Genomic DNA, 82,373 nt, shown 5'->3' on the forward strand with positions numbered 1-82,373 from the left:
CAAAAAGCAGATAGACGCTTGGAAAGGGGTCGAAACCTGCCCTAATTTGAAGTAAGCCATAATGCCGCCAACACTCGCGACAAAGCCTAGGTAAACCACGGCTGAGATTGAATCCTCAGTGAAGGATTCAACATTCACGTTTTCACCTACAGCTGAAACAGCGAATAAGAATAAAGCAGCAATCAGGCTCGGTACGGCGTTGTAGGTCAGTACTTCAATACCTTTGCAGTGCTTTTGAACCAGCACATACATAACTGCGTGAATCGCAACAGCAAGGCCTAAGCAAACCGTGCCAATTAGGTAGTCATCGCCACCCATCTGCATTTCGTTGCCAAGGATTAAACATAGGCTCACAACAGCAGTAATCAAACCGAATATCTGGTGCTTCGCCAGTCGTAGACCTAAGAATAAGCCAGACATCAGCATCACAACCACAGGCATGTTGGCGAAGATGATCGACGCTAAACCTGAAGAGATGTATTGCTCGCCATAGATCATCAACGTAAACGGAATCGCGAAATACATCAGCGCAACAATAAGCAGCCATTGGCGCTTACCTTTAGGGAACAGCAGTGGTTGGTTGAAGACTTTCGCTAATACCGCAAGCAGAGGTGCTGCAAGTAAAAAGCGTAACGCAGTAGCAAAAATAGGTGGGATAGAATGCAATGCTACTTCCATAGCGAACCAAGTGGTTCCCCAAATTAAGCAAACAGAGACAAAAAGCAAGATAGTTAGCGACTTCGAATTCATGGTGACTACTCATTAATAATTATTTTAAATCATAAGCTTGTGGCGCCTTAATGACGTGGCACAGTATAAGTAGGTCGTCGGAGAAAGTTTTTGTCTTTTTATCTCTAATTTGAGTTTTTTGTGGAAATTAAATCTCTAGTATGATTATTTTATAGAAAATAAATTCGCTTTAGATAGTTAAAGTAAAGTCATTGTTCTTTGTGAGGTTTAATTTAATTTAAGGAATGGTCAACTCAACGAGTATGGCTGTTGGGTTATTGCTGTTAGCGTAGCAACAAAAAACGCGCCCTTAATGAGGCGCGTTTTTGAGCAATACGTTTAAGAGGCTGCGTCTACTGCGTAACAGGCTTAACTTGTTTGGGTTGTCTTACCGCAAGGATAAGTTGTGGTAGCAGTGACATCACTATCATGCCGGTCATTAGTGAGTATTGTACTGCAGTGAATGATTCACCCATTAACACCATGCCTGTCACGATGCCAGCCACTGGGTTTGCGATTCCACCGAAGGTGAAATCAACCACCGACATACGTTGTAGCAACCACACATACATGCCGTAACCCAGCGCTGTGTTTAGGCCAATCACCCACACGAGTCCCATAGCATTACGAGTATCGAAATGAGTCACGGCATTAACATAAGGCTGCGGGTCGATGAATGCATGAACGCCAGACGCGACAGACAAAATCGTACCACCCAGAATCAGTTGCCATGTTAATACCTTCCACCAGTGCATGCGGTTACCCAGTGACTTGGTAATGCTGCTGCCGATGACAATACACATTATTGCGGCAAACATTGCGCCTAAACCGATTGGGTTCAGAGCAATTTGGCTTGGGTTAAACAGTATCCACGCTAAGGTGATCAAGCCAATACCCGAAAGGGCCTGAATCAGATGCGGGCGCTGTTTTTTCACTACCCAGTGGAAGATCATCGCGAACACCGGCACGGAGATCATGCCCACGCCAGAGATTGCCGAAGGCAGCGTTAGCGCCATCACGAAGATCAAGCCAAAGAAGGTCGCGATATTGATAAGGCCCAGTGTGAAAATGATTTGCCACTCGCCTTTTTTAGGCAGTGTTGGTTTTACTGCTAGCAATAACAAACCAGCAGGTAACGCACGCAAAGCACCCAATAATAATGGTGGCCACTCCTGTAGCGTAAATTGCGTCACTGCATAGGTTGTTCCCCAAAAGAACGCGGGGATCATTGCTAATAATATGTTCATTTAAAATATCTTTACGTTAAGATAACTATTGTGTGAACTGTATACTGAGAACTAGTGGTTGTAAAGTATCTTTATGTTAAACTAGTTTGAAGTAATCAGACTAACAACGGAGCGAGATTGCAAATGGATGCTATCGACCGCGTAGTAGAGCAATGGGCAAAGGAAAAGCCCGAACTAGATACTGAGCCTATGGCAATGATGGGTCGGATTATGCGTATTGCCAAGTATATGGAGACGCAAGTTGCCGAGCTTCATAAAAAATACGACATGAAGCTGGGTGAGTTTGATGTGCTGGCGACGTTGCGACGTTCTGGGAAGCCTTACCGACTGACGCCATCTGAACTGATTGGATCCATGATGCTGACATCTGGCGCGATGACCAATCGCCTTGATAAGCTAGAAGCCAAAGGGCTGATCAGTCGTGAACACAGCAAAGAAGACAGACGCAGCGTGAGTGTCCAGTTAACTAAAGATGGTCTTATTCTGATTGACCAAATGATGACTGAACATGTCGAAATGCAGAAAAAACTGGTTAAATCATTGTCTGCGAGTCAGAAGAAGAACACCAACCAACTTCTGAAAACATGGTTGAGCGCGTACGAGTAGTTTTTCTGATCTTCCTTTAGATTCAATAAAAAACCGAAGCTTAATCGCTTCGGTTTTTTTGTGCTTGTTTAAGAACTTCAAGTACAGCGAATTGGCGAGTTAAGCTTGCAGCATCTCGTCACTGAACAGTTCTGCACAACCAATGCCGTTGATGGCGCAACTTTCGTCGATGTCTGAGATGTCACCGCTGACCCCAATCGCACCAAGTACCGTTTTATCCTTATCTCGAATCAGTAGGCCCCCTGGCACTGGCACCATGTTTCCGTGTGCGAGTACGTTTACGGCGGAGATAAATGCTGGTCGATTATCAGCATCTTGGGCGAGTTTTCTAGAGGAACAACCCAGTGCGAGTGCTCCCCACGCTTTAGCAATCGCGATGTCTGGTCGCATCATGCTAGAGCCGTCTTGACGTTGCAGAGAAATCAGCTTGCCACCGCTGTCTAAGACGGCGACCGTCAAAGGTTCTGTGTGGATCTTGTTTCCTGCTTTTAAGGTGCCATCAATGATGGTTAACGCTTGTTGTAGAGTCAAACTTCCCATGTTATCTCCTAGTTTTTCAAGGGGCCGTGTACCAAGCTAAGTCAGCCAATCATTACGCTTGTTGTGAATATCATCGACTGATTCAGCTCGGTACAAGAGTCCTAACTGGACTCTTGTAATAGCCCATAGCTGGGTAAAGTTAGGAAGGCAGCGAACTCTTTGGCTGTAGAAAGTTGATAGAAAAGATCAGCTGTCTCTTCAAATCGACCTGCTGTATAGCGCGAGTCTCCGACTTCATGTTTTATCGTGTCTAGCTCTTGGTAAAGCCAAGAGTGGAATAGTGATTTGGTAAAGGTTTGGCCATCATCGAGTGTTACCCCGTGGTGGATCCACTGCCAGATATTGGCTCTTGAGATCTCAGCAGTCGCGGCATCTTCCATGAGGCCGTAGATAGGCACACAGCCGTAGCCTTGAATCCAAGCTTCGATGTAATACAGCGCGATGCGTATATTCTTACGTACTCCTACTTCGTCGCGACTGCCCTCACAAGGCTTTAGCAACGAGTCTGCATTGATCACATGCTCTGGGCTTTGGAAATCCATTTGGTTTACTTTGCCATCTAAGTGCTTATCAAAGATCGACATTGCCAAATCAACCAGTGCAGGGTGTGCGACCCATGTGCCATCATGTCCGTTCTGAGATTCTCTTTGTTTATCTTCGATAACCTTGGCGGTTACACGTGCCATTTCTTGCGGGTCTTTTGCTGGAATAAAGGCTGACATCCCACCCATTGCTAATGCGCCACGAGCGTGACAAGTGCGCACCAACAGTTGGCTATAGGCGTTGAGGAATTCTTGATCCATGCCGATCCCGTGGCGGTCTGGCAAGATGCGGTCTTTATGGTTTTTCAGCGTTTTGATGTAGCTGAAGATGTAATCCCAACGGCCACAGTTCATCGCTACGATATGATCACGCATGGCGTATAAGATCTCTTCCATTTGGAATACGGCTGGCAGAGTTTCAATCAACACCGTCGCACGAATGGTGCCTTTGGGTACGTGGAAATAGTTTTCGGTGAAGCTGAAAATATCGTCCCACCACTGTGCTTCTTCCATGCTCTCAAGCTTGGGAATGTAGTAGTAAACACCTAAGCCTTGTTTTGCACGTGACTGATAGTTATGGAAAAAGTACAAAGCGAAGTCCATCAAGCAACCGCCGATAGGCTGATTGTTGAATTGGATGGATTGCTCAGGAAGGTGGATCCCTCGTGGGCGTGCGATCAGCAGTGCAGGATCGTCGTTTAATTGGTAACGCTTCTGCTTCTTCTCATCGAAGTAGCTAATGGTGCCAAGGTTGGCGTCTCTTAGGTTGATTTGCCCTTCGACCATATTGGCCCAAGTAGGAGAAGACGCATCTTCAAAGCAGCACATGAAGACTTTCGCGCCTGAGTTTAGCGCGTTGATCACCATCTTTCTTTCGATAGGTCCGGTGATCTCTACGCGGCGATCCAGTAATTCTGGCGGCGGTGTTGCCACTTTCCATTCTTTATTCTGGCGAATGGAAATGGTGTCCTTTCTGAAATTGGGTAACTCACCCTCGTCATATTGAGCTTGTTTTACGTCGCGGTCACTTAGCAGGGCATGACGGCGATCTCCAAACTTATTGACGAGAGCTTCTAAGAATTTTAATGCATCTTTAGACAAGATCTCTTTGTACTCGGAGTTGTCCATCTTCCCAAGTACCTGCATACATTGTACTTCTTCTCTCTCTTTTACGTCATTCATCATTGTTGTCTCCTTTAAACAATACGATGCTACTTTGTATACAAAATGCTCTTTTTAAGGATATTTATATTGTAGAAATTGTAAACAAGCAAACGCTATTTAACATTTATTTATCATTTGATCTTTTTGTAATTTATTTTTACGTAAAGATATTTTATGTAAAGCAATGAATTGTAAGCTTTTCAGGATGAGTGCGTACTTAATGCGATGGGTTGATGTAACGAAATTGTTTCGTTCTGGGGTTGATAAATAGCGAGGATGGTTCATAGTACACAAAAGTTAGTTTAATTGTATACAATCTGAACTGGAGGTTCGAATGGCAATTATGAAAGCGATTGAAGCAGCGGTAGAAGTGCTTAAACGTGAAGGTGTAGACATCGTATTTGGTGTTCCCGGCGCAGCAATAAACCCTATGTATGCGGCTATGAAAAAGCTCGGAGGAATCGACCACGTCTTAGCTCGTCACGTAGAGGGTGCATCCCATATGGCTGAAGGGTACACGCGTACTAATCAAGGCAATATAGGTGTGTGTATTGGTACTTCTGGTCCTGCGGGAACGGACATGATCACGGGTCTTTATTCTGCGTCTGCTGATTCGATTCCAATTCTATGTATCACAGGCCAAGCGCCCCGTGCTCGTCTTCATAAAGAAGATTTCCAAGCGGTCGACATTGAATCTATCGCTAAACCAGTCACTAAGTGGGCGACTACGGTGCTGGAACCTGCACAAGTGCCACGCGCATTCCAAAAAGCCTTTCATTTAATGCGTTCGGGTCGCCCGGGTCCAATCCTGATTGATCTACCGATTGATGTTCAGCTGGCTGAGATTGAGTTTGATATCGATACCTATGAACCGCTAGAACCTTATAAGCCACAAGCAACCCGCGCGCAGGTTGAGAAAGCATTAACCATGATGTCTCAATCGGAAAAACCGCTGATTGTATCGGGTGGTGGCGTGATTAATGCTGGCGCGTCCGAATTGTTGCAACAGTTTGCCGAGATCACTGGAGTTCCTGTGATTCCAACCTTGATGGGTTGGGGCTCGATCCCAGATGATCATGAATTAATGGCAGGCATGGTAGGGCTACAAACGTCTCACCGTTACGGTAACGAAACCATGCTCAACTCTGATTTTGTGTTTGGTGTCGGTAACCGATGGGCAAACCGTCATACCGGCTCTGTCGATGTTTACACTGAAGGCCGAAAGTTTGTTCACGTTGATATTGAACCGACCCAAATCGGTCGCGTGTTCTGCCCAGATTTAGGCATTGTCTCAGATGCGAAAGCAGCGCTAGAGCTAATGGTTGAAGTGGCGCAAGAGTGGCGTGATGCAGGCAAACTGCCGAACCGAAATGCTTGGGCAAGTGAGTGTCAGGAACGCAAATCGACCATGCTGCGAAAAACCAATTTCGACGAAGCACCAATGAAACCGATGCGTGTTTATGAAGAGATGAACAAGGCATTTGGTCGTGATACTTGCTATGTGAGCACCATTGGTTTGTCGCAAATCGCCGCCGCTCAGTTCCTGCATGTTTATAAGCCTCGTAACTGGATCAACTGTGGTCAAGCAGGCCCATTGGGTTGGACAACACCTGCTGCATTAGGCGTACGAGCGGCCGATCCTGACCGCGATATTGTCGCTATCTCTGGTGATTATGATTTCCAATTCATGATTGAAGAGCTGGCGGTAGGTGCGCAGTTCAACTTGCCATACATTCATGTGTTGGTGAACAACTCATACCTAGGATTGATTCGCCAAGCGCAGCGCCAATTTGATATCGACTATTGTGTACAACTGGCTTTTGATAACCAGAATGCGCCAGAGCTTGAGGGCTACGGTGTTGACCATGTCGCAGTTGTTGAAGGCCTAGGCTGTAAGGCAATTCGAGTTCGTGAACCAGACCAAATTGCCGCTGCGTTTGAGCAAGCCAAAGAGCTGATGAACAAGCATAAGGTCCCGGTTGTTGTTGAGTTGATTCTTGAGCGAGTAACCAACATTGCGATGGGCGTTGAGATCAATGCTATTAACGAATTTGAACCGCTTGCCGAAAGCCGTGGCGATGCCCCAACAGCGTTAGCGTACAAGTAATCATTAAGTAATGTGTATCCGTAGAGCTGAGGTTTAGCTCTACGGAAAGTCTCCAATAGAGCGAGGCTTACTAAGCAAACGTAGCTCCACCAAATAACCGTTGCTTCACTAAACAGTCATAGTTTCACCAAATAAAGAATAAGGACAGAGTCATGGCAAAATTTGCAGCAAACTTGTCAATGTTATTCACGGAAGTTGATTTTATGGATCGCTTTGAAGCCGCCGCAGAAGCGGGCTTTCAAGGTGTGGAGTATCTTTTCCCTTACGCCTTTGATGCTCAGGCAATCAAAGCAAAGCTCGATGCTAATAACCTAGAGCAAGTGCTATTTAACTTGCCTGCGGGTGATTGGGACGCTGGCGACCGTGGTATCGCGGTCGACCCTGCACGAGTTGAAGAGTTTCAAGCGGGTGTACCTAAAGCTATCGCTTACGCAAAAGCGCTCGGTTGTACTCAAGTGAATTGCTTGGCCGGGATTGTTCCGCAAGGTGTGACCCAACAAGATGCGCAATCGGCGTTTGTGATTAACCTGCATTACGCGGCGAACGCGCTAGCAGCAGAAGGCATTAGCTTAGTGATAGAGGCGATCAATACCCGTGATATTCCGGGCTTCTTCTTGAACACGACTGAGCAAGCCAAAGCGATCATCAAAGAGGTAGGGAGCGATAACCTTTCTATCCAATACGATATTTATCACATGCAGATTATGGAAGGCGATCTTACGCCGACCATGCAGCAGAACATTGGTCAAATCGCACACGTTCAACTGGCTGACAATCCAGGTCGACACGAACCGGGGACTGGAGAAATCAATTACCCATTCGTGCTCAATTATCTTGATGAGCTTGGTTATCAAGGCTGGGTTGGCTGCGAATACAAGCCAAAAACAACGACGACAGAAGGCCTTGGTTGGCTACACCAGTACCGTTAATTGCGTCTGGTAACCCTCAAACGTTAAGGAGAACAACATGTCTAAAATTGCATTTATCGGAACTGGCATCATGGGGAAACCTATGGCGAGTAACCTTCAAAAAGCAGGTCACGATTTGATTCTGTCGGATCACTTTAATGCAGCACCTGCCGATCTTGTGGCAGCGGGTGCAACGGTCTGCCACTCACCAGCGGAAGCGGCTGAAGCAGCGGATATCATTATCCTAATGGTGCCGAATACCCCTCAAGTGGAAGATGTCCTGTTTGGTGACAACGGTGTTGAGAAAGGCCTAATGGCGGGCGGTGCAGCTGGAAAACTGGTTATCGACATGAGTTCAATTTCGCCAATCGCGACCAAAGCAATTGCAGCGCGAATCAATGAAGGTGGTGCTTCATACCTTGATGCACCGGTATCAGGTGGCGAAGTAGGCGCTATTAATGCAGCGCTGACTATCATGGTTGGTGGTGAGCAAGACGCCTTTGATAAAGCGCGCCCTTTGTTCGAAATCATGGGTAAGAATATTACGCTGGTGGGTGATAACGGAGCAGGCCAAACGTGTAAAGTGGCTAACCAGATCATTGTTGCTCTGAATATCGAAGCCGTGTCTGAAGCCTTGGTATTTGCTTCAAAAGCTGGCGCTGATCCAGCACGCGTACGTCAGGCGCTATTAGGTGGCTTTGCTAACTCTAAGATATTGGAAGTACACGGCGAGCGCATGGTTGAAGGCACATTTGACCCTGGCTTTAGAATCTCGCTTCACCAGAAAGACCTGAACTTAGCGCTAACGGGCGCTCAAGAATTGGGTGTCGCACTGCCGAATACGGCTAACGCTCAAGAGCTGTTTGGCGAGTGCGCCGAAATGGGCGGTGAAGGTTGGGACCACTCTGCGCTTATCCAAGCGATTGAGAAACGTTCTGACCACTCGATTCGTTAATTAATTAGGGCTGCTATCGATTCGTAGCCCAACAGTTTGTTTATAAATCGCGTAGTTTCGTCTCCTTTTATACGCGTTCCTGATACAGGGCAGAGGTTGAAGTTGTTCCTTTCCAACTTGATCTTAGCAGGCACCCTTTGGCCTTGTATCGGGGTTCTTTTTTTCTCCGTCAACTAAGGAGTGGCTGATGGACATTGATGCTAAGCAGTTTCTACAAACCCTTTTCTCAAGTGCTGTTAATCAGGCGCTACCTAAAAATCACATCGAACCTTTTCTTCCTCAAGACATTTTTTATCGCTCTGCTAATCAAGCCGGGCGTACTGTGGTGATAGGAGCAGGAAAAGCAGCCGCGTCGATGGCCGCAGAGCTTGAAGCGGTTTGGCAGGCAAAGAAACAGCAAGATCTCGCACTGCGTGATCTTGAAGGCTTAGTGGTGACTCGTTATGAACACACCGCCCCTTGCGAACATATCGAAGTGATTGAAGCGGCGCACCCCGTGCCAGATGCGATGGGCTTAGAAGTGAGCCAACGTATGCTGCAATTGGTGAGTGGCTTGAGTGCCGACGACACGGTTATTTGCCTACTGTCGGGGGGCGGTTCCGCTTTGTTAAGTCTGCCCGGTGGCGACATCAGCTTGGCAGAGAAGCAACAAATCAATAAGGCGCTGCTCAAATCAGGCGCCGCCATTGATGAGATGAATTGTGTTCGTAAACATCTATCTTCGATAAAAGGCGGTCGACTCGCCAAAGCGGCGTATCCTGCAAGGGTAGTGTCACTGGCGATTTCTGATGTACCGGGTGATGACATTAGTGTGATTGCCTCTGGCCCAACCGTACCCGACACCACCACGCGTTTTGATGCGATGGCAATTTTAGAGCGTTACCAAATAGAAACACCACGCACGGCATTTGAATGGTTAAATAATCCAGAGTCAGAAACCGTAAAGCCAGATGACGTATGTTGGAAAAATGCAGAGCACCATATTATCGCGACCCCGATGTCGGCATTGGAATCCGCTGCAGCAGAAGCTGAAGGCTTGGGCATTCCGGCTTATGTGTTGAGTGATTGCATAGAGGGAGAAGCGCGAGATGTTGCGAAGGTGCACGCTGCGTTGGCTAAGCAAGTGGCCAATCACAAGCACCCATTTGAGGCGCCTTGCGTGATACTTTCCGGTGGCGAAACCACAGTAACCGTTAAAGGCAATGGTCGCGGTGGGCGTAACTGTGAGTTCTTGTTGAGCCTATATAACGAGCTTAAAGGCCAAGACAACATATTTGCATTGGCTGCTGATACCGACGGGATTGATGGCGTGGAAGACAATGCGGGCGCATGGATCACGCCTCAAACATGGCAACAAGGTTCGAGCCTGTCGCTTAAAGCGCAAGACTACCTCGATGCCAACAACAGCTACGATTTCTTCAAGCAAGTCGATGTGCTTCTTACCACGGGGCCGACGCTGACAAATGTGAATGACTTCCGCGCAATATTGATTCTTTAACTTGAACAGTTCAAAAACACGGTATGGAATGGTCGCTTCTTAACAAATAGAGCGGCCATTTTATTGTTATCAATGCGGTGACCTTGAGTTCTGAGATTATCTTCTGGACTAATGAAGCACGTTGATTACTATGATTTTAGTAACGAGCTGTAAAGGATGCAATATGTCTAGGATCAGACAAAAGAATCAAGATTTAATCATCGAAGTCGCGTGTGAACAATTCGCCACTCATGGTTATGCTGCAACAAAAATGGCCGATATCGCGAAAGCGGCCGACATTCCCAAGCCTAACGTATTCTATTATTTCAGCTCTAAAGATAAGCTCTACAACGCTGTGCTTGAAACCGTCACTCAACCCTTACTAGAAGCGTCTCGTCCGATTGAAGAGCTCAGCGATCCTGTTGAAGCTTTGTCTCAATATATTCAAACCAAGCTGATCATTTCTCGCGACCATCCACATGCTTCTAAGGTATTTGCCAATGAAGTGATGTCTGGCGCTAAAGTATTGCCGAAAGAGATTGGTGACGAGCTGTATAAGCAATCCCAGATGATTCTTGATAAGTTCTCGACATGGTCGGCGCAGGGCCTAATGGACGATGTTCCCGCTCATCACCTGATGTTTACCATCTGGGCGGCAACTCAAACCTACGCCGATTTTGGCTGGCAGATTTGCAGCGTGATGCAGAAGGACCAACTCGATGATAAAGACTATGCCGATGCCGCTCAGTTCATCACACAGTTAGTGATTAAAGGCTGTGGTGTGAAAAGCTAATGTTGTTTGAACGTTTATCTAGGTGTGTGAGTGACTATAAGCACAGAACCTCTTTTGTGACCTGTTGTGCAATAACTCATTTATCTTGAATTCGGTTCGATTAGGTATGCCATTTTATTTAAATGACAGGTTATAGTATCGCGAAAATTGGCGGCACTTACTCTTCTGAAAAGCGAAAAGCGAAAAGCGAAAAGCTGGAAACTTATAGATGAAGCCGCTAACAATATTACACGCACAACATTAAGGTTTAGCAATGACGCTTAAAAGCTTGGCATGCACCATCAGCGCAGTTCTGCTTGCAGGTTGCGGTTCAACGGTCGCGACGCAAACATACAACGCTGATCTGATCATCACCAACGGACAGGTTCTCACCATCAATTCAGAAATGGATGTGATTGAAGATGGTGTTGTTGTAGTGAAAAACGACCAGATCATCGCAGTCGGTACCGAGGATTTAATGACTCAATATCGCGCAGAAAAAGTGATTGATGCTCAAGATGGAATCGTCATGCCGGGTATGGTGAACGCGCACAACCATTTACCGATGATCGCGTTTCGTGGCTTAGGGGAAGAGGGTATTTCGAATCGTCTGTTCGCTTACTTCTTCCCTCTAGAAGCCGAAAAGCTAAGCCGTGAACTGATTTACAACGCAACCAAGCTTGGCTCTATCGAACTAGCACAAAGCGGTGTAACCACTTATGCCGATATGTATTACCACATGGATGAAATGGCCAAGGCGACCAAAGAAGTCGGCTTACGCGCTGTGCTCGGCGAAACCGTGATTAAGTTCCCAGTGGTCGATGCCAAAGAACCTTATGGCGGCATTGAATACGCCAAAGGCTTTATCGAACAATACAAAAACGATGAGCTAATCACGCCTGCTTATGCGCCACATGCGGTGTACACCGTGAGCAAAGATAAGCTGCAAGAAATCAACAAGCTGTCTGCTCAATACGATGTGCCGGTGCTGATTCACGTTGCTGAATTCCCAAATGAAGAGAAACGCATCAAAGATGAAACTAAGGCAACATCGCCAGTCGAATACATGGATGAAATTGGTGTGCTGGACGAGCGCGTAGTTATTGCTCACGGTATCCATCTTTCGGAGAACGATCAAAAGCTTCTAAAGCAAGCTGACGCAGGGATCTCATACAACCCAATGGCGAACGCTAAAGGTGCAACTGGCATCGCACCAGCATGGGATATGTACCGTGCTGACATGCGAGTAGGCTTAGGAACAGATGGCCCAATGAGCTCTAACCAAGTCGATATCATGCGCACATTAAGCTACGCAGCGAACATGCAACGTTTAAAGCATTCTGACCGCACTATCATGATTCCTGAGCAAGTTATCGAGATGGCGACATTAGGTGGCGCGAAAGCCCTACACATGGAAGATCAAATCGGTTCTCTTGAAGCGGGTAAGAAGGCAGACATCGTGATTGTAGAGACAACATCAGCGAACATGATGCCAAATTACGACCCTTACGCGACCTTGGTTTACCAAGCGAACCCAAGCAACATCGACACGACGATTGTGAACGGCCAAATCGTAATGGAAAACCGCGTGATGCAGACGGTTCAACTGGATGACATCCGCCAAAGCGTCGATGAGTTCGAAGCAGACATCACTGAGTTCGCGAAAGAGCTTTCTAAGAAAGCGATTAAGTCTAAGAGCTTGATGGATTAGTGATCAAATAATGAAGCTCTAAACTGCTTACACTAGGTATTTTTAACACGATGGTTAGCTCTGACATTATAAGGAAATGGAGCTAGCCACCTTAATGTAAAACGCCTTATTTTTTCTAAAAAAGCCTCTCCCCAAATATCCAAAAAGTAGACTTGGCTCATGTTTCCAATGTGACCAATATTCAAGTCGAACGGTGATACAGCGAATGTATCACGATACTTTGTACTTGTTTAATTCCTGAGTTTTATAGTGGCGGCGAAAGCGAAAGCTCGTATCCTAATAAAACTATAAAGGTAAAAAATGAAAAGCCAAGTTCTACTTTGTTCTACTCTTATTGCCCTTTCTTCTATGCCCACTTTTGCTGGTGAAACTAAGTTAGACGTGCGTTTTGGTCATAACACTGCGTCTGATATTCGCGACAGCCGAGTAAAATTCATGCACACCTTCGATACTGGTTTTTACTTCAGTGCGGAGGCCGCCCAGATTCATAACGACGGTTACTTTGCTGGTAACGATTCAAATGATGAAGACACTAATGGTCTAAAGGCTGCTGCGCAAGAATTTGAGGCGACATACAAGTTCGAAATCAATGAGCAGTGGTATTGGGCTCCGGGTCTTGTCACAGTGACAGCACCAAATTGGACTGAATACCGTCCATACTTGAAGTTGGGTACAAGCTTCGAAAACGGAGTTTCTCTAACTGGTCGTTATCGTTATAACTGGTCCAACGATGCAAACGGGAAAGATTACTTGGATGGCAGTGGCACAACTCGTGGTGCTTCGAATCAGTTTGATATCTGGCTATCTAAAAGCTTTGGTGATGTGGGGCTAATGTATAACCCGAGATACCGTTATCAAGACGGTGTTGACCAAGGCACTGGTCGAGATGATTATTGGGAACATACTGTTATGGTTAACTATAAGGTTAATGAAACTTGGACGCCATACATGGAGCTAGTGTCTGTCGATGAAACCTATGTGGACTCTAACGGCAATCGAGAAAACGATTATGCAGTACGTTTAGGGTTTGTCATGAACTTGTAATTTGATGAATATACAGAGCATTCCTTGTCCATAATATCGTAGAAAACAAAGAGCAGCCTTAAGCGCTGCTCTTTTTGTATTTGGAGAACAGGAAAAGGGTGAGATTAAAAGGTCAGCAGTTCTTTACCAATTTGGTCTACGATTTGCAATGAATGAATCTGAGACTCCCTACCATATAAAGAGATGCCATCCACTTGCTCTTCTAGTGCTACGTTTTGGTGGCAAACCTGGTCGAGTGTTGAGCCTTGATGGCTTATTCCTACCACCTTCAATCCCTTACGCTTAGCATTTTGCGCCATTTCTATTACAGCGTTGGTTTCACCAGACTTGCTGATCAATAGCAGAGTACCGAGTTCGGCACGGGTGAGCTGGTGAATATCTGTGATTACCAAGTGAGGTACGTTAGCTAAGGATAGAAATCGAGACAGGTAATTTACGCTAACGATGGATGCACCGCGTGAATACAGATACACCACAGGGGATAACTTCAATGTATTGGCAACCCCCGCAATTTGTTGCTGATTCATGTGACTTGAAGGTGTTGTCACATTTTGCTTGAGCTCATTAGAGAGTTTATACCTGAGTTCAGTGTAACTCGCGTAGCCCATCTTTTTGCAAACTCGATTTACCGATGTAGTTGTTGTTAAAGCCTTATTTGCAATGGTCTTAGCCGAAATCTCATGGAGCTCACTGGCGTGGCCGATCAAATACTCGTAAATCGCACGTTCTATACCTTGAAATGTGTTCATTGCTCTCAGCTATTATTTAAGAAACTATCAATATTACGCGCGAAAATGAGGCAAATTACCATGACTTCAATCACAGATGTATCGTGATACTTCGGTTGTACGATGAAACAGTGTCGGTACACATTCACGCTTCATATACTGGCCGCAGTTGATAAGAACAAGGTATTAAACCATGGCTAAGAAAAAACTGGTTGCAGTGACCGCTTGTCCTACAGGGATAGCGCACACCTTCATGGCAGCTAAAAAAATTCAGAGCTGGGCTGAAAAGCAAGGCTATGAAGTTAAAGTCGAAACTCAAGGTAGTGATGGTGTTAAAAACAAGCTGACAGCTCATGATATCGCTACTGCGGACGGTGTGGTATTAGCCGTTGATGTGCCAATTATGGACATGGAACGATTTGATAACGCGAACCCGCTACAAGTTCGTACCCAAGAGCTGATTAAACGTGTTGACGATTTACTGCCGACAGTTTTCCTGCGTGGTAAAGAAAAGTCTGACGCTAACGTCGAAGTGCATGACGAAAAACGTTCCGCTTACCAGGTGGCCATTGGTCATATTATGACAGGTATAAGCTACATGTTGCCTGTGGTTGTACTTGGTGGGTTATTGATGGCTGTGGCGAAAATCACTGGCGAGTTCATTGATATTTCGGGAACACCAATTCAAACGCTCGATAAGCTTGGTTTCATGACAATTAAGTTTATGTATCCAATCTTTGCCGGATACCTTGCTTATTCGATTGCGGGTAAACCTGCACTTATTCCAGCCTTTATTGGCGGTTTGATGACCGATGAGCCTTACAAACGATTTTTCGACCTGGAAGGGTGGGCGCCATCAGGCTTCTTCGGCGCCATTGCTATTGGTTTCCTTGTGGGCTATTTGGTCCGTTACCTTAACGATGTTATTCGAGTAAGAACTGATCTTACGACTCTAAAAACCATGCTGTTAGTACCTGCGGTAACTGGCGTGGTGATGGTGTTAACCATGGAGTACGTGATTAATCCGTTCTTTGGTGCTCTAAACCTTGCAATGATTAACGTGTTCACTGAAGCCGGCGACGCAGGCCGGGGTATTTACTCGATGGTGATTGCTGCAGGTACTGCTTTTGATTTAGGCGGTCCGATCAACAAAGCCGCAGGTTCAGTAGCGCTTGGTCTTAACGGGATGGGCGAAGGCTTCGACCTAATTGCCCGTGAGCTGGGAATTGTTATCCCACCGATTGGCGTTGGCTTGGCTGCGATGCTAGACGGTAAATTCCGTAAACGTGTATTTACCCCAGAAGAGCAAACGGTCGGTAAGACGTCTCTAATGCTTGGCATGATTGGTATTTCAGAAGGTGCGATTCCCTTCATTCTTAAGAACCCTAAGATGATCCCAATTATGATCCTTGGCTCAATCATAGGTACTCAACTTGCGGTTGTCCTCAATGTTTTCCAAAGCTTACCGCTACCAGCTGTTTGGGGGTGGTTCCTATCATCAGACCCAATTAGCTACACCTTATCCGTGTTCGTTGGTTCAGGGTTTATTGCCGTCGCATTGCTGTTATGCACCAAACCTCAGCCGAGTAATGCTTAATTAAGCGTCCTCATCATTTGAAATTTAATGGGGGAAGTGACCGCTTCCCCTCAATTGAAAATTTAGATAAGTCGAGATAAATCAATGGCTAAAATTCATGTAATTCCACATACGCACTGGGATCGTGAGTGGTATTTTACTCAGCAAGACAGTGACGTTTTGGCTACGTATAACTTCACTAAAGTTATCGAAACGTTGGAAACTCAGCCTGAGTACAGTTGTTATCACTTAGATGGTCAATCATCTATCGTTGAGGATTATCTTAAAGTCCTGCCGCACATGCGTGATCGCTTGGCACAACTCGTTTCTGATAAGAAGCTATTTATAGGACCTTGGTATACACAGACCGATACCTATAATGTGGCGGGTGAGTCGATCATTCGTAATCTTAAATACGGTATGCATATTGCGGAAAGTTTAGGGCATAGCATGAAGGTGGGTTACCTACCTGATACGTTTGGCCATAACGCACAAATGCCGACTTTGTTTAAAGGCATGGGAATCGATAATATTATTTTCTGGCGCGGAATTGATTATGACCAACAGGTAGAGCGTTCTAATTTTAATTGGCGTTCTGCGGGCGGGGATGTGATTTATGCTTATAACCTTGTCCATGGTTATGGCGCAGCTAAAAACATGGTGGCGACCCCTGATCATCTAGACAAGAAAATCTTCCCAATGGTCGAGAAAATCAAATCTCTCTCTGGCTTGAGTGAAGTGCTTATTCCATCTGGTGGCGATCAGGTGAATATTGATCCTGAGCTCCCTAAAACGTTACAAGCTGCCTCGCATCGCTCACCGGAGCAAGACGTATATGCGATCTCTTCTATGGAAGCATTTGTTGATGTTTTACGCGATAACAGCGATAGCTTTGAGACTTATAAAGGTGAATTTAAAGCCCCGCGTTACGCTCGAATTCATAAGACGATCGGCTCAGTTAGATATGACATTAAAAAGCTAAATTTCGATATAGAGCAGTTTTTGATTAAGAAGCTTGAAGTTGTCATCGCAATTGCGAAAGCACAAGGTATTACTGTCCATACAGAGCTGATAGATATCGCTTGGAAGAAGATTCTTGAGTGTCATGCGCACGATAGTATTGGTGGCTGCAATAGTGATGCGACCAATGCCGATATTATGCATCGCTTAAAGCAGGCTCAAGAAATTTGCCACGGTTTGTATAACCTTGTTATCAAAGAGATTGCTAGTAGCTGCCATGATAATGAGTTGATGTTGTTCAACGGCCAAATTAAACCATACACAGGGCTTGTTAAGGCCGTGGTATTTAGTTCGCATGAAAGCATCGCAATCTCAGATGGCAACGAACAATGTGCTATCGAAGTGATTAAGCGAGAGACGTTAGATGGTGGCAAGGTCATTGAAGTTACCAAAGACGGTGAAAAAGAAGTTGCGGTTCCTCCTTACTATCGTTTCGAGTTGAATATCTCAGTTAATGACTTACCAGCGATGGGATACCAAGTATTTGAAGTACAGCCATGTGACGTGATCAATCGTCAAGTGGAAGTACGTAAGCAAATATCGATTGAAAATGAAGTAATGATGCTGACGTGTGAGGGAAGCCAGCTTCAGTTAGTCGATAAAAAGGCTAATCGCGTTATTCCTCGACTTCTTACATTTGAAGAACAAGCTGATGATGGCGACTCCTATGATTTCTCACCGTTGCGAGGAGATACACCGTTATATAACCACGCTATTGAGCTTATCGAAACGCGGGTAGGTGAAACTGAGCAAGTGATGTTAGTGCGCGCGACACTCGATATTCCATTTGATCTTAGCGCCCGAACTGCGAATCAGAACGATCATCAGGCGACGTTTGAAATTAGCTTAACGCTTAGCCATGGCAGCGAGCAGCTAATAGTCAACATCACAACGATCAACCAGGCGAAAGATCACCGAGTGCGTGTGTTAGTTAATTCTGACGTTCAATCCAACACCTCGATTAGCACCCAGCCATTTGCATTGATGGAGCGTTCAATTGCGCCGTCAATTGAAGGTTGGAAGGATAAGTTCCGAGAATGCCCTATTGATATCGAAACCACTGAAGGTGCTGTGGCGTTAGCTGAGCCAAATAAAGCCGTTGTGATTAATGGTAGTGGGCTTAAAGAGTTTCAAATCATCAAGGGGCAATGCTCAGACAAAATCGCACTCACCCTCTTCAAGGGTACTGGTGTACTTGGTAAAGATGACTTAGCGTGGCGACCAGGTCGTGCTTCTGGCATCAATAATACCGTAGTACACACTCCTGATGCACAACTACAAAAATCCATGCAATTTAGTTTTGCTTTGGCATTAACGAAAGATGCTCAGCACAACACAATTCGTCGGTTAGAGCGCGAATACCTTGACGCACCATTTAGCTATCAAAAGCAAATGTTGAACAGTTTTGAGAATCGATTAGAGCGCTTCCAAGTTCGATTTGATTCACGTGAGCGTTTGGCTTCATTTAACCTGCTTTCACTCAAACAGCCGCTTGAACTATCAAGTATCGGGCACTCGTTCTATAAACAAGATGCGGTGATCATTCGATTGTTTAACCCTACGCCTTCAGTCGTTGAACTAGAACTAAATGCGTTTGAACAGTTTCAGCAAGTTGAGCTGGTGGATTACCGAGAACAGCCAAAAACGTACGCAGACTCAACAAGCGTTGAGAGTATTCCTAAAGCCGTTGTTCAACCAAACAACAGCATCGATTTACGCGTAACGTTTGCCGTTGCTCAATAAGGACAAAGATATGATTGAAAAAATACTCTTCAACAAAGTCGCCGATATTTATGGTGAAGAAGAAGCACACTCGGTAACGCAAGAGATCTTAGCCTTAATTGAGAAATGGAAGCCAAGTGCTCCACAATACACACCGTGGGTTGATGAGAATACATCTTACCTGATTACTTACGGTGACAGCTTTGCTCGTAACGACGAAAAAACATTGAGCAGTATGAAAAGTTTTGCTGATAAGTACCTAAAAGACTCAATCAGCAATATCCATATTCTACCTATGTTTCCGTACACCTCTGATGATGGCTTTAGTGTGGTCGATTACCGAAAGGTCGATGAGAAGTTGGGTGACTGGGAACACCTCAATGCTTTGTCTGAGAACTTTGATTTGATGTACGACTGTGTGATCAATCACATCTCAAAAAGCAGTGATTGGTTTCAAGGTTACTTAGCAGGTGATACGCAATACCAAGATTACTTTGTTGAGTCTGACCCAAGCCTAGACTACTCGAGTGTTACGCGCCCCCGCGCTTTACCGCTCCTTACACCATTTAGTAAGGCTTCGGGGGAGACATCTCATGTGTGGACTACTTTCTCTGAAGACCAAATTGATATCAACTTCCGAAGCTCGAAAGTGTTGCTAGAAAGTATCGATATTTTATTGATGTATGCAGTAAACGGCGGCCGTTCAATACGCCTAGATGCCATCGGTTTTATCTGGAAAGTATTAAATACAACGTGTATTCACTTGCCGGAAGCACATCAGATTATCCAGCTATGGCGAATCATCTTTGATGAGACGGTTCCTGGCGCGTTACTAATCACTGAAACAAATGTGCCACACAAGGAAAATATTTCGTATTTCGGACAAGGAAATGAAGCACACATGGTGTATCAGTTCCCGCTTCCGCCTTTGACTCTGCATGCATTCATGAGTCAAAACAGTTCTGTATTGACCGAATGGGCGAAAGGCCTAACCGAAGAAGCAATGGCTTCACTGCAGCAAGGGAATAAGACAACTTACTTTAACTTCCTTGCGAGCCATGATGGTGTCGGTGTTCGTCCAACGGAAGGGATCCTGACCAATGAAGATCGTTTGTTAATGTGTGAACAGGTTGAGCGTAAAGGTGGTCGCGTAAACTATAAAAACAACAGTGATGGGTCTCAGTCTCCTTATGAGTTGAATATCAATTACTTAAGTGCATTAACTGAAGCTTCCGATAGTGATGATGAGAAAGCGAGAAAATTCTTGGCGGCTCAATCTATCTTGCTTTCATTTATTGGTGTGCCTGCGATTTACTATCACAGTTTACTGGGCAGTGAGAATGATATTAACGGGATGGTTGAATCGGGTATTAACCGCAGAATCAATCGTGAGAAGTTCGGTTTAGACGAGTTAGAGGCGGAGCTAGCCGAAGCAGGCTCATTGCGCCAACAAGTTTATAGCCAGATGGTTGAGTTGGTGAAGCTGCGTAAAACTCAGCCTGCATTTTCTCCACTTATGAGCCAAAAAGTTCTAGACCTAGGTGAAAAGGTGTTTGCATTGCAGCGCGGCGAAGGAGATGAATCTATTCGCTTTGCTCTGAACTTAAGTGAGGCGCCGCAAGAGATTTGCCTTGATGCAAGTGGTTATGACTTGATTAGTCGTGAGCAGTTAGCAAATGTCTTTACATTGAAACCGTTTCAATTTGTTTGGCTGAAGAGTCATAAGGAATAGCGCATGAAATTATCTAACCTAACGTCCGAAAGCTTAATTCTGTTAGATGCGGTGTTCGATGACCGATTTGCAGCTATTAACGCATTGACTGACAAGATCGACCAAGCTGGCAAATTAACAAATAAACAGCAGTTTTTAGATGCTGTATTGCATCGTGAAGAAGAGGGGCCAACAGCTCTGGGTGAGTACTTAGCGGTCCCTCACGGTAAATCTCCGGCGGTTATTGAGCCTGTGTTTGCCTGTGCTTTCGTTAAAGATGAATTGATGTGGCAGGGTATTGATGGTGATGAGCCCGTCAATATGATCTTCTTGATTGCGATCCCGCCAGCAGAAGCTGGATCTACGCACATGGAAGTGTTAACGACATTGACGTCTTCTCTTGTAGACGATGAATTCCGTGATGAGTTATTGGCCGCGAATTCGACTCAACAGATTATGAAGTTGCTCGGTTCAGAGGACGACTGTTCTCAAGACGCGAGCAATACTCACAGTGAAGCAAAGTCAGACTCTGAATCTCAGAAGCAAGAAGAGCCTGAAATGGCGAAGGACATTAGTCAAATAGCCTACCCGGTGGTTTTAGGTATTGGCCTGGTCATTTCAGCGTTTTTGTTCTTACTGCTCTAGAGTGAATATCTTCGATGAAAATAGTGATTGCTCCAGACTCATTTAAAGAGTCGCTGACAGCTAAGCAGGTCTGTGAATGCATTGAACAAGGTTTTGTTCAAGTATTTCCACAAGCTGAATACGTACACCTTCCTCTCGCGGACGGTGGTGAGGGAACGGTTGATGTATTGATGCAAGGTTTAGAGGGCGAGATAAGACTTTCGCCAGTGACCGGGCCGCTAAAGTTAGATTCACTCGACTGTGGTGTGACGGCTCAATGGGCGCTACTTGATAACGGCAGTACTGCCTTAATTGAAGTGGCGGCGGCATCAGGCTTAGATCTGCTCGATGTTTCTCAACGTAACCCTGCAGTGACCACTACCTATGGTACTGGCGAGCTCATATGTGAAGCATTAGATCTAGGTGTGAGCAAAATAATGCTTGGCCTCGGTGGTAGTGCAACCAACGATGGTGGGGCTGGTATCGTACAGGCTTTAGGTGGAAAGCTACTGGATCGAGAAGGAAACGAATTACCAAAAGGCGGTGCTGCGCTTTCTAATCTTGCCCGCATCGATTTGTCTGGTGTTCACCCCCGTTGTAAGCAAGTGGAATTCATAGTGGCATGCGATGTTGCGAACCCACTTGTTGGGGGTAATGGAGCTAGTGAGGTGTTTGGTCCTCAAAAAGGAGCGTCTCCAAGTTTGATTGCTGAATTAGAGCGTTGTTTATCTAACTTTGCCAAGGTTGCTTTCTCAATAACTGGTGTCGACCGTTGTTCTAGCGCTGGGTTTGGAGCTGCGGGTGGCACCCCTTTGGGTGTCTCCTTGTTATTTGATGTTCAAATTAAGCCTGGGATTGAGATGATTTTAGATGCGTTAGACGCTGATAAAGTTCTAGAACAGGCTGATCTGGTGATTACGGGCGAAGGCCAAATGGATAACCAAACCCTGCAAGGTAAAACGCCATTTGGCATTGCTAAGCGAGCTAAGGCGAAGTCGATTCCAGTGATTGGAATTGCAGGTTCTTTAGGTTCTGAAATCGATGATTTATACGCCACAATCGACAGTGCTTTTGCCACTGTTCGCTCACCACAGAGCCTTGAACAAGTGCTTCAAGAGGCGAGCATGAACGTGACTCAAACATCTCGAAATATCGCTGCTACCCTCAAGTTGGGTGCGTCAATGATTAATGTTAAGTAGCTGACTAAGTTTGATTACTTGCAAGTGATACAAAGAAATATCTATGTCTTTATTTAAATTAGATAATGTTATTCAGCATTATCCGTGGGGAAGTAAACAGTCTATTTCTGAGCTGTTTGATATTCAAAATCCTAATTCCGAACCTCAAGCTGAAATTTGGATGGGGGCTCACCCTAGAGGCTGCTCAAGAGTTGCTGATACAGGCCAGCTGCTATCGGAGGTTTTAAGCCAAGATAGCAAGGGAATGTTTGGGGAATACACGGAAGCAAGGTTCGGCGAACTACCTTATTTGTTTAAAGTTCTCGCGGCAGAAACCCCTCTATCGATACAAGTACACCCAAGTAAGAAAAAGGCCCAGCTTGGTTTTGAACGAGAGAATAAGCTAGGCATTAGTTTGGATGCATCGAATCGAAACTACAAAGATCCTAACCATAAACCTGAACTGGTTTATGCGCTGACTTTCTACAAAGCTATGAATGGTTTTAGGCCTATTCCGCAAATTATAGAGCTGTTTAAAGAAGCCGAAATTAGCGCACTGGATATTGAGATCTCTGCACTAGCAATTAGTCCCAACAGCGAAGGCTTGAAAGTGTTTTTTACCTCGGTGATGACACTTGAAGGTGAGCGAAAAAAGTTAGCGCTAGAGCAGCTGTATTCGGCTTATGAACGTAGACCGAAGACTGCTATGGGGCGAGAAGCATTACAGTACAGCAAAGGCTTTGAACAGCATTATGTCGATGATATTGGTTTATTTTCGCCACTCATGTTGAACACAATCGAGCTTGCACCGGGTGAGGCAATGTTTTTGCATGCCGAAACCCCGCATGCTTATATCGAAGGTACTGGGCTAGAGATTATGGCGAACTCAGATAATGTGTTACGTGCAGGTCTCACTCCTAAGTTTATCGATGTACCTGAATTGATTGATAATACGTGTTTTGAAACGACGGATATCGAAGGCATCAAACTGAAACCTATCGAGAAAGAAGACAAGTTGAGTTTCCCTATACCTGTTGATGATTTCGGCTTCGACATCTTGTCAGTGAACGAAGAGGTCTGCCAACAGTATCTACGGAGCGCAGAGATTTTATTTTGTATCGGTGGTGAGGTAACGGTTTCAACTAAAGAGCACAAGTTAATGCTGAGTTCAGGTGAGTCAGTGTTCATCAGTAACGATGCTGGAATGTATGAATATCAGGGACAGGGAATACTTGCTCGAGCGTACAACTAAGTCGAAATTTGTCTAGTCGAAAGCATCCAGTTGTTATCACTCAATTTCTCTAGTGACACAAGAAAGGCCGACATCATGTCGGCCTTTTTGTTTTCGCTTTTCTAGTTGGCGTGTACCTAGTTATTCATCGCCAGTTTACCTAGCTTCATTGCAGCTGCATGGTGGCGGTGCATCAGTCGCTCCATGTCTACGCCAATCACGGCACCATCGTTAACTCGCCATTTTCCGGCTACCATCACTTTATCCGCTTGTTGAGCACCACAAAGTAGTAATGCAGCCAGTGGGTCGTGGCTGCCAGAAAAACGAATATCATCGAGCTTGAACATCGCGATATCGGCTTGTTTGCCAACCTCTAGTGTACCAATGTCGGTTCTGCCCATTGCCGCGGCAGAACCGGATGTCGCCCAGCGCAATGCATCAAAGTGTGAAACGTTGGCGGAACCATATTGCAGGCGTTGTAGATACATCGCCATGCGCACTTCGGCAATCATATTAGAGCCGTCGTTTGAGGCCGAACCATCAACACCTAGCCCAACTTTTACGCCAGCTGCTTCAAGGTCGTTGTTCTTACAAATACCAGAAGCCAGCATCATGTTGGAAGTAGGGCAGTGGCTGATGCCAATGCCTGCTTTACCCAAGCGCTTGATCTCTTCTGGATTGAAGTGAATGCCGTGTGCAAGCCAAGTGCGTTCATTCAGCCAGCCCACATCTTCTAGGTAATCAACAGGGCGTAGACCGAACTTCTCGATACAGAAGTCCTCTTCATCGAGCGTTTCGCATAGGTGAGTGTGCATCATCACGTTCTCACGCTCACTGATCTTGGCGGTCTCTTTCATTAGATCGGTGGTGACTGAGAACGGCGAACAAGGCGCGAGTGCGATTTGAATCATCGCCCCTTCATCACGCTGGTGGTAATCGCGGATCAAGCGTTGGCTGTCATCGATAATGGTTTGTTCGGTTTGAATGGTGTGTCGTGGAGGTAGCCCACCTTCATCTTCCCCTAGGCTCATGGAGCCGCGCGTAAATATCGCTCTCACGCCAAGCTTCTCTGCCGCCTCGACTTGTAAATCGATGGCGTGCTCAAGCCCATTCGGTAGTAAGTAATGGTGATCAGAGGCGGTGGTACAGCCCGACATCATTAACTCGACTAGCGCTAGCTCTGTAGCAAGGCTCATCATTTCAGAATCGAGGTTGGCCCAAACAGGGTATAGGCTTTGTAGCCAATGGAAGAGTTCTTTATTGAGTGCGCCAGGGTAGGCACGCGTTAGGGTTTGATAGAAGTGGTGGTGCGCATTGATAAGCCCAGGAGTCACAACATGACGAGAAGCGTCGACGCTGTAATCTACGGGTAAGGTTGGTTCTTTGTGTTTACCAACCAATTCAATGATCTTATTACCTTTAATGACAATACCGCCTTCTGCATCAGCTAGTGAGCCAGTGTAGATTGCGAGAGGATTCTTAATCCAGATGGTTTCCATTCATAGTAGTCCTTAGCCATCTCAGCCTTTTCAGGGAAGAGGGTCTTTATTGGTATTTGCTGTTGAAAGATAAATTCGAATCAGGGCGTTAAAACGTTCAATGCTCTAATCATTCCCTGATTCTGTGAAAATCGGTTTTACGTTAGTCAGTGAACCAGTTAGTTCTAGACTCAGTTAATTTGAGACTTAGTTAGTTCCAGACTTAATTAGTTCGAGAGTTAGCTAGCTAGTTCGCTTTGGGCTCAGGATTTTCTGATGCCGCTTGAACATCTGTTTCTGTGCTTGCTTGCTGAATCTCTAATTGGTCGTTTGACTGTAACTCTTCTTCAGCTTGTTCTTTCATTTCTAATTCAACTTGCGCTTGGCTTTCGGCCAGCGCTTCTTGCTCTTCTGCTCGTGAAGATTTCGGCAACACAAGGTTTAGAAGAACCGTCATGATGGTGCCTGTTGTAATGCCAGAGTGAAGAAAGTTCGCAAGGTCATGCGGCAAGTGTTGCAGCAACCTTGGTTCGAAAGTGACGGCTAAGCCAGACGCTAAACCAACACAGATTACCAAGGCATTTCGCTTAGTGTCTGCGGCCTTGATCAACATGCGGATACCCGCGTAGGCAATCATTCCGAACATCACAAAACCCACACCACCTAGAACAGGTTTCGGAATCGTGACGGCAATAGCGGCTAATTTCGGGAATAAACCACCTAAAATTAGCAAACCACCGGTTGCAGCCACTACATAACGACTTGCTACACCTGTGATGCCTACAATGCCGACGTTTTGACTGAATGACGCCAATGGCATTGCCGTTAAAATTGAAGATAAGGTACTGCCAAGGCCATCGCCTAGAAGACCACGTTTTAAGTCTTTACCGGATACTTGGGTTTGGCAGTTGTTACCGAGTGCCATGAAGTCACCCGTTGCTTCAGCGATAACCACGATGTACACCAAGCTCATACTGATGATGGCACTCGCAGAAAAGGTAAAGCCGTATTTGAAAGGTTCTGGGCCACCAACCCAAGCGGCAGAGCCGATCTGCTCAAGGTCGACCATGCCGAGCGATAGCGCCACAATGTAGCCGCCCGCTAAACCAATCACGATGGCCGAAGCGGCAACTGCGCCTTTACAGTAAACCGATACGCCAACCACAATCCCCAAAGAGATCAGTGCTAGAAACAGCTTTGGCAGCGTGGCGAATTGTTCTGTGTTGGCAGGAGAGTCTCCGACCCAGTTCATGGCAACCGGTAAAATGGTTAAGCCGATTAAGGTAACCACTACACCACTTACCACGGTAGGGAACAGCTTCCGAACCTTGTCCATATAGAAGCTGGCACCAATCACCACGAACGAGCCGATAAGCGCTGAGCCCATGATCGCGGCGACGCCACCTTCGTTACCGATTGAAATGGCGACGCCCAAAAAGGCGAAGCTCGAACCCATCACCACGGGCAGTCGAATGCCAACAGGGCCAAAACCGAGACATTGAGCGACGGTTACAATACCTGACGCCAGCAGTGCAGCATTGATCAGCGAAACGATTTCGGTGTTAGGCAAGCCAATTGACGCGCCGACAATAAGGGGAACAGCGACGATGCCACCAATCGAGGCGAGCATGTGCTGTAATGCGAGTAGGAAGGTTAAGCCGTGAGGCGGTCTTTCATTTAGGGTGTACAGAAGTTTCATTTGATATTCCTCTGCCTGTGTTTCCGTTTACAGGCGATTGGCGGTCAAATAATGACTTCTACAAACTGCGTAGGGTCATAAAAAAGTGCACTGAATCGGTAGGGTTTCTGCTCTCTCGTCATCAATGCAATTAGCTTTCTTAAAAATCATGTTGTTGCTTGGCTTGCGAACCAGCCAAGCAACGTTGTGAGCAATCAAGAAATGACTGCTCAGGAGCTTTAGGGTTAACCGATGAACACTAGCTTGGCGATGAAGATAGCCGCTAGGAAGTACATCGAGATAGACACATCTTTGGTTTTACCTGTCGCCAACTTAAGCACTGTGTAGGTAATGAAACCCAATGCGATACCGTTCGCGATAGAGAAGGTCAGTGGCATCATTAGTGCGGTAATCGCGGCTGGAGCACCGTTAGTGAAGTCTTTCCAATCGACGTGCTGCATGCTGCTCATCATCACGAATGCTACGTAAATCAGCGCGCCAGAGGTTGCGTAAGCTGGGATCATGCCTGCAAGTGGAGATAGGAAAATTGCCGCTAAGAACAACACCCCAACCACAATCGCAGATAGGCCTGTTCGTGCGCCTGCTGCAACGCCCGCTGCACTTTCTACGTAACTGGTTACTGGCGGACAACCCACACACGCACCTGCCACACTTGAGATACTGTCGGCTTTAAGCGCTTTGCTTAGGCCTTCAATTTTTCCTGTTTCAGGGTTAGTTAGGTTTGCACGCTCAGCCACGCCCATCAAAGTACCCGCGGTATCGAACATGTTTACAAAAAGGAAAGCCAAGATAACGCTGATCATTGAAACATCGAGAGCGCCCATAATGTCCATTTTTAGGAACGTAGGCGCTAAGCTTGGTGGCGCCGCGAAGAAGCCGTTGTAATGCACTAAGCCAAGCATCATACCGACGAGCGTTACACTCAAAATACCGATCAACACCGCACCAAATACTTTACGCTCACTAAGAACAGCGATGATAAGGAAAGCGATAGCGGCCAGTAGCGCTTCAGGTTTAGTGAAGTCACCTAGTGATACCAGTGTTGCTGGGTTTTCGACGACGATGCCTGCTGTTTTAAGACCAATTAGACCTAAGAACAAACCAACGCCCGCAGTCATGGAGTAACGTAAACTCACAGGGATACTTTCAATGATCCATTGGCGGACTTTGTAGAAGCTCATCCCGACAAACAAGATACCTGAGATAAACACCGCACCCAGTGCCACTTCCCAGCTGTAGCCCATTTCGCTTACTACCGTGAACGAGAAGAAGGCATTCAAGCCCATGCCCGGCGCAAGGCCGACAGGCCAGTTCGCAAATAGTCCCATTAATAAACAACCGATCGCAGCACCAATACAGGTTGCGACGAATACCGCGCCTGCATCCATACCCGATGCGGCCATAATTTGTGGGTTAACGAAGATGATGTAAGCCATGGTTGCGAAGGTGGTGACACCGCCGACCAACTCATTTTTCACACTGCTTCCGTGGGCCTTAATTTTAAAGAGTTTCTCTAAAATTCCGTTATTCGCATCTTGGTTGAGTATTTCTGTTTTACTCTCACTCATGTCAGCAAGTCCTTTTATGTTGTGATCCATTTATTGAATACAGCGAGATTTCAATATTAAGTTTTAAGGTTTTTTCCTAGCCGCTATTTCTTTAGTTATCTGTTCTTTAGTCATCAACTTCTAACTAATAACGTTGTTAGTATTTTTATATGAGCGTGTTGAGGGTCTGTTGACCTTTCGCGGTTAAATTTTGTTCGAGATAGAATCGTTTTAGGCGCGGCAAGGAGTATGTAGCCTAGCCACTCTAAGTAAATACTTCTTAACAAAGCATAAAACGATTCTAGCCGAACCCTTCGGGCAGCCTTTGTGGTTCATTTCTACTGCGTTATCGGCTTCTCATGTAGGCTAGCTACACATCAAAGCCTCTGCCTTGTAGAAATTTTCCACAAAGCGCTGCAAAAATCAGCTCGAAAGGTCAACAGACCCTACTGAGCGCGCATCTTTTTAGATGCACGCATGAATCTGTTTATTATTGGGTGATAGAGCCTAGATCGGGATTCTAAGCATCGGGACTAACTGCCCCGATAGGTTGAGAAACTGTAAGGCGAGACGAGAAGAGGAACGTGATAATGCGCTTCTGGATCATCTAGACCAAAGCGAATAACAACATCGTCTAGGAAAGGCACGCCATCCAATTCCACGCCTTTACTTCTGTAGTAATCGGCTACGTAAAATACCAATTGATATTTCCCCGGTCGGAAATCATTCCCTGCCAGAATCGGCGCATCGGTTCGGCCATCGGAGTTAGTGATTACCGTCGCCAACTTTTCTGTTGAGTCTTCATTGACCTTATAAAGCTCGACCTTGATCTCTGCACCCGGTAAGCCGTGAGTAGTGTCTAATACGTGTGTTGTTAGTCTTCCCATAGTCCTTTAATAGCGCTTTTGGCGCTCCTCTGTTCCGTGGTTTATCTGTGTAATTCGACCCTGCAAAGAATGCAACTGGTCACTTTGTTATCACTAACTATGTACGAACTGTATACAATTAGTAAAGCAAATTGTTGGAAAAATGTTAACTATTTAGTCGTTTTTTCTGACTTTTTAGATGTGGGTTATTGGTTTTTGGTCGAGGGTTGTATTGTTAAAGTGTTGTTTTTAAATGTTTTGAATAAGGAAAATTAACTTGAATAACAAAATCTTTACATTGAGATAAATAATTGTATACAATAAATGTACAGGGGTAAGGTTACTCGGTTTTGAAATAACCAATAGCGGAATCACCAATAGAAGAATCATATTGATGAACCAGCTAAAGAGCGGCTAAGCCAACCACTTATGTTAGGAGTACTTGGATGAATAAGGATTATTCAAGAAATTTGATCGGTTACGGAGCTAACCCTCCAAACCCTCAATGGCCAGGTAATGCGCGCGTCGCGGTTTCTTTTGTATTGAACTATGAAGAGGGCGGTGAGCGCTGTTTGTTACATGGAGACGACGAGTCTGAAGCTTTTCTTTCAGAGATCCCGTCAGCACAGCCGATTAAAGGCGAACGTCACATGAGCATGGAATCCATCTATGAATATGGTAGCCGTGTAGGTGTGTGGCGTGTTCTTCGCTTGTTCGATGAATATGAAATCCCACTGACTGTGTTTGCGGTTGCCATGGCCATTGAGCGTCACCCAGACGTAGCGAAAGCCATGGTAGAAGCAGGTCACGAAATCTGTAGCCACGGTTATCGCTGGATAGACTATCAATACATTGATGAGTCAGAAGAGCGTGATCATATGACCAAGGCGATTGAGATTATCCAACAAGTGACGGGTCAACGACCACAAGGTTGGTATACCGGTCGAACGGGGCCAAATACGCGTCGCTTGGTAGCAGAAGAGGGCGGCTTCCTTTACGACTCCGATGCCTATGATGATGACCTGCCTTATTGGCACACCGAAACCGGTGATCCACAACTGGTGATCCCTTACACACTCGATGTAAACGATATGCGCTTTTCAACAGCGCAAGGCTTCAACTCTGGTGAGCAGTTCTTCCAGTATTTAAAAGACACTTTTGACACCCTTTATATGGAAGGCGAAACCGCACCGAAAATGATGTCGGTAGGACTGCATTGTCGTCTTATTGGTCGTCCCGGTCGTATTGCTGCATTAAGACGTTTCTTAGATTACGTAAAACAGCATGACAGCGTGTGGCTATGTCGTCGAATCGATATCGCCAACCACTGGCACCAACATCACCCGTACCAACAACAAGCTAATTATCAACAGAAAAAATAACGAAGCGAGAAGCAAGGAGGCTATACGTGACTGAATTTCGATCATGCCAACCAACAACCATGGAACGCGATACCTTTGTCGCTCACTTTGCTGATGTCTACGAACACAGCCCGTGGGTTGCAGAAGTGGTGTATGACCAAGGTTTGAATGCCGAAGATGACCATATCGAGAATCTTCATCTGAAAATGGCATCGACCTTGTTAAATGCCGACCAAGGCAAACAGTTGGCTTTGATCAATGCTCACCCAGATTTAGCGGGCAGAGCAGCTGTAAACGGCGAACTCACCGAGTCGTCGACCAAAGAACAAGCGGGGGCGGGCATCGACCAGTGCAGCGCCGAAGAATTTGAAAAATTCACTTCTTACAACAACAGCTACAAAAGTCGCTTCAATTTCCCTTTTATCATGGCGGTGAAGGGAGCCAATCGTTACCAAATTCTTGAGTCGTTCGAGATGCGATTAGGAAATGATAGTGAAACTGAGTTTGCTACGGCGATTCAAGAGATCAACAAGATCGCGATGTTTCGTCTCTGGGATATGTAAGTTAACGGAGTTAACAGCTATCTCAGCCCAGTGTTAGTGCGTTAAAGGTTTGATTTGTAAAAACATAAGCCACTAAGTTCTCATTTTATTATTACTTGATTAATTTCATAGGATTACACGGACATGACCCATAAATTTGAACAGTACATAAACCTTGCAGACGAAAAACTCGGCGCAGAAGCTATCTTCGCAACCGACGATTTTTTCGCAGATAAAAGCCGTCTACTCAGCCACGCAGCGCCAGAGTGGAAAGACGACTTATATGACGACAACGGCAAGTGGATGGACGGCTGGGAAAGCAGACGCAAACGCGGCGAAGGTTACGACTACTGTGTCGTTCGCCTTGGCCTAGCTGGCACCATTGCTGGCGTTGATATTGATACCTCATTCTTCACAGGTAACTTCCCACCTTCGGCATCAATTGACGCGTGTTATTCACCACAAGGTGAGCCAACAGATTCAACAGAGTGGCAAGAGATTCTGCCTTCAATGGCACTACAAGGCGATCATCATCATCTTGAAGACATCGAAAGCGACCAAGTATTTACGCACCTACGTTTGAACATCTACCCAGATGGCGGTGTCGCACGCTTACGTGTTTATGGCCGACCAAGCGTGGATTGGGACGCAATAGACTCTCAGCAACAAGTTGACCTAGCAGCCGTTGAGCACGGTGGCCGAGCACTCGCATGTAGCGATGAACATTATGGCAACAAAGCCAACATCTTAGGCCCTGGGCGCGGTGAAAACATGGGTGATGGCTGGGAAACAGCACGTCGTCGTACACCGGGTAACGACTGGGTAATCGTGGCATTAGGCCACCCAGGTAATATCGAACGTATCGTTGTGGATACGGCACACTTCAAAGGTAACTACCCAGACAGCTGCTCAATTCAAGCGGCTTACGTGAAAGGTGGCACCGACGACCAAGTTGAAACACAAAGCCTATTCTGGCGTGAACTCTTGCCAGCACAAAAACTGCAAGCACATGAAATTCACGAATTCATTTCTGAGGTTAACGACCTTGGTGCGATTACCCACGTACGTGCAAACATATTCCCAGATGGTGGTATCAGCCGTTTGCGTCTGTTTGGTACGAAAGCGAAATAGGTAAGGAAATGAGTATGAGTAATGGAATACGTCGTTTATCTATCGAACCGTTAACCAAGCAGGCTTTTGCAGAGTTTGGCGATGTTATCGAGTCCGATAATAGTGATTTCTTCATGATCAATAGTGGATCAACACGTCGCTACCACAAGCTAGCGACAACGGATGTGCAAGACCAAGATGGAGAAGCCATCATCAGCATCTTCCAGGCCACACCGTTGAGCTACCCACTGACCATCAAAATGTTAGAGCGTCATCCACTTGGCTCTCAGGCATTCATTCCATTACTTGGTCAACCCTATTTAATTGTTGTTGCGCCAAAAGGCGACGATCCAACATTAGCCAATAGCCGAGCTTTCTTGAGCAACGGCCGTCAAGGAGTGAACTATCACAAAGGGGTGTGGCATCACCCAGTTCTCGCCCTCACCGATCAAGACCAGTTCTTGATCGTCGATCGAGGCGGCGAAGGGCACAACTGTGACGAAGTTTATTTCGACAGCGATCGCGTGGCATTGCATTTGGACGACTTGCCAACGGACGACAATAAGGAAGAGCAACGCTTAGCTAAAGCGTTGTGATACAGGAGTTTATTATGGATCCGCATATTACAGAATGGTTGAATTTAGCAATACGCTGGGCTCACATGATTGTTGGTGTTGCGTGGATAGGCGCATCATTTTACTTTGTTTGGTTAGAGAATAACCTTAACCGAGTAAACCCAAAAACAGGCCTTTCAGGCGACTTATGGGCAATTCACGGTGGTGGTATTTATCACCTAGAGAAGTACAAACTTGCGCCACCAGAAATGCCAGAGCACCTGCACTGGTTCAAATGGGAAGCTTACTTCACGTGGATCACCGGTGTGTGTCTACTGGGTGTGGTTTACTACCTCAACGCTGAGATTTACCTGATTGCACCGGGCTCTGGTCTTGATTCAACAACGGCAATCGCGATTGGTATTGGTTCATTCGTTGCCGGTTGGTTTATCTACGACTTACTGTGTGACTCACCATTAGGTAAAACACCCGTACTGCTTGGCGTTGTGCTGTTTGTATTGCTCGTTGCTGCGACCTATGGTCTAACCCAAGTGTTCAGTGGTCGTGGTGCTTACATCCACGTTGGTGCGATCATTGGTACCATCATGGTGGGTAACGTATTCCGCGTTATCATGCCTGCACAGCGTAACTTGGTGAAAGCGATTGAAGAGAAGCGCGAACCGGATCCGGCACTGCCAGCGAAAGGTTTACTGCGTTCTCGTCACAACAACTACATGACACTGCCAGTGCTGTTCATCATGATCAGTAACCACTTCCCAAGCACTTACGGCTCGGAATACAACTGGCTGATCCTTGCTGGTTTAGCGATCTTCAGTATCTTGGTACGTCACTACTTCAACACCCGCCACGGTAGCCAGAAGTTTGCATGGACAATACCAGTAGCAGCACTGGGTATGATCACGCTTGCGTTTGTTACCTCACCTTATGCGAAAAAACAGATGACTCCGGTTGTGCAAGCACCAGTGGTTCAAGAAGTGCAAGTCAGCGCGACTGAATCAGCGACAGAAGAGCTTGCTGCAAACGACACCGCTTCAACGACTAGTTCTCAGGCCGCACCAGCAGACCACGCAATGCAAACTGCTAGCGCAGGCGTCAGCTTTGAAACTATCAACAAAGTCATTCAAGAGCGCTGTTCTGTGTGTCACTCATCAACCCCGAGCCATGCTGCTTTTGCTGCTGCACCTGGTGGTGTGATGTTTGATACCCCAGAAGAGATTAAAGCCAACGTCCCAAGGATTGTTGCTCAAACCGTAACAACCAAGGTGATGCCGCTCGGCAACATGACTCAAATGACCGACGAAGAACGCGCACTGATCGGTACTTGGGTAGAGCAAGGCGCTACGCTTCAATAATGATGTGAATCCTTCACCTAAGAGCATGAGTCTTAGGTAAGGCTTGGGGAGAGTTTGGTTTACGGGCACGCGCCAAACTCATCCCACCCTGTTTCCCCGGTTCATATAACCGGGGCTTTTTGTTTTTGGACAAAGGTAATGCAGATTTATCATTCAGTTGGTGACTCTAGGTGCATATGTGGTTTAGAGTTCGAAGAATTGGGTTTTATTAAGTATTTTGGTGTAATCAAATCTTTATGTTACCTATGCTAACAATTTTACTTGATTATTCTTATTAAAGTTAAAGCTGTATTGAAATATCAAGTGTGCATCCACCTAAACTTGACCTAGGCATATAGGAAACCATTAATGAGTAACGTTATTCCATTTAGAAAGAAACCAACTTCAACTCAACACCCGAAAACAACGATTAAGATGAGCGATTGCCATTTTGAAGAAAATGGTATCGGTATGCTTTTAGGAGAAGGTGTAGAAGTTGAAATGGATACAACTACTTTCCTTAACAATGGCATGGGGATTGTTGCTGGCTCAACCGATGAAAAATTTCTTCAAGCGTTGTCTGAATCAAAACCTCAAGAAAGGCTAGGGTTTGCGAATGAACTAAATCAATTCGCTAGCATTCCAGATAAAGAACTACGTACACAAGAAATAGAGAAGTCTTCTATTTCCAGGAAATTATCTTCAATAGCCAATATTGCGACTGTCACAACTTGGCTTAATGAAGTTATTGAGGGCGTATCAAGCGTAGATTTTGAAGCGTTATTAAATACGATTATGGGTAGCTAGCGAGATAAAAACAGCTGAAGAGAACTTACTTAAGCTTGGTATCTCGCATAGGTGGCTTACAGTCTTTTAGCTATATCGTTTAGCAAGGAAGCTCTGTGAGTCATTGCATGTCGATAGTAAGTACTTACGTTTAAACTGATTCATTGCGTGCGCAGTCCTGTATAAGGTTCTTGATATGAATCTCTACCCATGGCACTTTTAGTCCAAATTGACTTTAGTTAGGACAAAAAATGGAAGACTTGATAGTCGCGTATTTTAGAGCATTGAGCTCATTCTTTAGGTATCTGTTTCAGTCGATCTTGATTGAGTTCATTGGTTACGGAGCTGGCTGGATAGTCTGTAAAGTATTCACACTAGGGCGCTTCCCCCCATTGATTCCAACTGAAAAAGAGCGAACCAGAATCTCTTATATCGGAGCTATTAGCATTGTGTTACTTCTGTTAGCAATTGGTGTCTTCAATAGTTTGTGATTCGGAGTGAGGATATATGAAATTTTACCCCGCGGAACAATACCAAGCGGCTTGCAACGAGCTGTTTATCCGATACGAACGTGACATCAAAAAGCTAATCCCTAATGCGAGAGTTGAGCACGTAGGTGCATCTTCTATTCCTTTTGCCGTGTCTAAGGGCGATCTAGATATTTTCGTAGGTGTTGAACTTGGCGAATTTGAGGATGTTATAGAGAGACTCGCAACACTCGGCTTTACAGAGAAACTCGATACCTTAAGAACGCCGGAACTGTGTATGTTGGAGTCTACATCAGGGGATGATGTGGCCTTGCAAGTGGTGACCAACGGTTCTGAGTTCGAATGCTTTCTAAGGTTTCGCGACAAGCTACGTGCGAATCCGGCATTAGTTCAGCAATACAACACCCTCAAAATGTCTTGTGAAGGTTGGTCTCAAGAAAAGTACCGTGGAAAGAAGTCGACTTTTATCGAGCATGTGCTGGCTTTGAAATAACGACAAGTTTCGATTGGATATTATTCATCCAAGTCCTAACTTTTTGTGCTGTTTTTACTTTCCTCTTACACTCTTTTCAAATATCGAACCTAGTATCAAATTTCTCTTTGTTACACAGGCAAGTCTCTCATTATGAAGAACTTCTTTGATAGCGAACTCATGCTCTCTAGCTCCTTGAATTTCGTTTTGCTATCGCTTGGGCTAACGCTCCTTTTTCATCTTCCGATTTGGTGTGGGTTCAACTTGAGCCGACGCAAGTGGAAGCTTATGGATTATTTATGGCCGTTCTTGGCGGGTATCGGGATGCTGGGTGCGGTGTCTGAGATTCGTGCGAAAGTAGCGGGCGATTGGGTTGAAACCGAACAAACCAGAGCGGTGGCGATTTTAGAGTCGGTTCAGCAGTTTTCTTTGGATAAATTAAGAAGTGATACCTGCACCGGCCAGCCATCTTTAGATAGTCACGCTCAGCACCACGAAGCGTGTTTGTGGTATTTGAATACGGCAATCACGTTCAAAGATGTCGATTTTACCCTGTTACCCAACGCATCGGATTTTACGGTTCCTGCGCCGAGCGTGTCGCTGGTTGAAAGCGATGCCGTGTGGGTGGATGGTATGCTGAGTCAGTATGAGAAGCAGAAAAACCAATACATAAAAACCAGAGAAGCGCAGGTGAAGCAGCCACTAGAAAGCCTCTTCTGGTATGTAAGTCCTTACTTAGTCTGTTTCGCTATTGCTCTGCGCCTTACTAAAGTGACGGCAGAGCTTAAACTGGATAAGTGCGCAAATAATTAGTTCGACATAGACAGCGCGAACGACAGCAAAATAGGCAAGGTAACCACGCTTAGGAAGTTGCCGAACAACACCATGGACGCGACCTTGGGCGGCTCGACATTGAACCGTTCAGCGAACAGGTAGTTCATCACGGCAGGTGGCAGCATGGTGAACAGCACCATCATTTGTAGGTGCAGCGTTGGCAGCGGGATAAAGAAGTAGATGATGGCGAAGGCGATGGCACCAGTAAACAGCGATTGAGCCGTACACAGCAAGCCAACTTTGAGTCCGCTTAGCTTCAAGTTCACCATTTGCGAACCCAACGACAACAGCATAATTGGGACAGCAGCTTGTCCAAGCAGTGAAGTGGCTTCGTAGATTGGATTCCATACTGCAATGCCAGATAGGTTGAGCGTCATCGCTAATGCTGCGGCTAAGAATATCGGCATCTTGAGGATCTGTTTGATCGGATTACCTTCACTTAGTAGCGATAAACCGACACTAATGTGCACGCATGCCGATACCACAAACAGCAATACCGCAGGGGCTAATGCACTCTCACCAAAGGTATAGGTGAACAGGGGAATGGCCAGGTTGCCACTGTTGCGGAACATATGTGGCGGCGCCCAAGCTTTGAAGTTGAGCTTAAAGATCTTACAGATTGGTATCATCAATAAAGCGGGCACCAACACCGCGACCAAAGAGGCGGTGATGAGTGGCAGTTGTTCGGTGTCGAGAGGCATGGTGGTCAGCGAGGCAAACACTAGCGCAGGAATACACACATCCATGTTGATGCGATTGATCGGTTTGAAATCGGGCTTGAGCCAACGACCCACCGCAAAGCCAGCACTGGCTAAAGCAAAAACGGGAAACAGAATGCTGACGACCTGTTCGAACATAGAATTCCTTTCTAGATTGAGTGCTTCCATTTAGCTGAGAAACGAATGTTTTAGAGAGACGCTAAAGTGAAGTATGAAGTCGATATGTATAAACATTAACCTATCAATATAATGACTTGGCGTCACCGAAGATCGTTGTTTGTGAACGGTTAATTTATATTTCTTTGAATGAAGCACAAAAAAGACCAGTGGCATCAGCAACTGGTCTTTCAAGGCTAGATAAATCTGGACGGATTTTTAATTAACGACGGCTGTCGCTGTCTAGCGATTGTTACTCGGTTTTAAGCCTAACTAACGAGCTTCTTGTAATCTTTGAAGTTCACATCGTAGGCCTTTTCGCCGTAGATGTAAGTCTCGCTGACGGTTCTGTCGTCACCCAGGCTCATCAATACAAATAGCTTCTCTTCAAGCTTGGTCGCTTGTTCCATTCTAAAGCGCATCAATTGTGTGGCGTGTAAGTCCAACACCACGAAATCGGCTTCTTTTCCTACTTCCAAGTTGCCAATCTTGTCTTCTAAATGCAGTGAACGTGCACCACCTAATGTGGCTAAGAATAGCGACTTAGCTGGGTGCAATTTCTTATGTTGAAGCTGCATGATCTTATAGGCTTCACTCATGGTTTGTAGGATTGAGAAGCTAGTGCCTGCGCCGACATCAGTCCCCATACCAACACGAATGCCGTGCTCTTCCATTTCTGGTAATCGGAATAAACCTGAGCCTAAGAACAGGTTAGAGGTCGGGCAGAAAGCAATGGCAGATTCCGTGTCGGCTAGGCGCTTACATTCGCAATCAGACAAGTGAATGCCATGGGCGAAAACCGAACGTTTGTGCAGTAGGCCATAGTGGTCATACACATCCAAATAGCTGTCGCGCTCTGGGAACAGTTCTTTTACCCATTCAATCTCTTTCTCGTTTTCAGAAAGGTGCGTGTGCATATACACATCTGGGTACTCTTCTAGCAATTTACCAACGGTAGCCAATTGTTCTGGTGTACTGGTTGGCGCGAAACGAGGTGTCACGGCATAAAGCAAACGGCTGCGGTTGTGCCATTTCTCAATCAGTTCTTTGGAGTCGGCGTAGCCAGATTCTGGCGTGTCGGTGAGGTAATCAGGCGCATTGCGATCCATCAAAACCTTACCCGCAATCATACGTAGGTTGCGCTTCTCAGCTTCTTCAAAGAAAACGTTAACCGACTCTTTGTGTACCGTGCCGAACACGAGTGCCGTGGTTGTGCCGTTGCTTGCTAGTTCGTCTAGGAATAGCTTCGCCACTTTGTGTGCGTAGACTGGGTTTTTGAAGCGCTTTTCTTCTGGGAAGGTGTAGTTCTCTAACCAATCAAGAAGTTGCTCACCGTAAGACGCGATCATCCCTGTTTGAGGGTAGTGGATGTGCGTATCAATAAAGCCAGAGGTGATCAGCTTGTCTTTGTATTCTTTGACTTCGAGTGTTTTAGGTTGGCGAGCCAATACCTCGTCGACATGGCCCAAGTCGACGACATGGCCGTTCTCAACCACTAAAACACCGTCTTCAAAATAGTCGTAAGACTCATCGATGCCGACGTCTTTTGGGTCGGCGACGCTGTGTAAAATACTGGCGCGATAAGCTTTGCGTTGCGTTGTCATGTTTACTTCCTTTTAATGACTTCAGCGACGTTATGGCCACTGAAGCTTTGCGACTTGTGTTAGGCGATCTTCTCTTCCAATGGTGGTTCGCCTACGTCGCTTGGTTGACTGTGTTGATCGGTCAAACCCTGATTTCGATATTGTTTGGTTGGGCGCTTTTGTTCAAGCGCTTGGCCTTGATAGTGTGCGATCAGTTCACCCGCAACCGATACCGCAATTTCGGCAGGATGTTTGCCATTCACGGCGCTAATGCCAATCGGGCAAAGCATGGTTTCGATTTGTTCTTGGCTGTAGCCGCGCTGCTCTAAGCGGAAGTCGAATTTCTTACGCTTGGTAAGCGAGCCGATCATGCCAAAGTAACGGCTGTCTTCACGGTCAATAATGGCTTTGGTTAGGTCAAAATCGAGCTGGTGGTTGTGGGTCATCACAAGGTAATAACTGTTTGGTTGCATGTGTTTCACTTCACCGACTGGGTCGTCTGAGACAAGCTTTTTAACACCGTGTGGCAGCGTTTCAGGGAACACTTCTTCACGTTCATCAATCCAGGTCACACGGAAGGGCAGAGTCGCGACAATGTGCAGCAGCGCCTTGGCAACATGACCTGCGCCAAACAGTACAAGATGGTTTTGCTGAGTGCCAATCGGTTCAAAGCTTAGTGTTGCCATTCCACCGCAACATTGGCCTAAACGAGCACCTAGGTTGAAGCGTTCCACTTTGAGCGATTTTTCGCTGGCAATCAGCATCTCGCGCGCCATTTTGGTGGCCACATGTTCAAGGTGACCACCACCAATCGTGGCGATGATTCGGTCACGAGTGACAAGCATTTTGGTGCCCGCATCGCGTGGAACGGAACCTCTGTCTTCGAGCACCGTCACCATTACACATGGCTCGTAGTTCTCTTCCAGTTTTGCCAGTTCGTGAATCCAATTATCCTTAAACATACGTCCTCCTAAATCCCTTCTATGCTTCCTAAGCTATTTATAGGTGCTCTAAGCTATTTATTGCGCCCTAAGCGGTCTATATAAACCGAGCCCTAGGCCGTTTCTGATTGAGCATCGACCGAAGTCGGAGCCGTTTCAGTGACCTCCTGTATCGCCATCAGAATACGCTCTGGTGTCGCAGGTGTGTTGAGCTTAGGAATCGCGCCATCGACGGCGACATAGCTAATCGCGTCTTTCAGTGCGCTCCATACCGACATACCCAACATGAAAGGTGGCTCACCCACGGCTTTCGAGTTGAATACGGTGTCTTCTGGGTTGTTTCGGTTTTCTAAAAGGTGCGTTCTGAAATCAATTGGCATATCAGCAATCGCCGGGATCTTGTAACTCGCAGGACCATTGGTCATCAAGCGGCCTTGCTGGTTCCAAACCAACTCTTCCGTCGTTAACCAACCAACACCTTGCACAAAGCCACCTTCGACTTGGCCGATATCAATTGCTGGGTTCAATGAAGCGCCTACGTCATGCAGAATATCGACACGCAGAATCTTGTTCTCGCCGGTTAAGGTATCGACGATAACCTCTGAACAAGATGCTCCGTATGCGTAGTAGTAGAACGGGCGACCGCGCGCTTTCTCGTGATCGTAATAGATCTTCGGAGTGCGGTAGAAGCCAGTGCTCGATAGCGAGATTTGGTTAAACCAAGCCAGTTCAACAAATGAGTTGAAGGTCATGATCTCGTCGCGAATCTGCACCATGCCGTTCTTAAATACCACCTCTTCAGGCCACACTTTGAAGTGCGAAGAAGCGAAGTCAATCAGGCGCTGCTTAATGGTCATTGCGGCGTTTTGCGCGGCCTTACCGTTGAGGTCGGTGCCCGATGAGGCTGCGGTTGGTGATGTGTTCGGAACTTTGTCTGTGTTTGTAGCGGTGATCTGGATACGTTCGACATCGACTTGGAACTCCTGTGCAACGATTTGTGCCACTTTGATGTTCAAGCCTTGCCCCATTTCCGTACCACCGTGATTCAAATGAATACTGCCATCGGTGTAGATATGGATGAGCGCACCTGCTTGGTTCAAGAAAGTCGCAGTAAACGAGATGCCGAATTTCACGGGTGTGATCGCAAGGCCTTTCTTCAAGATAGGGCTTTGCTTGTTGAACTCAGCGATTTCTTTACGACGTGCGTGATAGTCACTGCTGCGTTCAAGCTGTTCGGTTATCTCAGGTAAAAAGTTGTCTTCAACGGTTTGGTAGTAATGGGTCACGTTACGGCCTTCTTCGCCGTAGTAGTTCGCCTTACGTACTTCCAAAGGATCTTTTTTCAGGTAACGCGCAATCTCGTCCATGATGTGTTCGATAGTCATCATGCCTTGTGGACCACCAAAGCCACGATACGCAGTGTTCGATGCTGTGTTGGTTTTGCATCGGTGACCGACCACAGTTGCATCGCCTAAGTAATAAGCGTTGTCTGAGTGGAACATTGCGCGGTCTACGATAGAACTTGATAAGTCTGGTGAGTAACCACAGTTACCTGCAACGGTAATGTCGGCACCTTGAATCACACCATTGTCGTCAAAACCAACTGTGTATTGGTTGTAGAACGGGTGACGTTTACCCGTCTGCTGCATGTCTTCACTGCGCAGCAAACGCATTTTGGTTGGGCGACCAGTGAGGTGAGCAATAACCGCAGCCATACACGCTGGAGAGGCTGCTTGAGTCTCTTTACCACCGAAACCACCACCCATACGACGCATATCAATCACGACTTTGTGCATTGGCACACCAATCACTTCCGCAACCAGTTTTTGAACTTCGGTCGGGTTTTGAGTCGAGGTGTAGACGATCATACCGCCGTCTTCGGTTGGCATCACGCTACTGATTTGAGTTTCTAGGTAGAAGTGCTCTTGGCCGCCGATCTCTAGATCACCAGAGATCACGTGTTTTGCTTTTGCCAATGCGGCTTTCGAGTCACCACGCTGCTGGGTGTGGCTCTCTGTGACGAAGTGCTCTTTCTCTAGCGCTTCTTTCACATCAAGAATCGCAGGTAGCTCTTCGTATTCAATAACGGCTGCATGTGCGGCTTTGCGTGCGGTTTCTAAATCGTTGGCTGCCACGGCAATTACAGGTTGGCCGTAATATTCTACTTTGCCGTCGGCAAGCAGTGGGTCACCCGGAAGGATAGCACCGATATCCAGTTCACCCGGTACGTCTTTGGCTTGAATAGCAATCGCCACGCCTTCGAATTCGTAACACGGTGATAAATCTATCTTGGTGATGTTGGCGTGTGCTTGAGTGCTCAGGCGTGCGTAGACGTGCAGCTGATTTGGGAACTCTAGGCGGTCATCAATGTATACCGCTTCGCCCGTGACTTGCTTGGCTGCACTGTCGTGTTTAACGCTTTTACCTACGCCAGTTTTTAGGTCTTGTTTTGCAATGGTAACCATCTCTTCGTGGGTCATCGCATGCTCGTGTGATTTAGACATAAGATGTTACCCTTGTTTCGATTTGGTTGTTTTTGTTCTGCTGTTCAATGAAGTAACGACGCAACATATTTGCTGCCGACAATGAACGGTATTCTTGGCTTGCACGGAAATCAGATAGTGGCTCAAAGTCGTTATACAGTTCCTGCATTGCTAACTTAATATTAGCGTCTGTCCACGGTTTGCCTAATAACGTATTTTCACAACGCGCCGCGCGCTTAGGTGTTGCAGCCATACCACCGAAAGCGATACGAGCGTAAGAAACCTTGCCATCTTCGATTTGAATATCAAACGCACCACACACTGCAGAGATATCATCGTCTAAACGTTTAGACAGTTTGTAAGCTCGGAAGCTGTCGTTGGTTGGCTTAGGAATGATGATCTGTTCAATGAACTCACTCTCTTTTTGCGCTGTCACTTTGTAGCTGATGAAGTAATCTTCAATCGGCATGGTGCGTGACTCATCACCACAACGAAGTTTGATCTTCGCGTTCAGGGCAATCAGTAGAGGAGGGGTATCACCGATAGGTGAAGCGTTGGCAACATTGCCACCGATGGTGCCTTGGTTACGAACTTGAAGTGAAGCAAAGCGGTGCAATAGTTCCCCAAAATCTGGGTAGTGTTTTTTCAGTAGTGAGTAAGAATCGCTGATAGGTAGGTTGGCACCAATGATTAAATCGGTGTCGGTCTCTTCGCATACCTTCATGTCTTCAACAAGGTTTACGCTGATCAGTGTTTCAATCTCGCGATGGAATTGTGTCACTTCCAGTGCTAAATCCGTGCCGCCAGCAACCAGCTTCGCGTTCGGATGCGCTTGAAAAAGCTTGGCCAACTCGTCAGTGCTTTTCGGGGAAAAAGCGGTGAGGTGACCAAGGCGTAAGTTGGCCTCGGTGTCTTGAATACCTTCTAGCTTCTTGATGGTGTTGCGTTCAAGCTCAGCAAATTGGTCGATCAAAGGTTGGTCTGTTGAAAGCGACATCGCGGCATCAACGATTGGTCGGTAGCCTGTACAACGACATAGGTTACCCGCCAGTGATTCCATGACGTCTTCTTTGCTCGCATCGGGTTTGTTCTTGCCTAGGGCAAACATCGACATGATGAAGCCCGGCGTGCAGTAACCACACTGTGAACCGTGAAAATCGACGACCGCTTTCTGTACCGGGTGTAATGACTTATCTCGGTTTTGCAGATCTTCTACTGTGATCAGCTGCTTACCGTGTAACGCTGACACAAATGTAAGGCAAGAGTTCACCGAACGGTATTGCAGTTGTCCATCAACTACTTCACCGAGAACGACGGTACATGCGCCACAGTCACCTGACCCACAACCTTCTTTGGTACCGGTTTTATTAACCTTGGTACGAAGGTAGTTGAGCACTGTCATGTTAGGTGACAGATTGTCTTCACGTCTTATTTCCTGATTGAGCAAAAAAGTAATCAAGAGACCTCCTTGTAAATCGACATATTTCCATGTGTATTCTTTTTGACTTCTAGGTCAATAATTATCCATCCTGACCCTGTGGTCAACTATTTATTTACAAAAATGCAACAAAGAGGTGTTGTGGTAAATTGTGCACAATTCACTTTGTTATCTATTTTGTTGTTTTATATAGATTTGATGGTCTTTTGATAAGTTTAATGTTGTGAATGTGTTTTTGACGATGTATACAAAAATGTAGGGATTTAAGGAGGCGAGCGCATCAGTGTTATTCAGTTCTATAGCTTCGTTCAGGCTATTAATAACAAGGCGAATAGGGGAAGTAGTGGTGATTTTCTAATGATGGAATAGGGTTTCACGCATAAAAAAGAGAAGTAAACGCTGAGGCTTACTTCTCTCCTATTTTGTTAATAAAAAGTTGTTAACAAAAGGTTTGGCTATCTAGTTAGCAAAGCTATGACTTGCTCTTGAGCAGATCAGAGAACACCACGTGCAGGTCACTCGAAGCTGTGTTGCTGTCTAGGTTGAGCTTGGAGCGAATATGGCTTAAATGCTCTCGCATTAGGTCAACGGCTTGCTCTTCATCGCCAGACTCTATCGCATCAAGTAACCCTTCATGCTCATCGAGAGAGCAATTTGAGTGGCTGCCGGTTTCGTACTGGGCAATAAGCAGCGAGGTTTGCGATACCAAGCTGCGTTGGAAAGCGAGCAGTGGTGTGTTTTCTGCCATTTCAGCCAGTTTGATGTGGAACTCACCAGATAAACGTAAGCCAGAACCATAGTCACCTTGGTCAAAGGCGCAGTTCTCTTTCGCGACCAGTTTTCTACACTCTTCGATTTGAGCTTTGGTTGCGTTCTTAACCGCTAGCTCAGTGATAGCAATTTCCATCACTTCACGTGCTTTAAATATCTGCTTGGCTTCGTCTACTGTTGGGGCTGCAATCACAGCACCTCGATTAGGGCGGATCACCACAACTTGTTCTAAAGAGAGGCGCAGCAAGGCACGGCGGATAATAGTACGGCTAACGCCAAAGATTTCTGCAAGTGCTTCTTCGCTCAATTTAGTAGCTGGTGGCAGCCTTTGTTCTAGTATCGCGTCGAAGATATGGCAGTAAACAACATCGTCTTGAGTCTGGCCTGTTACTTTCGTTTTTACACCTTTGGAGACAGAATTTTTGAGAGCTGTCATAGAGATAAGGGCCCTTGTTTAGTCGAGTTGGATTGGTCGAGAATAATTCATGAGTGTTACTCTATATTGTATACATTTATCTATACAATGCCACCGGATGAAAGTGCGATGCACGCTTATTTGTTAATGACTTATAACATTTAGTTTGCAGGGAACTGTGTGCAATCTAAAGCTTTAAGCCATTCTTATTGAACTAGACGCGATTATCGCCACAGCTGTAGGCGACGATCTGGCTTATTTCGCTCAGGGTACGACCTGATTGCTGCTGCCACTCGTTGAAAGCCTTACTTGCCGCGACTTGTGCTCGTTTGGTGTTACGACCGCTATCAATCACATCTGTGCTGCGCAGGTGCGCTTCAACGTCAGAAGATAAGATAAACGTGTCTTTGCCCATTTGGCGCAAGGTGTAAGCACCTGTGTTACCACCTAATCGCTTACCGTGTTTCTTCAGATAATCCCAAAGTTCTGTAATTCGTTCTGATGGCCAGTCGGCAACCATTTGTGAGAAGGAATCCGCTTCACGCTTGGCATTGTGGATCATCATTGCGTTGGCAGGGATGGTCATCACCTTGGTGAGGTGGCGAATAATGCGTGGATCTTGCGCTTTTTGTTCCCACATCTCATTCGGCAGCATCAGCATTTTTTCGATATTGAATTCAAAGAACACTTCTTCAAATTGCGGCCATTTCTTTCTCACCACATTCCACGAAATACCACACTGGAATACCTTCTCGGTAAAGGCGGCTAGCCAACGGTCGTCGGTAATTTGTGATAACTCGGTTTGTGAAAGAGGTGCACGAACAATCTTCTCGAGCTCTGCTGCGCCACCTTTACGGTGAGCGGCACGTTGGTAAATGGTGTCGAATTTTTCTTGGGTCATTGAAGGTTCCAAACTAAAGCGATTCTTTATGATATGGGGACTAATTTCTATATGAAAAGGAGCTTAAGCTTCTGTCGCCAATTGAGCGAGAAAACCACGCATGTAGTCGGTGCGCTTGTTGGCTTCTAATTTGGCAGATTCTGTATTCATTGTTTCAGCCAGCTTGAATAGCTTCACGTAAAAGTGGTCGACGCTGTAATGTTTGTCATCCAAGTCACGTTGCTTCGCAAACGGGTCTTGGTGGTTATAGAGTTCTGCGTTAAAGCTCTGGCCCACATACAGGCAGCGAGCAATACCAATCGCACCGAGAGAATCTAGTCGATCGGCATCTTGGACGATTTGAGCTTCCAAGGTTTCTGGAGTGATGTTGGCACTGTAGCTGTGCGTGACAATGGCATGATGGACCTCATCCAAATAGGACGCAGGATAGTCGATAGATTTGAGGAAAGAAATCGCCTTGTCTGCTGCCATTTGCGAGCTTTGGGCTCTGTCCGGGTGGTTCTTAGGAAAGGTGAAGCAATCATGAAGGTAAGCGGCGGGTAGAACGACTTCAAGCTTGGCCTGTTCTTGGACACACAACGCCTTAGCGGTTTTGACTACGCGCTTGATGTGGCTGATGTCGTGAGCTGCATCTTGTGTCATCTCTCGCTGTGCAAAATCAAGCAGTTGGTCTTCAAACTTTTCCTTCACGCGTCTCTTTCTCCATATGTAGATGTTAGCAATCTGGCTTATTACTTAGGATATATTCCACCTCGACTGTAACAGTTTCAAGCGCGAGTTTTTATCTTTTATAAAAGGAGTACCTACAAAAAAACCGACTTTGTGAGTCGGCTTGATAGAGAGGCTTGTCTATGTATTTTAGGACGAGACAGGTAAAAGCGTTATCAACGGTAATCAGAACTTAAGCAGCGGCTTGTTGAAGCTGTGCTAACACATGATGCAGGGAAGGGCTGATCGTGTGACCAAGGGCTTTGACTTCTTCGCAAGGCTCAACCAGATCTGGGATCTGGAAACTGATCATGTTTGCAGCCATCGACGCGCGAATACCGTTGTTTGAATCTTCAAACGCTAGGCAGGTTTCAGGTGCAACACCGAGGCGTTCTGCCGCTAGCAGGTAGATCTCTGGATGAGGCTTACCGTGAGTTACTTCGCAGCCTGTGCTTAACGAGGTGAAGTAAGAATCTAGGCCAGCCAACTCAAGCTTCTTTTTTGCAATATCAAGCTGAGTCGAGGTCGCCACCGCGATTGGAATGTCGTTTGATTTGAGCCATTCAAGAAGCTCAATCACGCCGTCTTTTACAGGGATCGCTTGGTTCTTAACAATCGCACTGTAACGAGTTCGCCATTCGTTGTTTAACGCAGGATAATCTAAGCCTTCACCGTAACCATTTCTAAAGATCTGTTCGATGGTTTTTGCGTTACAGCCAATAATGCCTAGGTAGACATCTTGCAAAAACGGAACACCTTGCGCGTGACATGCTTCTTCAAAAACCTGCATACAAAGTCGCTCGGTGTCGAGCAGTAGTCCATCCATATCAAAAATAGCAGCTTGAAAATTCATATCCGTGGTTCTTTATCTATTGTCGTCGTGAGAATGAGTATTTTGACATAGTGTCTAAGGATAGGCGAGTCAGCGTTGAGTTAGAATCGGAAGTATTGGGTGTGCAATATGCTTCTGAATGACTTGAAATCTCATTAATTCAAGCTGGAATAATATCGTTCAGTTATGAGCCTAATCTTTTATAGGTCATCGAGATCTAACAGATACAATTATGACTGTTATACATAACAAATCGAGGTCGGGTGTTTATTTTACTATTACATTTCATAAACTTACAGGCTTGTTAGCGTGACCATAATCTTATAAAAAACAATTTGCGGTAGCCTTCAATGATAGTGTGACCAAGCAATAAGTAAATGGCTGAGCTTAGAGACAAAATATCATTAGTCCATATTTTTAGCAGGGTTGCTTATGTTGTATTTTGAGTTTCTATTTTTATTAGTCGTACTTTATATCGGGTCTCGGTATGGTGGTATTGGCTTAGGTGTTGTTTCTGGTATTGGTTTGGTTATCGAGGTGTTTGTCTTCAAGATGCCACCAACGTCTCCACCTGTCACTGTCATGTTGATCATCCTCGCTGTTGTGACTTGTGCTTCGATTTTAGAAGCGGCGGGAGGCTTGAAATACATGCTGCAAGTTGCGGAAAGGGTACTGAGAAAGAACCCGAAACGCGTCACCTTGATAGCACCGTTCGTGACTTACTCGATGACTTTCTTATTGGGTACTGGCCACGCGGTTTACTCTATTATGCCAATCATCGGCGATGTGGCATTGAAGAACGGTATTCGTCCTGAGCGTCCAATGGCAGCTGCGTCGGTAGCATCTCAGTTGGCGATTACGGCATCACCAATCTCTGCGGCTGTGGTGTACTACCTCGCGCAGCTATCTGATATTCAACATTCTATTACTCTGCTTTCTATTTTGATGGTGACGGTTCCTGCAACATTGTTTGGTACGTTCTTACTTTCTTTGTATAGCTTAAAACGCGGGAAAGAATTGAACGACGATCCTGAATACCAAGCACGCCTAAAAGATCCTGAGTGGAAAAAACGCATTGAAAGCACCACCGCGACCTCTTTGGATGAAGTTCTGCCAACTTCGGCTCGTAATGCGGTTTTGATTTTCCTATTGTCGATTGTCGTGATTGTCATCGTGGCAATGGTGCCAGAGATCCGAACCATCGTAGACGGCGACAAGCCAATCAAGATGTCAGTGATCATCCAGATGATGATGCTCTGTTTCGGCGGTATCATTTTGCTGGCAACTAAAACTGATCCGCGTGATGTGCCAAACGGCGTGGTATTCAAATCGGGTATGGTGGCGGCGATTGCTATCTTCGGTATCGCATGGATGTCGGATACTTACTTCCAATATGCAATGCCTCAATTTAAGTCGGGCATCGTGGAAATGGTGACTAACTACCCATGGACGTTCGCACTAGCGCTATTCATTGTATCGGTTGTGGTGAACTCTCAAGCAGCAACTGCACGTATGATGCTACCTGTTGGCCTTGGCTTAGGGCTAGACCCAGCACTGCTTATCGGCTTGATGCCAGCAGTTTACGGCTACTTCTTTATCCCGAACTACCCATCAGACATCGCAACAGTGAACTTCGATGTCTCTGGCACAACCAAGATTGGTAAGTGGTACTTCAACCACTCATTCATGTCGGTTGGTTTAATCGGTGTAGTAGGCGCATGTTGTTTAGGCTACGCATTGGCTCAGATTTTTATCGCTTAATTAAACTAGCGATAACGAGATAAGAAACGAAAAATAGCGCCTATTGAGGCGCTGTTTTTGTTTAATCTGTCTTGGGCATTAGCTTTGATACGAGCTCTAAACCAATATTAACGTGGCTCAAAAGCCAAAGACTGAATCGCTTCTTCAATGGTCAGGAAGTGGATCTTCATCAGACACACTTCTGCCTTCTGGAACTCGTGATTTCGAATAAGTTTAGTCACGCTTTCAACCGAATATTGGTTTGCTCGTTTCGCTAGAGACAGTTGATTTGAGTTTGATTGAAGCGAGTAGCTATCGCCTTCAGAATCAATGAGATAATCATCTTCGCCCAAGATCATGTCTGAGCATTCTGCCTGAAAATCGTTCTCGGATGCGACGTAAATAAGCTCATCATCACCGTCGAGTTTTACCAAAGATGGCCAACTGATCATTACTGCCCTTTCTATGTGCTGCTTACTGCTTTTAACAGTGGTGACGACAAGCAATTATATAAAAGTTATCGTCATCTGCTTTATACACTAATCGATTCTTGTCATCGATTCGTCTTGACCAAAAGCCAGACAGGTTGCCGACTAGTGGCTCCGGCTTTCCAATCCCTTCAAAGGGCGTTCTTTTGGCGGCTTCAATCAACTTATTTAGTTTCTTGAGCGTTTTCTTGTCTTGGGTTTGCCAGTATAGGTAATCTTCCCAAGCATTATCTGTAAATACAATCTTTCGATCATTCGTCATTATTCAATTCTCGAACGGTTGTATTTCCGGCTTCGAGTTGAGCAATAGATTCAGCCAATCTTTCAGCGTTTTTAGGCGAGCTCATAAGGTACAAGGTTTCTTGCATTGAATTAAAATGATCAAGAGACATGACCACTGCATCTTCTGAATCTCGTCTGGTTATTACCGTAACATCAGAATCGTCTACCACTCTATCGAGCACAGACTTAAGGCTATTTCTGGCCTCAGTAAAAGAAACAATATTCATCACTTATTTACCCTGTTGTTTTTGGATATGTTTAATCTTTCTATATACACAGAATAGTTAATCATTCATGAATTAACTATTCTACATGTTCCGCTTGTTGTACATGTTATATCAGAGCTTACACATGATCAACTTATGGTACATGTCACTCACTGTAAATCTGCAGAGTGTTACTGACTCAAAATGCTATTTACTTAAAGATCGGCCCAACGGTGCGAAGTAACCTTGCAGCGCTTGATAAATCTCTTTGCGATGCGTGAGGTCTGGATAGAGAGGGAACATATCCGGTTTGGTTGTGCCATCAACTAGGTAGCTGTTTTCGATATCTGAGCAGGACTCAATCGTAGCTTCAAAGGCACGAGCCATCATTTCTGTTGGCAATGAGAAGTAACGAGCCGACGTTGCCTTGTCGGCAATGACACTGCGTGCCACGTAGTCGTGTTTATCCAAGTTATTGTCGCTGAGTAGTGTGGCATCGAACACAGACATCAAACTTTCATTTAATGGGTGGGGTCGCACCTTTCTATGGTGTAGCCAACAGTCACTGGCGAACAAGATGTGTTTTTTGGGGCCAGAGGTGTCGCCAATCTCAAACGCCTTTTCAGCGATATAGTGGTCAAATGCATGCCAAAACTCGTGAGCGAGCGCGCCAGCTCCGGCATTCTTCGCGAGGGCTAATTCTCGTTGGTTCGGGGCATAGTGTGCTTGTACGCCTTTTCTGCCGCCACTGCCGAACGCTAAGCCTAATGTGCCGCGAAGGCCAATCGCTTCTGGTGGCAAAGCCAAGATGTAAGCCAAGTCGGCTAGCGAATCGAATATCAGATTTGCGGCCAACTCTTTTTCTTCTTTCGTCACCCAAGCACCCACACGAATGCTGCCCATACCGAAGGTTTGTTTGATGTCCATGAATGACACCTGATCGCCATGTCGGTAGTCTGGGCCTTCGCGCGTTTTGTATTTAAAGTGAGTTAACTTCAAAAGGGTCCTTGGAAACAGACGTAAGAATGAATAGTGTGCTCAGTGAGATGCGCCTGTGTGAGATGCATCTCTTGGAATTAAAGGACGTTAGCACTTTTGATAGCAAATTGCCGAACAAAATTAGTTTAGATTGAGTTCGAAAGCTTCCCATGAAGTTGGGTTACCTTCACGAGTGAGTGGAAAGAGTGGCTGTTGTGGTTTTGCATAGCTTAATCGGTGCAGTCTTTGAGTTACGTGGTAGCTATCAAGCCCTGATACCGTGACCAAATCCAACGCTTCTAAATCAAGGTAGCCATCCGGCATCACGGCGCGTTTGGGTGCGTGAATCGTTATAACTTCACCGATCAACATTTGCGTTTGATTGCTTTCGATTGTGATCTGTTCTTTGAACGCTAACCCTATCTTTAAACTGCTCTCCAAGACGAAGGGAGCGGGGAATTTGTCGTCATAATAGGCCGTTAAGCCGACCGCGTTGAATTCTGAGACTGGTTTAGGGTAGCGAGCCGAGGTTTGATGGGCCTTTTTAACAAAGTCAGCACCAATGCTGTTAACGGTGAAGTGCTTTGTTTCTAGAATGTTTTCTAGCGTATGACGGCGGCTTTTATCTGGGCGAACAATAAAACCAAGCAGCGCCGGATCAGACCCTAGGTGAATGACAGAGCTCACTATCGCAAGGTTTTCAAGCCCCTGTTTATCACAAGTACCAATTAGGTTGGCGCTTTTAAATCCAGATAGGGAGTTAACCAAACGAATGCGGTGGCGCGGGTCCATTGTTTGGATATCTTGTTTAGAAAGGGTCATGTCCTTCATATCTTCTCTTCTTCTCATTTATTGTTATCTTCGAGCATGCTCACTAACGGACTTATATGTACGAAGAATCCGCTTTTATCGATCAAAGAGCGCTTATTGGCCGTGGACAGTTTGTCTCTTTTATCTCTGCTACAGCACAATGAACGAGATCCTTTGCATAGATTTACGTACGTTGACGTCCCTTTACATCACAGGAGCTAAAGTAATGATGTCGTCTTTATGAGTGTTAACAAATGAAAACAGTCCGCAATATCATTTGGGCAATGATTGCCACAATGTCAGCCTTTTGGTTTGCGATGGAACCGCAATTATTCGCTTCAAGCGATGTCTTTGAATGGCGCTCAGCCATGATTCAGTACTCAGGTATTTTGTCTCTGGTGTTAATGTCCATCACAATGATCTTGGCGATGCGTTTGCCTATGGTTGAGAATTGGCTGAAAGGTATGGATAAAGCATATCGAGTCCATAAATGGCTCGGTATCGGTGGTGTTGCACTGGGTGTGACACACTGGTTGTGGTACCAAATACCTAAGTCATTGGTGGTGTCTGGTGTGTTAGATAAGCCTGTTCGACACGATGGTTCAGGGCCGCAAGCTGTTTTGACTGGATGGGAGTTATGGGTCAATGAATTACGCGGTATTGCTCAGAGTATTGGTGAGTGGGGCTTCTACTTGTTGCTCATTTTACTGGTGGCGTCACTATGGGCGGCAGTGAAGTACAAACCGTTTAAATTGTCGCACCGTCTGATGTCGGTTGCGTACCTGTTTATCGCTTTCCACTCAGTAATCCTGCTTAAACGAGCGTATTGGGGAGAACCTATTTATTATCTAACTGTAGCATTTGCTTTGGCTGGGTCTATCGCAGCGATTTACAGTTTGTTGGGCTTGGTTGGGCGTCGTAATCGTCACTCAGCGACGATTATCTCGACTCGCTATTTTCCACAAGCTGAAGTGATGGAGCTGGTGTTAAAACCGGAGGCATCTTGGCAAGGTCACAAAGCTGGGCAGTTTGCGTACTTGCGTTTCGGTAATGAAGACCCGCATCCGTTTACCATTGTTTCTGGCAGTGATGATCCAGAGCTGCGCTTTTTGATCAAAGAGCTGGGTGATTTTACTAATGGCCTATATGAACGAGTGAAAGCGGGCGATGCGGTTACGGTTGAAGGACCCTATGGTCGACTTTATTTTGACCTAAGCAAGCCACAAATTTGGATTGCTGGTGGTGTCGGGATAGCGTCGTTTTTTGCAACACTTGAAGCGCTCAAAACAGAACGAGATCATCCTCGTATTCAACTGTTTTATTGTACTCGCGGTGTTGATAAGCAATTAATCGATGAGTTGTGGCACCTAGCACACGCGGTTGGTGTGAAGTTGACCGTGATAGATACCTTGCACTCACCGCGGCTAAACGCCGGAAGAATTGTCAATCAATGTGGCGACCTCAACGAGTACGAGATGTATTTCTGCGGGCCGGAGTTGTTCTCTACATCACTGAAAAAAGAATTAGACACCTATCAATTTGATATTGAAAAGCACTACCACGAAGATCTGTTTGTGATGCGTTAAAGCCAACTATTGGAGCTGTGATTGTTAAATTAGTCAATCGGCACAGTGTAAAAAGGCGTAAAGTCACTCAATTTGTTATTGCAGCGGTTTGCTATTGAGCGATACCATATAGGGCTGTTTCTTTGGTAAAGATGTAATTATGTCAGATGAAAAACTCGCACTCGAATGGATGCGCCAACAAGCTCATAAAGTTGACCCATACGTTATCGATCCATCGTTTGATGAATGCGTTGAGTTGCTTGATCCTGCCTTCAAGAAAGGCAAGAGTGTTGCTCAACTCAAGTATCTGTTATCAGAAGCAGATCGCCGAGCGGGCGCGGCAGAACGTAAGCATGCGGCTTTAAAATACGCCAAAGAGAAAAGCCCAAATGCTGGTCAAATCTTGCGACTGCAAAGCAAGCTTCAACAAGTTCAGTTGGCTCTCAAGCTTGCCACTGGCGATAACAATATGACCATATCTCAGTTCTGTTCAGAGTATGACGTGACTAAGCGTGACGGCAATACGGCATGGAATGAAAAGTTGGTGGAGCAGGGGAAGAGAAAGTAGCGATCTCTATTTCTATTTTTTGATTTAGTCGTTTTTCTATTGAACTTTAAATCATGCTCGCAGAGCCGTTAACTCGGTATCTTGAACCCCAATCATTGATATGCATTGCCGTGGTTTGAGCGCGGCGTATTGTCTCAACGATGCCCTCATTATTTTGGTGACGCACTCATGAACCTCTCCCAGATTGACCTGAATCTTCTTTTCGTTCTTAAGCATTTACTCGAAGAAAAACACGTCTCTAATACCGCAATGTCTCTGAACATGAGCCAGTCTTCGGTAAGTCGTACGCTACAAAAAATGCGTACCTTCTTTGATGATGAGCTGCTGGTACGTAAGAAGTATGGCTATGAGCTGACCCCAAAAGCAGAGTCGATTAAAGACGATATCAACACCGTTATTACTAACCTGGAAAAGTTGGTTCATAAGCAGTCGTTTGACCCAAGCAAGGTTGATAGTACTGTGAAATTTTATGGCTTACTGCCTCAAATTAATACCTTAATGCCCAAGGTGATCGCTAAGATCCGCAAAGAAGCGCCGAACATGATCGTGAGTTTAGATTCTGCGCCCAAGCGTCATTTCGAATCCTTGGTCGCAGGTGATGTGCACTTTGCCTTATCTTCGCATCAGCCGCCTTCTGCTGAGCAAAATACCTATCGTATGACAGTGGTGAAACAACACTGCAAGAGAACTCAGACTCGGGCACTTCATACATCAACAATGAAACGGTTGAGAATGAAGGCGGAGAAATGGAAGTGGAAAACCTGACTCTGAACTCACAATGGTCTATGCCTGTGCTTGAGGCGCACTACCTAACTATCGGCTTCAACTATACACGTCAGGAGCTGACAGATTCTGCAGAAGATCATGTCTTCAAAAATAACCAATGGTCACTGTTTGCGGAAGATGAATGGTACATCACCGATTCTTTTGCTCTAACAACTGGCCTCAGATTTGATCAAAATGACGTGTTCGAGTCTCATCTGAGCCCTCGCGTTTATGGTGTGTGGAGTGTCGACTCATATTGGACAGTGAAAGGCGGTGTTTCAACGGGATATCGAGCACCAGGCTTAACTGAGATGGAAGCGGGTTGGGCGCAAGACAGTTGTGGTGGCGACTGCTCGGTTTACGGTAATCCTGATCTAAAAGCCGAGACGTCAGTGAACAGTGAAATGGGCGTGTACTTTGTTGGCGATGCCGATTTAAGCTCGAACATCACCGTATTCTACAGTGACTTTAAAGACAAGATCGACAAGAAAGAGCTGAGCACTAACTGTGGCCGACGTGGTTGTGATTCTACCTACGTGAACATTGAAGACGCGATTACTTACGGTGCTGAATACACGATAAACAAAGGCATTACTGAGGCGATTTCTGTCGGTTCGACGTATACCTATACACATACTGAGAAGCAGTCTGGTGAAGATGAGGGTAAGCCACTAACACAAGTTCCTGAGCATTTAGTTACCGTAAATGCAGATTGGCAAGTACGTGATGATGTCCAATCTTGGATGCGAGTGACATACCGTGGCAAAGAGTCAGAACCGACAACGAGTAGTTCAAGAACACAATACGAAGCGCCATCAATTACTTATGTTGACTTAGGTGCCAACTGGTATGTGCAAAAGAACCTTAAGGTGATTGCTGGTATCTACAACCTATTTGATGAACAAACCGATTACGAAGAGTTTGGCTACGTTGAAGATGGTCGTCGTTACTGGTTAGCAGCAGAAGCGTCATTCTAGATAAGAGGTTCATAATGAAAAAGATAACAAAATTACTGATGCTTTCATTTGTTGGATTATCGGCTGCTAATGCTAATGCTAATGCTAATGCTAATGCGGTATACACAGTAGAAAAGGACATCTTGTTTAAGACGGTAGAAGCACGAGAGATCAAGCTTGATCTCTACCTTCCCAAAACAGAAGCAAAGGTTGATGGAAAATATCCGTTGCTCGTTTGGGTACATGGCGGTGCGTGGAAGCGTGGCACTAAAGACGATATTCCGACTAAAAACCCGTTGTTGCTTAATTCTGTTTTGGATGAAGGTTATGCGTTGGCTGCGGTCGATTATCGTTTAAGTGGCGAAGCAACTTTCCCAAAACCAGTCGCGGATATTAATGATGCTATTAACTATCTTCATGACCATGCTAACAAGTACAATCTTGCCGCCGATAACGTGGTTATGATGGGGCGTTCAGCTGGTGGTCATTTAGCGGGATTGGTCGGCGCAAGTAATACGCACGGTGACATTAGCTTTTACTCAGAACCTAAGTATCGAGTGGCTGGAGTTGTAAGCTTTTTTGGCCCGACGGACCTGCTGGAACTAGGTAATAAAGGGAACAGACCAACCAGTAAAAAGTCGTCGGTGTCACGCTTTTTAGGTGATATCCCGAGTGTAGTACCAGAGCTAGCGGCACAAGCTTCAACGACCAGTTATATAAACAGTGATGCTCCGCCTTACATTCAGTTCCATGGAACACTGGATAAGCGAGTGCCTTTAGCGCAAAGCCAGATCCTCAAACATGCTTTGGACAAGTACGGCATTGAGAATCAGCTGTTTATCGAGGAGGGTGTTGGTCATAGTGCTCCAATTTTTGATACCGATAAGTATGTACCGCATGTGATTGCGTTTTTAAAGCGACATTATCCAATTAAATAATCTCTACTTTTGTGACGTTACAACGCGCTAGAAAGCAATCATTGAGCCATTTAAAGCCAAGTTGATCACTAAGGTTCAACTTGGCTTTTTTATTGGAAGCTTTCATAAGTATCTGGATTCATTTCTAACTTCCCTTTTATGATTCGATCGTCATTTATTAGATCGAACAAAACCGTGTTCACCTTCGATAATTGAGTTATTTATCAGTTAAAGGTGGTAGTTATTGTGTGTTTCATCACGCTTTGTTCATAACTGACTCTAGCTTATCGACGACCTTGATAAAGGCTTCAATGTGCGCGATACACTATTTTTCGCCCATTAATCAATTTCACTTGTGACAAAGTTATCAGAATTATGCATTTTCGGTAACGTTCCCGAAATTATCGATCTATCATCTACTCAGATACAAAAGTGAAGTAATCAACACGACTGATTTCTATTTCTTCTTCGATATAGAGCTTATACATCAAAAGTATAAGCCGAAATGTGCTTACGAATTGTTTTGGGAACGTTTGCAAATAATCCAAAACAATTAACGTGAGAACATCAGAATGAAACGACACATTTTAGCGGTTGCTGTAACAATGGGGCTAATGACTACATCGGTATTAGCAAGTGAAGACGTTGCAGCATTAGAGCAACGTATTAATGAATTAGAACAAAGGGTTGCACAAACAGAGCAGGTCTCTACCGAGGCCAATGAAAAGGCTTCTTCGTTTGAGTTTTACGGCTATGCTCGCTCTGGGTTATTGATCAACGACGACCTAAACGGCGCGACAGGTACTGGTCCTTACATGACAGCGGCGGGTGCCATTGGAGCTCCAATTGGACGTCTTGGTGTTGAAGATGATCATTACGTTGAAGCGAACTTGATTCATAAGCGATTTGCAGACGATGGCTCTAGTGCTTTGTTTCGCATCATGTTGGCCGACAGTACTGAGACAAATAACGAGTGGACTGCCAGCGAAAGCCAGTTGAATGTGCGACAAGTGTATTCAGAACTGAACCGTCTGAGCATGTTCTCTGAATCTGAAGCGTTTTCTGAAGCAACGTTTTGGGCGGGTAAACGATTCGATCGCGACAACTTTGATATTCACTTTTTCGATTCGGATATTGTCTTCTTATCAGGTACTGGTGCGGGCGTTTATGACGTTCAGATGAGCGACAACTGGAAAGCGAATTTCTCTATTTATGGCCGAGATTTTGGTGAGATTGATAGCTCGTCAACAGATGTAGAAAACTACATTGCAACCATGAATAACCGTATTGGCCAATGGCAAGTGATGTTGAGCGGTATGACCTCAGCAGACAACGATAGCCGCCTAAATGGCGCAGCTGAAAGCGGTGTACACGCAATGTTTGCGTACCATGGAGACAACTTCTTTGGTCTGAGCGAAGGCTTCTCTAAAACGGGTATGTTAGTGGGTAGTGGCCTAGGTGCAGAGCTAAAAGGCATCGGTTCAAATGGTGATCTACTGGATGACGCGAAAGCCGTTCGCCTGTTTAGCTACGGTGTCACTCGCATTGGCGACAACTGGCGCTTAGCACCTGCATTAATGGCAGAGCATAGCCAAGACCGTTTGAAGAAGAATGACGAGTTCACATGGGCTTCTTTAAACGTTCGATTAGCTCAAGAGTTCACAGAGAACTTTGAGATGGTTTACGAAGGTTCATTGCAATACATGGATTTAGACAACTCGACAGAGCAAGCGAGCGGCGGTTTCTACAAAGCGACAGTTGCACCAACACTCAAGCTTTCAACTAGCACTGGTTTCTTTGACCGACCAGAACTGCGTTTCGCTGTGAGCTATGTGGATTGGAGTGAAGACCTAAATGGTTACTCGATCAGCACTGAAGCAGATGCTGCAACGATGGGAGAGGGCGGCGAGGTTCTGTTTGCACTGCAGATGGAAACTTGGTTCTAATTGCTTGATATATCGTTTAGATAGAGAGTGTTACTCATGATGTGATAGTCGCATCACCAAATGCCAACCTTATCGTTTCAACTCGAAGGTTGGCATTTTTTATCTTGGGATAACCTGATCTCTGAAATAAATCGCTAGCAAGACTCTCGGTCAATAGTGGTGAAGGTCAACACCATCTTGCTCATTTCAAAGCCTTTTTTCTCAATACGGTCGAGTAGCAGCTTGGCTCCATTTTCTCCCGCTTTATCAAACGCATAGTTAAACGTAGACAGCGTTGGTGTGCATACTGAAGCGAGCTCATCGTCACCTACACCGAGCACCAATATATCCTTTCCTGGAACGAGCCCCGCTTCCTGAATGGCTCTGATCGCACCGATTGCGATACGGTCAGTGGCGCAGAATAGGCCGTCGAGCTTGGTGTGCTCCTTGAGATACTGCTTCGCCAGTTGGTAACCTGATTCTATGGTGAAGTCGCCACGGGCGTGAAATTGCAGTGTGAGGTCGTTAAATTGAAGCGATTGAGCGAAGCCTTCCGATCTCATCTTATCAACCGCAATATCATCACCTTGCACACCGATGAATCCCATATGCTTACAAGCTTTCGCTATGAGGCGATTACCCGCTTCAAACCCTACGCGAGTGTCGTCGTGCACAATGCTTGGGATGTTAAACATTGACCCGTCTTGACCAACCAATACCACGGGTACGGCAGAGCTTTGAATCGCTTTGACTAATTGGTTGTCGAGGTGGGTCGCGTACAGGATGATACCTTCAACACGCCTCTGGTTAAATATCTGAATATATTCAAGTTCTTTATGGTGTGTTTGGTGTGTGCTCGCTAATAATACATGCTTGCCCGCTTGCTCTAAGACGGCGGTTAAACCATCGACACCCTGAGAGGTGGCATGGGAAGAAACCCTAGGAACAATCACGCCAACCAGGTTGGTTTTTTGGGACTTTAAGTCTTTAGCGACTTGGTTTGGGAGATAGCCACACTCTTCAACTGCTTTACGCACCTTCACCTTGGTCGCGTCTTTTACGCCATACTCATCATTGATTACTCTTGAAACCGTCGACTTGGAAACTCCAGCGAGACGAGCGACATCATGAAGACTAGCCATTATTCATTATCCAATTGTAATTTTAGTTTTGGGATTGTTTGCAAACAGAGCATCAAATTTACCTGTTATTAGGGGATTTTAACCCTGTCTTCTTATCCTAGGGAGATAATTTGAAGATCATTCTCACACTATTGAGCAGTTATCTTTGATCATTTGTTATTTCTAGGCAAAAATTTGTTTTGCAAACGTTCCCGAAAATTCAAAAGCTCAAATGATAATCCAATGGGGTATGTAATGAATTATCCAAAAATAGCAAAAGAGCTGCTTTCTCTATTAGGTGGTAAAAGTAATATCACCGCACTCGCACACTGCGCGACTCGTCTGCGTCTTGCGGTTGCAGACCAAGATAAAATTGATGAACAGGCGATTGATAACCTAGAAGGGGTTAAGGGCCAGTTTAAAGTGGCAGGTCAATATCAGATCATCTTTGGCTCAGGCATCGTAAACCAAGTTTATGCTGAGTTGGCTAAGCTGACTGAAATGACGGAAATGTCGACCAACGATGTGGCGTCTGCAGGTGCTGACAACCAAAATATCCTGCAACGCGCGGTGAAAGGCCTGTCTGATATTTTTGTACCAATCATTCCGGCGATTGTTGCTGGTGGTTTGTTGATGGGTATCTACAACCTATTGACGGCTCAAGGCTTATTCATTGATGGCAAATCTTTAATCGACGCTAATCCGGGTTTGACCGACTTAGCAAACATGATCAATACATTTGCTAATGCTCCTTTTGTGTACTTACCTATTTTATTAGCATTTTCAGCGAGTAAGAAGTTTGGTGGTAACCCATACCTTGGCGCGGCTTTAGGTATGTTGATGGTTCACCCAGACTTGCTTAACGGCTGGGGCTTCGGTGGCGCATCAGTGTCGGGCAGCATTCCGGTTTGGAACATTTTAGGTTTCGAAATCGAGAAAGTAGGCTATCAAGGTTCAGTACTACCCGTTCTTGTTTCTGCGTTTATTCTAGCGAAAGTTGAGCTTGGGCTGCGTAAAGTTATTCCTTCGGTTCTGGATAACTTGCTAACGCCGCTATTGGCGATTTTCATAACTGGTTTGTTAACATTCACGATTGTTGGTCCATTTACTCGTGATATCGGCTTCCTGCTTGGTGACGGCCTAAATTGGTTATACAACAGTGCTGGCTTCATTGGCGGTGCGGTGTTTGGTTTGATTTATGCGCCGTTTGTTATTACTGGTATGCACCATAGCTTTATTGCTATTGAAACTCAGCTGCTTGCGGATATCGCAACGACTGGCGGTACGTTCATCTTCCCTATCGCGGCGATGTCTAACGTGTCACAAGGTGCAGCGGCACTGGCGGTTGGTTTCATGAGTAAAGATAAGAAAATGAAAGGTATCGCGATTCCTTCTGGTGTGACTGGCTTGCTTGGTATTACTGAACCTGCAATGTTCGGTGTGAACTTGAAGCTTCGCTATCCATTCATTGCTGCGGTTTGTGCCGCTGCGATTTCAAGCGCGTTTATCACGATGTTCAATGTGAAAGCACAAGCACTGGGTGCGGCGGGTATTCCTGGCATCATCTCAATATCACCAGAAAAGATTGGCTACTACGTGGTAGGTATGATTATCGCGTTCGTGACTGCCTTTGCTCTGACCGTTGTTTTAGGTCTGCGCGAGCGCAGCAAGCAAAACATTAAAGCAACAGCTTAACGTTTCTCCCTAGAAGTGAAGCCCCCCCTTTTCACTTCATTTCCTAAGCTTTGGGGTGCTAGCTAGGTGATTTGGCTTAGCTAGCCTTTTTATATTTTTACATGACAGCGTGAAGTGTCACCTTGCTTTTGGTTGCTACTGCTTTCGATTGCCATCGCTTTCGGTTGTCATGATTTTCAGTTTTAAGGTAAGAAAGATGAATCAAGTTTGGGTAACTGGAGACGCCGTCGTCGACCTCATTCCGGAGACTGACGCGACATTATTGAAATGTCCGGGCGGTGCGCCTGCTAATGTCGCGGTAGCGATTTCTCGCCTTTTAGGCAAAAGCGCATTTTTTGGCCGAGTGGGTAACGATCCGTTTGGCACTTTTATGGAAGTGACTCTGCAAAAGGAAGGTGTGAATACCGAGCGTTTGGTGAAGGACCCTGAACAACGCACGTCAACCGTGGTGGTCGATCTTGATGACCAAGGCGAGCGTAGCTTTACGTTTATGGTTAAGCCAAGTGCCGACCAGTTTATGTCTGTTGAAGACATTCCCGAATTTAAGAAAAACGAGTGGCTACACGTCTGCTCGATCTCTTTGGCTAATGAACCAAGCCGAAGCAGTACCTTCGAAGCGATCCGACGTATGAAAGCCGCGGGCGGTTACATCAGCTTCGATCCAAACCTTCGTGATGAAGTGTGGCAAGATCCATCTGAAATTAAGTCTGTGGTCATGAAAGCGGTTGAATTGGCTGATGTGGTTAAATTCTCAGAAGAAGAACTGGATTTCTTAACCGATTCAACTTCGACGGAACAAGGTTTGGCTAACATTGCAGATCTTAACAACACGCTTGTTCTGGTTACGCAGGGCGCGAAAGGCGTTTGGCGAGTATTTGAAAACCAAGGTGTGTTGATTTCAGGTCGCTCAGTGACGCCAGTGGATACCACGGGTGCAGGCGATGCTTTTGTTGGCGGTTTGCTTGCAAAGCTTTCTCAAGATGATGAGTGGAACAATCAACAAGTCGTCGATTCTGCAATTCAGTGGGCGAATGGGTGTGGTGCACTGGCGACCACGCAAAAAGGCGCAATGACCGCACTTCCAACGCAAGAAGCTCTTACTCAGTTTATTCAAAAAGACTCTTCAAATACGAATGCCGTAGAGGAGAGTGTATGAGTTTGAACTCGAACTGGACAGTAGAGCAAAGATATCGCCGTATAGAAGATATTTCTCTAGAGAGTATTGATGCGATGGTAGAGCTTCGCAAACAAGACTCTGGCTATCCAAGCTACCATATTGCGCCTAAGTTTGGTCTGCTTAATGATCCGAATGGTCTGTGTTTCTTTAATGGTGAACACCACCTATTTTACCAATGGACGCCAGTTGGCCCCGTCCATGGTATGAAGTACTGGTACCACCTTTCTACCAAAGACTTCGTTCATTTCGAAGACCACGGTATTGGCTTGCACCCAGACCAAGATTACGACTCTCACGGTGTTTACTCTGGTGGTGCATTGGTTGAAAACGACAATGCATTGTTGTTTTTTACAGGTAACAAGCGCGATGGAAATTGGTTGCGAGTGCCAACTCAATGTTTTGCCAAGATGTCTGCTGACGGCAAAATAGAAAAGCACGGCGTGGTTATCGAAAACGATCACTACACCGAACATTTCCGAGACCCAAAAGTGTGGAAACAGGGCGGCGATTATCTGATGGTTGTGGGTGCTCAAACGCCTCAAAATACTGGCTCTATGGCGCTATATTGCAGCCGAGACCTGATGAATTGGCAGCACAAAGGTCCAATTCAAACTCGTTACAACAACCTTGGCTATATGTGGGAATGCCCAGATTTCTTTGAAATAGAGAATCAGTCGGTGATGCTGTTTTCTCCACAAGGTGTGTCTAGCGAAAATCCATACGATTTCAAAAATATCTACTCGGTGGCTTATATCGTCGGTGACCGCCTAAATCTCGATTCGGTAGAACTGGAAAACCACCAAGATATTGCGCAGCCAGATTATGGCTTCGATTTCTATGCACCACAGACTTATTTAGATGATACAGGCCGCCGTATTCTGATTGCTTGGATTGGTCTGCCTGAGATTGATACACCATCTAATGAGTATCAGTGGGCGGGCATGTTGTCGTTACCACGCGAACTTCAAATCCAAGATGGCTATCTTGTTCAGTCTGCTTTACCTGAATTGAAAGCGCTACAGGGTGAAGCTGTGGTGGTTGAAAATGCTCTTGAATTGGATACAACCAGCTTCATGGTTGAGCTCGAAACGGATACTGACGAGTTTGAGTTTACACTTACTAACGTTGCGGGTGATAACATCGTATTCAGTGCTACAGAAAAGGAGTTCATGCTTGATCGCAGTAAGATGTCTCAGCTCTACGCGGAAGAGTTTGGCTCAGTGAGAAAAGCACCGAGGTTGAGCACCAAGCAAATCATCGAGGTTTATGTTGATAAGTCAGTGATCGAAATCTTTATCAATGGCGGTAAGCACACAATGACCAGCCGTTTCTTCATTGATGACTTGAGTTCATTGTCGATGACTGGTGACGTGAACACCGTTTATCACTCGATGAACCCAATTAAAGGGTTGGACAACTAACCTCCGCTTATCTCCATCAAGAAAGCCGCTGATCAACAGCGGCTTTTGTTTGGTCTGCGACATCACTATTGTGCTAACTCTTTGACCTTGTCCATTCCCCGTAGCCCTGAATCTCAAGTCCATTTAGAACAAACAACCAACGCTAAGGTCGAATGTTATTGAAACTGACCTTCTGCGTTCCGTCATCTTTATTCAATAGCTCCACCACATCGCCTTGATAGTAATACGGTTCCATTGGCATCTCGCTGTTGGTCGGCCTTGCGTAATGCAATACTGCTGGCTTCGCGTCAACTTGCTGTGCGTATAGATAGCCAATCAGCGCATGTTCAAACTGGTGATAACCGTTGCCCCAATGGAAAGCTTTGGTGCGTTTTGGGTCAAGCCCGACACCGCCGTATTTATGGTCGACCCATACATCATGAAAAGTGGGTAGGGTGTATTGCAGGACGTCTTTCATTGAATCATCGACAAGTGAAACCGTCATTGCTGCTTGATCAAGCTCCGCCCATTCCCATGATGAAGCCCAATTTGTGTTTGGTCTGCTTTGCCAGCCAGTTATCTCTTGTCCTTTCCACGCTTTCTGAAGTTCTTCGCCATAATATTGGGATACACTCACGAAATTTTTCTGATATTGCGCATGAACGAGAGTGTGTTTCATCCCTTTGATGCCAAACTCTTTCCATTCAGAGTTATTCAATGTTTGGCCTGTAAGGTAAGTCATCCAATACGCTTTGATGGTGTGCCCAAAATCGTTGTGATTAGCATTCGGCATCTTGGCGGCTTTGCTGTGAATGGCCCCGTAGAAGCGTTGTTCATCTTCAGAGTGGTAGTGCTCGACCATGGTTTGTGTCAGCCAACTTAGATCATCAAGCCATCTTGTCTTGGTGGGCTCTTTTAGCAGGGGAGCGACTAACAACAGGTAACCGTTAATCTGATCAAGTTGCGCGACCAGTTCACGCTGTGTGGCTTTGCCATCTTCACCATCCGCAAGTACCCAAGCAAGACCGCTGTTGTCGCTAAGTCGATATTTATCAAAGATAAAAGCTTGTTGTGCGATGAGTGCTTCTTCTACCTTTTTGTCTTGAGTCAGGTAGTAGTACATGGCAAGGCCAACTAATGCATACGCTTGATCTTGAGAAGTACGCTGCTGCCAATTTTGGCCTACTTTTCCCTCTTTTGTGTAGCCGATAAAGCCGCCGTTTTGCTTATCTTCTAGCTGATCAATGATGTAGTAGGCTCCTTGCTTGGCAAGCGCTAAAGCCTGCTTATCGCCACTAAGGTGGTAGAGCACGCCATAGGCATAAGTTTGACGTGACTTCATCCGCGTAAACTCTTTGCCAAAGTGTGGCGTGATCCAGCCTTTGTTTAGTTCATGGCACACATCAGAAACATCGAGCAAGGTACCGTCATCACAGCGGAAAGTAGGGAAGTTTCCTACCGGTTCTCCTTGAGCGCTAGGCATTAACCAATAAGGTGCAAGCCCTTCAGTCGCATGGTTGAGCCACTCTTCTCCAGAAGGAAGATGGGCGTTGGCAGATACGGCGAAGCTAGTAATACTGAGTAATGCGATCGTTGCTCGTAACATGATGTTTATCTTAACTATTTTAATTTCTTTGAATATAAACAATCACATCTGCACATTGTGATTAGGCGATCACAATCGACCAAATTAATAAGGTTTAGATAAAAGCTCACAGACTAGTGAGCTTTGGAAGGGTGTCTTGTATTTTATATTGGCTTGCCCGCCTCATCTTCTTCAACCACATCGGTTTCTAAGCTTGCCTCTGCCAGCCATTTTTGTATCGATGGACTGTTAAGCACACGTTGTTGATACTGCGATGCCTTTTCGGAAAGTTGTATTCCATAGGTTTCTACGCGCAATGCGACGGGTGCAAACATCGCATCGGCAATCGACCATTCACCAAATAACCATCCCTCTGGGTATTGTTCCATTTGTGCAGACCATATTGCATCAATACGAGCGATGTCTTTCAGTGCGTCTTCACTCAGTGTGAGCTTTCGTTGTGCGCGGCAGTTCATCGGCATTTCATTTCTGACGGCAAAGAACCCAGAGTGCATCTCGGCGGAAATTGCTCGGGCATGGGCGCGTTCTTTCACTGAGCTAGGCCACGCTGCACCGTCCAAATAGGCATCGTTAACGTATTCGAGAATCGCCAATGAATCCCACACCGCAACATTACCATCAACTAGGGTTGGAACCTTGGCCGTTGGCGTCACTTTCGCCAGAGTGTCGTAAAAATCAGAGGTGAACAGCTTGAGCTTGATGACTTCTGCATTCAGGTTGTAGTTGTCGAATATTAGCCATGCGCGCAGTGACCAAGTTGAGTAGTTCTGGTTTCCAATATAAAGCTGCATCGTTGCTTCCTTGCGTTTAGTGGGTATGCTTTGAGCCTAGGGGCATGCATTTGAGATTAGGGGATTGTATTGCGGCGCACTAACGGATAATTTTGATGCAATACATTAACAAAAACGATGGGTGGTGATTTCAATATGGATATTGATGCTTTGCGAGGCTTTCTCGCGTTTGTAGAAACCAGTAGTTTCACTCGTGCAGCGAAACAGATAAATCGCACCCAATCGGCATTCAGTGCTCAGATGCGTAAGTTGGAAGAAGAACTCAACGTCACTCTTTTCCAGAAAGAAGGACGTAATTTAATACTGACTGAAGCTGGCTTAGCGCTGCGATCTCATGCCGAACAGTTGGTCGCCCTTCACAATACCGCACTTAAGCAAGTAAAGCGTTATGAGGACAAACAACCTCTGCGACTCGGTTGCCCTGAAGACTACAACGACACCATTCTGCCGAAAGTGATTCGCCTGTTACAGCAAGCAGAGCCTACGTGCTCAATCCAAATATTCAGCCTGCCAAGCATTACACTGAGAGAGTGGCTAGATGACGGCAGGCTTGATGCGGCGATTGTCACCCGAGCGCCCGATAGTGAAGAGGGTTACTGGCTTACACATGATGTGGGTGTTTGGATAAGCAGCCCTGACTATGCATTCGATGAGTCTAAACCAGTCCCACTAGCCTTGTTTCAGACCGATTGTAAGTACCACGCAGCGGCAGTGAATGGCTTAACCAAGCAGGGCACGCCTTATCAGTTATTGGCGTGTAGCAATACCGCTTCAGCGCAGCGTGCAATCGTGAAAGCAGGATTAGCGATTGGTGCGATGGGTAAGCTAAGCGTGACTTCAGATTTGAAAATTCTTGATGATATGCCGCCGTTGCCTTCGGTCGATATTGTGCTGATCCTAGCGAGTAAGCATCACCCGGTATTGGATAAAGAAGTGCTCAATCAACTTGTGGAGCTGGGTTCTGAGTAGCTTAGGTTCATCTTCCTATTGGAGGATTCCCAAGCTTTTCAATTTTCGATAAATGGTATTGCGGCTGATACCGAGTATTCTCGAAGTCTTACTTATGTTGCCTTGGTTGGCTTGATAGGTTTGCAGCAAGGTTTCTTCAACGGTACTTCTTAAATCGTTACTCGCTGTACCTTTGATGGCATTAGGAGTCATTAGCTGATGCTGATTATCGTGTGCTAATGACGTGAGATGTTGAGCAAGGTGGCTGGGCACATGCTCGAGTGTGAGTTGGGGTTCATCACTTGCTAATAGAGCAGCAACCTTAAGTAAGTTGTCTAATTCGCGGATATTACCCGGCCAAGAATAGGCGCACAGTAAGCTCATCAAGTGCGGGCAGATTGTCTGTTCGTCTTCGGCGTATTTACGATGAATGTGCTCGATTAAAGCGTGCTTGTCTTGTCGGTGTTGTAGGCTTGGCAAGGTGAAGGCTAAGCCATTGAGTCTGTAATACAGGTCTTGCCTAAACTCACCTGTTGCGACTAACTGCTCGAGGTTTTTGTGAGTTGCAGCGATGATCTGACAATCGACTTGATAGCTTTGATTAGAACCAACTGGCACCACGGATTTGTCTTGCAGAACATGCAGTAGTCGGCACTGAGCTTCTAAAGGCATGTCGGCGATCTCATCTAGAAATAGAATCCCTTTATCTGCTTGACGGATCTTACCTTGGAAGCCCTTGTGGCTTGCTCCCGTAAAGGCGCCCGGCGCGTAACCAAACAGTTCAGATTCGATAAGGTCTTTAGGCAGCGCGCCACAATTTACCGCTACCAAGGGCGAAGACTTACGCTGGCTTTGCTTGTGCAGCGCTTTAACAAACTCGCCTTTGCCAACTCCTGTTTCTCCTAAGATCAACAAACTGATCCCTTTATCGATTACCTTGTTGGCTTGCTGCCAAGCGTGTTCGATTTGTTGCTCGCCATGGTGCAAATCACACGATGCTGAAATGGAGCGCGTGCGTTTGGTGGTTGGTTGTTTGAGGTGTTGTTTCTCAAATACAAAAGGCGTGTCTAATGAGGTTCGGTTGAAGAGGGTATCGATACTCTCACCGACGATCGAGGTTTGATCCAATAGTTGAGAGGCGACCTGATTGTGTGCCACCACCTCCCCAGCTTCATTGGCTATTACAATCCCTTGCCAACCACTGTGTAATAACGATTTCTCACATGCGAGGTCGATGCGAGTGGTGCCTTGTGGGATGTGGCTCAGTAGCTGGTTTTCAACAAGCTGAACCATATTTTGAACCAGTAGCTGCACCGAACTGTCGTGCTGTTGCTGCTCACTGGTAATGTCCAATACGCCAACCATGTTCCCTTGGTGATCAAACACAGGGCTTGCTGAACAGCTGATAAATCGATGCTGGTGGATGAAGTGCTGCTCACCAATGATGGTCACGGGTTTAGCTTCAACAATCGCGGTGCCAATCGCGTTGGTGCCCTTAAGTTGTTCCTGCCAACACGCTCCTGAGCTGAGTGCAATTGATGTCAGCTTCTCCTTAAACCGCTCCTGTCCCCAACTCGTCAGAATCACCCCTTCAATATCGGTCAGAATCAAACGACTGTCGGTACGAGCAAACATCTGATTAAACAAAGGCAGCGCATTGCGTTCGACGATGTGGATCAAGTCAGCCGATTGATGACGTCGCTGCTTAAGAATCGATTGTGGTAGGCGAATGTCTTCAGGAAGTCGTCTCTGTTTTAGACCCGCTTCTGTGCTGCGGTGCCAAGAGGACGAAAGCCAATCTGAGGTGTTTGCTTGTTGAAGGTGCATGACTGTTCCATGTCGTAACAGTGAGGGTGTACCAATTTGGAACAGTTGAACACTGGAGTGGTTTCCATACGTCCGTTCAATGCCAACTCACTTTGGGTTGTAAACGTTTGGCAATCATAGTTTTACAATTTATTAACAACAAGTTTTGAAGTTCTGGCGTGTGATTTGCGTTGTTACTGTTGTGAAGAAAACACGAAGTATCAGTGTTTTAAACAGAAAGCATAAACATGGGCGTCTCGCCATGAGTTCTTTTCTCAAGGGGAGCCGCCACAAAAATAAGACAGCTCTAGCTCAATAACGAATATCAAATCGAAGAAGGATCTAACTATGATTTACGCACAGCCGGGTAGTGACAACGCAGTGGTGAACTTTAAAGCTCAATACGATAACTTTATCGGTGGCGAGTGGGTGAAGCCTGTCAGCGGCGAGTATTTTGATAACACTTCCCCAGTGAATGGTCAGGTGTATTGCCAAGTGGCACGTTCAACAGAGGCAGACATTAGCTTGGCACTCGATGCGGCGCATGCGGCTCGTGCTAGTTGGGCTGCGACCAGTGTGACAGAACGTTCCAATATCCTACTTAAAATTTCCGATCGCATTGAAGCGCACCTAGAAGAAATCGCGGTGGCGGAGACGTGGGAAAACGGCAAGCCTGTGCGTGAAACTCTAGCGGCAGACATCCCGTTAGTTGTTGACCACTTCCGTTACTTTGCAGGCTGTATTCGGGCGCAAGAAGGCAGCGCAGCCGAGCTAGATTCAAACACCGCGAGCTACCACTTCCCAGAACCCATCGGTGTGGTGGGGCAGATCATTCCTTGGAACTTCCCGATTTTAATGGCGGCTTGGAAATTGGCGCCAGCACTGGCTGCGGGTTGCTGTGTTGTGATGAAGCCAGCGGAGCAAACACCGACATCGATCTTAGTGATGATGGAGAAGATCGCTGATCTTCTACCTGCAGGCGTAGTCAACATCGTCAATGGTTTTGGTAACGAAGCGGGTCAAGCGTTAGCAACCAGCGATCGTTTAGCGAAATTGGCCTTTACCGGTTCGACAGAAGTCGGTCACCACATCTTGAAATGTGCGGCTGAAAGCTTGATTCCATCAACGGTTGAGCTTGGCGGTAAGTCTCCAAATATCTATTTCCCAGACATCTTTAACCATGAAGACGAATACCTTGATAAGTGTGTCGAAGGCATGTTGCTAGCGTTCTTCAACCAAGGTGAAGTGTGTACCTGTCCATCACGTGTGCTGATCCATGAATCGGTGTACGACAAGTTCATCGCCAAGGTGGTCGAGCGTGCTCAAACTATTAAACAAGGTAACCCGCTAGATACTGATACTCAGGTTGGCGCACAAGCTTCAAAAGAGCAGTTCGATAAGATTCTGAGCTACCTTGAAATCGGTCGTCAAGAGGGTGCGAAAGTGCTGACAGGTGGCGAAGTTGCGCAGCAATCTGATGATCTCGGTAATGGTTATTACATCCAGCCAACAATGTTGGAAGGGCACAACAAGATGCGAGTATTCCAAGAGGAGATCTTCGGTCCTGTTATCGCGGTGACGACGTTTAAAGATGAAGCAGAAGCACTCGAGATAGCCAATGATACCGAATATGGCTTGGGTGCAGGCGTGTGGACGCGTGATGCAAACCTCGCGTATCGAATGGGTCGCAACATTGAAGCCGGCCGTATCTGGGTGAACTGCTACCACGCTTACCCAGCTCATGCCGCGTTTGGTGGTTACAAGAAGTCGGGTATCGGCCGTGAGACACATAAGATGATGCTCGATCACTACCAAAATACTAAGAACCTGTTGATCAGCTACGATACTAACCCACTAGGATTTTTCTAAAATAGATAGGTTCTAGAACAGTCTATTAGGAAGTCACTAGCAACGAGATGGCTTAAACAATACAAGTAAAATGAAAAGCAAAACGCCAAGTTCTTATGAGCTTGGCGTTTTTATATTTGAATCGCTCTAGTTTTGCGAAAAGAAGATCTCGGGCTTGTGGACTGGGCCATAGTTGCCTTCTAACTGAGTGAGTTCTAATCCTTGTTTGCCTATCAAAGAGCCGACTAACTGGCGGTTGAACGGGTAGCTGTCGGGGTTGTTAATGTACTCTTCAACATCAATCCATTTAGCTTCTGCAATTTCATCTGTGTCTTGAATCGCAATCTCTTGAGTTTGAGCGATAAGGTGACAAACAAAGTAGAGGTTAGACTTTCCGAATTGATACGGGTGTCTCGTCGCCATGCCAACCACTGAAACGAACGTGGCTTCGATGCCAGTCTCTTCTAAGGTTTCTCGAACCACGGATTCTTCAATGCCTTCACCCAACTCAATATGACCGCCCGGTAATTTGTAGCCCGTCATGCCGTGTTCTTTAATCATCAGCACTTGGTTGTGTTCGTTAGTGATTAACGCGCCAGCACCCAAGGTGTGGGTCGGAATGAAAGGCACAAACTCTACAATCTCGGATTTGTGGATCAGCGTAATCTCGTCTTCTAAGCAGTTGTGAAACACAAAGCCAAGCTCAGTCGCCACCGGAATAAGGTGCGAGAGTGAAATAGGTAAGCTAATCCAAATGATGCCTTTGTTATTCTGCTTTGAAAATTCGGTGATCTCGCTGAGTTCGGCATTGAATGAGTCAACATCGTGAGGGGCTGTTGCTGGGTCAATGATGATGCCGTTAAATTTGTCGAGCGTAAATTCCACGGGTGATCCTTTATTATTTTGATTTATTGGGCGTCGAGCATGGTCTGAGCTTATCGTATCTAAAGAGCTTATAACACCTTGAGAGCAAGGGCTGCAGTGAATCAAAAGTAGGCAATGCAGTTTATGTCGAACGGGTCGGGATAAGTGGAGGGTGTTGCTAGAAACAAAAACTGCGCTTGGAAGCCAAAGCGCAGTTTTAAAATGAGGTTTATTGCAGTTCGATTTTAACGAATATAGTTCGCGTTAATACTCACGTACCAGTGTTGAAGCTTGCCATCAGATTTCTTGATCCACAAATCGTTGGTGTAGCTATCAATCTTGCCGTTAACCGTAAGGTTGAATGTGTTCTTGTCGAATTCGCCAAGCTTCACGAACTGGTCCGTGGTAATCAGGAATGGGTCCATGTCGTCTACACCAACCACATCTGAAATCACATAGTAGTGGTAAGTCAGCGGCTTGCTCGCATCATTCGGGTTGCTGCGATACGCAACAAGCTTGAATGGTTCCGTTAATGGAACGTCGAGCGTTTGCTTGTCCATGGTCGCTGGAATTGGAATAAACAGCCAAGCGGTAAACAGACCGCTCAATAAAACCATCAGGAAGAAAAGAGTCTTAATTGCTTTCATAGCAACCTTCAAAATATGGGGGATGTTAATGGGGCTATGGTAACTAGGGAGAGTAAAGATGCAAGCTCTGTTATTACCCTATCTTATCTCAGCTTAATCTAGCGCAAAGAAAGCGGTTCGGTTAACTCGAAATGTAAACACGAGTGCTTAACTCTTGATTATGGCTTAAGAGCATTCGTTATTTGAACCAATCTTGGTTTTTAACCAGTCTCTCGAAACAAGGCGAAGAACTGTCGCGAAATGACCTATATAGATAAAATTCAGTACGATAAGAATAGCGCATGAATATTTTTTGAGCGTTTTCTTATGCATTTAAATCCACGGTTAAGTGGCGAATACCATTCTTATGTCGATCACTCATTTCGTATCGATTGTTCACTTGGCTCCAATCCATTTGGCGCACCAGAAATTCCTGAACATGTGATCAAAGATATTATCTACGGTATTGATAAGTACTATTGCCACAGGGAGCTTTCGGAGCTGACTTATCTGACTCGCCAGTTTATTGGGATTGAAGATTGTCGTATTACGTACACCACGGGCTCTCTTGGGGCGCTAGAACTTATCTTCAATAAACTTATCGATCACAACAATCGCACCATGATAGGCATTGGCCCTCAGTTTGTTGAAGCAGTATCAGAGTTCACTTTGGTGGGCGGGAAGTACCAGTCCATCAACATGTTTGATTATCAAAACGAGTCGGATCTGTTCGGTGTGTTGGCATCAAAAATAAGCAGTCAAAATCCTGCCTTGGTGTATATCGATAATCCCAACAACCCAACGGGTCGAATCTACGACAGAGCTTATCTGGTCGAGATAGCGAGAGTATGTGAGCGTTCTGGCGCTATTTTGATTGTCGACGAGGCATATGGTGAATACCTGACCCCTGAGCAGTCTATGCTCGATCAGACCTTAGTCTTGGACAACTTAATAGTTTTACGAACCTTTTCTAAAGGTTTAGGGCTCGCTGGGATTCGACTCGGTTACTTAGCCAGCAGTGAAAACCTGACTTCTGCAATCGAAGCTGCGGTGAGTGTGTTTACGCCGACTTACCCCTCAATAAAAATCGCATCGGCGACCTTACCCAATGCAAAACACTTCTTAGAAATGAACCGCAGCAAAACTGAATACTTTAAGCAGCAAATGATCGGCTTGTTGTCTGAGAACAATATTGAGGTGGTTGGCACGTCAATATCGACGCCCATTATGTTGCTGAAAAAAACAGGAACTAACCTTTCAAAGCTATTTGAGAGTATCGGTATTAAGACGTGCTCCGGTGTCGATTTTGCAATTACGTGCGACGCGATGACTGAAGAGTATGTTCGATTACGAATTGTTGGAAATGATGTGGATTTAGAAGCGTTAAAGCAGCGTATTCAGCAGTTATAAAAGCAACCGTTATAAAATCAGTAGGCATAAAAAAGCCCGCACCTTGCGTTTACAAAGTGCGGGCTAAATTCATCTGGCTACTTGTTTAAGTAAGCAGCGTGGAACTCAATGTGTTCATCAATAAAGCTAGAGATGAAGTAGTAGCTGTGGTCGTAACCAGGCTGCATACGTAGATCTAAATCGGCATTGGTTACCTTAGCGGCTTCGACTAATTGTTCAGGTTTAAGCTGTTCAATCAGGAAGTTATCGGCTTCACCTTGGTCGACCAACATTGGCAGTTTAGTGCCTTTGGTTTTTAGAAGCTCAGAGGCATCGTAGTGTTTCCACTCTTCAATATCCAAGCCTAGGTATTGGTTGAAGGCTTTTTGTCCCCAAGGGCATTGCATTGGGTTGGTGATTGGGCTGAATGCAGAGATAGAACGGTAGCTATCTTCGTTTTTAATGCCAATCGTTAGGGCACCATGTCCGCCCATGCTGTGACCAGAAATCGATTTTACGGATGTAACAGGGAAGAACGACTCAATTAATGCAGGGAGCTCTGTTACCACGTAATCGTACATGTGGTAATGGCTGTCCCATGGCGCTTGAGTGGCATTCACATAGAAGCCTGCACCTTGGCCGAGATCGTAATTTTCATCGTCGGCAACACCTTCGCCACGTGGGCTAGTGTCTGGTGCAACAATCGCGATGCCTTGCTCAGCCGCGGCTTTGAAAGCGCCGGCTTTTTGCATGAAGTTTTCATCGGTACAGGTTAAGCCTGACAACCAATACAAAACAGGAACTGGGTTTTCTTTGCTTGCGTTAGGTGGCAAGAAAATCGCAAAACGCATGTTGCAGTCAAGCGTTGCAGAAAAGTGGGTGTATTGTTTGTGCCAACCACCAGCAACCTTTGCTTGGCTAATGTTTTCGATTGTCATCTATTGTGCTCCGTTAGGTTGATGGTTTGGGAGTAAATTTGTCTATATTACATAAAGTTTCACCACCCACCGGGCAGGAGGTGGTGAAGACAGTTTGTTGCTATTCATTTGTAGCTGTGGCCTCGATGCTCGAAAGAATCGAGGCCAAGATGTGTTACTTATCCATGTGTAGAACAGTACGGATAGATTCACCTTTGTGCATTAGGTCGAATGCTTCGTTAACGTCTTGCAGACCCATAGTGTGAGTAATGAACTCTTGAAGACCAAACTCACCTGCCATGTAGCGGTTAACGATTTCTGGAAGCTCAGAGCGGCCTTTAACACCACCGAAAGCAGAACCACGCCATACGCGACCAGTCACTAGTTGGAATGGACGAGTTGAGATCTCTTGACCTGCACCCGCAACACCAATGATGACTGATTCGCCCCAACCTTTGTGGCAGCACTCAAGTGCTTGACGCATCACGTTTACGTTACCGATACACTCGAAAGAGTACTCAACACCGCCGTCTGTCATCTCAACGATAACGTCTTGGATTGGCTTGTCGAATTTAGTTGGGTTGATGCAGTCTGTCGCGCCAAGCTGTTTTGCTAGCTCGAATTTGCTCTCGTTGATATCAACACCGATGATGCGGTCAGCACCAGCCATGCGAGCACCAATGATTGCAGAAAGACCGATACCGCCTAGGCCGAATACAGCAACGTTGTCACCTTTTTCAACTTTAGCTGTGTTTAATACAGCGCCCATACCCGTTGTTACACCACAACCTAGAAGACAAACTTCTTCAAGTGGTGCTTCTTTGCTTACTTTCGCTAGTGAGATTTCTGGAAGTACTGTGTACTCAGAGAAAGTCGAGCAACCCATGTAATGGAAAATTGTTTCGCCATTGATAGAGAAGCGACTTGTACCGTCTGGCATTAGGCCTTTACCTTGCGTTTCACGAACGGCTTGGCATAGGTTAGTTTTACCAGATTTACAGAACTTACATTCGCCACATTCAGCTGTGTAAAGTGGGATAACGTGGTCGCCAATCTCAACACTTGTAACGCCTTCGCCGATCATCTCAACGATACCGCCACCTTCGTGACCAAGAATTGAAGGGAAGATACCTTCTGGATCGTCACCTGATAATGTGAATGCGTCAGTGTGACAAACACCAGTAGCAACGATGCGAACTAGAACCTCACCAGCTTTTGGTAGTTCAACGTCAACAGTTTCACGTTTTAGAGGCTCACCCGCTTTCCAAGCGACCATAGCTTTAGATTGGATATGAGTTTGACCAGGTTTGATTTCGATAGTCATTGGATGCTTCCTATTTATGTCATTACAGCGGACTTTTTGATTCTCAATATGCTCAACGTATTAAGCGTAGTTGAGCAAGTTTGTTTCCGCTCTCTTGTTTTGTTGGAGCTAGTATAGGTGGGCGTGCATGTTTTGATAATCCCCTTAAATAGAAAATAATTATTACGTATTTGTAATAATTGGTATGGAGCAATGAATTTTCTATTGGCAACTATCTTAGCCAGAGCGACTCAGGTTTTGAGGACATGTGACTTATCCAAACGGTCTGAATACATTGTTTTTACTGATGTTTGGGCTGAGGTTTTATGGCGATTTGTATATTAATCTTCGATTCGTATTGTTGAACTATCAGCTTTTAAGATGGGTGATAACTTGTTGAATTTTAACGATTGAAGCAATGTCGCATAAGCGTTCGTTGTGCGACGTTTTGTAAGATATCAGAAACAATAGTGTCATTTTTCTCATCTAGTCTCCTCGCCAAATTTTGAGTTCTAACTTTTTGGGAAGAGAAAATGAGAAAGAGTACATTGACCGTACTGTCAGGCTTAATAGCAGCCACATTAGTTGGTTGTAATTCAAGTTCACCAAGTGACGACAACGGCAATCTAGATAGCGCAGTGCAAGTCGCATTCATGCCTGATATCCATTTCCATGATGTTTACGGCAAATTTGAAGATGGTTCGTTCGCGGGACTCTACAACTCGGATAGTGGCGAGTATGCGACAATTCGAACGATGGAGTCTCAGATGAACTCCACTCGTCTATTCAATGAAAACTACTTTGCGATGATAGCGGCGCTTGATGATGTGGTTGAGCGTGGCGTGAAATACGTAGCCTTGCCAGGTGACTTTAGTGACGACGGCCAGCCGATTCATATGCGTGGCTTAGTTAGCATCTTTGATCACTACCGCGAGACTCATGGTCTTGAGTTTTTTTCAGCGCCAGGCAACCACGATCCAGTGCGTCCATTTACAATCCCTGCGGGTAAATCTGATTACCTAGGCGAGGGTGGTAAGAAGCAGCGTATCTATAGCCGCGGTAAAGAAGAGTGTGTTGGTTATGACGATGAGTGGACGACTATTCCCGGTGAAGGTGACAACTTAGCAACCATCTGTACTGAAGAAGTACGTGAATGGGGCTATGAAGAGATCATGAGTATCCTAGGCACTCACGGCTTCTACCCTCAGCAAGACTATCTCTACTTTGAAACGCCTTACAGCAGCGACCAAGCTCGAGCTAGTTACAGCTATGATTTAGCGAAAGAAGAAGCGGCTTTTGATAAGCGCATGTACGAGATCTGTTATGAAGGTACGGGTGGTAGCTACAAAGAAAGTGGTTACTCAAGCTGTTCTGAAGTGCCGGATACCAGTTACTTAGTAGAGCCAGTGAAAGGGCTTTGGTTGTTGGCGATCGACGCGAACGTTTATCGCCCGAAAGAAAATTCGTCTGATAGCTCTGTAGATGGAAACACGTTCGATGGTTCAAGCAGTGCTGGTTACAACATGATGCTGACTCACAAAGAACACGTAATTGATTGGATCTCTGATGTTGTAAAAGCAGCGAAAGAGCAGAACAAGACGCTTGTCTCTTTCTCGCACTTCCCAATGACCGACTTCTACAACGGCGCTTCTGAAGAGATTGAAGATCTGTTTGGTGAAGGAAGCCATCAGCTGGCTCGTGAACCGGATGACGATACCAGCCGCGCATTAGCTGCTACTGGTCTAAATATCCACGTTGGTGGCCACATGCACTTTAACGATACGGGTAAGAAGAGCTTCAATATCGATGGAGTTCAGCACACGCTCTTCAATATTCAAGCGCCGTCGTTAGCGGGTTACATTCCCGCGTATAAACTGTTGAACATTCGTCCTGATAATCAGATTGAAGTTGAGACGGTGGTCATCGATCAAGTTAAGCGTTACAACGAGCTATTCAGTCACTATGAAGAAGAGCATGAATACCTTACTCAAGCTGCGAATGGCGATCCTGATGCAGAAGCTAAGATTTGGAACAAAGATATTTTGAATTCAGAGAGTTACTACGAACTGACTGATTGGCACATCCGTGAACTAACACGCCTACGTTTCCTTCCGGGTGACTGGCCGTTAGAGATGCGCGCTATGATCATGGAAATGAATGGCGAAGAGATGATGATCATGTCTCAGTTAGAAACCAACTTTACCGTGTGTCAGTTAGCTAATGAACTGGGTTACGATGTTGGCGCTTGTGTGGAAAATGGTGTTGATGACTACGATCAATTCCAACAAGACTGGCAAACAGCTAAAGTTGTCGCTGAGAAACTGGCTTCTTTAGAGGGACTAGAGTTAGCTGAATTTGCAGAGTGGAGTGGTGAGTTGTTAGCGACCGACTTCTACCGTTTACGTAACGCAGACGAACTGGCATTCCGTGATATCGGTGAAACACAATTGCGCCAATATGAGTTGTTAAGCCGAGAACTTTCAGAGTTCGATGGCACTGTCGATTCAGAATTGGGTGACCTTGGACAATATACCGTTGGTGAAGTGTTCCGCTCTCGTTTTGGTAGCTTGTTCGTGATTCTTGAAAAATTCGCAACAGGCCAAGCAAGTGACCACTTCTTGATTGATATCGACCAACAAACTCTGACCGATCTTAAAGGTGAAGTGAAGCGCGATATCCTAAGAGGTTCATCATCAGCAAATTAAGCGGCTCAGATTATTAGCGGATTAACCTATTAGCTGATTAAAAAAGAGCTCTACACATGATGTTGTAGGGCTCTTTTTGTCTTTCTGTTCTTCGATGAATGAACCATCACACTTAAGAATTTTTAAGGTACGTCATAATAATTGCTTACTGAAAATCACATGAATTGGAAATAAAACTACAATATTCTGAGCGCCGTATTTAATGTTGTGGACTCATACATGCTTTTATCTCTTCCGCCTCCAGTGATGCTGTCACTTGCCATCGTGCTTGAAGTTGTCGCGACTTCTTTATTGCCTAAAACGCAGCAATTTACTTCCCTTCCTGCTACCGCCGCAGTACTCGTCGGTTATGGCTTTGCTTTTTATCTGTTGTCTCTCACGGTTCAAACTATGTCTCTGGGTGTCGCCTATGCGATTTGGTGTGGGGCAGGGATTGTGTTAGTCGCGGCGTTATCTTGGTTGGTCTACGGGCAAAAGCTAGACATCTACGCGATCATTGGCATCGCTTTGATTCTGTCTGGTGTGGTGATCATTAACCTGTTTTCAACGTCGGTGAGTCACTAAGAGTCTATTTCCTACTTCTGAAGGAACAAACTAATTGGAATCTAGAGTAGTTAGCCTTCAACTTAAGGTATTGAATATAATATAGTAATTCCAATAAATGCATTTTGTGCATGTATTTTATGAAAACAGCTCACTTTACTCATAGATTGGTCGGTTTAGTATAGCCAGCAGAAACCAATGATTATAAATAATCATAGATATTATCTGTTTATCAATAACTTAGGGGGTCATTATGACTATTCCGACAACCGATATGATGGAAGCTTGGACGGGATTTCAAGCTGGCGACTGGCAAACATCCGTTAATGCACGTGATTTTATTCAGCGAAACTACACCCCTTATGAAGGCGATGAGTCTTTTCTTGCGGACGTGTCGGAGTCGACGACACAGCTATGGGAGTCGGTGCTAGAAGGTATTAAAGAAGAAAGCCGCACTCATGCCCCTGTCGATTTTGATACTGATATCGTTTCCACTATCACCTCACACGATGCCGGTTACATTGTAAAAAACCTCGAAAAAATCGTGGGTCTACAAACCGATAAACCACTGAAACGCGGCATCATCGCCAATGGTGGTATTCGAATGGTGAAAACGTCGTGCGAAGTGTACGGTCGTGAATTAGAGCCACAAATCGAAAAGATCTTCACTGAGTACCGCAAAACGCATAACCAAGTAGCGTTCGATCTTTATACCGACGAAATTAAAGCATGTCGCCGTTCTGGTATTATTACTGGTCTGCCGGATGCTTATGGTCGTGGACGCATTATCGGCGACTACCGTCGTCTTGCTTTGTACGGTATCGACTTCCTAAAATTAGACAAAAATGAGCAATTCAAATCGACTCAGAAGATGCTTGAAACGGGTGGTGATTTAGATAAGACATTGCGTCTACGTGAAGAGCTTACTGATCAAATTCGTGCCCTTGATGAAATGCGAGAAATGGGTTTGAAGTACGGCATTGATATGTCTTCTCCTGCTCGTACTGCGCAAGAAGCAATCCAATTTACCTATTTTGGTTACTTAGCTGCGGTTAAGTCTCAAAATGGTGCTGCGATGTCGCTAGGCCGCACATCAACCTTCCTAGATGTTTACATCGAACGTGACCTTAAACTTGGTCTGATTGATGAAAAACAAGCGCAAGAGTTGATTGACCATTTCATCATGAAGCTTCGTATGGTTCGTTTCCTTCGCACTCCTGAATATGATTCATTGTTCTCTGGCGACCCAATTTGGGCAACAGAAGCAATGGCTGGTATGGGCGTTGATGGTCGTACTCTTGTTAGCAAAACGACTTTCCGCTACTTGCACACATTGCACACGATGGGCCCAGCACCAGAGCCGAACATGACGGTTCTATGGTCTGAACAACTGCCTATCGCGTTTAAACAATACGCGGCTAAAGTGTCTATCGAAACCTCATCACTTCAGTATGAGAACGACGATCTAATGCGTGCGGATTTTGATAATGACGATTACGCGATTGCGTGTTGTGTAAGCCCGCAGGTGGTTGGCCAACATATGCAGTTCTTTGGCGCTCGCGCAAACCTTGCTAAAGCGCTACTTTACACCATTAACGGTGGTGTTGATGAAAAATCTAACATGCAGGTTGGTCCTCAAGTTGCTCGTATCGAAGATGAAGTTCTCGATTTTGACCGCTTAATGCCACGCTTTGATGACATGATGGATTGGCTTGCAACGCAATACGTCACTGCGCTGAACGTGATCCATTACTCGCATGACCGTTACAGCTATGAAGCATCGTTAATGGCATTGATGGATCGCGATGTTCATCGCACAATGGCTTGTGGTATTGCAGGGCTGTCGGTTGTTGCTGATTCGTTAGCGGCTATCAAATACGCGAAGGTAACACCAGTACGTAACGAAGATGGCATCGCTGTCGACTTTGATATTGAAGGCGAATATCCAAAATTCGGCAACAACGATTCACGTGTCGATGATATTGCTTGTGATTTGGTTGAACGTTTTATGAAGAAAATTCAGAAAATGAACACCTACCGTGAAGCGGTTCCAACTCAATCTATCCTTACGATTACTTCAAACGTTGTATATGGTAAAAAAACTGGTAACACACCAGATGGTCGCCGCGCAGGTATGCCATTTGGCCCGGGCGCAAACCCAATGCACGGTCGTGACGAGAAAGGTGCGGTTGCTTCACTTTCTTCAGTTGCCAAACTGCCGTTTGAATTCGCTAAAGATGGTATTTCTTACACCTTCTCAATCGTACCAAATGCACTAGGTAAAGATGACTTAAGCCAAAAAGTGAACCTAGCAGCACTAATGGATGGTTACTTCCACCACGAGGAAAATGCAGGTTCGATTCGTGTTGAGGGTGGACAGCACCTTAACGTGAACGTGCTTAACCGTGACATGTTGTTGGATGCCGTCGAACATCCAGAAAAATACCCACAGTTAACCATCCGAGTGTCGGGTTACGCTGTGAGGTTCAACTCGTTAACACGTGAGCAGCAACAGGATGTAATTAGCCGTACGTTTACAGCTAAGATCTAACCGTAAACTTCAAGTTATACGGTTCTAAAAAAGCGCGAGAATGACATCCGTCTCTCGCGCTTTTTTGTGTGTCGAGTATGGCGCTAATGATGTCGTTGGGCGCGCGTTGTGTTGGTTAGACTCGGGCAAAACTGATATTTATGCGGTGGTTGGAATTAGTTTGATGCTTTTTTGGGGGGGCTTGTTTTTGATGCCAGTGAAGCAATAGGACCTCTAACTTATTTTTGCCCCATTGTGTATATGGAATCCACGTAT

At 45.7% G+C, this 82,373-nt stretch carries 69 protein-coding genes and 1 pseudogene (1 of these 70 only partly in view); 39 read left to right on the top strand and 31 right to left on the bottom strand.

Going from position 1 to position 82,373, the window contains the following annotated elements; all coding sequences use genetic code 11:
* Together AB4161_RS05175 and AB4161_RS05180 are read right to left on the bottom strand one after the other, a co-directional pair.
* Positions 1–750 carry the 5' portion of a DMT family transporter gene (locus tag AB4161_RS05175; RefSeq protein WP_372082940.1) on the bottom strand. Its footprint begins 165 nt before the window's first position, so the window shows 750 of its 915 coding nt (coding positions 1–750); its start codon is at positions 748–750; its stop codon lies beyond the left edge, outside the window.
* Positions 751–1,082: 332 nt separating this feature from the next.
* Positions 1,083–1,976, bottom strand: a complete 894-nt coding sequence (locus tag AB4161_RS05180; protein WP_017065021.1) for a DMT family transporter — start codon at positions 1,974–1,976, stop codon at positions 1,083–1,085.
* Positions 1,977–2,099: 123 nt separating this feature from the next.
* Between AB4161_RS05180 and AB4161_RS05185 the strand changes: the two genes are divergently transcribed.
* Positions 2,100–2,582: a MarR family winged helix-turn-helix transcriptional regulator gene (locus AB4161_RS05185; protein ID WP_017061583.1), complete on the top strand. Its 483-nt coding sequence runs from the start codon at positions 2,100–2,102 to the stop codon at positions 2,580–2,582.
* Positions 2,583–2,681: 99 nt separating this feature from the next.
* Here the strand turns inward: AB4161_RS05185 and AB4161_RS05190 are convergent, their stop codons facing one another.
* Positions 2,682–3,122: a heme-binding protein gene (locus AB4161_RS05190; protein ID WP_008220964.1), complete on the bottom strand. Its 441-nt coding sequence runs from the start codon at positions 3,120–3,122 to the stop codon at positions 2,682–2,684.
* A gap of 101 nt (positions 3,123–3,223) precedes the next feature.
* Positions 3,224–4,849 carry a malate synthase A gene (aceB, locus tag AB4161_RS05195; protein ID WP_372082941.1) on the bottom strand — a complete coding sequence of 542 codons (1,626 nt, stop codon included), beginning with the start codon at positions 4,847–4,849 and terminating at the stop codon, positions 3,224–3,226.
* Between the two features lie 313 nt (positions 4,850–5,162).
* Here aceB and gcl point away from each other — a divergent pair, with 313 nt between their 5' ends.
* The 7 genes from gcl to AB4161_RS05230 all read left to right on the top strand — a co-directional run bounded on the left by gcl (position 5,163) and on the right by AB4161_RS05230 (position 13,802).
* The gene (gene gcl, locus AB4161_RS05200; RefSeq protein ID WP_372082942.1) at positions 5,163–6,935 is read left to right on the top strand and encodes a glyoxylate carboligase; all 1,773 of its coding nucleotides are present in this window, start codon (positions 5,163–5,165) and stop codon (positions 6,933–6,935) included.
* Positions 6,936–7,087: 152 nt separating this feature from the next.
* Entirely contained in the window at positions 7,088–7,864 is a 777-nt protein-coding gene (gene hyi / locus AB4161_RS05205) for a hydroxypyruvate isomerase (protein WP_017075254.1), read from the top strand.
* 37 nt (positions 7,865–7,901) lie between these two features.
* Positions 7,902–8,798, top strand: coding sequence for a 2-hydroxy-3-oxopropionate reductase (locus AB4161_RS05210; RefSeq protein WP_017067345.1), 897 nt, complete (start codon positions 7,902–7,904; stop codon positions 8,796–8,798).
* 187 nt (positions 8,799–8,985) lie between these two features.
* A complete protein-coding gene (locus tag AB4161_RS05215) occupies positions 8,986–10,296 on the top strand; it encodes a glycerate kinase (protein WP_372082943.1) in 1,311 nt (436 codons plus the stop codon).
* Between the two features lie 163 nt (positions 10,297–10,459).
* Entirely contained in the window at positions 10,460–11,068 is a 609-nt protein-coding gene (locus tag AB4161_RS05220; RefSeq protein ID WP_102332259.1) for a TetR/AcrR family transcriptional regulator, read from the top strand.
* A 253-nt stretch (positions 11,069–11,321) separates the two neighbouring features.
* The gene (locus AB4161_RS05225) at positions 11,322–12,758 is read left to right on the top strand and encodes an amidohydrolase (protein ID WP_372082944.1); all 1,437 of its coding nucleotides are present in this window, start codon (positions 11,322–11,324) and stop codon (positions 12,756–12,758) included.
* Positions 12,759–13,058: 300 nt separating this feature from the next.
* The gene (locus AB4161_RS05230) at positions 13,059–13,802 is read left to right on the top strand and encodes an oligogalacturonate-specific porin KdgM family protein (RefSeq protein WP_052880455.1); all 744 of its coding nucleotides are present in this window, start codon (positions 13,059–13,061) and stop codon (positions 13,800–13,802) included.
* 104 nt (positions 13,803–13,906) lie between these two features.
* Here AB4161_RS05230 and AB4161_RS05235 read toward each other — a convergent pair whose 3' ends face one another.
* Complete coding sequence (locus AB4161_RS05235) at positions 13,907–14,551, bottom strand: MurR/RpiR family transcriptional regulator (RefSeq protein ID WP_050647491.1); 645 nt, start codon at positions 14,549–14,551, stop codon at positions 13,907–13,909.
* A 172-nt stretch (positions 14,552–14,723) separates the two neighbouring features.
* Between AB4161_RS05235 and AB4161_RS05240 the strand changes: the two genes are divergently transcribed.
* The 6 genes from AB4161_RS05240 (at position 14,724) to manA (ending at position 23,613) form a co-directional block, all read left to right on the top strand.
* Positions 14,724–16,127 (top strand): PTS fructose transporter subunit IIC, encoded by a 1,404-nt coding sequence (locus tag AB4161_RS05240; RefSeq protein WP_048611837.1) that lies wholly within the window; start codon positions 14,724–14,726, stop codon positions 16,125–16,127.
* A gap of 84 nt (positions 16,128–16,211) precedes the next feature.
* Positions 16,212–18,869 (top strand): glycoside hydrolase family 38 C-terminal domain-containing protein, encoded by a 2,658-nt coding sequence (locus AB4161_RS05245; protein WP_372082945.1) that lies wholly within the window; start codon positions 16,212–16,214, stop codon positions 18,867–18,869.
* Positions 18,870–18,879: 10 nt separating this feature from the next.
* Positions 18,880–20,580 carry a sugar phosphorylase gene (locus AB4161_RS05250; protein ID WP_102394000.1) on the top strand — a complete coding sequence of 567 codons (1,701 nt, stop codon included), beginning with the start codon at positions 18,880–18,882 and terminating at the stop codon, positions 20,578–20,580.
* Between the two features lie 3 nt (positions 20,581–20,583).
* Positions 20,584–21,204, top strand: a complete 621-nt coding sequence (locus tag AB4161_RS05255) for a fructose PTS transporter subunit IIA (RefSeq protein ID WP_102393999.1) — start codon at positions 20,584–20,586, stop codon at positions 21,202–21,204.
* Between the two features lie 14 nt (positions 21,205–21,218).
* Positions 21,219–22,382, top strand: coding sequence for a glycerate kinase (locus tag AB4161_RS05260; protein WP_372082946.1), 1,164 nt, complete (start codon positions 21,219–21,221; stop codon positions 22,380–22,382).
* 43 nt (positions 22,383–22,425) lie between these two features.
* The gene (gene manA, locus AB4161_RS05265) at positions 22,426–23,613 is read left to right on the top strand and encodes a mannose-6-phosphate isomerase, class I (protein ID WP_372082947.1); all 1,188 of its coding nucleotides are present in this window, start codon (positions 22,426–22,428) and stop codon (positions 23,611–23,613) included.
* Between the two features lie 116 nt (positions 23,614–23,729).
* Here the strand turns inward: manA and AB4161_RS05270 are convergent, their stop codons facing one another.
* The 4 genes from AB4161_RS05270 to uraH form a co-directional block, all read right to left on the bottom strand.
* Positions 23,730–25,091: an 8-oxoguanine deaminase gene (locus AB4161_RS05270; protein ID WP_372082948.1), complete on the bottom strand. Its 1,362-nt coding sequence runs from the start codon at positions 25,089–25,091 to the stop codon at positions 23,730–23,732.
* 226 nt (positions 25,092–25,317) lie between these two features.
* Positions 25,318–26,769 carry a nucleobase:cation symporter-2 family protein gene (locus AB4161_RS05275; RefSeq protein ID WP_372082949.1) on the bottom strand — a complete coding sequence of 484 codons (1,452 nt, stop codon included), beginning with the start codon at positions 26,767–26,769 and terminating at the stop codon, positions 25,318–25,320.
* Positions 26,770–26,993: 224 nt separating this feature from the next.
* The gene (locus AB4161_RS05280) at positions 26,994–28,337 is read right to left on the bottom strand and encodes an NCS2 family permease (RefSeq protein ID WP_016795479.1); all 1,344 of its coding nucleotides are present in this window, start codon (positions 28,335–28,337) and stop codon (positions 26,994–26,996) included.
* Positions 28,338–28,849: 512 nt separating this feature from the next.
* Positions 28,850–29,203 (bottom strand): hydroxyisourate hydrolase, encoded by a 354-nt coding sequence (uraH, locus tag AB4161_RS05285; RefSeq protein ID WP_017083063.1) that lies wholly within the window; start codon positions 29,201–29,203, stop codon positions 28,850–28,852.
* 425 nt (positions 29,204–29,628) lie between these two features.
* On the opposite strand from uraH, the gene puuE reads away from it, so the two are divergent.
* The 9 genes from puuE (at position 29,629) to AB4161_RS05330 (ending at position 36,660) form a co-directional block, all read left to right on the top strand.
* Positions 29,629–30,564 (top strand): allantoinase PuuE, encoded by a 936-nt coding sequence (gene puuE / locus AB4161_RS05290; RefSeq protein WP_372082950.1) that lies wholly within the window; start codon positions 29,629–29,631, stop codon positions 30,562–30,564.
* Between the two features lie 26 nt (positions 30,565–30,590).
* Positions 30,591–31,106 carry a 2-oxo-4-hydroxy-4-carboxy-5-ureidoimidazoline decarboxylase gene (gene uraD, locus AB4161_RS05295; RefSeq protein ID WP_372082951.1) on the top strand — a complete coding sequence of 172 codons (516 nt, stop codon included), beginning with the start codon at positions 30,591–30,593 and terminating at the stop codon, positions 31,104–31,106.
* A 123-nt stretch (positions 31,107–31,229) separates the two neighbouring features.
* Entirely contained in the window at positions 31,230–32,216 is a 987-nt protein-coding gene (alc, locus tag AB4161_RS05300) for an allantoicase (RefSeq protein ID WP_017069066.1), read from the top strand.
* 14 nt (positions 32,217–32,230) lie between these two features.
* A complete protein-coding gene (locus AB4161_RS05305; RefSeq protein ID WP_004732859.1) occupies positions 32,231–32,791 on the top strand; it encodes an ureidoglycolate lyase in 561 nt (186 codons plus the stop codon).
* A 14-nt stretch (positions 32,792–32,805) separates the two neighbouring features.
* A complete protein-coding gene (locus AB4161_RS05310; RefSeq protein ID WP_061037654.1) occupies positions 32,806–34,122 on the top strand; it encodes a urate hydroxylase PuuD in 1,317 nt (438 codons plus the stop codon).
* Between the two features lie 348 nt (positions 34,123–34,470).
* Complete coding sequence (locus AB4161_RS05315) at positions 34,471–34,908, top strand: hypothetical protein (RefSeq protein WP_004732861.1); 438 nt, start codon at positions 34,471–34,473, stop codon at positions 34,906–34,908.
* A gap of 230 nt (positions 34,909–35,138) precedes the next feature.
* Positions 35,139–35,378 (top strand): hypothetical protein, encoded by a 240-nt coding sequence (locus AB4161_RS05320; protein WP_017086627.1) that lies wholly within the window; start codon positions 35,139–35,141, stop codon positions 35,376–35,378.
* A 16-nt stretch (positions 35,379–35,394) separates the two neighbouring features.
* Positions 35,395–35,868, top strand: coding sequence for a GrpB family protein (locus AB4161_RS05325; RefSeq protein WP_372082952.1), 474 nt, complete (start codon positions 35,395–35,397; stop codon positions 35,866–35,868).
* 267 nt (positions 35,869–36,135) lie between these two features.
* Positions 36,136–36,660: a hypothetical protein gene (locus AB4161_RS05330; RefSeq protein WP_050632517.1), complete on the top strand. Its 525-nt coding sequence runs from the start codon at positions 36,136–36,138 to the stop codon at positions 36,658–36,660.
* Here AB4161_RS05330 and AB4161_RS05335 read toward each other — a convergent pair.
* The 9 genes from AB4161_RS05335 to AB4161_RS05375 form a co-directional block, all read right to left on the bottom strand.
* The gene (locus AB4161_RS05335) at positions 36,657–37,538 is read right to left on the bottom strand and encodes an AEC family transporter (protein ID WP_372082953.1); all 882 of its coding nucleotides are present in this window, start codon (positions 37,536–37,538) and stop codon (positions 36,657–36,659) included. The two genes, AB4161_RS05330 and AB4161_RS05335, sit on opposite strands and share 4 nt — an antisense overlap.
* Before the next feature lie 287 nt (positions 37,539–37,825).
* Positions 37,826–39,160, bottom strand: coding sequence for a guanine deaminase (gene guaD, locus AB4161_RS05340; RefSeq protein WP_372082954.1), 1,335 nt, complete (start codon positions 39,158–39,160; stop codon positions 37,826–37,828).
* 59 nt (positions 39,161–39,219) lie between these two features.
* Complete coding sequence (xdhC, locus tag AB4161_RS05345) at positions 39,220–40,101, bottom strand: xanthine dehydrogenase accessory protein XdhC (RefSeq protein ID WP_136982330.1); 882 nt, start codon at positions 40,099–40,101, stop codon at positions 39,220–39,222.
* 92 nt (positions 40,102–40,193) lie between these two features.
* On the bottom strand, positions 40,194–42,584 hold the full coding sequence (xdhB, locus tag AB4161_RS05350) for a xanthine dehydrogenase molybdopterin binding subunit (RefSeq protein WP_372082955.1): 2,391 nt from the start codon (positions 42,582–42,584) through the stop codon (positions 40,194–40,196).
* Positions 42,577–44,022, bottom strand: a complete 1,446-nt coding sequence (gene xdhA, locus AB4161_RS05355; RefSeq protein ID WP_123285338.1) for a xanthine dehydrogenase small subunit — start codon at positions 44,020–44,022, stop codon at positions 42,577–42,579. Before xdhA ends, xdhB begins: the two co-directional genes overlap by 8 nt.
* A 451-nt stretch (positions 44,023–44,473) precedes the next feature.
* The gene (locus AB4161_RS05360; protein WP_371713792.1) at positions 44,474–45,208 is read right to left on the bottom strand and encodes a GntR family transcriptional regulator; all 735 of its coding nucleotides are present in this window, start codon (positions 45,206–45,208) and stop codon (positions 44,474–44,476) included.
* 193 nt (positions 45,209–45,401) lie between these two features.
* On the bottom strand, positions 45,402–46,088 hold the full coding sequence (locus AB4161_RS05365; RefSeq protein WP_061033026.1) for a DNA-3-methyladenine glycosylase I: 687 nt from the start codon (positions 46,086–46,088) through the stop codon (positions 45,402–45,404).
* Between the two features lie 63 nt (positions 46,089–46,151).
* Complete coding sequence (locus AB4161_RS05370; RefSeq protein WP_016766966.1) at positions 46,152–46,778, bottom strand: HD domain-containing protein; 627 nt, start codon at positions 46,776–46,778, stop codon at positions 46,152–46,154.
* 211 nt (positions 46,779–46,989) lie between these two features.
* Positions 46,990–47,649, bottom strand: coding sequence for an HAD family phosphatase (locus AB4161_RS05375; protein ID WP_010432777.1), 660 nt, complete (start codon positions 47,647–47,649; stop codon positions 46,990–46,992).
* Positions 47,650–48,060: 411 nt separating this feature from the next.
* Between AB4161_RS05375 and AB4161_RS05380 the strand changes: the two genes are divergently transcribed.
* On the top strand, positions 48,061–49,389 hold the full coding sequence (locus AB4161_RS05380) for an anaerobic C4-dicarboxylate transporter (protein WP_010432780.1): 1,329 nt from the start codon (positions 48,061–48,063) through the stop codon (positions 49,387–49,389).
* A 107-nt stretch (positions 49,390–49,496) separates the two neighbouring features.
* Here AB4161_RS05380 and AB4161_RS05385 read toward each other — a convergent pair whose 3' ends face one another.
* From AB4161_RS05385 to AB4161_RS05405, 5 genes are all read right to left on the bottom strand, one after another.
* On the bottom strand, positions 49,497–49,820 hold the full coding sequence (locus AB4161_RS05385) for a DUF4144 domain-containing protein (RefSeq protein ID WP_010432783.1): 324 nt from the start codon (positions 49,818–49,820) through the stop codon (positions 49,497–49,499).
* 31 nt (positions 49,821–49,851) lie between these two features.
* The gene (locus AB4161_RS05390) at positions 49,852–50,118 is read right to left on the bottom strand and encodes a Txe/YoeB family addiction module toxin (RefSeq protein WP_372082956.1); all 267 of its coding nucleotides are present in this window, start codon (positions 50,116–50,118) and stop codon (positions 49,852–49,854) included.
* Positions 50,108–50,365, bottom strand: a complete 258-nt coding sequence (locus AB4161_RS05395; RefSeq protein WP_017061616.1) for a type II toxin-antitoxin system Phd/YefM family antitoxin — start codon at positions 50,363–50,365, stop codon at positions 50,108–50,110. The genes AB4161_RS05390 and AB4161_RS05395 overlap by 11 nt, the downstream gene beginning before the upstream one ends.
* Positions 50,366–50,551: 186 nt before the next feature.
* On the bottom strand, positions 50,552–51,343 hold the full coding sequence (locus AB4161_RS05400) for a CLCA_X family protein (RefSeq protein ID WP_372082957.1): 792 nt from the start codon (positions 51,341–51,343) through the stop codon (positions 50,552–50,554).
* Positions 51,344–51,463: 120 nt separating this feature from the next.
* Positions 51,464–52,153, bottom strand: coding sequence for a flavin reductase family protein (locus AB4161_RS05405; RefSeq protein ID WP_372082958.1), 690 nt, complete (start codon positions 52,151–52,153; stop codon positions 51,464–51,466).
* 233 nt (positions 52,154–52,386) lie between these two features.
* On the opposite strand from AB4161_RS05405, the gene AB4161_RS05410 reads away from it, so the two are divergent.
* The 6 genes and pseudogenes from AB4161_RS05410 to AB4161_RS05435 all read left to right on the top strand — a co-directional run bounded on the left by AB4161_RS05410 (position 52,387) and on the right by AB4161_RS05435 (position 58,849).
* Positions 52,387–53,718 carry a ferric reductase-like transmembrane domain-containing protein gene (locus AB4161_RS05410; RefSeq protein WP_372082959.1) on the top strand — a complete coding sequence of 444 codons (1,332 nt, stop codon included), beginning with the start codon at positions 52,387–52,389 and terminating at the stop codon, positions 53,716–53,718.
* A gap of 139 nt (positions 53,719–53,857) precedes the next feature.
* Positions 53,858–54,265 (top strand): hypothetical protein, encoded by a 408-nt coding sequence (locus AB4161_RS05415; protein WP_017061620.1) that lies wholly within the window; start codon positions 53,858–53,860, stop codon positions 54,263–54,265.
* Positions 54,266–54,433: 168 nt separating this feature from the next.
* Positions 54,434–54,940 (top strand): annotated as a pseudogene (locus tag AB4161_RS05420) (LysR family transcriptional regulator); the annotation flags it as partial.
* 35 nt (positions 54,941–54,975) lie between these two features.
* Positions 54,976–56,007 carry a TonB-dependent receptor domain-containing protein gene (locus AB4161_RS05425; protein WP_372082978.1) on the top strand — a complete coding sequence of 344 codons (1,032 nt, stop codon included), beginning with the start codon at positions 54,976–54,978 and terminating at the stop codon, positions 56,005–56,007.
* Between the two features lie 14 nt (positions 56,008–56,021).
* Positions 56,022–56,924, top strand: a complete 903-nt coding sequence (locus tag AB4161_RS05430) for an alpha/beta hydrolase fold domain-containing protein (protein WP_372082960.1) — start codon at positions 56,022–56,024, stop codon at positions 56,922–56,924.
* A gap of 551 nt (positions 56,925–57,475) precedes the next feature.
* The gene (locus AB4161_RS05435; RefSeq protein WP_372082961.1) at positions 57,476–58,849 is read left to right on the top strand and encodes a carbohydrate porin; all 1,374 of its coding nucleotides are present in this window, start codon (positions 57,476–57,478) and stop codon (positions 58,847–58,849) included.
* Between the two features lie 134 nt (positions 58,850–58,983).
* On the opposite strand, the gene AB4161_RS05440 is transcribed toward AB4161_RS05435, so the two are convergent.
* Positions 58,984–59,970, bottom strand: a complete 987-nt coding sequence (locus AB4161_RS05440) for a LacI family DNA-binding transcriptional regulator (RefSeq protein ID WP_017061622.1) — start codon at positions 59,968–59,970, stop codon at positions 58,984–58,986.
* A 234-nt stretch (positions 59,971–60,204) separates the two neighbouring features.
* On the opposite strand from AB4161_RS05440, the gene AB4161_RS05445 reads away from it, so the two are divergent.
* The 3 genes from AB4161_RS05445 (at position 60,205) to AB4161_RS05455 (ending at position 64,242) form a co-directional block, all read left to right on the top strand.
* Positions 60,205–61,644, top strand: a complete 1,440-nt coding sequence (locus tag AB4161_RS05445; protein WP_017064972.1) for a sucrose-specific PTS transporter subunit IIBC — start codon at positions 60,205–60,207, stop codon at positions 61,642–61,644.
* A gap of 196 nt (positions 61,645–61,840) precedes the next feature.
* Positions 61,841–62,800 carry an aminoimidazole riboside kinase gene (locus AB4161_RS05450; RefSeq protein ID WP_372082962.1) on the top strand — a complete coding sequence of 320 codons (960 nt, stop codon included), beginning with the start codon at positions 61,841–61,843 and terminating at the stop codon, positions 62,798–62,800.
* Positions 62,797–64,242: a sucrose-6-phosphate hydrolase gene (locus AB4161_RS05455; protein WP_372057757.1), complete on the top strand. Its 1,446-nt coding sequence runs from the start codon at positions 62,797–62,799 to the stop codon at positions 64,240–64,242. Before AB4161_RS05450 ends, AB4161_RS05455 begins: the two co-directional genes overlap by 4 nt.
* A 142-nt stretch (positions 64,243–64,384) precedes the next feature.
* Here AB4161_RS05455 and AB4161_RS05460 read toward each other — a convergent pair whose 3' ends face one another.
* Positions 64,385–65,827, bottom strand: coding sequence for an N-acylglucosamine 2-epimerase (locus AB4161_RS05460; RefSeq protein ID WP_372082964.1), 1,443 nt, complete (start codon positions 65,825–65,827; stop codon positions 64,385–64,387).
* 143 nt (positions 65,828–65,970) lie between these two features.
* Positions 65,971–66,618 (bottom strand): glutathione S-transferase family protein, encoded by a 648-nt coding sequence (locus AB4161_RS05465; protein ID WP_372082965.1) that lies wholly within the window; start codon positions 66,616–66,618, stop codon positions 65,971–65,973.
* A 117-nt stretch (positions 66,619–66,735) separates the two neighbouring features.
* On the opposite strand from AB4161_RS05465, the gene AB4161_RS05470 reads away from it, so the two are divergent.
* Positions 66,736–67,587 carry a LysR family transcriptional regulator gene (locus AB4161_RS05470; RefSeq protein WP_372082966.1) on the top strand — a complete coding sequence of 284 codons (852 nt, stop codon included), beginning with the start codon at positions 66,736–66,738 and terminating at the stop codon, positions 67,585–67,587.
* 15 nt (positions 67,588–67,602) lie between these two features.
* On the opposite strand, the gene AB4161_RS05475 is transcribed toward AB4161_RS05470, so the two are convergent.
* A complete protein-coding gene (locus AB4161_RS05475) occupies positions 67,603–69,393 on the bottom strand; it encodes a sigma-54-dependent Fis family transcriptional regulator (protein WP_372082967.1) in 1,791 nt (596 codons plus the stop codon).
* Between the two features lie 327 nt (positions 69,394–69,720).
* Here AB4161_RS05475 and AB4161_RS05480 point away from each other — a divergent pair, with 327 nt between their 5' ends.
* Entirely contained in the window at positions 69,721–71,241 is a 1,521-nt protein-coding gene (locus tag AB4161_RS05480; RefSeq protein ID WP_137002175.1) for an aldehyde dehydrogenase family protein, read from the top strand.
* Positions 71,242–71,367: 126 nt separating this feature from the next.
* Here AB4161_RS05480 and AB4161_RS05485 read toward each other — a convergent pair whose 3' ends face one another.
* Both AB4161_RS05485 and AB4161_RS05490 read right to left on the bottom strand, forming a co-directional pair.
* Positions 71,368–72,105, bottom strand: coding sequence for an NUDIX domain-containing protein (locus tag AB4161_RS05485; RefSeq protein WP_017071682.1), 738 nt, complete (start codon positions 72,103–72,105; stop codon positions 71,368–71,370).
* 224 nt (positions 72,106–72,329) lie between these two features.
* Positions 72,330–72,731, bottom strand: a complete 402-nt coding sequence (locus AB4161_RS05490) for a hypothetical protein (protein ID WP_372082969.1) — start codon at positions 72,729–72,731, stop codon at positions 72,330–72,332.
* Between the two features lie 306 nt (positions 72,732–73,037).
* Here AB4161_RS05490 and AB4161_RS05495 point away from each other — a divergent pair, with 306 nt between their 5' ends.
* Positions 73,038–74,120: an aminotransferase class I/II-fold pyridoxal phosphate-dependent enzyme gene (locus tag AB4161_RS05495; RefSeq protein ID WP_372082971.1), complete on the top strand. Its 1,083-nt coding sequence runs from the start codon at positions 73,038–73,040 to the stop codon at positions 74,118–74,120.
* Between the two features lie 77 nt (positions 74,121–74,197).
* Here AB4161_RS05495 and fghA read toward each other — a convergent pair whose 3' ends face one another.
* Both fghA and AB4161_RS05505 read right to left on the bottom strand, forming a co-directional pair.
* Positions 74,198–75,037, bottom strand: a complete 840-nt coding sequence (gene fghA / locus AB4161_RS05500) for an S-formylglutathione hydrolase (protein ID WP_017061633.1) — start codon at positions 75,035–75,037, stop codon at positions 74,198–74,200.
* A 154-nt stretch (positions 75,038–75,191) separates the two neighbouring features.
* Positions 75,192–76,340: an S-(hydroxymethyl)glutathione dehydrogenase/class III alcohol dehydrogenase gene (locus AB4161_RS05505; RefSeq protein ID WP_102370939.1), complete on the bottom strand. Its 1,149-nt coding sequence runs from the start codon at positions 76,338–76,340 to the stop codon at positions 75,192–75,194.
* A gap of 512 nt (positions 76,341–76,852) precedes the next feature.
* Between AB4161_RS05505 and AB4161_RS05510 the strand changes: the two genes are divergently transcribed.
* The 3 genes from AB4161_RS05510 (at position 76,853) to pflB (ending at position 82,118) form a co-directional block, all read left to right on the top strand.
* Positions 76,853–79,024: a metallophosphoesterase gene (locus tag AB4161_RS05510; protein WP_372082972.1), complete on the top strand. Its 2,172-nt coding sequence runs from the start codon at positions 76,853–76,855 to the stop codon at positions 79,022–79,024.
* 219 nt (positions 79,025–79,243) lie between these two features.
* Positions 79,244–79,588: a multidrug efflux SMR transporter gene (locus tag AB4161_RS05515; protein ID WP_017069768.1), complete on the top strand. Its 345-nt coding sequence runs from the start codon at positions 79,244–79,246 to the stop codon at positions 79,586–79,588.
* A gap of 232 nt (positions 79,589–79,820) precedes the next feature.
* Positions 79,821–82,118 (top strand): formate C-acetyltransferase, encoded by a 2,298-nt coding sequence (pflB, locus tag AB4161_RS05520; protein ID WP_372082974.1) that lies wholly within the window; start codon positions 79,821–79,823, stop codon positions 82,116–82,118.
* Positions 82,119–82,373: the final 255 nt, after the last annotated feature.

Origin of the sequence: Vibrio sp. 10N.286.51.E5 (assembly GCF_041469125.1) — a bacterium.
Lineage (GTDB): Bacteria > Pseudomonadota > Gammaproteobacteria > Enterobacterales > Vibrionaceae > Vibrio > Vibrio crassostreae_C.

Coding starts and splice junctions, on each gene's coding strand:
- AB4161_RS05180 (WP_017065021.1), bottom strand. CDS start 1,976: ATGAACATATTATTAGCAATGATCCCCGCGTTCTTTTGGGGAACAACC.
- AB4161_RS05185 (WP_017061583.1), top strand. CDS start 2,100: ATGGATGCTATCGACCGCGTAGTAGAGCAATGGGCAAAGGAAAAGCCC.
- AB4161_RS05190 (WP_008220964.1), bottom strand. CDS start 3,122: ATGGGAAGTTTGACTCTACAACAAGCGTTAACCATCATTGATGGCACC.
- aceB (WP_372082941.1), bottom strand. CDS start 4,849: ATGATGAATGACGTAAAAGAGAGAGAAGAAGTACAATGTATGCAGGTA.
- gcl (WP_372082942.1), top strand. CDS start 5,163: ATGGCAATTATGAAAGCGATTGAAGCAGCGGTAGAAGTGCTTAAACGT.
- hyi (WP_017075254.1), top strand. CDS start 7,088: ATGGCAAAATTTGCAGCAAACTTGTCAATGTTATTCACGGAAGTTGAT.
- AB4161_RS05210 (WP_017067345.1), top strand. CDS start 7,902: ATGTCTAAAATTGCATTTATCGGAACTGGCATCATGGGGAAACCTATG.
- AB4161_RS05215 (WP_372082943.1), top strand. CDS start 8,986: ATGGACATTGATGCTAAGCAGTTTCTACAAACCCTTTTCTCAAGTGCT.
- AB4161_RS05220 (WP_102332259.1), top strand. CDS start 10,460: ATGTCTAGGATCAGACAAAAGAATCAAGATTTAATCATCGAAGTCGCG.
- AB4161_RS05225 (WP_372082944.1), top strand. CDS start 11,322: ATGACGCTTAAAAGCTTGGCATGCACCATCAGCGCAGTTCTGCTTGCA.
- AB4161_RS05230 (WP_052880455.1), top strand. CDS start 13,059: ATGAAAAGCCAAGTTCTACTTTGTTCTACTCTTATTGCCCTTTCTTCT.
- AB4161_RS05235 (WP_050647491.1), bottom strand. CDS start 14,551: ATGAACACATTTCAAGGTATAGAACGTGCGATTTACGAGTATTTGATC.
- AB4161_RS05240 (WP_048611837.1), top strand. CDS start 14,724: ATGGCTAAGAAAAAACTGGTTGCAGTGACCGCTTGTCCTACAGGGATA.
- AB4161_RS05245 (WP_372082945.1), top strand. CDS start 16,212: ATGGCTAAAATTCATGTAATTCCACATACGCACTGGGATCGTGAGTGG.
- AB4161_RS05250 (WP_102394000.1), top strand. CDS start 18,880: ATGATTGAAAAAATACTCTTCAACAAAGTCGCCGATATTTATGGTGAA.
- AB4161_RS05255 (WP_102393999.1), top strand. CDS start 20,584: ATGAAATTATCTAACCTAACGTCCGAAAGCTTAATTCTGTTAGATGCG.
- AB4161_RS05260 (WP_372082946.1), top strand. CDS start 21,219: ATGAAAATAGTGATTGCTCCAGACTCATTTAAAGAGTCGCTGACAGCT.
- manA (WP_372082947.1), top strand. CDS start 22,426: ATGTCTTTATTTAAATTAGATAATGTTATTCAGCATTATCCGTGGGGA.
- AB4161_RS05270 (WP_372082948.1), bottom strand. CDS start 25,091: ATGGAAACCATCTGGATTAAGAATCCTCTCGCAATCTACACTGGCTCA.
- AB4161_RS05275 (WP_372082949.1), bottom strand. CDS start 26,769: ATGAAACTTCTGTACACCCTAAATGAAAGACCGCCTCACGGCTTAACC.
- AB4161_RS05280 (WP_016795479.1), bottom strand. CDS start 28,337: ATGAGTGAGAGTAAAACAGAAATACTCAACCAAGATGCGAATAACGGA.
- uraH (WP_017083063.1), bottom strand. CDS start 29,203: ATGGGAAGACTAACAACACACGTATTAGACACTACTCACGGCTTACCG.
- puuE (WP_372082950.1), top strand. CDS start 29,629: ATGAATAAGGATTATTCAAGAAATTTGATCGGTTACGGAGCTAACCCT.
- alc (WP_017069066.1), top strand. CDS start 31,230: ATGACCCATAAATTTGAACAGTACATAAACCTTGCAGACGAAAAACTC.
- AB4161_RS05305 (WP_004732859.1), top strand. CDS start 32,231: ATGAGTAATGGAATACGTCGTTTATCTATCGAACCGTTAACCAAGCAG.
- AB4161_RS05310 (WP_061037654.1), top strand. CDS start 32,806: ATGGATCCGCATATTACAGAATGGTTGAATTTAGCAATACGCTGGGCT.
- AB4161_RS05315 (WP_004732861.1), top strand. CDS start 34,471: ATGAGTAACGTTATTCCATTTAGAAAGAAACCAACTTCAACTCAACAC.
- AB4161_RS05320 (WP_017086627.1), top strand. CDS start 35,139: ATGGAAGACTTGATAGTCGCGTATTTTAGAGCATTGAGCTCATTCTTT.
- AB4161_RS05325 (WP_372082952.1), top strand. CDS start 35,395: ATGAAATTTTACCCCGCGGAACAATACCAAGCGGCTTGCAACGAGCTG.
- AB4161_RS05330 (WP_050632517.1), top strand. CDS start 36,136: ATGGATTATTTATGGCCGTTCTTGGCGGGTATCGGGATGCTGGGTGCG.
- AB4161_RS05335 (WP_372082953.1), bottom strand. CDS start 37,538: ATGTTCGAACAGGTCGTCAGCATTCTGTTTCCCGTTTTTGCTTTAGCC.
- guaD (WP_372082954.1), bottom strand. CDS start 39,160: ATGACAACGCAACGCAAAGCTTATCGCGCCAGTATTTTACACAGCGTC.
- xdhC (WP_136982330.1), bottom strand. CDS start 40,101: ATGTTTAAGGATAATTGGATTCACGAACTGGCAAAACTGGAAGAGAAC.
- xdhB (WP_372082955.1), bottom strand. CDS start 42,584: ATGTCTAAATCACACGAGCATGCGATGACCCACGAAGAGATGGTTACC.
- AB4161_RS05360 (WP_371713792.1), bottom strand. CDS start 45,208: ATGACAGCTCTCAAAAATTCTGTCTCCAAAGGTGTAAAAACGAAAGTA.
- AB4161_RS05365 (WP_061033026.1), bottom strand. CDS start 46,088: ATGACCCAAGAAAAATTCGACACCATTTACCAACGTGCCGCTCACCGT.
- AB4161_RS05375 (WP_010432777.1), bottom strand. CDS start 47,649: ATGAATTTTCAAGCTGCTATTTTTGATATGGATGGACTACTGCTCGAC.
- AB4161_RS05380 (WP_010432780.1), top strand. CDS start 48,061: ATGTTGTATTTTGAGTTTCTATTTTTATTAGTCGTACTTTATATCGGG.
- AB4161_RS05385 (WP_010432783.1), bottom strand. CDS start 49,820: ATGATCAGTTGGCCATCTTTGGTAAAACTCGACGGTGATGATGAGCTT.
- AB4161_RS05390 (WP_372082956.1), bottom strand. CDS start 50,118: ATGACGAATGATCGAAAGATTGTATTTACAGATAATGCTTGGGAAGAT.
- AB4161_RS05395 (WP_017061616.1), bottom strand. CDS start 50,365: ATGAATATTGTTTCTTTTACTGAGGCCAGAAATAGCCTTAAGTCTGTG.
- AB4161_RS05405 (WP_372082958.1), bottom strand. CDS start 52,153: ATGAAGGACATGACCCTTTCTAAACAAGATATCCAAACAATGGACCCG.
- AB4161_RS05410 (WP_372082959.1), top strand. CDS start 52,387: ATGAAAACAGTCCGCAATATCATTTGGGCAATGATTGCCACAATGTCA.
- AB4161_RS05415 (WP_017061620.1), top strand. CDS start 53,858: ATGTCAGATGAAAAACTCGCACTCGAATGGATGCGCCAACAAGCTCAT.
- AB4161_RS05430 (WP_372082960.1), top strand. CDS start 56,022: ATGAAAAAGATAACAAAATTACTGATGCTTTCATTTGTTGGATTATCG.
- AB4161_RS05435 (WP_372082961.1), top strand. CDS start 57,476: ATGAAACGACACATTTTAGCGGTTGCTGTAACAATGGGGCTAATGACT.
- AB4161_RS05440 (WP_017061622.1), bottom strand. CDS start 59,970: ATGGCTAGTCTTCATGATGTCGCTCGTCTCGCTGGAGTTTCCAAGTCG.
- AB4161_RS05445 (WP_017064972.1), top strand. CDS start 60,205: ATGAATTATCCAAAAATAGCAAAAGAGCTGCTTTCTCTATTAGGTGGT.
- AB4161_RS05450 (WP_372082962.1), top strand. CDS start 61,841: ATGAATCAAGTTTGGGTAACTGGAGACGCCGTCGTCGACCTCATTCCG.
- AB4161_RS05455 (WP_372057757.1), top strand. CDS start 62,797: ATGAGTTTGAACTCGAACTGGACAGTAGAGCAAAGATATCGCCGTATA.
- AB4161_RS05460 (WP_372082964.1), bottom strand. CDS start 65,827: ATGTTACGAGCAACGATCGCATTACTCAGTATTACTAGCTTCGCCGTA.
- AB4161_RS05465 (WP_372082965.1), bottom strand. CDS start 66,618: ATGCAGCTTTATATTGGAAACCAGAACTACTCAACTTGGTCACTGCGC.
- AB4161_RS05470 (WP_372082966.1), top strand. CDS start 66,736: ATGGGTGGTGATTTCAATATGGATATTGATGCTTTGCGAGGCTTTCTC.
- AB4161_RS05475 (WP_372082967.1), bottom strand. CDS start 69,393: ATGCACCTTCAACAAGCAAACACCTCAGATTGGCTTTCGTCCTCTTGG.
- AB4161_RS05480 (WP_137002175.1), top strand. CDS start 69,721: ATGATTTACGCACAGCCGGGTAGTGACAACGCAGTGGTGAACTTTAAA.
- AB4161_RS05490 (WP_372082969.1), bottom strand. CDS start 72,731: ATGAAAGCAATTAAGACTCTTTTCTTCCTGATGGTTTTATTGAGCGGT.
- AB4161_RS05495 (WP_372082971.1), top strand. CDS start 73,038: ATGCATTTAAATCCACGGTTAAGTGGCGAATACCATTCTTATGTCGAT.
- fghA (WP_017061633.1), bottom strand. CDS start 75,037: ATGACAATCGAAAACATTAGCCAAGCAAAGGTTGCTGGTGGTTGGCAC.
- AB4161_RS05505 (WP_102370939.1), bottom strand. CDS start 76,340: ATGACTATCGAAATCAAACCTGGTCAAACTCATATCCAATCTAAAGCT.
- AB4161_RS05510 (WP_372082972.1), top strand. CDS start 76,853: ATGAGAAAGAGTACATTGACCGTACTGTCAGGCTTAATAGCAGCCACA.
- AB4161_RS05515 (WP_017069768.1), top strand. CDS start 79,244: ATGCTTTTATCTCTTCCGCCTCCAGTGATGCTGTCACTTGCCATCGTG.
- pflB (WP_372082974.1), top strand. CDS start 79,821: ATGACTATTCCGACAACCGATATGATGGAAGCTTGGACGGGATTTCAA.